Source organism: Paracoccus zeaxanthinifaciens ATCC 21588, from assembly GCF_000420145.1.
Classification (GTDB): Bacteria; Pseudomonadota; Alphaproteobacteria; order Rhodobacterales; family Rhodobacteraceae; genus Paracoccus; species Paracoccus zeaxanthinifaciens.
Genome location: NZ_ATUJ01000001.1, coordinates 221201 through 331443, shown reverse-complemented (window position 1 = coordinate 331443; position 110243 = coordinate 221201). Strand labels below are relative to the sequence as shown.

Genomic DNA, 110243 nt, shown 5'->3' with positions numbered 1-110243 from the left:
CGAACATCTGCGACGTGGTGCCGAAGCCCGACATGCCGTCGAGGATCTCGTATCCGGTGCTCGAGGCCGCGGGCAGCCCCTCGGATGCCAGGTCCATGCGCAGGCGGTCGCGTGCGCCTTCCTCGACCCAGATCGCGTCGCCGCGTACCTCGTAGGGCACGCCCGCGCGTTCGATCCCGGCGATCACCTCGCCCGCGCGGGCCGGGTCCAGCCCGCCATAGATCAGCGCCATCGAGGGGCGGTTGGCCAGCCAGGCAAAGCCCGCCACCAGCAGAAATGTCGCCGCAAAGGCCGCCCCAAGGACCAGCCGCTGCGCAGAGCTTCGCTCGTTCCAGTAGTCCTGCAGTTTTTGCAAAACCTTTCCTTTCGAATCAGCGCGTCGTCGTCATGAGGGTCTTGGTGACATGCCCGTCGTTAAGAATCGGTTAGTCGCGAGTTGCTATTCCGGTCCCGTCAGGACGGAGAATCACGATGACGACCGCACTCGCCGCGCCGACGGAACCGGCACCGAAATCGAAGAAGGGGCTTCTGATCCCGCTGGCCGCCGCGCTTGTCCTTGCGGGGCTCGGCTTCGCGTCGACCTTCCTCGGGGTCTGGTCGCCGGCCCGGCTGCTGGCGGCGGACAAGCCCGCCCCCGAGGCTATGGCCCATGTCGGGGTCGAGTTCGTCGATATCCCCACCATCGAGATCATCATCCCCGGCGGGCGCAGTCGCAGCCTGGTCCTGTCGGCCACGGTCGAGACCGACATCGCGCATCGCACCGATGTCGAACACCTGATGCCGCGCATCTCGGATGCCTTCACGACCTTCCTGTCCGGGGTGGATGCGCAGGCCTACGACAAGCGCGGCGTGCTCGAGGTGATCCGGACCGAGCTGCTGTCGCGGTCGCGCCTCGTCCTGGGGGATGACGCGATCAAGGACCTTCTGATCACGGAGTTTCGTTTCAAATGAGCATGGATCACCTGTTGCAGCTGGTGCTGCTGATCGGCGGCCTGGGGCTGGGGGCGTTCTGCTTCTCGCTCATGCGCAGGCTGCGCAAGCTGAACGACCTTGAAAGCGGCCTGGGCGGCGCCATCGCGGTCATGGCCGCCGAGGTGGACCGCCTCGAACGCGCCATCCGTGCCGCCCGCGACGAGGCGACGGCCGCCAGCGAATCCCTGGCCGACGAGATCGAGACCGCGCGGCGCGAACGGGCGATCTGGGATCTGCGCCAGCGGATCGGGCTGGCCGCCGCCGCCCCCGCACCCGCGGGCAGGCGCCTTCGCAAGCGCGTCGAGGCCGTGGAATGAACCGCCGCATCCTGCCGATCCTGGGCGTGGTGATCGCGCTGCCGACCCTTGCGCTGGTGGCGCAGGCCCGCGTTCCAGAGCTTCTCAGCGCCGTGGCCGAACCGCCCGAGCTGCTCGAAGGGTGCGGCGACGTCCCCGAGGCGGTCGCCCTGGCCGAGGAACTGCGCGACCGCGCGCTGCGGATCGAACGCTACATGGCCTCGATCGACAGCCGGAAGGCCGACCTGATGCAGGCCGAGACGACCCTGCGCGAACGGCTTGCCGAACTGCGCGCCCTGAAGGGGGCCGCAAGCGCGCGCCGCGATGGCGACACCGAGGCCGTGCGCGGCGATATCGACCAGCTGATCGCGGTCTACGACCAGATGAAGCCCGCCGAGGCCGCGGCGATCCTGACCAACCTGCCCGCCGATTTCGCCGCCGAGATCCTGGTGCGCGTCCGCCCCGAGACCGGCGCCCGCATCATCGCCGCCGTCGAACCCCGCCAGGCCGCGCTGCTGACCGCCCAGATGGGCGCGCGCAGCGTCCGCAACCCATAAGGAACCGCCCATGTTCGGCTTTGTCGGTATCTTCTTCACGCTGGCCATGGTGTTCGGCGGCTATCTTCTGGCGGGGGGCAAGATGGGCGTCATCCTGCACGCCTTGCCCTTCGAGATGATGATGATCATGGGCGCCGCGATCGGCGCCTACATCCTGTCGAATGACGGGCATACGCTGAAGGCGACGATCGGGGGGCTGATGCGTGCCTTCAAGGGGCCGAAATGGACGCAGCAGGACCATCACGACGTGCTGTGCCTGCTGTTCCGCCTGTTGCGCATCGCACGAGAGAACCCCGTCGCGCTGGAGGCGCATATCGAGACGCCCGCGGAATCGGCGATCTTCGCCGACTATCCGCGGCTTCTGGCCGATCACGAGGTCGTCTCGCTGATCACCGACACGCTGCGTTCGGCCAGCCTGAACTATGACGACCCCTACCAGGTCGAGGACATGCTGTCGCGCCGCATCGCGACCCTGCGCGAGGAGCAGATGCACGTGCCCCACGCGCTGCAGAACATGGCGGATGCCCTGCCGGCGCTGGGCATCGTTGCCGCCGTGCTGGGCGTGATCAAGACCATGAGTTCGATCGACCAGCCGCCGACCGTGCTGGGCAAGATGATCGGCGGCGCGCTTGTCGGAACGTTCCTGGGGGTGTTCCTGTCCTATGGCTTCGTCGCGCCGCTTGCGAACCGCCTGACGGGCGTCGTCAGGCAGGACATGGGCTTCTACGACGTGGTGAAATCCGTGCTGATCGCGGGTCTGCACCAGCATGCGACGACGCTGTGCGTCGAGGTGGGGCGCCAGGCGGTGCCCGAACATGTGCGCCCCAGCTTCGACCAGCTGGAAGGGGCGCTGCGCGAACTGAAGAAGGCCGCATGATGCGGGGCGTTCTGCTTGCGCTGATGCTGGCGGGTTCGGCCCATGCCGATCCGCTGGAGGCCTATCGCCAGCAGGCGTCGGGCTGGCTTCTGTCGGGTCAGCGCCTGCCCCGCGACTATCGCGTCCAGCTGATGCGGATGGAGAGCGCGGATCGCATCCGTGCCATCGCCTACTTGCGGCGCATCGGGCTGCTGACCGGAAGCAGCTGGTCGCTGGACGATCTGCTGCGCGACCCCATCCTGTCCGAGGAGAGATGACCGTGAAGAGCAAGCTGCTGGATGCGCCGCTGCTGGTGACGGGCGGGCTGGTCCTGGCCGTCATATCGCTGGTGATCCCGCTTCCGGCGTCGGTGCTGGATTTCGGGATCGCCATCTCGATCGCGACGGCGACGCTGGTGCTGGTCATGGCCTCGCTGGTCCAGAAGCCGACGGATTTCCAGGCATTTCCGGTGCTGCTGCTGGTCAGCCTGGTCATCCGCCTGTCGCTGAATGTCAGCTCGACCCGGCTGATCCTGACCGAGGGGCAGAACGGCAAGCAGGCGGCGGGGCAGGTCATCAACGGCTTTGCCGATTTCGTCGCGGGCGGCTCGATCCTGGTGGGGGTCACGGTCTTCGCCGTGATCTCGGTCGTGAACTTCATGGTCATCACCAAGGGGTCCGGGCGAATGGCCGAAGTCGCGGCCCGCTTCGCGCTGGATTCGCTGCCGGGCAAGCAGCTGGCCATCGACGGCGACCTGAACGCGGGCGCCATCGACCACCAGGAGGCCAAGCGCCGCCGCATCCAGGAACAGCGCGAGATCAGCTTCTTCGGCTCGCTCGACGGGGCATCGAAATTCGTCAAGGGCGACGCCGTGGCGGGCATCGTGATCACGATGATCAACCTGATCGTGGGGCTGGCGGTCGGGGTCAGCGTGCACGGCATGCCCGTGTCCGAGGCCGCCTCGACCTATTCCCACCTGACGATCGGGGACGGGCTGGTCAGCCAGATCCCCGCGCTCATCACCTCGATGGCGGCGGCGCTGCTGCTGTCGCGGGGCGGGGCGACCGACACCACGGCCGAGCTTCTGTCGTCGGAATTCACGCGCAGCTGGCAGCCCGCCGCGATGGTGGCGGGGGCGATGGTCGTGATCTCGTTCGTGCCGGGCATGCCGCGGATGCTGTTCCTGGGAATCGCGATGGCGATGCTGTTCATGGCCTGGCGCATCGCGAACCGCCCCGAACCGCAGCAGGATGCGCCCGCGCCCGAGGACACGGCCCCGCGTCCCGCCGCCAGCATCGGCGATGTCCTGGACACCGACGAGATCAGCGTCGAGATCGGGTCGGACCTGATCGTCGTCGCGCTGGACCAGGCGCGCGGGCTTGGCAGCCGCATCCAGAACCTGCGCATCCACATCGCGCGCAGCTTCGGCCTGATCCTGCCGGATGTGCGGATCACGGATACCGACGATCTGTCGCCCGGCGACTACCAGATCCGCATCCAGGGCGTCGTGCGTGGCCGCGGCACCCTGCGCCCCCACGAGATCCTTGCGCTCGGGCCGGATTCGATCCTGTCGGAACTGCGCGGCGCCAGCGTCCGCGAACCGGTCTATGCCAGCCCCGCCCGCTGGATCCAGCCCTCGGACCAAGACGAGGCGTCGGTGATGGGCGCGACGGTCGTCACCCCGATGGAGGTGCTGTCGACCCACCTGATGGAGGTGGTGAAGGCCCATCTGCCGGCGCTGCTGACCCTTGGCGCGATGCAGCGCCAGATCGAGGAGCTGAAGACCCTGTCTGACACGACCCGCGCCGAACGCTATCGCAAGTATTTCGACGGCATGATCCCGGACAAGGTCACCCCCGAGACGCTGCTGGCGATCCTGCGCGCGCTGCTCGAGGAACGCATCTCGATCCGCAACCTGCCGCTGATCGTCGATGCCATCTGCGAGTTCCGCGGGATCGAGCAGGTCGATACCGTCTATGAACTGGTGCGCAAGCGGCTGCGCGGGCAGATCACCCAGCATTACAGCGACGATGCCGGACGGATCGCCGTCCTGCAGCTGCACCCCGCGTGGGAGGCCGAGTTCGTCCGCGCCGATTCCGAGACGGGCCGCGCGGGCGGGGGCGCGATGACGCCCGCGCTGTCCCGAAAGCTGGTCGATGCGACGCGCAAGGCGCTGTCGCTGGCCGAGCCTGTCGCCCGGACCGTGGTGCTGGCCCCCGACCATCGCCGCCGGATGATCCGCGCGGTCCTTGCGGGCAACGGCATGGCGATCCCGGTCCTCGGCCTCGAAGAGGTCGATCCGGCGGTCGAGACGCGCATCCTCGGTACGGTCGAGGCCGCGTGATGCCCGAGGGCTTCGACTGGTCGCTGATCCTGGTCTATGCGCGCGTGCAGGCCGCGCTGCTGGTCCTTCCGGGCGTTGGCGAACGCGTCGTGCCCGCGCGGGTCAAGGTCGCGCTGGCGCTGGCGCTGACCCCGCTTCTGGCGGCGCAGGTCGGGGCGCGCGCGATGCCCGGAACGCCCTTGGCCCTTGTCGGGCAGATCGGGGCCGAGACCGTGCTGGGCCTTGCGACCGGCATGATGCTGCGGCTGCTGGCGCTTGCCATCGACATCGCCACGACCGCGATCGCGGCCACCGCGTCGCTGTCCCAGATCATGGGCGTCCAGAACGAGGCCGCGCCCCATCCCATCGGCAACATGCTGCACCTGGGCGGCATCGCGATCCTGATGGCCCTGGGGCTGCCGGTGATGCTGGTCCAACTGCTGGCCGACAGCCTTGCGCTGTGGCCGCCCGCATCGTTCCCGCGCATCGAGGGGCTGGCCATGGCGGTCATCGGCATCGTGTCCGACAGCTTCCGGCTGGCGCTGCTGCTGGCCGCGCCGTTCACGCTTGGCGGCTTCCTGTACCAGGCGCTGTCGGGCGTGGTCAGCCGGGTGATGCCCTCGTTGCCGGTCGTCTTCATCGGGGCGCCGGCCTCGATCATGCTGGCGCTGGTCGCGCTGGCCGTGCTTGCGCCGATGCTGGTGGCCCTGTGGGCCGATGCGGTCCTGGGCTTCATGCTGCCGGTGCGCGGATGAGCGAGGACAAGGACGACAAGCAGTTCGACCCGACCGAGCAGCGGCTTCGCCAGGCGCGCGAGAAGGGCGACATCCCGCGCTCGACCGAGCTGAACGTCACGCTGATGTATCTGGGCGCGGTGCTGGCCTTCACCCTGGGGGCGGGGTTCGCCGTGCGGGGCTGGATCGCGATGGCGACGCGCGCGCTCGGGGCCGAGGATTGGCGCGATGCGGGTGTGGCGGGCGCGCTGGCGGCCCATGCGGGCATCGCGACCGTGGCGCTGGCGGGGCTGATCGCGCTGGCGATCGTGCTGGGGCTGGTTGCCTCGCGCGGGCTGGTCTTCGCCCCCGACAAGATCGCCCCCGACATCAAGCGCATCGACCCGATCCGGAACGCCAAGCAGAAATTCGGCGGCAGCGGCCTGATGACCTTCGCGATCTCGGTCGGGAAGGCGGCGGTCGTCTGCATCGGCGGGTGGTTCCTGTTCGCGGCGCTTCTGGATCGCATCGCGGGCAGCGCCATGACGGGGGGGCAGTGGGTCGTCGGGCTGGGCACGATCCTGTGGCAGGTGCTGGCGCTCGGGCTGGTCGTGTCGGTCCTGTTCACGGTGCCCGACATGCTGCTGAAATGGTTCGAGCATCGCAAGCGCAACCGCATGTCCCGCAAGGAGATGGAGGACGAGTTCAAGGATTCCGAAGGCGATCCCCACCTGAAGGCCGCGCGCCGCCAGCGGGCGGTCGATCTGGCGACGGGGCAGATGATCGCGGATGTCGCGAAGGCCGACGTGATCATCGTGAACCCCACGCATTACGCGGTCGCGCTGCAATGGTCGCGCGGATCGGGGCGCGCGCCGGTCTGCCTGGCCAAGGGCGTGGACGAGGTCGCCGCCCGCATCCGCGAGAAGGCGGGCGAGCACGGCGTGCCGCTGTGGTCCGATCCGCCCTGCGCACGCGCGATCCACGCCACCGTCAAGGTCGGAGAGGAGATCCGGCGCGAGCATTTCGCCGCCGTCGCCGCCGCGATCCGCTTTGCCGAGAAGATGCGCGAGAAGGCGCGACGCGGATGGTGACGCGCCTCGATCAGCTGGACCAGCTGGAACGCATCGCAAGGATCCGCGCCGAGCGGCAGCTCAAGGCCTATGCCGCCTTTGCCGCGCATGTGCATGCCGCGCAGGACCGGATCGGCGCGGCACGGGAATCGCTTCGCCAAAGCTATGACAGCACCGCCCCGCTGAGCGTCCCGGAAGCGCGGACGGCGAATGCGCAGGCCGGACGCGCCGCGCGCGAGGTGGCCCATGCCGACCAGGAGCTGCGCCGCATCCTGCCCCGCTTCGAGGCCGTGCGCCAGCAGGCCGCCCGCGAATTCGGCCGCGCCGAGGTGCTGGCCCGTCTTGCCCGCGACGAGGCGGCGCGCCTGCGCAAGCCGGGCGACTGACGGCCCGTGGCATTGGACAATCCCGCGGAACTGGTGCTAGTCACGGGGTCGGACATGCGGAGGTCAGCCATGTTGGACAGCAAACCGAACCCCAATCAGCCGGACGCACGGCACATCTGGACCGCAGAGGAAGCGCGCCGCGTCTATGACCAGCCGCTGATGGACCTGCTGTTTCAGGCCCAGACCGTGCATCGGCAGCATTTCGACCCGAACCGCGTGCAGATGAGCCGCCTTCTGTCGATCAAGACGGGCGGCTGCCCCGAGGATTGCGGCTATTGCAGCCAGTCGGCGCGGCATTCGTCGGGGCTGTCGGCCTCGAAGCTGATCGAGGTCCAGCGCGTCATCGGCGAGGCCAAGCGCGCCCGCGATGCGGGGGCCACGCGGTACTGCATGGGCGCCGCATGGCGCAGCCCCAAGGAACGCGACATGCCGCAGATCGTCGCCATGATCGAGGGCGTCCGCGGCCTGGGCATGGAGACCTGCATGACGCTTGGCATGCTGGATGCCGACCAGGCGCGCCAGCTGGCCGATGCGGGGCTGGATTACTACAACCACAACATCGACACCTCCGAGGCGCATTACGACAAGGTCATCACGACCCGCACCTTCGCCGACCGCCTGGACACGCTGGACCGCGTCCGCGAGGCCGGGATCAAGGTCTGCTCGGGCGGGATTCTGGGCCTGGGCGAAGGCGACCAGGACCGCGTGGACATGCTGGTCACGCTGGCGAACCTGCCCTCGCCCCCCGAAAGCGTGCCGATCAACCAGCTGATCCCGGTGCCGGGCACGCCGCTGGCCGATGCCGATCCGGTCGATCCCATCGATTTCGTCCGCACCATCGCGACCGCGCGCATCATGATGCCGCGCAGCCATGTCCGCCTGTCGGCAGGCCGGACCGAGATGTCGGACGAGATGCAGGCCATGTGCTTCATGGCGGGCGCGAACTCGATCTTCGTGGGCGACACGCTGCTGACCAAGGAAAACCCCGAGGAGGAGGACGACATGCGCCTGTTCCGCAGGCTGGGGATCCAGCCGATGCAGGCGCATGAACACCACCCCGAGGATGACGCCCGCCGCGCCGAGCTGCTGGCGGCCGATCCGGCGATCCCGATCCTGCGCTGATCGCGATGGATCGTCTTGCCGTCTATCGGCGGGATCTGGACGCGCTTGCGCGATTGTCGCGCAGGCGCGTGCTGTCTCACCGCCAGGGGATCGACTTCTCGTCCAACGACTATATCGGGCTGGCGCAGTCCCCGCGCCTGGTCGCTGCGGCCCGCCGGGCGCTGGATGCGGGCGTCCCCGTGGGCGCGGCCGGATCGCGCCTGCTGCGCGGCCAGACCGAGGCGCAGGCCCGGTTCGAGGATGCCGCCGCCCGCTTCTTCGGGGCCGAGGCCGCCTTGGGCTTCGGTGGCGGCTATGTCGCGAATTTCGCCGTCCTGACCACGCTGCCGCAGCGGGGCGACCTGCTGCTGATGGACGAGCTGTCCCATGCCAGCACCCACGAGGGCGCGCGCGCGGGCAGGGCCCAGGTCGCGACCTTCCGCCACGGCGATGTGGGCCATGCGGCCGACGTGATCGCGGACTGGCGCGCGCAGGGCAATACCGGCGCGGTCTGGATCGCGGTCGAGAGTCTCTACAGCATGGATGGCGATCGCGCGCCGCTGGACGATCTGATGGCGCTGGCCGACGAACACGGCTTCCTGATGGTGGACGAGGCCCATGCGACCGGTGTCTTCGGGCCGCAGGGGCGCGGTCTGGCCCATCACCTGGAAGGTCGCGACAACGTTGTCACGCTGCACACCCTGGGCAAGGCGCTTGGCGGATCGGGCGCGCTGATCTGCGCCTCGCGGGTGCTGGTCGACTTCCTGGTGAACCGCTGCCGTCCGTTCATCTTCGCCACCGCGCCGTCGCCGCTGATGGCCGAGGTCGGCCTCGAATCGCTGGCGATCCTGCGCGACGAGCCCTGGCGCCAGACCGTGCTGCAGGGGCATATCGACACGTTCGGCGCGGAAATCGCCCGCCGCCTGCCGCATCTGCGCGTCAGCGGCAGCCAGATCGTGCCGCTGATCGTGGGGCAGAACGCGCCCACGATGGAACTGGCCGCCGCCGTCCAGGCGCGCGGCTTCGATCTGCGCGGCATCCGCCCACCGACCGTCCCCGAGGGCACGTCGCGCCTGCGCCTGTCGCTGACGCTGAATGCAAGCCGCGCCCAGGTGATCCGCCTGGCAGAACTGCTGGAGGAACTATGGCCCGATACGTGATCACCGCGACCGGAACCGATGTCGGCAAATCCGTCTTTGCCGCGGGTCTGTGCGGCCTGATCGGCGCGGATTACTGGAAGCCGGTGCAATCGGGGCTGGCGGGCAACGTGCCGAACGCGGCCCCCGTCGCGGGCGGCGCGGCCCAGATCGGCAGCGACCGCGCCGAGGTCGAGCGCCTGTCGGGCGCGACCACCCATCCCGAGGCCTTCCTGCTGCGCCAGCCCCTGTCGCCCCACCGCGCCGCCGAGCTGGACGGCGTGAGCATCGACCTGGACGCGCTGACGCCCCCCGATATCGACCCGCTGGTGATCGAGGGGGCGGGCGGCGCGATGGTGCCCGTCACCCGGCAGGTGATGTTCGCGGATCTCTTCGCGCGCTGGAACCTGCCGGTCGTCCTGGTCGCGGGCACCGGCCTCGGGACGATCAGCTACAGCCTGACCGCCATCGAGAGCCTGCGCGCCCGCGGCGTTCCCATCCACGGCGTGGCCTTCGTGGGCCATCCGAACGACGACAACATGGCGACCATCGGGCAGGTGGGGCAGGTGAAGGTCCTGGGCCGCCTGCCGATCCTGGACCGGCTGGACCGCGACACGCTGTCCGCCGCGATGGCCGCGAATTTCAGGCCCGGGGATTTCAGGACTGGGGATTTCTCATGAGCATCGACGGCGCCGTTTGGCATCCCTTCTTCCAGCACGGAACCGAACCCGAACCGCCCCGCGCGATCAGCACCGAGGGCGCGTTCATCGAAACCGATCGCGGCAGGCTGCTGGACGCGGTCAGCAGCTGGTGGGTCGTCACCCACGGCCACAACCACCCCCGCATCGCCCAGGCGATCCGCGACACGGCGGGCAACCTGGACCAGGTGATCTTCGCAGGCCTGACCCATGCCCCCGCCGAGGAACTGGCCGAGGCGCTGGTCGGCATGGCCCCCGAGGGGCTGAGCCACGTCTTCTACAGCGACAGCGGATCGACCGCGGTCGAGGTCGCGCTGAAGATGGCGCTTGGATACTGGCGGCACGAGGGCGACGGCCGCCACCGCATTGCGGTGATCGAGGACAGCTATCACGGCGACACGATCGGCACGATGAGCGTGGGCGAACGCGGGGTCTTCAACGCCGCCTACGACCCGCTGATGTTCGCGGTGGACCGGCTGCCCTTCCCCTCGGGCGACGGAGCACGGACGCTGCGCGCCTTCGAGGAGATGGCCGCATCGGGCCGGATGGCCGCGCTGATCGTCGAGCCGCTGATCCTGGGCGCGGGCGGCATGCGCATGTATGGCGCCGACGTGCTGCGCGGCATGCGCGAGATCTGCGACCGTCACGACGTGCTGATGATCGTGGACGAGGTGATGACCGGCTGGGGCCGCACCGGACGGCTGTGGGCCTGCGACAATGCGGGCATCGCGCCCGACATCATGTGCACCTCGAAGGGGCTGACGGGGGGCGTCATCCCGCTGGCGGCGACGCTGGCCAGCCGCCGCATCTTCGACGCGCACCGTTCGACCGACCGGCGGCGAACCTTCTACCACTCCAGCAGCTACACGGCGAACCCGATCGCCTGCGCGGCGGCGCTGGCGCAGGTGCGGCTGTGGCAGGAAAGCCCGATGCAGGAGGTGCTGGACCGCCTTGGCGATTGGCAGGCCGAGCGGCTGGCGAAGCTGGCCGCCGATCCGCGCTTCGAGAATCCGCGCAGATGGGGCACCGTGGCCGCCATCGACATGAAGGTCCCCGAGGGCGGATACCTGTCCGAGGCGGGGCCGCGCCTGCGCGCCCATGCGATGGATCGCGGCGTCCTGCTGCGCCCCCTGGGCAATACCTGCTACGTGATGCCGCCCTATTGCGTGACCGAGGCCGACCTGGACCTGGCCTGGGACGTCATCGCGTCATTCGACCTCTAGGTCGATCCAGACGGGCTTGCGGTGGGATGCCAGTCCCGCCGCATCGGCCAGCGGATCGTCCGGCGCGGGCCAGAAGACGCCCGCATCGACGACCTCGAGATCCTTGGCGGGCAGGATATAGTCCAGCCGCAGATTCCCCGGTTCGCGGTCGTATTCGGCCGTGTCCATCGCCGCATCGCCCGAATGATCCGCGTTGGGCCCGTCCTGCGGCGGCTGGAAGGCCCCGCGCGGCTGCGGGTCCTGCGTGACCTCCAGCATGCGCAGCAGGGCCGAGGGGTCGCCATCGCCATCCGACAGGTCCACGTTCAGGTTGCCGATCACCGCGAAGGGCGCATCGGGCAGCCGGTCCAGCCAGAAGGCCAGCTCGTCATGGTTGCGGGGGATGTTGCGATCCTCGAAGGCGGGCGGGGTCGCGGACATCGCCAGCAGGTGCAGCGGGCCGTCGGGCGTCTTGACGACCGCATCCCAATGCGCGGTCGTGGACAGCCGCTGGATGTCGCCGTTCGGCCCGTCCGGCATGCGGTTGCCGTCCATCCCCTGCCACAGAAGGCCGGTATAGTCCGCGACCGGACCGATGGGCCAGCGCGCCAGGATCGCCATCCCCGCCTGTCCGGTGAAATCGCCATAGCCCTGCGCGTCGCGGGCCTCGCCCAGGCGGCCATTGCCGTCCATGTCGCGATCCGTCGCGGCGCCCGTGTTGGGGCGGGCGGCGAAGCGGTGCGGCATGGGGTGGCCCATCTCGGCCAGAAGGTCGCCGAAGGCGATCAGGGCGCGCCCCTCCAAGTCCCAGTCGAAGCCGGTCAGCAGGATCGCGTCGGGTTGCAGATGCGCGATCACACGCGCGGCGGCCACGACCTGTTCCTGCCGGGCGGCGATGTCGCGCAGCAGAAGCCCCGGCCCCTGTCGCGTCAGGCCGGGGTTCCATGTCGCAATCCGCACCGGATCGGCCGCGACGGGCGCGGCCATCAGCGCGGCAAGGGCGATCGCCCTCAGATCCAAGGGCGCGCCTGGGCCATGCGGCCCTCGAAATCGTCGATGGCGGGGGCCTTTTCCATGGTCAGCCCGATATCGTCCAGGCCGTTCATCAGGCAGTGCTTGCGGAACGGGTCGATGTCGAAGCCGAAGACCTCTCCGTCCGACGTGGTGACGGTCTGGGATTCCAGATCGACCGTCATGCGCGCGTTGGCGCCCTTCTTCGCGTCCTCCATCAGGGCATCGACGGCGTCCTGCGGCAGGACGACGGGCAGGATGCCGTTCTTGAAGCAGTTGTTGAAGAAGATGTCCGCGAAGCTGGTCGAGATCACGCAGCGGATGCCGAAATCCAGCAGCGCCCAGGGCGCATGTTCGCGCGACGACCCGCAGCCGAAATTGTCGCCCGCGACCAGGATCTGGCTGTCGCGATAGGCGGGCTGGTTCAGCACGAAATCGGGCAGCTCGTTTCCGTCGCGGTCATAGCGCATCTCGTCGAACAGGTTGATGCCCAGGCCCGACCGCTTGATGGTCTTCAGGAACTGCTTGGGGATGATCATGTCCGTGTCGATATTGACCAGCGGCATGGGTGCGGCGATGCCGGTCAGGGTGGTGAACTTGTCCATGGGACCTCACATGTTGGTGCTGCGGCTTTCGGTCGGCATAGCGCGGGGATAGATATCCCGGGGGGCAAGCGACGGAAGGACCGGATGACGTTGAACGAACTGACGGCCTGCGTGGCCGAACGCTGGAGCCCCGCGATCGGCGATCCGCAGATCACGGGCTGGGTGACGGTCGCGGCCTATGTCGTGGCGGCGCTGATGTCCGCCGCCGTCTGGCTGCGCCTGAAGGGCAGGCGGGGCCGCGTCTTCTGGGCGATGGTCACGCTGCTGCTGGCGGCGCTGGCCGTCAACAAGCAGCTGGATCTGCAGAGCGCGCTGACCGCCGCCGGGCGTTGCCTTGCGCGGGCGCAGGGCTGGTACGGCGAAAGGCGGCTGGTGCAGCTGGGCTTCATCGCCGCGCTTGGGGGCGTGATGCTGGCCGGGCTGATCTCCATGGCCTTCAGCCTGCGGGGACGCCTGCGCCGGAACGGGCTGGCGCTGACCGGGCTGGTGATCGTCACGGGCTTCGTGATGATGCGCGCGGCCAGCTTCCACCACATGGACCACCTGATCGGGATGCGGGCCTTCGGCGTGCCGAACAACTTCCTGTTCGAGAATGCGGGCCTTGTCCTGATCGCCCTGAACGCGGCCGCCCTGCTGAGACGCAGGGACGTTCCGGCAGGCGGGGCCTGACCGGAACGCGCGCTGCGCTGCATGTGTGCGGGCGGGCATCGCCGTCAGGCCGGTTCGTGCGAGAATTCGCGCACGTCGACCAGCCGACCCGCCACGCCGGCGGCGGCGGCCATCGCCGGGCTCATCAGGTGGGTGCGGCCCTTGTAGCCCTGGCGCCCCTCGAAGTTGCGGTTGCTGGTGGCCGCGCAGCGTTCGCCCGGTGCCAGCTGGTCGGGGTTCATGCCGAGGCACATGGAACAGCCCGCAAGCCGCCATTCGAAGCCCGCATCCTTGAAGACGGTGTCCAGGCCCTCTTCCTCGGCCTGGGCGCGGACCAAGCCCGATCCGGGCACGACCATGCCGCGAACGCCCTGCGCCAGCTTGCGCCCGCGCAGCACGTCGGCCGCGGCGCGCAGATCCTCGATCCGGCCATTGGTGCAGGACCCGATGAACACCGCGTCGATGGCGATGCCGGTCAGGGGCATGCCGGCCTTGAGGTCCATGTATTCCAGCGAACGACGCGCCGCGTCGACCTTGCCGCCCGCGAAATCCTCGGGGGCGGGGACGGTCGCGGTGATGGGCAGCGCGTCCTCAGGGCTGGTGCCCCAGGTGACGGTGGGGGCGATATCCTCGGCGCGGATGGTGACGACCTTGTCGAAATGCGCGCCGTCATCGGAATGCAGCGTGCGCCACCAGGCCAGCGCGGCATCCCACTGGGCGCCCTTGGGGGCGTGGGCGCGGCCCTTCACATAGGCGAAGGTGGTCTCGTCCGGGGCGATCAGGCCCGCGCGGGCGCCACCCTCGATCGCCATGTTGCAGATGGTCATGCGACCTTCCATCGACAGGTTGCGGATCGCCTCGCCGCAATATTCGATGACATGGCCGGTGCCGCCCGCCGTGCCGGTCTCCGCGATGATGCGCAGGACGATGTCCTTGGCGGTCACGCCGGGGGCGAGGCGGCCGGTGATCTCGACCTTCATGTTCTTCGATTTCGACTGGATCAGCGTCTGCGTGGCCAGCACATGTTCCACCTCGGAGGTGCCGATCCCGTGGGCCAGCGCGCCGAAGGCGCCATGCGTCGCGGTGTGGCTGTCGCCGCAGACGACGGTCATGCCGGGCAGGGTCCAGCCCTGTTCGGGGCCGACGATATGCACGATCCCCTGGCGGATGTCGTTCACAGGATAGTAGTTCACCCCGAAATCGCGGGCGTTCTTGTCCAGCGCATCGACCTGGATGCGGCTTTCGGCGTTGTCGATGCCGTTCTCGCGGTCCAGCGTGGTCGGCACGTTGTGGTCGGGCACCGCGATGGTGCGTTCGGGCGCGCGGACCTTGCGGCCGGTCATTCGCAGACCCTCGAATGCCTGCGGGCTGGTCACCTCGTGGACCAGGTGGCGGTCGATATACAGCAGGCAAGTGCCGTCCTGCTGGCGGTCCACCACATGGGCGTCCCAGATCTTGTCATAGAGCGTGCGCGGGCCCACGGAATCGTTCGTCGTCATGGCTGATACTTTCGGCTGTGTCGTTCTGGCTTGGCTGGTCTGGCGGGCGCCCATGCGGGCAGGCCCCGGTGGCCGGATCAGCCCCGGGCGGTGACGCCTAGCGTCTCGCCATAGAACCGCGACGGAAGTCGGGCGCGGTCGTGGATGTCGAAATACCGAAACATGCGGCGAAAATAAGTCCGAGACTCGGGCAATGGCAAGCCTTTAGCGTGGGAAAAGGAAAATGATCGGTGCGGAACGCGAGGTTCCCCCGCAACATTGTTCCAAAGGGAAGGGAGGGATTTCCTTGGAGGGCATGGATCCGGACGTCTCGGCGCTGGCCATGGCGCTGCACGGGGCGGCGCTGCGCATCATGGGCTTCGTCGATTCGATGCTGCTGCCGATGCGGCTGTATCAGCTGGCGGCGATCGCGGGGCTTCTGGCGCTGTCCTGGCTGGCGGCGCGCGCCCTGTCTCCGCGCTGGACGGGCTGGCTGCGCAGCCGCGAGGGCTGGCCCCGCTGGCGCCTGCGGGTGGGGCTGTTGCTGGACCGGCGGCTGACGCTGATCCTGTTCGCCATCGCCGCCTGGATCGTCGTCGCCATCATGCGAGAGATCACCTGGCCCTCGCGCAGCCAGCTGATCGCGCTGGCGGCGGCCATCGCCACGGGCTGGGTCGCGATCTTCTTCGTGGCGCGGATCATCCGCAACGCCTTCCTGCGCAGACTGGTGACATGGGGCGCGTGGATCTGGATCACGCTGCTGCTGCTGGGCCTTCTGGACGAGACGACGGAAGCGCTGGACCGGCTGGCCATCTCGTTCGGGGATTTCCGGCTGTCGGCGCTGACGGTGCTGAAGGGGCTGATCATCACCGGGCTGATGATCGCGGGCGCGCGGATGGCGTCGCGGCTGCTGGCGGGGCGGCTGGCGCGCAGTTCCGACATCTCGCCCACAATGCGGGTGCTGACGGCCAAGCTGATCCAGGTGGTGCTGTTCAGCCTTGCGATCGTGATGGGGCTGAAGGCGGTCGGGTTCGACCTGACGGGGCTTGCGGTCTTTTCGGGCGCGGTCGGCGTGGGCCTGGGCTTCGGGCTGCAGAAGGTGGTGTCGAACCTGGTGTCGGGCGTCATCATCCTGCTGGACAAGTCGATCAAGCCCGGCGACGTCATCAGCATCGGCGACACCTTCGGCTGGATCGAGGAGCTGGGCGCGCGCTATGTCAGCGTCGTCACCCGCGACGGCAAGGAATACCTGATCCCGAACGAGGACCTGGTGACGGGGCAGGTGGTCAACTGGTCCCACAGCGACGATTTCGTGCGGATCGAGCTGACCTTCGGCACCTCGTATGAGGACGATCCGCACCGGGTCAGCGAACTGGCGATCGAGGCCGCGGCCTCGGTTTCGCGGGTCATGGCGGATCGCAGGCCGGTCTGCTGGATCAACGGTTTCGGGGACAGCAGCATCGACTATGTGCTGCGCTTCTGGATCGCGGATGCGCAGGGCGGGCTTGCGAATGTGCGCGGCAAGGTCTTCCTGGCGCTGTGGGATACGTTCAAGGCGAACGGCATCCAGATACCCTTTCCCCAACGTGAGGTCCGGATTCTTGGCCCGAACACGGCGAATCCCGGCCCGAAGGCCCAAGAAACGCCCGCTGGCGATTGAGATGGGGCGAAAAGATGCTACATTGGAACCATCCCTTGCGCCGGGGGCGATCGGCGCGCTGACCGGAGGATATGACCCTGTCCCAAGACGTCCCGTCGGCCCAAGGGCCGGCTACCGATAACGCGAAGGAAGCGCTGAGCAGCGACCAGGTTCTTTCGCTCGTCCTGACCTCGCTCGATGACGACAAGGCCGAAGAGGTCGTCAGCATCGATCTGCGCGGCCGCTCGGCCATGGCCGATCACATGGTGATCGCTTCGGGCCGCAGCTCGCGTCAGGTGGGCGCGATCGCGGAGAAGCTGGCCGAACGCGTGAAGCACGCCACCGGAACCACGCCCCGGATCGAGGGCAAGGATGCCGGTGACTGGGTGCTGATCGACACGGACGACGTGATCGTCCACGTGTTCCGCCCCGAAGTGCGCGAGTTCTACCAGCTGGAAAAGATGTGGATGCCCGCAGACGCGCTGAGCCGCGTTCGCGACGGCGCCCGGCCCCAGGCCTGAGTTCATGCGCATCGACATCGTCGCCGTGGGGCGGTTGAAGAAGGGCCCCGAGGCGGCGTTGGTCGCGGATTACCTGGAGCGGTTCGCCAAGACCGGTCGGGCACTGGGCCTGCCGCCCGTCGGCGTGACCGAGGTCGAGGACCGCAAGGGCCTTGGTCAGGCTGCCGAGGCCGAGCTTCTGGCCCGTGCCATCCCGCCGGGCGCCGCTGTCGTCATGCTGGACGAACGCGGCGACCAGCCCACCTCTCCCCAGTTCGCGGAACGTATCGCCGGATGGCGCGACGGCGCGCGCGACATTTGTTTCGTCATCGGCGGCGCGGACGGGCTGACGCCCGATCTGCGCGCCCGGGCGGACTGGCAGATCAGCTTCGGGCGCATGGTCTGGCCGCACATAATGGTGCGCGTGATGCTGAGCGAACAGATCTATCGTGCGGCGACGATCCTTGCGGGAAGCCCCTATCACAGGGTGTGATCGCCGGGTCGGTTGCCGCGCAGGTCCCGCCCGCGTATGCATGTGGAAAATCGCGAGGCAGACATGACCAAACCCGTTGTTCTTTGCATCCTCGATGGCTGGGGCCTGTCCGCAAGGCCCGACCAGAGCGCGCCCGACCAGGCGGCGACGCCGAATTTCGACCGGCTGATGCGGGACTGCCCCCATGCGACCCTGACGACCTTCGGCCCCGATGTCGGCCTGCCCAAGGGGCAGATGGGCAATTCCGAGGTCGGCCACACCAATATCGGCGCGGGCCGGGTCGTGGCGATGGACCTTGGCCAGATCGACCTTGCGATCGAGGATGGCAGCTTTGCCCGCAACGACGCGCTGCAGGGCTTCATCGCGAAGCTGAAGGAGACCGGCGGCACGGCGCATCTGATGGGCGTCGTCTCGGACGGGGGCGTGCACGGGCATGTCGAGCACGTTCGCGCCGCGATGAAGGCCGTGGCCGAGGCGGGCGTGCCGGTGGTCCTGCATGCCGTGACCGACGGGCGCGACGTGGCCCCGCAATCCGCGATGGATTTCGTGACCGCGCTGGAGGCCGACCTGCCGCAGGGCGCGCGCATCGGCACCGTGATCGGGCGCTATTTCATCATGGACCGCGACAACCGGTGGGACCGGGTCGAACGCGCCTTCCGCGCGATCACCACGGGCGAGGGCGAGGATGCGGGCAGCGCCCAGGAAGCCGTCGCCGCCGCCTATGACCGCGACGAGACCGACGAGTTCATCACCCCCTTCGTCATCGACGGCTTCAACGGCGCGCTGGACGGGGACGGGTTCTTCTGCCTGAACTTCCGCGCCGACCGCGCCCGAGAGATCCTGAGCACGCTGGCCGATCCCGATTTCGCGGAATTCGACGTCTCGGCCCGGCCCGAATGGGCGCAGGTGCTGGGCATGGTCGATTACAGTCAGGATCACGACCGCTTCATGAAGACGGTCTTTCCCAAGAAGCAGGTCGTCAACACGCTTGGCGCCTGGGTCGCGTCCAAGGGGCTGCGCCAGTTCCGCCTGGCCGAGACCGAGAAATACCCCCATGTCACCTTCTTCCTGAACGGCGGCAAGGAAACCCCCGAACCGGGCGAGGATCGCCACATGGCCCCCAGCCCGAAGGTCGCCACTTATGACCTGCAACCCGAGATGTCGGCCGCCGAGGTCTCCGAGAAGCTGGCCTGGGGCATCGACCAGGGCTACGACCTGATCGTCGTGAACTTCGCCAATCCCGACATGGTGGGCCATACCGGCAGCCTCTCCGCCGCCGCCCGCGCCTGCGAGGCGGTCGATCAGGGTCTGGGCATGATGCTGGAGGCGCTGGACCGCACGGGCGGTGCCGCCGTCATCTGCGCCGATCACGGCAATTGCGAAACCATGGTCGATCCCGACAGCGGCGGGCCCCATACCGCGCATACGCTGAACCCGGTGCCCGTCATCGTCTATGGCGCGGCGCCCGGGATCTCGGTCCGCGACGGGCGGCTGGCCGATCTGGCGCCGACCGTGCTGGACCTGATGGGGCTGGACCTGCCGCCCGAGATGACCGGGGAAAGCCTGATTTCCGAATGAAGCCCCTTCTTTCACTGACGCTGGCCGTAGCACTTGGCCTCGGGCCGGGGGCGATGGCGCAGACCGCATCCCAGGCGGTCGACGATGCCGAAGAGGCCGCGGCCCTGCTGCGGGCCGCCGTGGCCGAGCTGCCCAAGGCGGTCGAGGCCGACGACCAGGTCGTCGCCATGACCGACGTGATCCGCGCCTATGAACTGGGACTGTCCGCACTGCGCGGGGGGCTGCGGCAGGCCAGCCTGCGCGAGGCCGAGCTGCGCGACCGCTTCGAGGCGCAGCGCGGCCAGCTGAGCCGCGTCCTGGGGGCCATGACCTCGATGCAGGACAGCCCCGAAAGCGCGATGCTGCTGCATCCGGCGGGCGCGCTGGCCAATGCGCGGTCCGCCATGATCCTGTCGGACGTGACGCCGGGCCTGCGCGCCCAGGCCGAGGACCTGCAGACCGACCTGGACGAGATCGCAACCGTGCGCGAATTGCAGGCCAATGCGGCGGGGATGCTCGAGACGGGCCTCGCCTCGGTCCAGGAGGCACGCCGCCTGCTGGTCAGCGCCTCGGGGGATCGCAGTTCGATGCCCGCACGATATGGCGAGGACCCGGCCGAACTGAGCGCCCTGCAGGAGGCTGCGGCCACGCTGGACGAGTTCGCGTCGGGCATCGCGCGGATGGAGACCGATATCGGCGCGCCGATGGAGGATTTCGAGGGCGCGCAGGGCAGCCTGCGCCTGCCGGCCATCGGGACCATCCTGCGCACCTATGACGAACCCGACGCCGCGGGCGTCAGCCGTCCGGGCTGGGTCATCGCCACCGCGCCCGCCGCGCTGGTCCAGACGCCCTGGCCCGCCACGATCCGCTATCGTGGGCCCTTCCTCGATTACGGCAATGTGATGATCGTCGAGCCCGCGCGTGGCTATCTTCTGATATTCGCGGGCCTGTCGCAGGTCTTCGGAGAGGTGGGCGACGTGCTCAAGGCCGGGGACCCGGTCGGGCTGATGGGCGGATCGGAAGCGCCCGCACAGGAATTCGGGTCGCAATTCGTGGCCGATGCCAAGGAGGGCGGCGCCGCAGGCCGCAGCGAGACGCTGTACCTGGAACTGCGCCGCGGAAACGAAACGCTGGACCCGGCGGAGTGGTTCGTGCTGAATCCCATCGTCGAGCCGCAACAGGACTGAGGCAAGGAAAGGCCGCATGAGACATTATCTGATCGCAGGGGTTGGGGGCGTGCTGGCAGGGTTCCTTGCGACCACCCAGATCGCCGCACCCCTTCTGGCGCAGGAAACCGACAGCGGCAGCTCGATCTACGAGCAGCTGGAACTGTTCGGCAACGTCTTCGAGAGGATCCGCGCGGATTACGTCGAGGTCCCCGACGACAAGGCCCTGATCGAGGCTGCGATCAACGGCATGCTCACCTCGCTGGACCCGCATTCGGGCTTCCTTGCGGCCGACGATTACAGCGACATGCAGACCCAGACGCGCGGCAGCTTCGGCGGCCTGGGCATCGAGGTCAGCCAGGAAGACGGCATGGTCAAGGTCGTGTCGCCCATCGACGACACCCCCGCCGCCGAGGCGGGCGTGCAGTCGGGCGACCTGATCACCCATGTGGACGGCGAATCGCTGCTGGGCCTGACCCTGGACGAGGCCGTCGACATGATGCGCGGCCCTGTCGGGTCCGAGATCACGGTGACCATCCTGCGCGAGGGCCGGACCGAGCCGTTCGACCTGACCATGACGCGCGACACGATCAAGCTGACCGTCGTGCGGTCGCGGGTCGAGGGTCACGCCGTCGTGCTGCGCGTGTCCACCTTCAACGACGAGACCTATGACACGCTGGAGGCCGAGCTGACCAAGGCGGTCGAGGAAGCGGGCGGGATCGACAAGGTCACGGGCTTCGTGCTCGACCTGCGCAACAACCCGGGCGGATTGCTGAACCAGGCGATCAGCGTGTCGGATGCCTTCCTCGATGCCGGAGAGATCGTCAGCACCCGCGGCCGCCTGCCCGAAGAGAGCGAGCGCTGGAACGCCGAGGATGGCGATCTGGCCGAGGGCAAGCCGATGGTCGTGCTGATCAACGGCGGCTCTGCCAGCGCGTCGGAAATCGTGACCGGCGCATTGCAGGACCACCGCCGCGCCATCGTCGTGGGCGAGAAGTCCTTCGGCAAGGGCAGCGTCCAGACCGTCATGCCGGTGACCGCCGAAAGCGCGATCCGCCTGACGACCGCGCGCTACTACACGCCCTCGGGCCGCTCGATCCAGGCATTGGGCATCCAGCCCGACATCCTGGTCGCCCAGCCCAGCCCCCGCCCCGAGGAAGAGGACGAGAGCCTGACCGAGAGCAGCTTCGGCCGGTCCGAGGCCGATCTGCGCGGCGCGCTTGGCAACGACATCAGCGACGAGGAACGTCAGCAGATGGAGGAGGAGGCCGCCGAGGTCGAGGCCACCGCAGCCCTGCGCGACGAGGATTACCAGCTGGCCTATGCGGTCGACATCCTGAAGGGTCTGGCCGCCGTCAGCTTCAGCGCCGGACAGGTTCCGGACGATGCGACCCCCGCCGCCACGGGCGAGGGCAGCGCGGATGCCGATGGCTGACATGACCGAGGAACGGCTTGGCCCCGGCGGGCTGCCCTATCGCCCCTGCGCCGGGGTGGTGCTGATCGACGATCGCGGCATGATCTTTGCCGGGCAGCGGCTGGACCGCCCCGGCGCGTGGCAGATGCCGCAGGGCGGGATCGATCCGGGCGAAACCCCGCAAGAGGCCGCGCTGCGCGAGCTGGTCGAGGAGACGGGCGTGTCGACCGACCTGGTCGAGGTTCTGGACCAGACGCCGGACTGGGTGTTCTACGACCTGCCCGAGGACCTGCTGGGCCGCGCCTGGAAGGGCCGCTTCGGCGGCCAGCGCCAGATCTGGCTGCTGCTGCGTTTCCGCGGGACCGACGCCGATATCCGCATCGACACGGATCACCCGGAATTCGACAGCTGGCAATGGATGAGCAGGGCGGACCTTCTGGACAGCATCGTGCCCTTCAAGCGGCAGGTCTATGCCGAGGTGCTGGACGCGTTCCGCGACCGGCTGGCCTGAACGAAAGACGGGCCCCGCGATCTGCGGGGCCCGAGTTTGCGATCACGAGTTTTTCTGGCGGATGCCTTCGTTCTTGCAGAGGGTATCGGCGGCTTCGACGCTCAGGGCATCGGGACGAGAGATCGAGCGATCCCAGTCCGTCAGTCCCTTGGTATAAAGCTGGCAGGTCACGGGTCCCTGCGGGGTATCAATCGTTACAGGAGCGGTTTCGAATTGCTTGGGCGAACAGGCGGCCAATGCGCCCGCTGCCACGACCGAGAAAATTGCGATCTTGTTCACTGTCTAACCTCCGAACCCCTTAACATGGGGCAGTTAAATCACGTTCGGGTTGCATTCGCATCCGATCGAAAGGATATCCGGCAAGCAATCGGGATAGGTCGCAGCACCCAAAGGCTACGCCCTGTCGCCCGAATGTCTGCCCCAGCCATCTTCGAAGATCAGGCTGTCGAGGTCCAGCCGTTCCGCCCAGCCGCGCGCCTGAAGCTCGGGTTCCCGGTACAGTTCGCGGACATGGCCGATGCAAAGATAGGCAACCGGAACAACATGTTCGGGCAGGCCCAGCAGCCCGCGCAGGTCGTCCTGCCGGAAGATGCTGACCCAGCCGACGCCGATCCCCTCGGCGCGGGCGGCCAGCCACAGGTTCTGCACCGCGCAGACGGTGGAATAGAGATCCGTGTCCAGATCATGCGTCCGGCCCAGCACATCGGGGCCGCCCCGCGTCCGGTCGCAGGTGATGCACAGGTTCAGCGGCGCATCGAGGATGCCTTCCAGTTTCAACGAGGAGTAGAGCGGCTTGCGGTCGGGGAACCGGGCGGCGGCCTCGGAATTGGCGGTGCCGAAGGCGTCGTGGACGCGCCTGCGCAGGTCGGGGTCGCGGATCAGGATGAAGTTCCAGGGCTGCGACAGGCCGACCGAGGGCGCATCATGGGCCGCCTGCAGCAGGCGGCGCAGGGTGGCCTCGTCGATCGGGTCGGGCAGGAACTGGCCGCGCACGTCGCGGCGCTGGCGGATCGCGCGATATACCGCCGCGCGATCCGATTGCGGGAACGGCCCCGCCGGGGCAGGGCCGTCGCCTGTCATTTGCGCAGCTGGTCCAGCAGGATCGAGGTCGGATACCCGTCGGGCGTCGCGCCGATGGACCGCTGGAACGCGGCCACGGCCTCCATCGTGCCCGAACCGAACAGGCCGTCGATCTCGCCGTTGTAGAAGCCGCGCTGGCGCAGGCGGACCTGGATCTCCTCGCGCTCGGAGGTGGACAGCGGACGGTCGTTGCGCGGCCATGCGCCCTGGATGTTCGAGCGGCCCGCGATGCGTTCGCCCAGGAAGGCCACGCCAAGCGCATAATTGTCCGAGTTGTTGTAGCGCAGGATCGAGCGGAAGTTGTCGAGGATCAGGAAGGCCGGTCCCCGTGCGCCCGCCGGCATGATGATCGAACCGTTGCCCGAGGGCAGCGCGCCACCGCCGATGCGGCGAACGCCCTGCGCGGCCCAGTCGCCGCGGCGGGTGCCCTTGCCGATCAGGCCCATGTTGAAGCCCGGCGGCAGCTGCACCTCGGCGCCCCAGGGCTGACCCGGCTGCCAGCCGTTGCGGCGAAGATAGTTGGCGGTCGATGCCAGCGCGTCGCTCGGATCGTCGGACCAGATGTCGCGGCGACCGTCGCCCGTGAAGTCGACGGCATAGTCCAGATACGAGGTCGGCATGAACTGGGTATGGCCCATCGCGCCCGCCCAGGATCCCAGCATGTGCTCGGGGTCGGTATCGCCCGCCTGCAGGATCTTCAGCGCGGCGATCAGCTGGTTCTGGAACATCTCTCCGCGGCGGCCGTCATAGGCCAGCGTGGTCAGCGAGGGGATGATCTGCATCTTGCCGCGGTTCGCGCCGAAGTTCGATTCCATGCCCCAGACGGCCAGCACGATCTCTCGCGGGACGCCATAGCGGGATTCGATGGCCGACAGGGTGCGCGACAGCTGGACGTTCTTCTCTCGGCCCGTCTGGATGCGCGAATCCGACACGGCGCTGTCCAGGTACAGCCAGACCGGACGTGAGAATTCGGCCTGCTTGCGGTCCAGCCGGATCACGTCGGGATTGTAGCGCGCGATCCGCATGGCGCGGTCATAGGTCGAGGCCGAGATCCCCGAGGACAGCGCGCGGGGGCGGAAGCTCTGGACGAAGTTCTGCAGGCCGGCCTCGTCGCCGGGGCTGGCGGCGGGGATGGGGCTGGGCTGGACGCTGCTTGCCGGGCTGCCGACCGCCATGGGCGAGCGGCTGACCGGCCCCGCGCAGGAGGCCAGCGCCGCGATCATGGCGGTGGACAGGAAAAGACGTTGGATGCTCATCGGGTGTCGCCTGTTCGTTGACTGCTTCATTGGTTTTTGAAGAAGTCTAGCGAATCCGTGAGCCGTTGGATAGGGCGCAGCGCGTGATCAGACGTCGCGGGGATCGCCCTTCGCGCCGGGGAAATAAGGCTGCATCTGCGCGATCACGACGGAATCGTCGTCCAGCGCGCGCTGCATCAGCTCGCGTTCCTCGGGGCCGATCTCGTGGCCCTCTTCCTCGCGGTCCTCGGCGGTGCCGTGGCCCGACACGTCGAGGGGCGCAAGGCCCGCCTCCTTCAGGATGGCGACGGTCTCGCGGACGGCCTCGGCCTCGTCGCGGGCGGGGGTATAGCACAGCAGCGCCGCGCCCTCGCAGCCCTCGGGCAGGCCGTCATCCTGTTTGCGGCCGACCTCGACCAGAAGCGTATAGACCTGCATGGGACGCACCTTTCCTGACTTGCGTTCAGCGCGTGGGGAAACATGATGCGCGCCGAAGCGCAACCCCGCCCGGCGATCCCTGCTGAAACGGTTTCGCCACCGGGGCGTTGTTGCCGGGCACAGCGAAAGGACCCTTGCGATGACCCAACCGATGATGACCTTCAACGACGGCAACCGCATGCCCCAGCTGGGGGCCGGCGTGTTCCAGATCGCGAATGACGACACGGCGGGCGTGGTCGATGCCGCGCTGCGGACCGGATACCGCCTGATCGACGGCGCGGCCGCCTATAACAACGAACGCGGCATGGGCGAGGGGATCCGCAATTCCGGCGTCCCGCGCGACGAGATCTTCGTCACCTCGAAGCTGTGGAACGACGCGCATGGCCATGACGCCGCGCTGCGGGCCTTCGACCAGACGATGGAGCGTACGGGGCTGGATTACCTGGACCTGTACCTGATCCACTGGCCGCTGCCCAAGCTGGACAAGTATGTCGAGACCTGGAAGGTGCTGATCCGCCTGCGTGACGAGGGCCGCATCCGCTCGATCGGGGTGGCGAATTTCCACGAGCCGCATCTGAAGCGCATCATCGACGAGACGGGCGTGACCCCGGCGCTGAACCAGATCGAGATCCACCCCTCGTTGAACCAGCCCGAGATGCGCGCCGTGAACAAGCGCTTCGGCATCGTCACGCAAAGCTGGACCCCGCTTGGCCGTGGCGACAGCTTCGAGGCCGCCCCCGTCAAGGCCGCCGCCGAACGCACCGGTCGCAGCGTCGCGCAGGTGATCCTGCGCTGGCACATCCAGCATGGCCTGTCGGTGATCCCGAAATCCGAACACGAGAAGCGCCTGGCCGAGAATTTCGACGTGCTGGACTTCGAGCTGACCGCCGACGAGATGGCGGCCATCGACAAGCTGGAGAACGACCACCGCACCGGCCCGCACCCGGACGAGTTCGACTATCGCGAGCCGCTCTGATCCAGCAGGCGGTTCATCAGGGGGCTGTCCGGTCGGGTCAGCCCCTCGATCACGTCGAAATGGTGGCGACCGGGGTCGATGACGCATTCGGTCGCCGCACCAAGCCCCGCCCATGCATCCGCCAGCAGCCGCGCCTGGCGGATGAGCTCGGGCCGCTCGGCCCCGCCGACCCATGTGGTGACGGGCAGGGGCAGGGGCGTCAGCAGCGCGGGGCTTTCGGACAGAGCCTCGGGCGGGTCGATGTTCAGCGTCTCGTTCATGGCGGTTCGCATCAGCGGGCGCAGATCCGACAGAGGAGAGATCGGCACGCAGGCCGTCACCCGCGCGGCCACGTCGCGGGGCAGCACGCCCTCGCACACCATCCGCGCCGCAAGATGCCCGCCCGCCGAATGCCCGGTGATGGCGATGGGGCCGTCCACGCCCGCACCCGCGATGGCCTGCGCCACCTGCCGCGTCATCTGCGCGATCCGCGCCTTGGGGGCCAAGTCGTATCGTGGCATCAGACAGGCCCAACCGCGCGCCAGCGCCCCGGCGGCCAGATGCGACCAGTCGCGCGGCCCGAACCGCATCCAATAGCCGCCATGGATGAACACCATCAGCCCCTTGGGATCTAAGGGCAGGAACAGGTCGCCCGCGCCTTCGACGGGCGGGTGCAGGTCGCGAAACGCCTGCGCTGCCGCCGTCCAACGGGCCGGGTAATCCGCCGCCCCCGCGATATGCGCGCCATTGGCATAGGCGTCGTCCCAATCCGTCACCCGGTACAGCATCGCGTTCCCCCCTGTCGCGCAAACATTCCCGCTGCTAGCGTCCGCCGCAAGAGGGGGGAAAGACCATGACCGATTTCGATGCGACGCGCCGCGCGTTCCACCTGCCCGAAGGGGTGACCTATCTGGACGGGAACTCGCTGGGGCCGATGCCGCGCGTCGCCGCCGACCGGGTGGCCGCGATGATGTCCGACGAATGGTCGCAGATGCTGATCACGGGCTGGAACCGCGCGGGCTGGTATCGCCAGCCGCGCGACGTGGGCGACCGCATCGCAAGGCTGATCGGCGCGGGCGCGGGGCAGGTCGTCATGGGCGACACGCTGTCGATCAAGGTCTTCCAGGCGCTGAGCGCGGCGCTGGCGATGCGCCCCGACCGGCGGGTGATCCTGTCCGACAGCGGGAACTTCCCCTCGGATCTCTATGTCGCGGAAGGGGTGGCGCGGGCGATGGGCGCGACCCTGCGCGTCGTCGCCCCCGAGGATGTGGCCGCCGCCATCGGCGACGACATCGCGGTCCTGATGCTGACCGAGGTGGATTACCGCACCGGGCGACGCCACGACATGGCGGACCTGACCGCGCGGGCGCATCGGGCGGGGGCGCTGACGGTCTGGGATCTGGCGCATTCGGCGGGGGCGGTCGATCTGGACCTCATCGGCGCGGATGCCGATTTCGCGGTCGGCTGCACCTACAAGTACCTGAATGGCGGGCCGGGGGCGCCTGCCTTCATCTGGACGCGGCCCGATCTGACCGATGCCGCCCAGCCGATCCTGCAGGGCTGGATGGGGCATGAACGCCCCTTCGCCTTCGACGCCTCCTATGCCCCCGCCCCGGGGATCGAGCGGATGCGCGTCGGCACGCCCCCCGTCATCGCGCTGGCCGTGCTGGATGCGGCGCTGGACGTCTGGGACGGCGTGTCGATGGCCGATCTGCGCGCGCGCTCGATCCTGCTGACCGAAGCCTTCATCGCCGGGGTCGAGGCCGAATGCCCCGGACTGGTGCTGCATTCCCCGCGCGACCCCAGCCTGCGCGGATCGCAGGTGGGCTTCCGCCACCCGCAGGCATATGCGGTGATGCAGGCGCTGATCGCAGAAGGGGTGATCGGCGATTTCCGCGCCCCCGACGTGCTGCGCTTCGGCTTCGCACCGCTCTATAACGACATGGACGATGTTGCCCGCGCGGTGGCGGTGCTTGCCCGGATATTGCGCGATGGCAGCTGGGACAGGCCGGATTTCCACCACAGGGCCGCGGTGACCTGACGGCGGGGGGCTTCCCATCGCCCGGATTTGGTTCCAGACATGGGGTCTCTGCCGCCCTGAAGGTACGGACCCTTGCTGACAAGAACCATTCTGGCCGCGCTTCTTGCCGCGGCGACGGGACCTGCCGCGCATGCGCAGGACGATGACGCGATCCGCGTGCGCATCGTCACCGCCGAGACCCGGCCCCTGACCATCGACATGCAGCTGACCGGCACGATCGAGGCCGTAGACAGCATCGCCCTGGGCTTCCGGCAGGGCGGTCGCGTGACCGAGGTGTCGGTCTCCGAGGGCGACCGCGTGAAGGCGGGGCAGGCGCTGGCGCGCGTGAACTTGGTCCAGCAGGACCAGGCGCTGAACGTGGCCGAGGCCGGCCTGACCGCCGCCCGCGCGGGCGAGGAACAGGCCCGCCAGGCCAGCGAACGCGCCAGCGCCATGCTGTCGCGTGGGGTGGGCACGCGCGCGGCCCGCGACCAGGCCGAGCAGGCGTTCTCGCAGGCGCAGGGCGCGCGCGAACAGGCCGAGGCCCAGGTCGAGCAGGCCCGCCGCGCGCTGGAGGATACCGTGCTGACCGCCCCCGAGGATGCGGTCGTCACCTCGAAGGACATGGCGCCGGGGCAGGTGGTCGCCGCCGCGCAGCCGGTGCTGGGGCTTGCCACGCTGAACGGGCTCGAGGCCGTGTTCCACGTCGCCGACGATCCGCTGCTGGCCGACATGCAGGGTCAGTCCGTCCGGCTGGAGACGCTGGATGTCAGCCGCCCCGACATGACCGGCCGCGTGATCGAGGTCGCGCCCCTGGTCGATCCCGAGACAGGCACGGTGACGCTGCGGGTGCAGATCGACGACATGCCCGCCAGCACGGTGTCGCTGCTGGGGGCCTCGGTGCGGGGACATCTGGACGTGGTGCGCGACGATGGCGTCGTCGTCCCTTGGGCCGCGCTGATGCGGCAGGGCGAGGGGCCGGCCATCTGGACCGTGGACGACGAGGACCGCGTGGCCCTGACGCCGGTCCGGATCGCGCATTTCTCGGACGGGGCGATCTATGTCTCGGAGGGGTTGGCGGACGGGCAGCGTGTCGTGGGCGAAGGCTCTCAGCTGCTCTATCCGGGGCGCAGGGTGCGCGCCGCCGAGGAGGGCGTGGAATGAGACATGCGATGATCCTTCTGGCCGCGCTTGCGGTCGCGACCCCGGCGGCGGCGCTGCAGCTGCCCGAATGGCTGGTGGGCAAGCCCGAAGCCCAGGAGGCCGGGCCGCCGCGTCCCGTCGTCAGCGTCCTGGTCGAGGACGGCCATGCCGATGACGGCTGGATCCCGGGCCTGATCCAGTCGCGCAACCAGGTGCAGATGGGCTTCCAGACATTGGGCCGCATGACCGAACGCCGCGTCGATCTGGGTGACCGGGTCGCCGCGGGCGACGTGCTGGCGCTGCTGTCGACCGAGGATCTGGCCGCCACCACCCGCGCGGCGCGCGCCGCCGTTCAGGCCGCCGAGGTGCAGGAACGCACCGCCGCCGCCACGCTGGAACGGACGCAGGCGCTGGCCCGCCGCAACGTCGCCTCGAACGCGCAGCTGGAACAGGCCCAGCAGGCCGCGACCGCCGCGACCGCCGCGGTCGAGCAGGCCCGCTCGGAGCTGCTGCAGGCCGAGGATGCCGAAGGATTCGCCCGCATGACCGCGCCCTTCGACGGCGTGATCAGCGCCGTCTACGAGACGCCGGGCACGGTCGTCGGTGCGGGCTCTCCGGTGCTGCAACTGTCGGGGGGGCAGGAAATCGAGGCGGTGATCGACCTGCCCGAGCAGTCGCTGATCGGCGTCGCGCCGGGGGCGCAGTTCACCATCTGGCACCGGAACGACCCGGATCTGCGGGTCACCGCCGTCCTCGACCGGATCGACCCCGTGGCCGACAGCGCAACCCGGACCCGGCGCCTGTACCTGGCGCTGCCGCAGGACGAGCCCTTCCGGCTGGGCGCGCTGGTGCGCGTGCGCTTCGGCACCGCCGATGCGCCCATGCTGTCGCTGCCCATCGAGGCGCTGATCGACGACGATGCCGGGCGCTTCGTCTGGCGCGTGGACCGCGAGGGCCGCGATGCCCATGTGACCCGCGTCGAGGTCGAGGCCGCCGCCCCCTATCGCGGGCGCGTCTCGATCACCTCGGGGCTGGAGGCGGGCGACGAGATCGTCGTCCGTGGCGTGAATTCCCTGGCCGAAGGCCAGGCCGTGGCCCGGAGGCTGGAGCCGTGAACCGTTTCAACCTGTCGGACTGGGCGCTGCGCCATCGCAGCTTCGTGTGGTTCCTGCTGATCGTGTCGATGATCGCGGGGGCCATCAGCTATGGCAATCTGGGCCGCGAGGAGGACCCGAACTTCACCATCAAGACGATGATCATCGGCGCGGCCCTGCCGGGCGCCACCATCGACGAGACGCTGAAGCAGGTCACCACCCGCATCGAGACCAAGCTGGAGGAACTGGACGACCTGGACTTCACCCGCTCGGTCACCACGCCGGGGCAGGCGGTCGTCTATGTGGAACTGGATCCGACCACGCGCGGCGATGCCGTGCCCGATGCCTGGAAGCGCGTCCGCGAGATGATGTCCGACATCCGCGCCGATTTCCCGCAGGAATTCGCGGGCTTCCAGTTCAACGACAATTTCGGCGACGTCTATGGCAACATCTATGCCTTCACCGCCGACGGCTTCAGCCCGCGCGAGCTGCGCGACCGGGTCGAGGATATCCGCAAGCAGGTGACCGCGCTGGACGATGCCGGCAAGGTCGAGCTGCTCGGCGAACAGGACGAGCAGGTCTTCCTGGAATTCTCGGCCGCGCGGCTGGCATCCCTGGGCCTGAGCCAGCAGCAGGTCATCGCGACGCTGGCGCAGCAGAACGCCATCTCTCCGTCCGGGGTGATCGAGGTCGGCCCCGAGCGTGTCCTGGTGCGCGTGGGCGGCCAGTTCGAGGACGCCGAATCCATCGAGGCCGTGAACCTGCGCGTGGGCGAGCGGTTCTTCAACGTGGGCGACGTGGCCAATGTCCGTCGCGGATACAGCGATCCCCCGGATTCGCTGTTCCGCTATCGCGGGCAGGATGCCATCGGCCTTCAGATCGGCATGCGCGAGGGGGGCAACATCCTCGAATTCGGCAAGGATCTGGACGCGCTGATGGACGGCGTGGCCGCCGATCTGCCCGTCGGCATCGAGATGTCGAAATTCGCCGACCAGCCCCATGTCGTCGAGGATGCCGTCGGCCATTTCGTCAAGGCCCTGGCCGAGGCGGTCATCATCGTCCTGATCGTCAGCTTCGTCAGCCTCGGCTTCCGCGCAGGCTTCGTCGTGACGCTGACCATCCCGCTGGTGCTGGCGATCACCTTCGTGATCCTCGATCTCTACGGGATCACGCTGCAGCGGATCTCGCTCGGGGCGCTGATCATCGCCCTGGGGCTGTTGGTCGATGACGCGATGATCGCGATCGAGACGATGATCTCGCGGCTGGAGGTGGGCGAGAACCTGGGCGCGGCCGCAAGCTATGCCTGGAAATCCATCGCGTTCCCCATGCTGACGGGCACGCTGGTCACCGTCGCGGGCTTCATCCCGATCGGGCTGAACAGTTCGGCGGCGGGCGAGTTCACCTTCTCGCTGTTCGTGGTGATCGCGGTGTCGCTGCTGATCTCGTGGATCGTGGCCGTGCTGTTCGCGCCGCTTCTGGGTGTGACCTTCCTGTCCGAGAAGATGGGCCATCACGACCACCAGCCGGGCCGCCTGCGCCGGGGCTTCCACCGCCTGCTGCGCGGCGCGATGCGCGCCAAGTGGCTGACCGTCGCGGTGACCTTGGGCCTCTTCGTCGTCTCGGTCTGGGGCATGCGCTTCGTCGAACAGCAGTTCTTCCCGACCTCGGACCGGACCGAGGTGATCGTGGACGTGACCGAACGCCAGAACGCATCCATCGCACGCACCCGCGCCGACATGGACCGTATCGAGGCGACGCTGGCCGGGGACGAGGATGTCAGCTTCTGGACGTCCCATGTGGGCGAGGGGGCGCCGCGCTTCATCCTGTCGATGGACGTGCCGACGCCCGGGCCGCATATGGGCCAGATCGTCATCCAGACCCCCGATCTTGAGGCCCGCGACCGGGTCAAGGACCGCCTGAACCGGCTGGCGCGCGAGCAGTTCCCGGGCGTCGACATCTACGTCAAGAACCTCGAGATCGGGCCGCCGGTCGGCAAGCCGGTGCAGTATCGCGTCTCGGCGCCCGACGCGGACGATGCGCGCGACGCAGCGCGCGGCCTGGCGACGGTGCTGTCCGACGAGCCGCGCCTGCGCGACATCGCGCTGGACTGGAACGAACCCGCCCGCGTCGTGCGGCTGGAGGTGGACCAGGACCAGGCCCGCAGGCTGGGCGTGACCAGCGCCGACATCTCGGACGCGCTGTCGGGCCTGTTCAGCGGGGTGGGGATCACCGCCTTGCGCGACGACATCTATCTGATCGACGTGATCGCGCGGGGGCAGGCATCGGACCGCAGCAGCATCGATTCGGTGCGGAACCTGCAGCTGAACCTGGCCGATGGGCGGACCATCCCGCTGTCGGCGCTGGTGTCGCTGGAATACGGCTCCGAACAGCCGCTGATCATGCAGCGCGACGGGTTGCCCACGGTGACGGTGCTGGCGGCGATCTCGACCGCCGATCAGCCCGCCACGCTGGTGACGGCGCTGGCGGATCGGGTGGCCGAATACCAGGCCGGGCTTCCGCCCTCGGTCAGGGTCGAGGTGGGCGGCACGGTCGAAAGCTCGGCCGACAGCCAGGAACCCATCGCGGCCGTGGTACCGGTCATGCTGCTGGTCATGGCCTTCCTGGTCATGGTGCAGATGCAGAGCTTCCGCCTGTCGCTGATCGTCTTTGCCGCCGCCCCCCTGGGCCTGATCGGCGTGGTGGCGGTGCTGGTGCCCTTCGGCGTGCCGATGGGCTTCGTCGCGATCCTGGGGATCCTGGCGCTGGTCGGCATCCTGATCCGCAACTCGGTCATCCTGGTCCACGAGATCCAGGAACTTCTGCATCAGGGCCGCAGCCGGTGGGATGCCGTGTTCGAGGCGTCCGACAGCCGTGCGCGCCCGATCCTGCTGACCGCCGCCGCGGCCTCGCTGGCGCTGATCCCGATCTCTCGGCAGGTGTTCTGGGGGCCGATGGCCTTCGCGATGATGGGCGGGATCATCGCGGGCACGCTGATCACGCTGGTCTTCGTGCCGGCGCTGTACTGCGTGGTCTTCGGTGTGAAGCCGCCGCGCTAAGCGTTTCTGCCCAGTGGTTCGGCGCGGCAGGGCGCGCGCCGAACCCGATTACGCCACCAACATGCCCCGCTGCCCGTTCGCTACATCGTGCAATCCCGATTCCCTTCCGGGGAATCGGACCGCATTCTTGCGACATTAAATGGCGCGATAAGATATTTAATTAATGAACATCCATTTAATTATTCTGCGCATAGTGAAGTTGAATAAACCTTAGGTAGAAATTACTAATTTAGTTTACCTTGATATAGTATTAACGACATACATATAATTTAATAATATTCTTGATTAATTATTAATAAGGAGTAACTTTAATTCGAGGCGGCGAATAAGTCGCTTCCAGGGGGAGGGATCTCGGAAAGGTCCTTTTTGGCTTAATGCGGGCACGATGCCCGATGTAACGAGGAGTGGAGAAATGAAGAAACTGATGATCGCAGTTATCGCAGCGACCGCTTTCGGCGGCGCGGCTTCGGCTCAGACCGTTCTGGGCACGGGCACCTGGTCGGGATCCGAAAGCGGAACCATGTATTCCGGTTCCTCCAGCGCCGGCACCTTCGGCGGCGTCTCGAGCGGTTCGAACGCGACGTCGATGGGCCTCAGCTCGACCGGTTCGGCGGTGGCAACCACGAGCTTGGGGTTTGGTGGTGCAGTGTCGGGTACGACAACTGCCACCACTGCTACCGGCGCGGCTGGCAATACCTCGACGACCAGTTCGTTCGGCTTCGGCGGTGCCCTGGGTTCCGGGAGCTACAGCGGCGGGAATGGTAGCAGCGCGGGCGGCTTCGGCGGCTTCGGCACGTCGTTCTGAGCGACATGACACCACTCCGGGCCGCATTCGCGTGGCCCGGAGCAATATGCCTTCAACCCGTGCTGAATATGTAATTCAGCGCTTTAACCAATTTACGTTTCAAGAGGGGGGAGTAAGTCATGTGTCACGAAAAAAGAATAACCATGATCGCGGTTGCGGCTATGGCGGCTATGGTCACCATCGGGTGGCCTTATGCGGTTAATGCGCAATCTTCCGAAAGCGGCGCGAATTCCAGCTCGTCCAGCTCGACCGATGTCGAGAGCGCGGCATCCGCCAATGCGTCGGGCGGCAATTCGAATGCGCAGATATATCTGGATCAGCGCGGTCCGTCGTCGCTGAGCACGCAGCACAGTTACAGCGGCAAATACACGGTCAGATCCGCGCCATCGGTCCAGCCGCCCTCGATGGGGTCGGGACATCCGTGCGCCTTGGGGGGAAGCATAGGCATATCGCTGATCGGCGGCGGCGCGGCGGCAGGTCTGAACCGGGTCGATGACGCGTGCCTTCTGGCACAGATGGGTCAGGGACAAGCCGCGCTGATCATGATCGCGCGGCGCGACGAAGAGGCCTGCAAGGCCCTGCGCCAGGTCGGAACGATCCCGGCGACCAGCCAATGTTCCCGCTCGGAGCGCGTGCGGCGGACCAATTCGTTGGCGGCAGCCAGCCGGGCGGCGCCGACGCCCGCGCCTGCCGCAGCACAGACCGTGTCCATCGCGCGTTACGTCAGCTGCTCGCGGCGCGCGGACGATCGCATCGTCGCACGCAAGCGTTCGGGGGCGCCATTCAGCGACGAGCAGGTCGCCGCATTCTGCAGAACGCAGCTGGCACGCTGACGGGGAAATTGCTGCCATGACAACGGGAGGGGACATTGCCCCCTCCTCGTCTTCGTGTTCACTCGGCCGCTTCGCGCTTGGGCAGCACCCAGTCGGGGCGGGGGAAGTGGCAGGTATAGCCGTTCGGGAACCGCTCCAGGTAATCCTGGTGCTCGGGCTCTGCCTCCCAGAAATCGCCCACCGGCTCCACCTCGGTCACGACCTTGCCCGGCCAGAGGCCCGACGCCTCGACATCCGCGATCGTGTCCAGCGCCACCAGCCGCTGTTCCTCGGTGACGTAATAGATCGCCGAGCGGTAGCTCATCCCGATATCGTTGCCCTGCCGGTTCGGCGTGGTCGGATCGTGGATCTGGAAGAAGAACTCGAGCAGGTGGCGATAGGTGGTCATGTCGGGATCGAAGACGATCTCGATGGCCTCGGCATGGGTGCCGTGATTGCGATAGGTCGCGTTCGGAACGTCGCCGCCCGAATACCCCACGCGGGTCGACAGCACGCCCGGCAGCTTGCGGATCAGATCCTGCATGCCCCAGAAGCAGCCACCCGCCAGAACCGCGCGCTCAGCCATGGTTCACCTCGCCGACCTGATCCAGGTAATCGCCGTAACCCTCGGCCTCCATCCGGTCCTTGGGCACGAACCGCAACGATGCCGAATTGATGCAGTAGCGCAGGCCGCCCGCCTCGCGCGGGCCGTCGGGAAAGACGTGGCCCAGGTGGCTGTCGCCATGCTTCGAACGGACCTCGACCCTGACCATCCCGTGCGAGGCGTCGTGATGCTCGGTCACGTTCTGCTCGATCGGCCTGGTGAAGGCGGGCCAGCCGCAGCCGGAGTTGTACTTCGCCCCCGACGCGAACAGCGGTTCGCCCGACACGATGTCGACATAGATGCCGGGTTCGAAATGGTGGTCGTATTCGCCGGTGAAGGCACGCTCGGTGCCGTTCTCCTGCGTGACGCGATACTGCTCGGGCGTCAGCCTGTCGATCGCGTCCTGCGATTTCTCGTATGCCAATTGATCCTCCGGGAAATGGGGTGGCTTCCGTGGCCACATATGGGCATTGCCACCCCGCTTCGCAAAGGTTCAGGCCATGATGTCGCGGCGCGCCGTGTCGTATTCTTGGGCCAGCCGGTCGACCAGCGAGGCCACGGGACCGACCGACTTGACCGCGCCGATGCCCTGGCCCGCGCCCCAGATCTGGCTCCAGGCCTTGGGCTTGGACGATCCGCCGCCGAAGTTCATGGCGCTCACATCGGCCGATGCCAGATTGTCCGGGTCCAGCCCCGCGTTCCGGATCGACGGCGCAAGATAGTTCCCCGACACCCCGGTGAAGAGCGAACTGGTCACGATGTCCATCGCGCCCGAATCGACGATCATCTGCTTGTACTCGGCCTGGGCGTTCGCCTCGTCCGTGGCGATGAACGGGCTGCCGATATAGGCAAGATCCGCCCCCATCGCCCGCGCCGCCAGCACCGCGCCACCCGTCGCGATGGACCCCGACAGCAGCAGCGGCCCGTCGAACCATTCGCGGATCTCCTGGATCAGGGCGAAGGGCGATTGCGGACCCGCATGGCCGCCCGCACCGGCCGCCACCGCGATCAGGCCGTCCGCGCCCTTCTCGATCGCCTTCTTGGCGAAGACGTTGTTGATCACGTCGTGCAGCGCGATGCCGCCGCAATCATGGGCGGCCTCGTTCACCTCGGGGCGCGCGCCAAGCGAGGTGATCCAGATCGGCACCTTGTGGCGGTTGCAGATCTCGAGATCGCGTTCCAGCCGCGCATTGCTGCGATGGACGATCTGGTTCACCGCGAAGGGTGCCGCGGGGCTGTCGGGATTGGCCTGGTTGTGGCGGTCCAGTTCCTCGGTGATGCGGGTCAGCCACGCGTCCAGCAGCGGCGGCTCTCCGTCCTTCTCGCGCGCGTTCAGCGCCGGAAAGCTTCCGACGATGCCGGCCTTGCACTGCGCGATGACCAGTTCGGGCCCCGACACGATGAACATGGGCGAGGCGACGACGGGGATGCGCAGGTTGCGCAGGATCTGTGGCAGCATCAATTCCTCCCTAATGTGGGCGAACGATGCCAAGGGTTTACGCGGGCGGCAACCCTGACGCGGCGACATGAGAAAGGCCCCGGCGATCTGCCGGGGCCTTTTTCGTTCGTCGATCTCGGCTCAGTGGATGGGGGCGTCGGGGCGGGGGCCTTCGCCGACCGCGCCAAGGCGCGGTCCCGACCGGCCGACGCGGTCCCCCACCAGCAACCCCTCGGGGCCGGCCGTCACGTGCAGGGTCTGCCCGTCCAGAACCTCGCCCGACAGCAGCAGCTCGGCCAGCGGGTCCTGCAGCGCGCGCTGGATCACGCGTTTCAGCGGGCGCGCGCCGAAGACCGGGTCGTATCCCTGATCGGCCAGCCACTTGCGGGCGTCGTCGTCCAGTTCCAGCGCGATCTTGCGTCCCGCCAGCCGCGCGCCAAGACGCGCCAGCTGGATGGTGACGATCCCGTCCATGTTGTCCCGCGTCAGGCGGCGGAAGATGATCAGCTCGTCCAGGCGGTTCAGGAACTCGGGGCGGAAATGCGCGCGCACGGCCTCCATGACCTGCTGGCGGGCATCGGTCGCATCCGCATCCTCGGGCAGGGTGGACAGCGCCTGCGACCCCAGGTTCGAGGTCAGGATGATCAGCGTCTGCTTGAAATCCACCGTCCGGCCCTGGCCGTCGGTCAGCTGCCCGTCGTCCAGCACCTGCAGCAGCACGTTGAAGACGTCGGGATGCGCCTTCTCGACCTCGTCGAACAGGATCACCTGGTAGGGACGCCGACGCACGGCCTCGGTCAGGACGCCGCCCTCGTCGTAACCCACATAGCCCGGAGGTGCGCCGATCAGGCGGGCGACCGAGTGCTTCTCCATGAACTCGGACATGTCGATGCGGACCATCGCGCTGTCATCGTCGAACATGTATTCGGCCAGCGCCTTGGTCAGCTCGGTCTTGCCGACGCCGGTCGGCCCCAGGAACAGGAACGACCCGAGCGGGCGGTTCTCGTCGTTCAGGCCGGCGCGGGCGCGGCGCACGGCATTGCTGACGGCGGTGACGGCCTCGGACTGGCCGATCACGCGGCGGCCGATCTCTTCCTCCATGCGCAGCAGCTTGTCGCGTTCGCCCTCCAGCATCTTGGCGGTGGGGATGCCGGTCCAGCGTTCGACGACCTCGGCGATCTGCTCGGGGCGGACGGCCTCCTCGACCATCGGGCCTTCGGCGTCGTCGGCCTCGGCCAGCTGCTTTTCCAGGCCCGGAATGATGCCATAGGACAGCTCTCCGGCGCGGGCCAGATTGCCCTCGCGCTTGGCCTGGTCCAGCTCGGCCCGCGCGCGGTCCAGCTGTTCCTGCAGGTTGCGCGAACCCTCCATCTTGTCGCGTTCGGCCTGCCAGCGGGCGGTCATCTCGGCGCTGCGGTCCTGCAGGTTCGACAGGTCCTTCTCCAGCCGCTCCAGCCGATCGCGGCTGGCGGCGTCGTCCTCTTTCTTGAGGGCCTCGGCCTCGATCTGCATCTGCAGGATCTGACGGTCCAGCGCGTCCAGTTCCTCGGGCTTGCTGTCGACCTCCATCCGCAGGCGGGACGCGGCCTCGTCGACAAGGTCGATGGCCTTGTCGGGCAGGAAGCGGTCGGTGATGTAGCGGTTCGACAGCTGGGCTGCCGCCACCAGCGCGGCGTCGCTGATGCGCACGCCGTGGTGAAGTTCGTACTTCTCCTTGATGCCGCGCAGGATGCTGATGGTGTCGTCCACGGTCGGTTCCTCGACCATCACCGGCTGGAAGCGGCGGGCAAGGGCCGCGTCCTTCTCGATATACTTGCGGTATTCGTCCAGCGTGGTGGCACCGACGCAATGCAGCTCGCCGCGCGCAAGGGCGGGCTTGATCAGGTTCGCGGCATCCATCGCGCCATCGGTCTTGCCCGCGCCGACAAGGGTGTGCAGCTCGTCGATGAACAGCACGATCTCGCCCGCGGCGGTCTCGATCTCCTTGAGGATCGCCTTAAGGCGCTCCTCGAAGTCGCCGCGATATTTCGCGCCGGCGATCAGCGCGCCCATGTCCAGCGCCATCAGCCGCTTGTCGCGCAGGGATTCGGGGACATCGCCGTCCACGATGCGCAGGGCCAGCCCCTCGGCGATGGCGGTCTTGCCGACGCCGGGCTCGCCGATCAGCACGGGGTTGTTCTTGGTGCGGCGCGACAGGACCTGCATGGCGCGGCGGATCTCCTCGTCGCGGCCGATGATCGGGTCGATCTTGCCGTCGCGGGCGGCGGCGGTCAGGTCGCGGGCGTATTTCTCCAGCGCCTCGTAGCTGTCCTCGGCCGATGCCGTATCGGCGGTGCGGCCCTTGCGGATGTCGGAAATCGCGGCGTTGAGCGCTTGCGCGTTCACCTGGCCCGCCGACAGGGCGTCGCGGGCATTGGTGTTGACCATGGCCAGCGCCATCAGCAGCCGTTCGACCGGCACGAAGCTGTCGCCCGCCTTCTTGGCGACCTGCTCGGCCTCGTCCAGGACGCGCACCAGGCTGGGATCGACATAGACCTGCCCCCCGCCGCCCGTCACGCGGGTCAGCTTGGCCACGGCCTGGTCGACCGCGTTGCGCACCGCGCCCGCATCCCCGCCCGCGCGGGTGATCAGGTTCGCGGCCAGCCCCTGGTCGTCATCCATCAGCGCCTTCAGCAGATGCTCGGGCACGACGCGCTGCTGGTTCTCGCGGATCGCGATGGTCTGGGCGGCCTGGATGAAGCCGCGCGACCGCTCCGTGAACTTCTCCATGTTCATCGGTACTTCTCCTTGTGCAAAGCCCCCGGTTTGCGGGCGCCCTGTTGCGGCACGCCCCCGGTCCGGGTCATGGAAAAGAGATAGAGAGCCGCCCGAAGCTTTCAAGCTGCGGGTTATCGTGACATAACGCGCCGATTTCATGCGCAGGGGATGTTTCGGGATGGATGACAGGCTGATCGTGGCGATGGACGTGCCGAATGCGGTCGCGGGGCTGGATCTGGCGGGCAAGCTGGGCGATGCGGTGGGCTTCTACAAGATCGGCCTGGGGATGCTGACCGGCGGCGGGCTGGCACTTGCGAACGAGCTGAAGCAGGAGCATGGCAAGCGCATCTTCCTGGACATGAAGCTGTTCGACATCGGCGCCACGGTCGAGGCCGCAGTCCGCGGGCTGGCGCAGTTCGACCTGGATTTCCTGACCGTGCACGGCGATCCGCATGTGGTCCGCGCCGCCAAGGAGGGCGCCGCCGGGACCGGGCTCAAGATCCTGGGCGTGACCATCCTGACCTCGCTGGACCGTGCGGATCTGGATGCGGGGATGATCCAGCCGGGCGATCTGCACCAGATCACCGTCGAACGTGCCGCCCGCGCCTTCGAGGCCGGTGCCGATGGCATCATCTGTTCCCCGCGCGAGGCCGCCGACATCCGCGCCCTGCCGAATTCGCGCCTGATCGTGACGCCGGGCGTGCGCCCGACGGGCAGCGCGCTTGGCGATCAGAAGCGGGTCGAGACGCCCACCAGCGCAATTGCCGCCGGGGCCGATCACATCGTCGTCGGGCGTCCGGTCTGGAAGGCCGCCGATCCGCGCGCCGCGGCCGAGGCGATCCTGTCCGAGCTGCGCGTGCATTGACGCGAATCGCCCCTGCGGCCACCATTCCCCGCAAAGGCGGGGGCTGTCATGTCGCAGGGTGCATCCGAAAAGGCCCATAACGAACTGGTTCTGTCCTTCCTGTCCGTCAGGCGGGCGATCGGGGCACTGGGCTTCTTCCTGCCCGTGATCCTGCTTCTGTCGGCGCCCTTCATGCAGGGCGGGCTGCGGACCAGCATCTCGTCCTACTATTACAGCTCGATGCGCGAGGTCTTCGTGGGCACGCTGTTCGCGCAGGCCGTGTTCCTGTGGTCCTACGAGGGGTTCCGTCCGCGCGCAGGCGACCTGATCACCGACCGTCGCATGGCGCGACTGGCGGCGGTATCGGCGGCCGTCGTCGCGCTGGCCCCCACCTATGGGCCAATGGTCGACTGCACCGCGCTGCAATGCCTGCTGGGGCCGGGCAGGGCGGCCATGCTGCATTTCGCGGCGGCGGCGCTGTTTTTCGGCGCGCTTGCCGTCTTCTGCCTGGTGCTGTTCGTGAAGGGCGACGAGGACAGCCCCGAGAAGCGGGCCTCGAACCGGATCTATCGCATCTGCGGCTGGACGATCATCGGCTGCATCGCCGTGATCGGCGTGATGGCCGCGACCGGGCTGGACGACGCGCTGGCCATCCTGCGCCCCGTCTTCTGGCTGGAAAGCGTCGCCTGCTTCGCCTTCGCGACCAGCTGGGCGGTCAAGGGCGACAGCCTGCGCCCGCTGGTGCGCAACATGGCGCGGGGGGCAGAACGGCCCTGATCCAGTCGCGGAAATGCGGGATCGACAGCGGATGGGCCAGGTAATCCGCCACCGGCATCATCGCCCATGCCTGACCCTCATTGCCCAACCGCAGGGAGGCGATCTCGGATGCGGTGATCTGGCCCGTGAACAGCCACGAGATCATGCCCGGGCGCGACTGCGACGGGAAGGCATGGCCGGTCAGGCGATCCAGGGACAGCGACAGGCCGACTTCCTCGGACAGTTCGCGCAGGGCGCAGTGCAGGGGCGATTCGCCCCCCTCGCGTCCGCCGCCGGGCAGATCCCAGTGACCGGGAAAGGGCAGGCCGAGAAAATCGTCGCGCAGCAGCGTCAGCATCGACGATTCGCGGCGCAGCAGCAGCTTGGCGCCGTTGAAGGCGTCACTCTGCGGCGATCTGGCCATTGCCGCGATCCGCGCCCAGTGCCGAAAGCCGCGCGACCACACGCTCCATCCGCTTGGCGAAGCCGTCGAAATCGGCGCGCGGCGTGATCGTCGCCTCGTCCATATAGAGCGAGCGGTCGATCTCCAGCTGGACGACGTGGATGTTCTGGGCGGGCCGCCCATAGGCGCTGCAGATATAGGCCCCCGAGAAGGGCGAGTTGCGGCGGATGCGCCAGCCCTCGTCCTCGATCGCCTCGCAGACGGCCTCGGAAATGCGGGCCGCGGCGGAGAGGCCGTGGCGGTTGCCAAGCACCATGTCGGGGCGCGGCCCCTGCAGATGCGACAGCGCATCATGGGGCATCGAATGCATGTCGATCAGGATCGCCTGCCCGAATCGGGCGCGGGCCTCGCGGATCAGCGCGTCCAGCTGCTGGTGATAGGGACGCCAGCAGGCCTCGATCCGGCGCTCGGCCTCGGCGCGTTCCATCTGGCGGCGGTGGATGGCCCGCCCCTGCGAGACGACGCGGGGAATCACCCCCAGCCCCGCCATCGTGCGCTGGTTCAGCGGATGGCGCGGAACGCCGCGCACCAGCAGGGGGTCGATCTCGTCGGCGGCGCGGTTCAGATCGACGATGCTGCGCGGGATGGGCGATGACAGCGCGACGGCCCCGTAATGGGGCGCGGCCTCGATGAATCGGTCCACGAAGGCATCCTCGGACGAGCGCAATTCGTCGATCGACAGATTCGTGTCGGCCAGGAACCATTCGGGATATTCGCAGCCCGAATGCGGCGAGGCGAAGATGACCCCGCTGGACCAGGCCGCGGGACGCACGAGTCGGAAGGGTTGTTCGATCAGTGACACGTGGATTTCCCGTGCAGAAACGACATTCGCATATAAACCTGAAAAAACTGCTGCTGATAGGTCTTGAATCCCCCGAAGCGCCCTTATATAGGATCGCGAACCAAGACGAAGCGGAGACGCGAAGTCGAGGAACGGGCGGTTAGCTCAGCGGTAGAGCACTACGTTGACATCGTAGTGGCCACTGGTTCGATCCCAGTACCGCCCACCATATTTTTCGCCGCCCCCGGCCGCAAGTCGGGGGCATTTGTTTTCCAAGCGGCTGCGACGCGCCGCGATGATGGAGAAGACCTATGAAGGTTCGCAACTCGCTCCGCTCGCTCAAGAGCCGGCATCGCGATTGTCAGATCGTGCGCCGCAAGGGCCGTATCTACGTGATCAACAAGACCAACCGCCGCTTCAAGGCCCGCCAGGGCTGATCGACGGAAGGCTTGCGCCGGAACATCCCGGCAAGTCACGGAAAACGCGAATGAACCCGCCCTTCGAGGCGGGTTTTTTCATGCCTGCGCGCGGGCATTAACGAATTGGCAAGATTTCCGTTCTGCGCTGCGCGATCGCAGGCTATCCTTGCGGGACCGGCAGGGTGCCGGGCTTGCGGGATCGTATCATGTTCATCATCGGCGGCGTCATCAGCATTCTCGTGGCCGGCATGATGGTCGACGTGACCAGTCTGGCCACCCGGTCCGAGGTGGATGACGACGATCTGCCCCCGGATCCCCCCGAATCGGATGATGCGCTGCCGCCGATCATGCCCGATTCGCCCGAGCCGGATCCCGAACCCGACACCTCCTCCGAACCCGAGGAAGATGACGCCCTGACCGGCGACCTTGCGATTCGCGGTGGTGCGGGCGACGACGAGCTGGGCGGCGGCGACGGTGCCGACCTGATTGAGGCCGGTGCGGGCGACGACTGGGTGCAGGGCGACCTGCCCTATGGTCCGGGCAGCGGCGACACGATCCATGGCGGCGCGGGCAATGATTCGCTGGCGGGGCAGGGGGGCGACGACCTGGTCTTCGGGGACGAGGGGGACGACACCATCCTTGGCGGAGAAGGGAACGATTCGCTGTTCGGCGGCACGGGCAACGACTGGCTGTCTGGGAATGACGGCGACGATCTGCTGGTCTCGGGCGGGGGGGCTGACGATCTGGACGGCGGCGCGGGCGACGACATCCTGATCGGGGACGACGATCCCGACACCGTCTGGATGAACGGGGGCGAGGGCGACGACACGCTGATGCCCGGCGCGGGCGATTTCGCGTCCGGCAATGCGGGGGCCGACCTGTTCGAACTGCGCGGCCTGCATCAGGATGTTCCGATCATCGCGGATTTCAACGCGGCCGAGGACGAGATCCTGCTGCATGTCCCCCAGGACATGATCGAGGGTGCGCGCCTGTCGATTCGCGAGGACGAGGACGGCACCACCGTCATCGAGGTGAACGACCAGGCCGTGGGGCGCCTGCTGCAGCGTGGCGGGCTGGAACTGTCGCATATCCGCATGATCGCGGGCGGCTGATCCCCGAAAGGGGTTTCCAAACGGCCGCATTTCGTCTAGTTGCGCGCATCCGCTCGGGTCACGGCCCGGCGGGCGATTCATGGGCCCGTGCTGGACGACATCCCGGCCTGCGCCGTCACCCTAATCCGAAAGGAGATCCCGATGTCGATCACCGCAGAAGAAAAAGCCCGCGTCATCAAGGAATTCGGCAAGACCGAAGGCGACACCGGCAGCGCAGAAGTCCAGATCGCGATCCTGACCTCGCGCATCGTCACGCTGACCGAGCACTTCAAGACGCACAAGAAGGACAACCACAGCCGTCGTGGCCTGCTGAAGCTCGTCGCTCAGCGCCGCAAGCTGCTGGACTACCTGAAGGGCAAGGAAGAAGCTCGCTACAACGTGATCATCGCCAAGCTGGGCCTGCGTCGCTAAGACGACGGCCTGCCTTTCGATGGCAAAAGGCGCCCGTGACCGGCCGGTCACGGGCGTTTTCTCGTGCCTTGCCGCGTCTTTTCAAATCGCCGCTTTTCCTGTATGGCCGCGAAATCTGAGACGTGAGGCCCGGCCCCGGGGCGCATGCGATAAGGATCGGGGCGGCGGCAATGGGGCCGCCATATGACACGGGATCACCGGAGGGCCGGTCGGTCCCAAGAGGAAACCAGATGTTTGATGTCGTGACGAAATCGATCCAGTGGGGCCAGGAAACGCTCACGCTGGAAACGGGCAAGGTTGCCCGTCAGGCCGACGGCAGCGTCATCGCCACCCTCGGCGAGACCAGCGTGATGGCCAACGTGACCTTCGCGAAGGAACCGAAGCCCGGGCAGGACTTCTTCCCGCTGACGGTCCACTACCAGGAAAAATACTATGCCGCGGGCAAGGTGCCCGGCGGCTTCTTCAAGCGTGAGGCTCGTCCGTCCGAAAAAGAGACGCTGACCGCCCGCCTGATCGACCGACCCATCCGTCCGCTGTTCGCCCCCGGCTTCAAGCACGAAGTCCTGGTGATGTGCACCGTGCTGAGCCACGACCTGGTCAACGATCCCGACATCGTTGCCATGATCGCCGCCTCGGCCGCGCTGACCATCTCGGGCGTGCCCTTCATGGGCCCGATCGGCGCCGCGCGCGTCGGCTTCTCGGATGGCGAATACGTGCTGAACCCCGAAGTCTCGGACATGGATCAGCTGCGCAACAACCCCGAACAGCGTCTGGACCTGGTCGTCGCCGGCACCAAGGACGCCGTGATGATGGTCGAATCGGAAGCCTACGAGCTGACCGAGGAAGAGATGCTGGGCGCGGTCAAGTTCGGCCATGACGCCATGCAGCCGGTCCTGGACCTGATCATCGACCTGGCCGAGGCTGCCGCCAAGGAGCCGTTCGACTTCCAGTCGCCGGATTACAGCGCGCTCTATGCCCGCGTGAAATCCCTGGGCGAGGCCGAGATGCGCGCCGCCTACGCGATCCGCGACAAGTCGGACCGCCAGGACGCCATCGCCGCCGCCAAGGCGAAGGTCAAGGAACAGCTGACCGAGGAAGAGCTGGCCGATGCCAACCTGGGTTCGGCGCTGAAGAAGCTGGAATCGGGCATCCTGCGCGGTGACATCATCGACGGCGGCGCCCGCATCGACGGTCGCGACACCAAGACCGTCCGCAGCATCGAAAGCCAGGTCGGCGTCCTGCCGCGCACCCACGGTTCGTCGCTGTTCACCCGCGGCGAGACCCAGGCGCTGGTCGTGACCACGCTCGGCACCGGCGATGACGAACAGATCATCGACGCGCTGCACGGCAACTTCCGCTCGAACTTCCTGCTGCACTACAACTTCCCGCCCTATTCGGTCGGCGAGGTTGGCCGCGTCGGTTCGCCCGGTCGCCGCGAGATCGGCCACGGCAAGCTGGCATGGCGCGCGCTTCAGGCCGTGCTGCCCGCAGGCACCGATTTCCCCTACACCATCCGCGTCGTCTCCGAGATCACCGAATCGAACGGTTCGTCCTCGATGGCTTCGGTCTGCGGCGGTTCGCTGTCGATGATGGATGCGGGCGTGCCGCTGAAGGCGCCGGTCGCGGGCGTCGCGATGGGCCTGATCCTGGAAGATGACGGCCGCTTCGCCGTCCTGACCGACATCCTGGGCGACGAGGATCACCTCGGCGACATGGACTTCAAGGTCGCAGGCACCGAAGCGGGCATCACCAGCCTGCAGATGGACATCAAGGTCCAGGGCATCACGCCCGCGATCATGGAACAGGCGCTGGCACAGGCCAAGGACGGCCGGATGCACATCCTGTCCGAGATGTCGAAGGCCATCAGCGAGGCCGGCAGCTTCTCGGCCCATGCCCCGCGCATCGAGACGATGCAGATCCCGACCGACAAGATCCGCGAAGTGATCGGTTCGGGCGGCAAGGTCATCCGCGAGATCGTCGAGGTCTCGGGCGCCAAGGTCGACATCAACGACGACGGCACGATCAAGATCGCGTCCTCGAACGGCGATGCGATCCAGAAGGCCTATGACATGATCTACTCGATCGTGGCCGAACCCGAAGAGGGCAAGGTCTACACGGGCAAGGTCGTGAAGCTGGTCGATTTCGGCGCCTTCGTGAACTTCTTCGGCAAGCGCGACGGCCTGGTGCACGTGTCCCAGATCGCCAACAAGCGCCTGGGCCACCCGTCCGAGCTGCTGAAGGAAGGCCAGGAAGTGAAGGTCAAGCTGCTGGGCTTCGACGATCGCGGCAAGGTCCGCCTGGGCATGAAGATGGTCGACCAGGAAACCGGCGAGGAAATCGTCGAGAACGCCACCGAGGCCAACGTCTGATCTTTGATTGACAAACGATGAGAGGGGCACCGTCAGGTGCCCCTTTTGATATGAGGAGATCATTGTGTCCCGAGCAGCCTTTTATCTGATTGTCGATGGGCGCTATCTTCCGATTGCTCTTGGTTTGGCCTCAAGGTTGGTAAACCTGTGGAAGATCGACGTTCATGTTTTTCTGGAGGACAGGGCTGTCACGGACCCTCCTGCTAGGGTCGGATCGCGGATATTCCTGCATCTTAACGTGCTGGATGGGCTGCGTCCGCCGGATCTGCCCGAAACGCCCAACTGGCCGGCCATCGTCTATGATCGTGTCTTTGCGCCACGCTTTTTGGAAGACTACGATCGGCTGATTTATCTGGATGCCGATATCTACCCGTTGCGTGTTGATCCGTCGCTTCTGACGGTCGCTCTGCCCTCGGGGCTTGGCGCGGTTCAGGATACGGCTTCAATCGGGTTTTCACCGCACGTGACCAAGCTGGACCGCCCTGCTTGGTGCGCGTCAATTGGTCTGCAGAGCGAGCGGTATTTCAACTCGGGCGTGCTTGTGATTGATCGCGAGACTTGGAACCGCATCGATTTTTCAACAGAGTTAACGCGATACATGGCGCGACATGCAGATGCCGTCAGGATGCCGGATCAGGATTTCCTGAACTATCTGTTCCAAGGTCGCTGGACCGAGTTCAGTCCGGCGGTGAATTTTCAGAAGGCGATCTTCAACTATGGATATGAAAGGACCTTCCCTCCAGTATTCCTGCATTTTTCCAGCTTTCAGAAGCCATGGTTGAAGCCTGATGCATTGGAGAGTCCGCATGGGCAGTTCTTCCCGCTGTTCCAGCAGATGATTCGCGAGGCGGGCCATGATCCCGCTTTGGTTCAGTCGGGGCGCCGTGAATCGGTCATGCGCCGCCTGCGAAAGACATCAAGGGCATGGTTGTCTCAACGCGGGTTTTCGACCCGGAAGGAGGCCCGCCAGCGCAGGGAATGGCAAGAACGCGCCCGGCATCTATCGACGGGCTTCCAAGCGGATCTGAGATCCGGCAGATATGTCGATACGACTGTGCAGGATATCGACCCGATTAACCCTGCACTCAGCTTTGACGGCCAGTATCTTCGGCGTCCGCTGGTGATCACCTTGGAAGAAAGTGTGTGATGGAACCCCTTCTGATCCTGACGATGAAATGGGGCACGCTCTATGGTGCCGAGGACGTGAACCGGCTGGCGCGCCAGGTGCGGCGGCATCTGTCGCGGCCGCATCGCTTCATCTGCTTCACCGACGATGCGGGCGGGCTGGATGCCGGGATCGAGGCGATGGATCTGCCCGAACTGGGCCTGCCCGAGGGGCATGGCGACACGCGCTGGCGCAAGCTGGCCGTCTTCCGCCCCGACCTGGCGGGGCTGTCGGGCACGGCGCTGTTCCTGGATATCGACCTTGTGGTCGTGGACGACCTGGACCCGTTCTTCGACCTGCCCGGCGATTTCCGCATCATCCGCGACGACGACCTGTTCCGCCCCAAGCCCCTGCGCCGCCTGAACCCCGCGCGCGACCGCTTCCTGCACAGCGTCGGCAATTCCAGCGTGTTCCGGTTCCGCATCGGGGAACATGCCTACATCCTGGATGCCTATCTGGCCGATCCGGCCGCCGCGACCCGGGATTACGAGATCAGCCAGCAGTTCCAGTCCGCCCAGCTGGCCGCGCATGGCGATCTGCATTACTGGCCGAAGGGCTGGTGCGTCAGCTTCAAGAACGACTGCGTGGCGCCGTCGCTGCAAAGCTATCTCCGCGATCCCGCACTGCCCGAGGGTGCGCGGATCGTCCTTTTTGCCGGAGCGCCAAAGATGGAGGACGTCTTTGCCGGGCGCGGGCACAAGTGGTACCGCCGGATCGGCCGGATCGACTGGTTGCGCGACGCCTGGCAGGCGAAATGATCTCGGCCGCGTTCCGCCGCCTGAAGCATCGCCGCCGCACCGCGCGCGCACTGGCCGAGCTGTCGCGCCCCGCGCCGCAGCCGCGCGCGCACGGGCTGCCCGCACCGCTGGTCGTGTCGCTGACCAGCTATTGCGCGCGCTTCGCGACCCTGAAGCCGACGCTGCAATCCATCCTGCGCCAGGACGTGCGCCCCGACGCCGTCGTCCTGTGGCTGGCCGAGGACGACCTGCCCAAACTGCCCGACGACATTCCCGCGCTGCCGGGATTGCAGGTCCGTGCCTGTCCCGACCTGCGATCCTACAAGAAGATCGTGCCCAGCCTGCACCACTATCCCGACGCCTATATCGTGACGGCGGATGACGACGTCTTCTATCCGCAGAGCTGGCTGGCAGGGCTGGTCGATGCCGCGCGCGGCGGTGCGCGGGTGGCCTGCAACCGGGCGCACCGGATCGCGATGGCCGGGCCGGAAACGCCCGCGCCCTATGATCGCTGGTCGCATAACATCGACGCCCCCGAAACCGGGCCGCAGGTCTTCCTGACCGGCGTGTCGGGCGTCATCTATGCCCCCGGCGCGCTGCATCCCGACGCGCTGCGGGCCGATCTGTTCACCGATCTCGCACCCAGTTCCGACGACGTGTGGCTGTACTGGATGCACCGCATGAACGGGGTCGAGGCGCGCAAGATCGGCGGACGGCAGCGCATCCTGGAATGGGAAGGCAGCCAGGACAGCTGCCTGCGACAGGCCAACACGCAGTCTGGATCGGGTAACGACCGCGCGATCGCGGCGATGATCGCCCGCTATGGCTGGCCCGGCGGCGTCGAAGACTGACCCGCGCCCTTGCGGCTTGCGGGACGCGGTGTCAGGCTGCGCCCCGAAAGCCAAAGGAGGGCAAGATGTCCGATCTGCTGGACAAGCGTCAGTTCTATATCGACGGTGCGTGGGCCGATCCCGCCGCCGCCCGCGATCTCGAGGTGATCGACCCCTCGACCGAAGAGGCCGTGGCTGTGATATCCCTTGGGGATCAGGCCGATACCGACCGCGCGGTCGCGGCGGCCAAGCGCGCCTTCCCGGAATGGTCCGCGACCCCGCCCGCCAAGCGGCTGGCCGTGGTCGAGAAGGTGCTGAAGGTCTACGAATCCCGGATCGAGGACATGGCCCGCGCGATCAGCCTGGAAATGGGCGCGCCGCAGGACATGTCGCTGAATTCGCAGGCGGCGGCGGGCACGTCGCATATCCAGAACTTCATCGACGCCTTCCGCGAGTTCGAGTTCGTGCGCCCGCTCGGGCCGCATGCGCCCAACTCGGTCACCACGTGGGAGCCGGTCGGCGTCGTGGGGCTGATCACGCCCTGGAACTGGCCGATGAACCAGGTCACGCTGAAGGTGATCCCGGCGATCCTGGCGGGCAATACCTGCGTGCTGAAACCCTCCGAGATCGCGCCGCTGTCCTCGCATCTGTTCGCCGAGATCATGGACGAGGCGGGCGTGCCCGCGGGCGTGTTCAACCTGGTCAATGGCGACGGCATGGGCGTGGGCAGCCAGCTGTCCACCCATCCCGATGTCGAGATGATCAGCTTTACCGGGTCGACCCGTGCGGGCATCGCCATCACCAAGGCGGCGGCCGACAGCCTGAAGAAGGTCGTGCTGGAACTGGGCGGCAAGGGCGCGAACATCGTCTTCGCCGATGCCGATGCGAAGGCCGTCGCGCGCGGGGCCGCGCATTGCTTCAACAATACCGGCCAGTCCTGCAACGCGCCGACCCGGATGCTGGTCGAACGCTCGGTCTATGACGCGGCGGTCGAGACCGCGGCCCGCGTCGCGACCGAGACCGCCGTCGCCACCGCCCACCAGCCCGGTCGCCATATCGGCCCCGTGGTCAGCAAGGCGCAGTGGGACAAGATCCAGGACCTGATCCAGCAGGGCATCGACGAGGGCGCGCGCCTGGTCGCGGGCGGCACCGGCCTGCCCGAAGGCGTCAACCGCGGGTATTTCGTGCGTCCCACGGTCTTTGCCGACGTGTCGAACGACATGACGATCGCCCAGCAGGAGATCTTCGGCCCGGTCCTGTCGATCATTCCCTTCGACACCGAGGAAGAGGCCGTCCGCATCGCGAACGACACGCCCTATGGCCTGACCAACTATGTCCAGTCGCAGGACGGCGCGCGGCGCAACCGCGTGGCACGCCAGCTGCGCTCGGGCATGGTCGAGATGAACGGCGAATCCCGCGGTGCCGGTTCGGCCTTCGGCGGCGTCAAGATGTCGGGCCGCGCCCGCGAAGGCGGGGTCATGGGCCTGGAAGAGTTCATGGACAGCAAGGCCGTCAGCGCCTGGGACAACGACGCCTGATCGGCGTCAGTCCAGTTCCGCAAGAAAGATGTAGCCCGCGCCATAGATCGTCTTGATCAGGCGCGGGTTCTTCGGATCCTCGCCCAGCTTGGTGCGCAGCCGAGAGATCCGCACGTCCATCGCCCGGTCGAAGCTGTCGCCCGCCGCACCCCCAAGCGTCTCCAGCATCTGCGCCCGCGTGATCAGGCGGCGGGGGTTGTCGGTGAACAGCCGCAGCACCTCGGCCTCGGCATGGCTGAGGGGGGTCTCGACGCCGTCCGGCGACATCAGCACGTAGCGGTCGAAATCGGCGGTCCAGCCCGCGAAGCGCAGGGTCTGCGCGCGGGCGGTCGCGTCACGGGCGGGGCGGCGCAGGCGGGCACGGATGCGGGCCACCACCTCGGCGGGTTCGAAGGGCTTGATGATGTAATCGTCCGCGCCCAGTTCCAGCCCCGTGACGCGGTCCTGCACCTGCGCCCGCCCCGAGATGATGATGATCGCCGCCCCGGATTCGCTGGCCAGACGGTGCACCAGCGCCAGCCCGTCGCGATCGGGCAGGCCCAGGTCGATCAGGCAGGCATCGGGGGTGATGCGGCGCAGGGCGGCCTCGAACTCGGTCGCGCGGGAAAAGGACTGCGTGCGGAAGCCCGACTGCTCCAGCGCCTGCGACAGAAGGCGGCGGATCTCGGGTTCGTCGTCCAGGATGGCGATCAGCGGCGTGTCGGTCATGGGGCATCCGGTATGGCGTGAAGAAGGGTCGCGGCCAGCCGCGCGGTGGTGAAGGGCTTGGTCAGGACGGCGCAATCCGCGCCCTCGCGCAGCGGGTGGCCGGGCGGCAGCGATGTCATGGCGACCATCGGGCGCGCGCCCGCAAGGTCCAGCCCCAGCCCGTCGCCCAGTTGGATGTCGGTCAGCACCGCATCGAGGCCCGGCAGGTCGGACAGGGCGCGGGCCTCGGACAGGCTGGCGGCCTCGATCACGGAATGCCCGAGCGAGGTCAGCTGGTCGCGGACCTGTGCGCGGATCTGGTCGTCGTCCTCGACCAGCAGGATCATGCGGGGCGCCACGGGCCGCCAGGGCAGCCGCAGCACGACGCGTGCGCCGCCCGAGGGGTCGTTGCCGATGCGCAGCGTGCCGCCCGACAGCTTGGCCATGTCATAGACCATCGACAGCCCCAGCCCCGACCCCTGGCCCTTCTTGGTGGTGAAGAACGGCTCGGTCGCGCGGGACAGCGCCTCGGGGGCGAAGCCCGTGCCCTGGTCCGCGACCTCGATCGACAGCCAGTCGCCCGTGCGATGCGCGTCCAGCGTGATCCTGCCACCGCCGGGCATCGCGGCATCGGCGTTCAGGATCAGGTTCAGCACCGCGTCCTGCAGCGCGCCCGCGTCCAGCATCTGCTTGCCGGGGGGCAGGTCCAGGATCAGCCGCAGCTCGGCCCCCTCGGACAGGGCGGGGCGGGCCAGCTGCGCCACCTCGGTCAGCAGGGCGGCGGGGTCGGCGGGTTCCTGCACCGGGTCGCGCGGCCCCGAGATGCGCGCCAGCCGGTCCAGCAGCGCCGCCCCGCGGCGGGCGGCGGCCAGCGTGCCCTGCACGTCGTCCTGCGCGTCGGGGGGCAGGTCGCGCGCCGCCAGCCGCCCCTGCAGCCCCAGAATGATCGTCAGCAGGTTCCCGAAATCATGCGCCATGCCCGCCGTCATCTGCGCGGCCAGCGTGCGCTTGCCCGCATGGGCCAGCGCCTCGCGGGCCTGAACCTCGGCCGAGACGTCGGTGGACAGGATATAGACGCCATGCCCGTCATGGTCGGGCGTCAGCGCGATGCGGATGCGCCGCCCCGATCCGGGATGCGTGATCTCGAAGACCTGCGCGTCGCCTTCCAGCGCGCGGGCCATGTAGGGCAGCAGCGTCGCGCAGGTTTCCCGCCCCAGGGCCTGTTCCAGCGTCAGCCCCACGATGTCCTTCGCGGCACCCGGAAAGATCGCGGCCAGCCTGCGGTTCGAGAAGGTATAGCGGAAATTCGCGTCCATATGCGCAATATGGGCGGGGACCATCTGGGTCACCTGCCGGGTGCGGGCCTCGGTGCGGGTCAGGACGCGCTGCGCCTCGGACAGGGCCGCGTTGGTGGCGGCCAGTTCGCGGTTGGCCGCCGCCAGCCGCTCCGCGTTCAGAAGCACCTGGTTGGACAGCGCGTCGGAACGCGCGCGCAGCAGGCGTTCCTGTTCCTTGATATGCGTGATGTCGGTATAGACGGTGACCCAGCCGCCCTGCGACAGGGGCGCCCCCTCGACCGCGATCCAGCGCCCGTCGGCGCGGCGGCGCTCGAAGTAATGCGGCTGGAAGGTGCGGGCCTGCGCCACGCGGAACGCCACGGCATCGTCGGGATCGTCCTGCGGCCCGTATTCGCCGCGCAGCACCAGGAAGCGGATCGTGTCCTCGAAGCTGGCGCCGGGGCGGGTCAGCTTGGGCGGCAGGCCGAACATGCGCTGGTACTGCATGTTGCCCACGCGCAGCCGCAGGTCGTCGTCGAAGATCGACAGCGCCTGTCCGATCATGTTCAGCCCGGATGCGACCAGGTCGCTGTCGATGCTGGCCATCGTCAGCGGGTCGCGCAGGTCCCTTCGCGTCATGTCCGTCCCCCCCGATCCAAGGGTTAGCACCCCCCGACAGGCTGCGGAAGCGCCGTAACATTTCGTTGGAATTCCGAAAAACTGCGGCAATGATTGCTGCAGACAGTGGCGGAACGTCGTCATGGGCAGGGGAGGCCCGTGGCGACAGGCGCGTTCCGCGCACCGAGGGAGGAGACATGACGGAAAGCCAGGCGCCTGCGGGCGAATTGCGTTCCATACCCGCGCTTCTGGCGCGGAACGTGGCCCGCTTCGGCCACAGGCCGGCCTATCGCGAGAAGGAATACGGCATCTGGCAGAGCTGGACCTGGTCCGAGGCCGCCGACGAGATCCGCGCCCTGGCACTGGGGCTGCTGGGGCTGGGGCTGCGTCCGGGCGATCATGTCGCCATCATCGGTCGCAACCGGCCCGCGCATTACTGGGGCATGGTCGCGGCGCAGATGTGCGGCGCCGTGCCCGTTCCGCTGTATCAGGATGCCGTCGCCGAGGAGATGGCCTATGTGCTGGGCCATTGCCGCGCGCGCTTCGTCATCTGCGGCGACCAGGAACAGGTGGACAAGGTCCTCGAGGTCGCCCGCACCGTCGAGGGGATCGAGCAGATCCTCTATACCGACAAGCGGGGCATGCGGAAATACGACCATTCGCGGATGAACGCGCTGGCCGATGTCCAGGCCGAGGGCCGGGCCGCGAAGCAGCGCCTGCAGGGCGAACTGGACGCGCGCATCGCGGCGCTGGATTACGACGCGACCTGCGTCATGCTCTATACCAGCGGGACGACGGGCAAGCCCAAGGGCGTGGTCCTGTCCAACCGCAACATCATCGAGACCGCGAAGAACAGCGCCGATTTCGACCGGCTGGACCGGAGAGAGGAGATCGTCGCCTATCTGCCGATGGCATGGGTGGGCGATTTCATCTTCTCGATGGGGCAGGCCATGTGGTGCGGCTTCACCGTGAACTGCCCCGAAGGGGCGCACACGATGATGACCGACCTGCGCGAGATCGGCCCGACCTATTTCTTCGCGCCGCCCCGCGTCTTCGAGGGGCAGCTGACCAGCGTGATGATCCGCATGGAGGATGCGGGCCGCCTGAAGCGCGCCATGTTCGAACGCTTCATGAAGGTCGCCCGCCGCGTGGGGCCGCAGCTTCTGGACGGGCAGCGGGTGGGGATCGGCGACCGCATCGCCTACGGGCTGGGGAACCTGCTGGTCTTCGGACCGCTGAAGAACACCTTGGGCTACAGCCGCATCCGCGTGGGTTACACCGCGGGCGAGGCGATCGGCCCCGAGATCTTCGATTTCTACCGCAGCCTCGGGATCAACCTGAAGCAGCTCTATGGCCAGACCGAGGCATCGGTCTTCATCACCCAGCAGCCCGACGGGCAGGTGCGCTCCGATACGGTCGGCGTGCCCAGCCCCGGCGTCGAGGTCCGCATCGCGGACAGCGGAGAGGTCTTCTATCGCAGCCCCGGCACCTTCGTCGAATATTTCGACAACCCCGACAGCACCGCATCGACCAAGGATGCGCAGGGCTGGGTCGCGACGGGCGATGCGGGCTTCTTCGAGGAAGGCAGCGGCCATCTGCGGATCATCGACCGCGCCAAGGACGTGGGCAAGATGGCCGACGGGTCGATGTTCGCGCCCAAATATGTCGAGAACAAGCTGAAGTTCTATCCGGCGATCCTCGAGGCGGTGGTGATCGGCAACGGGCGCGACTTCTGCACGGCGATGCTGAACATCGACCTGACGGCGGTGGGCAACTGGGCGGAACGCAACAACATCGCCTATGCCAGCTACCAGGAACTGGCGGGCCATCCGCAGGTCTATGCGACGCTGCGCGAGCATGTCGAGGCGGTGAACCGCTCCGTGGCCGACGACCCGATGCTGTCGGGCTGCCAGATCCACCGCTTCCTGATCCTGCACAAGGAACTGGACCCCGACGACGGAGAGATGACGCGCACCCGCAAGGTCCGTCGCGCCGTCATCAACGAGAAGTTCCACGACCTGGTCGACGCGCTCTATGACGGCAGCACCGAGGTCCGCACCGAAACCGAGGTCACCTACGAGGACGGCCGCAAGGGCAGCATCAAGGCCGTGCTGCGGATCGAGGACGTTCCCGTCTTCGGTCAGGCCAGCGCACGGAAGGTGGCGGCGGAATGAACAGCATGACCGACGAATACGTGACCGAGGACGGCCGCCGCATCGGCGGGACCGTCATGGACCTGCGCAACATCACCCTGCGCTTCGGCGGCGTGGTGGCGATCAAGGACATCAGCTTCGACATCCGCCAGGGCGAGATCCGCGCGATCATCGGCCCGAACGGGGCGGGCAAGTCCTCGATGCTGAACGTCATCTCGGGGTTCTATGTCCCCCAGGAAGGCGAGGTCTGGTTCAAGGGCTATCGCCGGGGGCCGATGAAGCCCTACCAGGTGGCGCGGCTGGGCATTGCCCGCACCTTCCAGAACATCGCCCTGTTCGACGGGATGAGCGTTCTGGACAACATCATGACCGGGCGCCTGAACCGCATGAAGTCGGGCTTCCTGTCGCAGGCGATGTGGTGGGGCCGCGCCGAGCGCGAGGAGATCGAGCATCGCGAGGCGGTCGAGAAGATCATCGACTTCCTCGAGATCCAGAACATCCGCAAGACGCCGGTTGGGCGGCTGCCCTATGGCCTGAAGAAGCGGGTCGAGCTGGCCCGCGCGCTGGCCGCCGAACCGCAGCTTCTGCTGCTGGACGAGCCGATGGCCGGCATGAATGTCGAGGAGAAGGAGGACATGTCCCGCTTCATCCTGGACGTGAACGACGAGTTCGGCACCACGATCTGCCTGATCGAACACGACATGGGCGTGGTGATGGACCTGTCCGACCGCGTGGTCGTCATGGATTACGGCCGCAAGATCGGCGACGGCACCCCCGACGAGGTGCGCAACAACCAGGACGTCATCGACGCCTATCTGGGGGTGGCCCATGACTGACCGCTTCTTCCCGGCCCCGAAAGGACGCATCTGATGGACCAGCTTATCTTTGCCGGAGAAGTCTTCCTGAACGGGTTGATGACCGGCGTCATGTACGCGCTGGTGGCGCTGGGCTTCGTTCTGATCTTCAAGGCCTCGGGGGTGTTCAACTATGCCCAAGGGGTGCTGGCGCTGTTCGCGGCGCTGACGCTGGTGGGCATCCAGCAGGGGCAGATCCCCTTCGCCCACCTGATCAACGCGGCCTTCGGCACCAGCCTGCACCATTTCGGCTGGACCGTTCCCGCGGTCCTCGCCATCGCGCTGACCGCGGGCGTCATGGTGCTTCTGGCCTTCCTGATCGAGAAGCTGGTCCTGAAGCATCTGGTGGGCCAGGAACCCATCATCCTGTTCATGGCGACGATCGGGCTTGCCTATTTCCTGGAAGGCCTGGGCGACGTGATGTGGGGCGCGGACATCAAGACGCTGGACGTAGGGCTGCCGCAGGGCATTTCCGACGCCATCGAGTCCACGACCGCGAACTGGTTCGGCTATGGCTTCTTCATCGACCGGCTGGACATCTGGGCCACGGTCATCGCGGCGGCGCTGGTCGCGGCGCTGGTCGCCTTCTCGCAATACACCAAGCAGGGGCGCGCGATGCGGGCGGTGGCCGACGACCACCAGGCCGCGCTGTCGGTCGGCATCAGCCTGCGCTTCATCTGGGTGATGGTCTGGTCCATCGCGGGCTTCGTGGCACTGGTCGCGGGCATCATGTGGGGCACCAAGTCGGGGGTGCAGTTCAGCCTGTCGCTGATCGCGCTCAAGGCGCTGCCGGTGCTGATGCTGGGGGGCTTCACCTCGATCCCCGGCGCCATCGTCGGCGGGCTGATCATCGGCGTGGGCGAGAAGCTGTTCGAGTTCCTGATCGGCCCCATGGTCGGCGGCGCGACCGAGAACTGGTTCGCCTATGTGCTGGCACTGCTGTTCCTGGTCTTCCGTCCGCAGGGCCTGTTCGGCGAACGCATCATCGAGCGGGTGTGACAATGGCTGACATCAACGAAACCCGGATGATCGAAGGGGCATCGGCATGATCTATCGCGAGGCTGGCGACTTCAAGACGAGCTACCGCTCGGACGGGCAGACCTTCCCGATCCGGCTGGACCGCTGGGGATATTACGCGGTGCTGGCGGTGGCCTTCGGGGTGCTTCCCTTCGTCATCGACGACTACTGGGCGAACGCGGTCTTCGTGCCGTTCCTGATCTATGCGATCGCGGCACTGGGGCTGAACATCCTGACCGGGTATGCAGGCCAGGTCAGCCTGGGGACCGGCGGCTTCATGGCCGTCGGCGCCTATGCGGTCTACAAGCTGATGACGGCATTCCCCGACATCAGCGTCATGATCCACATCCTGCTGGCGGGTGGGATCACCGCGGGGGTCGGCGTGCTGTTCGGCCTGCCCAGCCTGCGCATCAAGGGCTTCTATCTTGCGGTGGCGACGCTGGCCGCGCAGTTCTTCCTGGTGTGGCTGTTCAACAAGGTGCCGTGGTTCTACAACAACTCGGCCTCTGGGCAAATCACGGCCCCGACGCGCACGGTCCTGGATATCGCGGTGACCGGTCCGACGGCGACGGCGCCCGCGAAATACCTGACCTGCCTCGTCTTCGTGGTGGCGCTGGCATGGGTCGCGCGGAACCTGACGCGCGGCACCATCGGGCGCAAGTGGATGGCCATCCGCGACATGGACATCGCCGCCGAGATCATCGGCGTGAACCCCCTGGCCGCGAAACTGTCGGCCTTCGCGGTCAGCAGCTTCTTCATCGGCATCGCGGGCGCGCTCTTGTTCGCCGTCTACCTGGGCGCGGCCGAGGTCGGAGAGGCCTTCGGCATCAACAAGAGCTTCCTCGTGCTGTTCATGATCATCATCGGGGGGCTGGGCAGCATCTTCGGCAGCTTCGCGGGCGCGGCATTCCTGGTGCTGCTGCCGGTGCTGCTGAAGAACACGCTGGTCGGCGGCTTCGGATGGCCCACCGACCTTGCCGCCCATATCGAGCTGATGGTGGTGGGGGCGCTGATCGTGACCTTCCTCATCGTCGAACCCCACGGCCTTGCGCGGCTGTGGCAGCTGGCCAAGGAGAAGCTGCGTCTCTGGCCGTTCCCGCACTGAACCGACCGCCTTCGAAGACCGGGCAACCGGCAGAACATCTCTGGGAGGAGAAAACCGATGAAGACGACTGTCCCCGCACTGGCCGCCGCGATGCTGATGGCCGCAAGCCCGGTCATGGCCGACCTGGTGGTGCCGAACATGTCCTATCGCACCGGGCCCTATGCGGCGAACGGCATCCCTTATGCCGACGGGTTCGCGGATTACTTCACGCTGCTGAACGAACGCGACGGCGGCATCGGCGGGCAGCTGATCCAGGTCCCCGAATGCGAGACGGCCTACAACACCGAGAAGGGGGTCGAGTGCTACGAGTCGCTGAAATCGCAGGACCCGCTCGTGCTGAACCCCCTGTCCACGGGCATCACCTACCAGCTAATCCCGAAGGTCTCGGTCGATGACATCGTGCTGTACACGCCGGGCTACGGGCGGACCTCGGCCAAGAACGGCGAGGTGTTCGAATGGGTCTTCAACGCGCCCGCGAACTACTGGGACGGGGCCTCGGTCGCGGTCAGCCACATCCTGGACCAGGAAGGCGGCGATCTGTCCGGCAAGAAAATCGCGCTGGTCTATCACAACAGCGCCTATGGCAAGGAACCGATCCGCACCCTGCAGGGCCTGTCCGAGAAGCACGGCTTCGACCTGCTGGAGATCCCGGTCGACGCGCCCGGCCAGGAACAGAAGTCGCAATGGTTGCAGATCCGCCGCGAGAAGCCGGATTACGTCATCATGTATGCCTGGGGCGTCATGAACCAGGTCGCCATCCAGGAGGCCGTGAACATCCGCTTTCCGATGGACAAGTTCATCGGCATCTGGTGGTCGGGGTCCGAGAACGACGTGACGCCTGCGGGCGCGGGGGCCGACGGCTACAAGTCGCTGACCTTCCACGGCGTGGGGCAGGACTATCCTCTCTATGACGATCTGCGGACGCATGTGATCGACGCGGGCAAGGCCGCGGGCGCGGGCGACCAGATGGGCAACGTGATCTATTCCCGCGGCGTCTATGCGGCACTCGTGATCGCCGAGGCCATCGCCAAGGCGCAGGAACTTGCCGGCACCCCCGAGATCGACGGCGCGCAGCTGCGCGACGGCTTCGAGGCGCTGGAGATCACCCCCGAGCGCATGGCCGAGCTGGGCCTGCCCGATTTCGGCCAGCCCATCGCGCTGAGCTGCGACAACCACGGCGGGGCGGGCCTTGCGCGCATCCAGCAATGGGATGCGGGCGCGGGCGAATGGAGCCTGATCACCGACTGGATCGAACCCGATGCCGAGATCCTGCAGCCGCTGATCGACGAGGACAGCACCGCCTATGCCCAGGAAGCCGGCATCGAGCCGCGCTGCAACTGATGCGACACCGGGCCGGCGGTCGATCCGCCGGCCCGCCACGCGGGAAAGGGACGCCCATGTTCGACGCCGAACCACAAGAGAGCCTGCTCGAGGTGAACAACGTCGAGGTCATCTACAACCACGTCATCCTGGTGCTGAAGGGCGTCAGCCTGTCGGTCCCCAAGGGCGGGATCACCGCGCTGCTGGGCGGCAACGGGGCGGGCAAGACGACCACGCTCAAGGCCATCTCGAACCTTCTGGCCAGCGAACGCGGCGAAGTGACGAAGGGGTCGATCAGCTATCGCGGGGATCGCGTGTCCGACCTGAACCCGGCGGCGCTGGTCAAGCGCGGCGTCATCCAGGTGATGGAGGGCCGCCACTGCTTCGAGCACCTGACCGTCGAGGAGAACCTGCTGACCGGCGCCTATACCCGCAGCGACGGGGCGGCGGCGGTCAAGCGGGATCTGGAGATGGTCTACGACTATTTCCCGCGCCTGCGCGAAAGGCGGCGCAGCCAGGCGGGATACACCTCGGGCGGGGAACAGCAGATGTGCGCGATGGGTCGCGCGCTGATGTCGCGCCCCGAGATGATCCTGCTGGACGAGCCCTCGATGGGGCTGGCCCCGCAGCTGGTCGAGCAGATCTTCGAGATCGTGAAGGCCGTGAACGAAGGCGAGGGGACGACCTTCCTTCTGGCCGAGCAGAATACCAACGTCGCGCTGCGATACGCCCATTACGGATACATCCTGGAAAACGGGCGCATCGTCATGGACGGCCCCGCCGCCCAGCTGCGCGAGAACCCCGACGTCAAGGAATTCTACCTGGGCATGTCGGACGAAGGGCGAAAGTCCTTCCGCGACGTGCGCAGCTATCGCCGGCGCAAGCGCTGGCTGGCCTGAAGGACGAAGCCATGAGCCATTACGACGACCAGGAGACCCGTGACCATGCGGCACGGGCCGAGGCCCTTGCGACCGTTTTGCCGGCCGCCATCGGGCGTGCCAGGACCGCTCCGGCGCTTGCACGGCTGCTGCGCGATGTCGATCCGGCCAAGGTGACGGATCGCGACGCGCTGGCCCGCCTGCCGGTCATCCGCAAGTCCGAGCTGTCGGCCGCGCAGAAGCGCCAGCCCCCCTTCGGCGGCTTCACCACGCGGCTGCCGTCGGAATTCGACCATGTCTTCCAGAGCCCCGGCCCCATCTATGAACCGGGCAGGCGCGACGGCGACTGGTGGCGGCTGGGCCGGTTCCTGCACGCATCGGGCGTGGGGCGCGGCGACATCGTGCAGAACTGCTTCGGATATCACCTGACGCCCGCCGGCATGATGTTCGAGAGCGGCGCGCGTGCCGTCGATGCCGCGGTCCTGCCCGCGGGCGTCGGCCAGACCGAGCTGCAGGTCCGCGCCGCCGTCGATATCGGAACGACCTGCTATGCGGGCACGCCCGATTTCCTGAAGGTGATCCTGGACCGTGCCGACCAGATGAACGAACGGCTGTCCTTCACCCGTGCCGTGGTCGGGGGCGGTGCGCTGTTCCCGTCGCTGCGCGAGCTTTACGCGGACCGGGGGATCGTCACGCGGCAATGCTATGCCACGGCGGATCTGGGCAATATCGCCTACGAATCCGAGGCGCTCGAGGGGATGATCGTGGACGAAGGCGTCATCGTCGAGATCGTGCGCCCCGGCACCGGCGATCCCGTCCCCGATGGCGAGGTGGGCGAGGTCGTGGTCACGACGCTGAACCCCGACTATCCGCTTATCCGCTTCGCGACGGGCGATCTGTCGGCGGTGATGCCGGGCGACAGCCCCTGCGGGCGGACCAACATGCGCATCAAGGGGTGGATGGGTCGCGCCGACCAGACGACCAAGATCAAGGGCATGTTCGTGCGCCCCGAGCAGGTCGCGGCGCTTGTCGCCCGCCATCCCGAGATCGCGCGCGCCCGCGTCATCGCCGACCGGCAAGGAGAGATGGACGTGATGACCGTGCAGCTCGAGACCGCCGCGCAGGGGGGCGATTACGACGCCACGATCATGGACACGCTGAAGCTGCGCGGCCAGGTCCAGCTGATGGCCCCCGGCAGCCTGCCCAATGACGGGCGCGTCATCGAGGATCGGCGCAACTACGACTGACCGAATGCGGGGCATTTGACCGACCGCCTTGCGTGATGCGGCCCTTCGGCCAATCTGGGGCATCGGATCAGATCGGGGTGTGTCATGGCTGCGGGACGGAAAGCGTCGCCCATCATCATCAAGCGCGTCGACGGCGCGCCCGAGGCGGGCCATCACGGCGGCGCATGGAAGGTGGCCTATGCCGATTTCGTGACGGCGATGATGGCCTTCTTCCTGCTGATGTGGCTGCTGAACGCCACGACCGAGGAACAGCGCAACGGGCTGGCGCAGTATTTCTCACCCTCGGTGACGAAGACGCCGGGCGCGGGCAGCGGCATCTCGGGCGAGGGGACCGAACACGGCGTGCGCCACGCGATCGAGGCCCCGCTGCCCGACAGCGAGAAGGCGGGCGATTTCGAGGAGACGGCGAAGGCGGTGCAGGATGCGCTGACCGGAACGGGCGCTGAATCCATGCAGATGACGAACCTGCTGAAGCATGTCGTGACCCGCATGACCGACGAGGGGCTGGTGATCGAGGTCGGCGACCTGACCGCCGCGCCACTGTTCATCGAGGATACGGCCCAGCCCACGCCCACGCTGATGGCGCTGGCGGGCGTTCTGTCGCGGGTGCTGGACCATACGCGCAACCAGCTGGGGGTGGCGGGGCATGTCCGCTCCTATCCCGAGATGCTTGTCGCGTCGCCCGTCTGGGCGCTGTCGGACGCGCGTGCGCACGCGATGCGCAACCTGATGGAGGGGCGCGGCTTCGATCCCGACCGGTTCGAGCGGGTCACCGGCTATGCCGACCGGCGGAACCGGTCGTCGAACCCGATGGACCCCGGCAACAACCGGATCGAGGTGATTTTACTGAGATGAACCTGCGGACGCCCCGGGATTAACCGAATCTTGAATCTTGGACGGCAAGCTGACGGCAACAGCGTTTCATAAGGATTGCCGTCCATGTCCATGTCCTCTGCCATGAATGCCAGCGTCGCGGGCCTGTCGGCGAACTCGTCCCGCCTGGGAACGATTTCCGACAATATCGCGAATGCCTCCACCTTCGGCTACAAGCGGGTCACGACCGAATTCGACTCGATGGTCGTGGGCAGCGGCGCGGGCCTGTACACGGCGGGCGGCGTCAGGGCCAGCACGCAGCGCATCGTCGACCAGGAGGGCGCGATCGTCACATCCTCCAGCGCGCTGGATCTTGCGATGTCGGGGCGGGGCATGCTGCCCGTGACCAGTATCACGGACGTGACCAATGGCGGCACGCTCGGCATGATGATGACGCGCACGGGATCCTTCGCGCCCGATGCGAACGGGGTCCTGCGGACCGCGAACGGGCTGGTGCTGATGGGATGGCCCACGACCGCGGATGGCGATACCGGGGCCGTGTCGCGCGACACGGCAGCGACGCTGCAGCCGATCCGCATCGACGCGAACACGCCCGTCGGCGACCCGACGACCGAGGTGTCCCTGGGCCTGAACCTGCCCGCGACCGAGACCCGCCCCGATGGCAGCACTGCCGCCCTTCCGCTGAGGGTCGAGTATTTCGGCAATCTCGGCACGACCGAGTCGCTGGACATCCGCTTCACCCCCGTCCAGTCCAATCCCGACGGCATGTCGAACACCTGGACCGTCGAGATCGACGACAGCCAGTCCGCCACCAACCCGATCGCGACCTTCACCGTCACCTTCGATTCCAGCCAGGCGAATGGCGGGGCGATCCAGTCGGTCGTCGCGACCTCGGGCGCGGCATACGACGCGGCTTCGGGGACGATCCCGCTGACGGTCGGCGGCGGCCAGATCGACCTGTTCGTCGGTACCCCGACCAGCAGCGGCGGGCTGAAGCAGTTGGCGGCAGGGTTCTCGCCCTCGAACATCGCGAAGAACGGATCGCCCGTGGGCAAGCTGGTGAATGTCGAACTGGACGAGCAGGGCTTCCTGATGGCGACCTATGACACCGGCGCGGTCAAGTCGCTCTACAAGGTGCCGGTCGTGGATGTGCCGAACCTCAATGGGCTGGTGGCGCAGGAAGGACAGGCGTTCGTCGCATCGCCCGAATCCGGCGGCTTCTACCTGTGGGACAGCGGCGACGGGCCGACCGGCACGATCACCGGCTATGCACGCGAAAGCTCGACCACGGATATCGCGCAGGAACTGACCTATCTGATCACCACGCAGCGGGCCTATTCCTCGAACGCGAAGATCATCCAGACCGTGGACGAGATGCTGCAGGAAACCACGAACATCAAACGCTGACCGCAACCCGCGCAGGAGATACGGGATGAGCATTGCACAGGCCATTTCCAGCGCGATGTCGGGTTTGACCGCCACCGCACGTGGAACCGAGACGGTGGCCGCCAACCTGGCCAACGCCATGACGCCCGGCTATGCCCGGCGCGAGACCGTCGTCAGCGCGCAGACGCAGGGCGGCGCGGGCGGGGTGCGCGTGGACGGCATCGCGCGGATCGTGAACGCGACCCTGCTGAACGAAAGCCGGATCGCGTCCTCGGCCAGCAACGAGGCGCGCGTCATCTCGGCCTTTCAGGGCGCGATGGAAACCCGCATCGGCCTGCCCGGAGAGCCTGCGGCCCTGAGCACCGCGCTGAGCGATTTCCAGACGGCGCTGGCCTCGGCCGCGACACGCCCGGATGACGAGATCCGGCTGACCCAGCTGGCCAGCGCGGCCTCAGCCCTGGCGGGGCGGCTGAACGGCGCATCGGATGCCGTGCAGGCCGCGCGCGGGGCCGCGCAGACCGCGATCGCCGCCGATATCGAGACGCTGAACGCGTCCCTTGCGCGGGTGGCCTATCTGAACACGCGCATCGCGGCGCTGGACGCCGACGGGACCGACGCCTCGACCCTGCGGGACGAACGGCAGGTGGCAATCGATCGCATCGCGGGGATCGTTCCCGTGCAGGAGGTCGCGCGCGAGGGCGGCAAGGTCGCATTGTTCACGGCAGGCGGTGCGGTGCTGCTGGACGGGAACCTGCCCGCCACCTTCGGCTTCCAGGGCGACGGTCAGGTCACGGCGGACCAGTCGTTGGGCGCAGGGCTGAACCTTCCGACCTTCAACGGCAAGCCGCTGGAAGAGGGCCAGATGAAGCTGTTCGCGGGCGGCTCGCTGTCGGCGCAGTTCGAGATCCGCGACCAGCTTGCCCCCCAGATGCAGACCGAACTGGATGCGCTGGCGATGGACCTGCGCGACCGGTTGCAGGCGGCGAATGGCGACGAGGTCTTCGTCGATCCGATCGGCGGCGATCCGGTCGGGATCGCGGGCCGGATCGCGCTGAACCCGCTGGCGGACACGCGTGCCAGCGGAAATCCGGCGTGGCTGCGCGACGGCTTCGGGGGCGGTCCGGCAAATGCGGCAGGCGATGGCAGCCGCATCGGCGGCATGATCGCCGCGCTGGAGGATGCCGCAGATCCCGCAGGCAGCGCTGGCCTGTCGGGGCGGGCGACGCTGGCCGATCGCTTCGGCACGGTCGAGGCCCGCGTCTCGACCCGCCGGATCGAGGCCGAGGGCGATCTCGCGATCCGGCAGAGCCGGGTCGAGACGATCTCGGGCAGCCTGCTGGCCGATGGGGTCGATACCGATGCCGAAATGCAGAAACTGCTTCAATACGAACAGAGCTATGCCGCCAATGCCCGCGTCCTCGTGGCCATCGACGAAATGCTCGACCAGATCCTGAGGATGTGACCATGACCGTGACGGGAACCGGCGATCAGGCCCGCGCCTATGCATTGCAGCTGTCGACGAACCGGCTGAAGGCGACGATGAACACCCTGACCCAGGAGGTGGCCTCGGGGCAGGTCGCGGATCTGGGGCAGCGCGTCCAGGGCAATACGCGCACGCTGAACGATATCGAGACCCGGCTGGCGGGGACGCGGCAGCTGCAGCAGAACGCCAGCGAGGCCGCGAACCAGCTGGAGGGGCTGCAGAACATCTTCGAGGCCGTGCGGCTTGGCACGGGCAACCTGGGGATCGAGCTGGTCTCGGATCCGCTGCTGGAGGGCGGCTTCTCGTTGCAGACGCGGATCGGGCAGGTGGCGACCACCTTCGAGACCGTCGTCCAGCAGCTGAACGGCATGAATGCGGGCCGTTACCAGATGTCGGGGACCGCCACGGACACGCGGCCGCTGCCCTCTGCGCAGGAAATGCTGGACCAGCTGATGATCGCGGTCGGCGGGGCGACGGATGCGGCCTCGGTGCAGGCGGCGGTCTCGGGCTGGTTCGACGCGCCCGCGGGCGGGTTCATCGACAGCGCCTATCGCGGGAATACGGATGCGCGGACGATCCCGGTATCCGAAGGGGTCGAGGTCGCGATCACGACGAATGCCGCCAGCCAGGGGGTGCGCGACCTGCTGAAGGGCCTTGCCACGATCGCGCTGATGGATCGCGGTGTGCTGGCGGGCGACAAGGCTGCACAGGGCGAACTGGTGCGCGCGGGCGGGCAGGCGATGATCGCCGCCGACACCGCCATCCTGACCGAGATGGGCAGCATCGGCCTGAAGCAGGAGGTCGTCGAACGTGCCCGCGTGACGAATACCGCGGCAATTTCCACATTCGAGATCGCGCGCACCGATATCCGTGGCGCCGACGCCTTCGAGACCGCTGCCGCCCTGACCGAGGTCGAGGGCCAGCTCGAGGCGCTCTATGCGGTGACGGCCCGGCTGTCGCGCCTCAGCCTTGTGGACTACCTGCGGTGAGGGGGCTGGTTTCGGCGATCCTGATCTGGCTGACGCTGGCCGGCTCCGTCGCGGCTGTGCCGGTCCGCATCAAGGATCTGGCGGATTTCGACGGGGTGCGCGGCAACGACCTGGTCGGCTACGGCCTTGTCGTGGGCCTCGACGGGACGGGCGACGGCTTCCGCAACGCACCCTTCACCGAAGAGATGCTGGCCGGCCTGCTGGAGCGGCTGGGCGTGAACGTGACCGATGACGCGTTGCGGTCCAAGAACGTCGCCGCGGTGATCGTCACGGCGACCCTTCCGCCCTTCGCGCGGTCGGGCAGCCGGATCGACGTGAACGTGTCGGCCATCGGGGATGCGGGCAGCCTGCTGGGTGGCACGCTGGTGATGACCCCGCTGAAGGCCGCGGATGGCAACATCTATGCCGTGGCGCAGGGGTCGATCATTGCCGGGGGCGCCGCGGCTGCGGGCGATGCCGCGCGCGTGGTCGAGGGGGTGCCGACGACCGGCAAGATCCCCGTCGGCGGCCGGGTCGAGCGCGAGGTCGAGTTCGACTTTGCCGGCATCGACAATATCCGCATCGCGCTGCGCAACGCGGATTTCACGACCGCCACGCGGGTCGAGGACGCGATCAACCGCGATTTTAATCGGCAGCTTGCGATCACCCAGGACAGCGGAACGATCGTCGTGAACTTCCGCAACCTGGGGGATGTGAACCCGGCGCGCGTCCTCGGGCGGATCGAGAACCTCACGATCGAGCCCGAGGATCGCGCCAAGGTCGTCATCGACCACAAGTCCGGCACCATCGTCGTGGGCGAACGCGTGCGGATTTCCAGGGTGGCGGTATCGCAGGGGAACCTGACGCTGCGCGTGGCCGAGGCACCCGTCGTGTCGCAGCCGAACCCGTTCGCGCAGGGCGAAACCGTGACGGTGCCCCGCACCGCCGTCGATCTGCAGCAGGAACCGGGCCTCGGTTTCGTCGAGGTCGCGGGCGAGACGAACCTGTCGGACCTGGTCGCGGGTCTGAACGCGTTGGGCGTCCGTCCGCGGGACATGATCGACATCCTCAAGTCGATCCATGCCGCCGGCGCGCTTCACGCCGACCTGATCGTCGAATGACCCCTAGCGGGGGCGCCAGGCCCCCGCCACCGCCGAGGCATAGAGCGCGGTCGTCCCCGCCCTCGTCTGTCGATAGAGGCCCGCCTGCCGCAGCAATGCCGCGCAGCGCGGGCCCTTGGCCGCCTGGGCATCGCAGAAGGTTTCGAACACGCGCCTGTTCGCAGGGGTCAGAAGATCCGCGACAGGGGCGATCGCCTCGCGGTTGGCCCGAAGCCAGTCGCCGTAATCCCCCGACATCAGCTTGCGCAATCGCAGTGCCATCGCCAGCGCCGTATCGTTCCGGCCGACCTCGGACCGGCCATGCTGGCGATAAAGCAGGCAGGGCTTCGGATCGTGGACCAGCCGAGCGCCTGCACCCGAGGTGACCTGATACGCCCACCAGTCATGCGAGGGAACCTGCGCGCGGATGGCCGAAGGCGCAGCGATCCGCAGCAGGCGCACGGCATCCGCCGAGAAGACCGAGGCGTTCCCCGCCATGATCGCCTGCACCAGCGCGTTCCGGAACCCGAGCGGCCTGCGGAAATACCGCGACCCCGTCAGCGGATGCAGGTCCTGGTTCGCGATGATCGTGCGCGCGGCGTAATGGACGGGCGCATCGGTCGCCACATGTGTCGCCGCGCGCGCCAGCTTGTCCGGAAACCAGTGATCGTCCTGATCGCAGAAGGCCATCGCGGCGCCTTCGGGAACCTCGTCGATCATCGACAGGAAGTTCATCGTCGCGCCTTGGCGGGGCCCGCGCCGGATGCGGACCTGGCCCGCCGGGCGCGACGCGGCAAAGTCGGCGGCGATACGCGGCGTCGCATCGGTCGATCCGTCATCCGAGATGACCAGCGACCAGTCGCGATGCGTCTGCGCCGCGATGCTGGCAAGCTGCCGTGGCAGATGCTCGGCCCCGCGATAGGTGGCAAGAAGGATGGTGATGTGCTGCGGCATGTGTCCCGACCGGATGCGCTGGTTGCATCGCTTGTGGCGCGGGCGGCTGGACATGACAAGGCCGCGCCCCCTGGCGGGGCGCGGCATCATGCCGGTCGGGATCAGCCCTGCTGGCGGGCGATGTCCTCGATCAGGACGGCGTCGATGGGCAGGTCGGTCACGCCCCGGGCGGCCTTCAGCAGGTCGTCGCGCAGCTGCGCGAGGTTGCGATCCACCGTGTAGTTGCCGTCGAACCCGCCGGTATTCGCATGGATCATCAGCTGCCGCAGAAGCGCGTCGCGCAGCGAATGCTCCTTCTTCTCGACGGCCTCGACGCTCTCGGCCCCGGTCCGCAGCGTCAGCGTCAGCACCATGATGTCGTTCATGGTCCCGCGACGCACCAGCGGCACGAAGAATTGCGAGGGGAAGGTGAAATAGGTCTCGGCCGTCGGGTCCTCGGACGGCTTGGCCTCGGCATGGGGCGGGTCGCCCTCGGGCGGGGCGGGGCGCAGCATGTCGCCCGCCATCGCCCCCCCCACAAGGGCGATCAGCGGCAGGGCGATCGGCAGAAGCTTCTTGATCATCGGGTCACCTCAATAGGGAAGCAGGATGTCGGCGATCTGCTGGCCGTAGCGCGGCTGCTGCACGTCGGTGATCTGCCCGCGCCCGCCATAGCTGATGCGCGCGCCCGCGATGCGGTCATAGGCGATCTCGTTCTGGCGGTCGATGTCGCCGGGGCGGACGAAACCGCTGACGGTCAGCTCGCGCAGCTCGAAGTTCACGCGCACCTCCTGGGTGCCCTCGATCTGCAGGGTGCCGTTGGGCAGCGTGTCGATGACGGTCGCGGCGACCCGCAGCGTCAGCCGGTCGCGCCGCGAGATGTTGCCGCTGCCGCGATAGGTCGAGGACGAGGACGCATCGGCCAGCTCGTCCATGCTGGCCCCCTCGGGCAGCTTGCGGTCCAGGCGCTGCGGGATGCCGGCCATCTGCGGGATCGACACGCTGTCCTTCGAGGTCCGGTTGCGACCGCTGCTGTTGGACAGCTCGGCGCTGTCGTCGATCTCGATCACGACGGTCAGGATGTCGCCGCGGATCGCCGCACGCCGGTCGCTGATCAGCGACGACCCGCCCCCCGCCCACAGAGAGGCCGCGGCCTCGGGTCGGCCGGAATCGACCGGCAGGTCCAGCGGCGGGTTCGTCATCGCCATGAATTCCTCGGTCTGGTGGATCGGGGTCAGTTCGGGCGCCTGGCCGACCTGGGCCGCGCGACCGCAGGCGGTCAGCGTCAGGGCCAGCGCAAGGAAATGGGCGGGTTTCACGGACATTCTGTCTTCCTTCGGATGGGGTCAGCGCGGGACGGACAGGCTGCCGTCGGGCATGACCTGCGCGGTGATCTGGGTTTTCGAGGCAAGGTTCATGGCGCGGATCAGCTCTCCCTCGGCGCCGTCGGACAGGGCGCGGGCCTCGGTGTCGATGCGCAGCGATCCGCGCTGGAAGCTGAGCCGGACGATCTGGTTGCGCCCGATCAGGCGGGGTGCCTGCAGCATGTTGGCATGCAGCGGGCGTCCCTCGTAGACGGTGATGCGCGTCTGCATCCCGATCGCGGCCGAGGGATCGGTCAGCCCCGGGCGGTCGGTATCGATCACGCGCAGATCGGCCGCGGTGACGACGGTGCCGGCGGGCAGGGTGCGCGCCGCGCCCAGGCCCCCCGCGCAGGCGATGCCGGGCATCAGCGCCAATGCGATGAACAGGCCCCGCATCAGCGCACCTGCACCGTGGCGCCCAGCATCTGGTCGGCGGCGGTGATGACCTTGGCGTTCAGCTCGTATCCGCGCTGCGCCTTGATCAGTTCGGTGATCTCGCGCACCGCATCGACCGAGCTTTCTTCCAGATAGCCCTGCCGCAGGGTGCCCAGGCCCTCCTCGCCCGGATTGACGACCTGCGCGCCGCCGGATGCCGCCGTCTCGATGAACAGGTTCGATCCGATCGCCTCGAGGCCCTTCTCGTTGGAAAACCCCGCAAGGGTGATCTGGCCCAGCAGTTCGGGTTCGACCCGGTCGGCGAAATAGGCGTGCACCTCGCCCCCGGCATTGATCGATATGGCACGTGCGTCGTCCGGTATCGTGATGTTCGGCACCAGCGGATAGCCGTCCGAGGTGACGATCAGCCCGTCCGCGGACCGCTTCAGCCCCCCGTCGCGGGTATAGCCCGAGATGCCGGACGGCAGCGTCACTTCCAGGTATCCGCCGCCCTCGATGGCAACGTCCAGATCGCCGCCGGTCTGGGCCAGCCCGCCCTGTTGCAGGTTCACGCTGACGGCGGTGGCGCGCACGCCCAGGCCCAGCTGGACGCCTGCGGGGATCACTGTCCCGTCGGCGGCGGTCACGCTGCCGGGGCGGGCGGCCTGCTGGTAATGCAGGTCCGCGAATTCGGCACGGCGGGCGTTGTAACCGGTGGTGGACATGTTCGCGAGGTTGTTCGAGATGACCTCGACGCGGGTCTGCTGCGCGCTCATGCCGGTGGCGGCGATCTGAAGGGCTCTCATGGGGGTTCCTTAACGGGTCATGGCGGTGATCGCGCCGCGGATGCGCTGATCCTCGCGGTCCAGAAGGCTCTGGCCCAGCTCGTAGGCGCGCTGGACCTCGATCATGCGGGTGATCTCGAAGACGGGATCGACGTTCGATTCCTCGAGGAAGCCCTGGCGGATGCGGGCATCCTCGGCGGGTTCGGGATTGCCCGTGAAGGCGAAGGACGTGCCGCCCTGACGGGTCAGGTCCTGCGGATCGGGCGCGGCGAAGACGCCCACGCGGCCGAAGGGCACCCCGTTTGACGACAGCGTCCCGTCAGCGCCCACCACGACATTCGCGGCCCCGGCGGGCAGGATGATCGGGGCCTGCCCCTCGTCCATCAGGCGGTGCCCGTCCGAGGTCATCAGCTCTCCCTCGGGCGAGGGGGTGAAGGCGCCCGCGCGCGTCAGGCGCAACCCCTCGGGGGTTTCGACCATGAAGAAGCCGTCGCCCTCGATCGCAAGGTCCATCTTGTTGCCGGTCTGCGTCAGGACGCCCTGCTGCAGGTCCAGAAGCCTGCCGCGCGCATGGGCCATCGACAGCGTGTCGCCGCGCCCGTCCACGGCGGACAGATGTTCGGCGAAGATCACGCCCTCGCGGCGGAAGCCCGCGGTGTTCGCATTGGCGATGTTGTTGGCCACCACCCGCATTTCGGCCAGAAGTCCCGATTGGCGCGTCAGCCCGGCATAGATCGCGTTGTCCATGGCTCAGCTTCCCGCGACCAGGGGGATGACCTCGCCCAGGTAGAAATCTGCAAGCGCGGTGGTCATGAAGCTCATCGAAACCCAGAAGACGACCAGCATCAGGCCCACCTTGGGCACGAAGGTCAGCGTCATCTCCTGGACCGAGGTCAGCGCCTGGAACAGGCCGATGACGACGCCCGCGACCAGCGCGACGCCCAGCAGCGGGGCCGAGATGCGCACCGCGATCAGCAGCGCCTGGCGCAGCATGTCGAACAGGATCGCGTCGCCCATCAGACCGGCATCCTCAGGATTTCCTGGTAGGCCTCGACCACCTTGTCGCGGATGGCGGTGACGGTCTGCATCGCCAGCTCGGCCTCGGCGATGGTCTGGACCAGCTGGTGCGTGCTGCCCTGGCCCGTCATCGCGGCGGTCGCGGCCTGGTCGACCTGCGCCATCTGGGCGGCGAATTCCTCGGCGGCCTGTCCGGCGCGGGCAAGGGGGGCCGCGGTCGCGTCGGGGGCGACGGCGGCGCGGGCGGCGCTGTAGGCGCTGGCGGCATTCATTGTGGTGATCATGGGGTTCTCCTCAGCGGCGGATCAGGTCCAGAAGCGCGCCGCTCATCTCGCGGCTCTGCTCGAACATGCGCAGGTTGGCTTCGTAGCTGCGCCCGGCTTCGCGGGCGTCGGCCAGCTCGATCACGAGGTCCACGTTCGAGCCGTCGTAATAGCCCTGGGCATCGGCCATCGGATGCGCGGGGTCGTGGATGCGGGGCAGGGCGCCGCGGTCCAGCTGGACCGGGCCAGCCGCGACCTCGCCCGTGGGGCGGCCCATGGCGACGGCCTGTTCGAACGCGACCAGCTTGCGGCGGTAGCCCGGCGTGTCGGCATTCGCGATGTTTTCGGCGCTGTGACGCAGACGTTCGGACTGCGCCCGCATCCCCGAGGCCGCAAGGCGCAGGGGCGAGATGGGTTCGCTCATTCTGATCTTCCCTTGGTTCAGTTCCGGCCGAGGCCGCTGCGCATCAGGTCCAGCCCCGACCGATAGACGGCCAGCGACAGGTCGTGCTGACGCTTCACGTCGGCCGCGCGGACCAGTTCCTCCTCGAGCGAGACGGAATTGCCGTTAGGCGACATGGGCGTCGCGGTTTCGGCAAGGCGCGCGGCGCCGGGCGTCCAGTCGGGCGCGGGCAGGTGGCGCGGATCGCTGACGCGCAGCGCGGTTCCCTGCGCGAAGCTTTCCTCGAACTCGCCCAGGTCCGTCGCGCGGTAACCGGGCGTGTCCGCATTGGCGATGTTGCGGGCGGTGGCGACATGCCGGTCCGCCGCATGGGCGGTCAGGGCGCGGGCCATCCGCATCATCTGGATATTCTCAAACATGAGGCTTCTCCTCTGTCTCGATAAACCCGGTCTTAACCCCGAGTCGTTTAGAAAACGTTTCGTGAACCGGGAAAATCTGCGGGGACGGAATGGACAGACTTCACTCGATCGCCGCGCGCATCGCGCAGATGCCGGTGCTGCGGCATCACGGGCGCGTCAGGCAGGTGCATGGCGGCCTCGTCTCGGTCGAGGGGCTGCGCGCCTCGGTCGGGGATCGCGTGGCGATGGCGCGCGACTCGCGCCCGCTGGAGGGCGAGGTGGTGGGCCTTGGGCCGCGCCACGCCCATGTGCTGCCCGAAGGCCCGACCGAGGGGCTGGCCGTGGGGGCCGATGCGGAACTGCTGCCCGCACCCCGGATCGCGCCCTGCGATGCCTGGATCGGGCGGATCATCGACCCGTTCGGACTGCCGCTGGACGGGCGCCCGCTGATGCAGGGCGGATCCACCCGCGAATTTCGTGCCGATCCGCCCCCGGCCGCGGGCCGCAAGCGCCTTGGCGGGCGGCTGGTGACGGGGCTTGCGGTCTTCGACACGCTGCTGCCGCTGGTCGCGGGCCAGCGGATCGGCCTGTTCGCGGGATCGGGTGTGGGCAAGTCCACGCTGCTGTCGCAGATGGCGCGGGGCGTGCAGGCCGATGTCGTGGTGATCGCGATGATCGGCGAACGCGGGCGCGAGCTGCGCGAATTCGTCGAACGCACACTCGGCCCCGAGGGGATGGCCCGTGCCGTGATCGTCGCTGCCACGTCGGACCGCTCGCCGCTGCTGCGCCGTCGCTGCGCATGGGCCGCGATGGCTGTGGCCGAACATTTCCGCGACCAGGGCCGGCACGTGCTGTTCCTGGCCGATTCCATCACCCGCTTCGCCGAGGCGCATCGCGAGATCGCGCTGGCCGCAGGCGAACCCGCCAGCTATCGCGGCTTTCCGCCCTCGGTCTCGAACCTGATCATGGCGCTGGCGGAACGCGCGGGGCCGGGGCCGGAAGGGGCGGGCGACATCACCGCCATCTTCAGCGTCCTCGTCGCCGGTTCGGACATGGAGGAACCGGTGGCCGACATCCTGCGCGGCACGCTGGACGGTCACGTCGTACTGGACCGGGCCATTGCCGAACGGGGGCGCTTTCCGGCCATCGACATCGTGCGATCGGTTTCTCGGTCGCTGCCCGATGCGGCGACGGCCGAACAGAACGCCCGGATCGCGCGGGCGCGCGCCGCGCTCGGGGCATTCGCCGAATCCGAGCTGATGATTCGCGCGGGCCTGCATGCGCCCGGCTCGGATCCGCGGCTGGACGAGGCGGTGAAGCTGCAACCGCAGCTGGACGAATTCGCCGCGATGCGCAGTGCGGGCATCGACGAAAGCTTTGTCGCGCTGGACCGGGCGCTGCGAATTTCCCCAGGACCACGGAACCGCGGCTGATTGATGAATGTTAGAAAGGCTGTCGAAGCATTGAACCTAACAACTTGATTTGCCAGTTTTCCGCCGTCGCGGAAAGGAGCGGCAGACATGGCGATAACAGAGTACTTCATCCGCTTTCTCCAGCGGCGCGACATCCTGAGCGAACGTGACCTGGAACGCCTGAGGGCGATCCAGACCACCCATGTCAGCTATGGCCCCGGAGAGGTGATCGTTCCGCGCGAACGGGACGCCCATCGCAGCTGCATGATGCTGCGCGGCATGTCCGCGCGGTCCCATCAGCTGGTCGGGCGTCCCGACGATCGCGTGATCACGGCACTGCACGTGCCGGGCGATTTCGTGGACCTGCACGGATTCGTCCTTGCGGGGCTGGAACATTCGGTCGTGGCCGTGGGCCATGCCGAGGTCGAGTTCATCGACCATGCCGAGCTGTCCGAAATCACCGAGAATTTTCCTCACCTGACCCGCCTTCTGTGGATGGCGACGCTGATCGACGCGGCCATCCACCGCCAATGGCTGGTCGCGGCGGCCAGCCTGCGGTCCAGCGCGCATCTGGCGCATCTTCTGTGCGAGATCTACACCCGCCTGAACGCCGTCGGAGCGGCATCGCAGAACCAGTTCTTCCTGCCGCTTCTGCAGCGCGAACTGGCCGAGATCCTGGGATATTCCCCGATCCACGTGAACCGGGCCGTGCGCGACCTGCGCGACCGGGGGCTGATCCGCTGGACCGGGACCGAGATCACGATCCTCGACTGGCCGGGGCTGGCGGCGCTGGCGCGGTTCGATCCGACCTACCTGGACCTCGAACGCCACGGACGCTGATCACTGGCACAGCCGCCAGTCGCCGTTGCGCCGCGCCAGATCCAGGTGCAGGTGATCGTCATGCGCCGCGTTCGCGCCCGGTCCCAGAACGGTCGTGAAATACAGGCAGGCCGAGGCCCGCGCGCTGCGCTGGAAGGCCATCGCCAGGTCCCCCTCTCGTGGTTCGATGTCGATCGCGGTGCCATCGTCGAAGACGAAGCGGGTGATGTCGATCGCGCTGCCGGTCGAGTGTTCCGAGGGTTTGGGGTCGTCCTTGCCGGTGCCGACGCGGTCGCGGCAGAGATGGCCGGGGCCGGTGTCCAGCTGCGTCAGGCGGGGTGCGCCGGGCAGGGCGGCGGCGGCGGGCTTCAGCGCGCGGTCTGCCCACAGCGCAAGCGCGCGGGCCGTGTCGCATTGCAGGACGGGCTCGGCCGGCAGCGCGATCTCGGGGGACAGGCGCATCAGGCGGACGGGGTCTGGAACGGCGCAGTCGCCATCGCCCTGCGGGTCCAGCCTTTCGTATCGCGCGCCGAAATGCTGCAGGGCCAGGTCGCAGGCATCGCCCGCGGTGGCGGCGCCGGCCAGCGCCGACCAGATGGCGACGATGACCGGCAGGGCCCTCATTCGGTGGCCTGATCCAGCGGCGGCACGACGAAGCCCTCGGGCAGCACGCTGTCCAGCGCATCGGTCAGCGGATCGGCCTGGGGATCCGGCTGGGGGGCCAGCTCCTCGCGCGTGTCCTCGGGGGTCTGCTGGGGCTGGACCGGATCGGCGGGCAGGGTCAGCGGCTGCGCGGGCACGGGTGCGGCCGGGGTCGGCTGCGTCTCGGCCGGCAGGCTCAGGGGCGTGTCCACGGGCATGTCGGTGGCGGGCACGCCCCGGTTCAGCGCATCGGCGATGGTCGTGCCCGTCGGCAGGAACTCGACCGAGGTGCCGCCGATGGAGACCAGCTTGGCCAGTTCCTCGGCATCCCAGTTCGTCAGCCGCACACACCCGTTCGAGGCGTTGTGGAACAGCTGCGACGGCGTCGGCGTGCCGTGGATCCCGTAGGTCGGCTTCGACAGCCCGATCCAGACCGAGCCGACCGGACCGTTCGGCCCCGGCGGCACGATCAGCGGCTTGTCGTTGTCGCCCTGCCGGAAGTTGACGTTCGGGTTGTAGGTATAGTTCGGGTTCACCGCCACCGTCCGCACGTCATGCGCCCCTTCGGGCGAGGGCGTCGCGGACGAGCCGATCGTGGCGGGATAGTCGACGACCATGTTGCCGTTCGCATCGTATCCCGCGACGCGGCGGGTCGCCTTGTCGATCAGGATGCGCGCCACGCGCCCGCGGATCGGCGGGTTCGGCGCCATGACGCGGATCACCTCTCCGGGGGTGAAGGTCGCGCCGGGGTTCAGGATCGCGATGAAGCGTTCGTCCATGTGGAAACGCTCGGCCAGGCGTTCGGCCACGCTGGTATGGGCCATGGCCGTCATCTGCGCCTTCTCGGCGTAATCGGTGGGGATGGCATCGACCAGCCCCTGCGCGTCGGCTTCGGTGATGGTATAGTCCTGCGTCGCCGGACGTTCGGCATAGGCCTGCAGCAGGTTCCAGACATGCGGGTCCAGCACGCCGTCCATGGGCAGGCTGGCGCGACGTTCGAACGCCATCAGCGCGCTGCGGCTCATCTCTCCCTTGTAGCCGTCGATGACGCCGGGCGAGGTGCCCGAGCGGTCCAGCAGGATCTGCACCTTGGCCGTCAGCGCAGAGCGCCCGCCGGGCAGGTCGCCGCCACCGAACTGTGCGGCCTCGATGGCCTCGGCGGTCAGGGGGGCGTCCTGCGCCTGGACCATGGTGGCGGTCAGGGCAAGCGCAAGAAGGGCGGGGGCCAGCTTGGTCGGCATGGGGTGGAAAACTCCGGTATCGGGCGGGGCGATTATGGCGGTTGGGCGGAAATCCGCCAGATACCCCGCCGGTCACGATCCGGTCAATGAAACATTAACGTCCTGCACGATCTGCAAATTTTCACCGTTGATTTCCACTATGCGGAATGCAATCCTGCCAGTTGAAACGGAGGAGGTTTCATTCATGTCCACGCAGTCTTACCGGACTGCGCTGGTTGCGGCGGGGCTTTGCGGCCTCGTGGCCGCGCCTGCGCTGTCGCAGACCACGCTGATCTACGGAGAACCCGGCCCCAATCGCGGCGCAAGATCCGAGGCGACCCAATGGTTCGCCCAGGAGGTCGAGCGCCTGACCGAGGGGGACCTGAAGCTCGACATCACATGGGGGGGTGCGCTGTTCTCGGAGAAGGCCGCCGTCCAGTCGCTGCGCGACGGGGTCGCGGATCTGGGCAGCGTCATCGGCGTCTATTTTCCGCAAGAGATGGTCGCCTATGGCATCGCCGATCTGCCGGTGAACAATCCCGACCCCTGGGTGGGCATGAAGGCCACCGACACGCTGATGCGCACGAACGAGCAGATCCAGGCGAATCTCGCGCAGCAGAACCTGGTCTATGTCGGCACCTACACGACCTCGGCGGTGCAGATGGGCTGCAAGGGCGATGCGGTCGCATCGGTGGACGACATCGCGGGCAAGAAGGTCCGGGGCGTCGGCGCCTATGGCCAGACCTTCCGCGACCTGGGCGCCACGCTGGTCGACATGACCGTCTACGAGGCCTACCAGGGCCTGGAAAGCGGGCTGATCGATTGCACGCAGACCTATTCCTACCTGGTCAAGTCGCTGAAGTTCGACGAGGTCTTCGACAGCTACACCTTCATCGACTGGGGGCAGATCGGCGCCCTGGGCATCATGATGAACAAATCGATGTTCGACGCGCTGGAGCCTGCGCAGCAGGACGCCATCATGACCGCGGGCGAGGGCCTTGCCGACGAGTTCGGCCGCATCATCGAGGCCGCGAACGAGGAATCCGTCGCCATGCTGGAAGAGCAGGGCAAGGAGATCGTCCGCATGTCCGACGAGGATCGCGCCAAGATGGCCGAGGCCGGGCAGAAATACCTGGACGAATGGGTCGAACGCGCGAATGCCTCGGGGCTGGATGGCGCGGCGCTGCTGGACGAATACCGCGGGCTGATCGAGCAGTACAGCCAGGAGGCCGAGACGCAGGGCTACCCCTGGGAACGCGGCTGATCCGATGCGGGTGATCGAGCGGACCCTGCTGGACCTTGCGGTCCTGGCGCTGATCGCGCTTGCCGGCGTGATCTTCGTCAATGTCGGAATGCGCTGGCTGGGCGGCTCGGGGCTGCCCGATGCCATCATCCTGGTGCGCGAGCTGATGGTCGCCGCCGTGATCCTGCCGATGGCGGCGGCGACGGCCGCGCGCGGCCATGTCGCCGTCACCTTCTTCAGCGACCGGATGCCCGTCGCCCTGCGGGGCAGGCTGGTCGTGCTGGGACACCTGGTCGGTGTCCTGGCGCTGATCCCGCTGATCTTCGCCGCCTGGCGCGTGACCTCGCAGGTCTGGACCTCGGGCGAGTTCTACTATGGCGATCTGAACCTGCCGCGCTGGCCGGGCGTCGCGCTGTTCCTGCTGGGACTGGCGCTGATGTGGCTGCGGCTGGTCGTGATGCTGCTGGGCGATATCGGCCAGCTGGCACGGGGCGGGGTGATCCGCGACGACAACGGAAGCGAGGTGAGCTGATGGACCCGATGACGATCGGCCTCGTGGCGCTGGTGGTGGTGCTGGTGCTGCTGGCCATGCGCGTGCCCATCGCCTTCACGCTGGCGGCGGTGGCAAGCGTCGGCACCTTCCTCGTCTATGCGACCCGGACCGGGGGCTGGATGCCGGAACGGGCGCTGAACCCGACCAGCTCGGTCGTGTTCGCGAATTTCTTCGACCTGGTGCACAGCTACGACCTGTCGATGGTCCCGCTGTTCGTCGCACTGGGCAACATCGCCTTCTATGCCGGGATCACCACGCGCATCTACGACGCGGCGGCGGTCTGGCTGCGTCCGCTGCCCGGCGGCGTCGCCATGGCCTCGGTCATGGGCTGCGGCGGCTTCAGCGCGATCTCGGGGTCGTCCATCGCCTGCGCATCGACCATGGGCCGCATCTGCGTCCCCGAGATGATGCGCATGGGCTACGACCCGCGCCTTGCGACCGCATCGGTCGCGGTGGGCGGCACGCTGGGGTCGCTGATCCCGCCCTCGGTCCTGTTCATCCTCTATGGCATCTTCACCGAGACCTCGATCGCGCAGCTGTTCCTTGCGGGCATCCTGCCGGGGCTGCTGTCGCTGGCGGGGATGCTGCTGGTCATCGCCTGGTGGGTGGGCCGCGATCCCGCGGCCGCGCCCAAGGCCGCCCGCGACGGCGCCAGCCGGACCGAGGCCGCGATCGCCGCATGGCCCGCCGTCCTGCTGTTCGTCGTCATCGTCGGCGGCATCTATGGCGGCATCTTCACCGCGACCGAGGCCGCAGCCGTCTGCGTCGTGCTGACCACGCTGATCGGCGTCGTCCAGCGCCGCCTGACCTTCGCCCATTTCATCATGGCCATCCGCGAGAGCCTGACCCAGACCGCCGCCATCTTCCTGATCGCGGGGGCCGCCAAGATCTTCGTCAGCTTCGTCGCGCTGACCGGCATCGCCGGTGCCGTCGTCGGCATGGTCGAGGATGCGCAGCTGTCCTTCCTGACGCTGATGCTGGTCCTGGTGCTGATCTACCTGGTGCTGGGGATGTTCCTCGATCCGATCGGGATCATGGTGCTGACGCTGCCCTTCATGGTGCCGCTGATCGAGGGTTACGGCCTGAACCTGATCTGGTTCGGCGTCATCGTGGTCAAGCTGCTGGAGATCGGGCTGATCACGCCGCCCGTGGGGCTGAACGTCTTCGTGGTCGGCAACGTCACGCGCGATGTCGGCATCGGGCAGATCTTCTCGGGGGTCAGCCGGTTCCTGTTCGTGGACCTGCTGGTGCTGGTGCTGCTGATCCTGTTCCCGATCATCTCGACCCTGATACCGGGATCGATGTGATGGACCTGAACGCACCCCGTCCGGATTACGAGGCCGACCGCAACTTCGCGACGACGCTTGCGCGGGGCCTGTCGGTGCTTCGCGCCTTCCGGACGGGCGATGACGGGCTGACCAACGCGCAGATCGCGGAACGGACGGGGCTGCCGAAATCCACCGTGTCGCGGCTGACCTTCACCCTGGGCTGCCTGGGATACCTGACCCAGCCGCAGCGCAACGACCGTTATCGCCCGGGGCCCACGCTGCTGGCGATGGGCCATGTGGCGGCGTCCTCGCTGGCCTTCCTCGACCCGGCCGAGGAGATGATGCAGCAGCTGGCCGACCTGACCGGAACGCTGGTGCTGTTCGCGGTGCGCGACCGCGACAAGGTGGCGCTGATGCGGACCTGGCGTCCGCAGCAGGCGGCCTCGATCTGGCTGGAGGTCGGGCACCGCCTGCCCATCGGCGCGTCGTCCTCGGGGATGGCGGTGCTGGGCGCCACCACGCGCGAGGAGTTCGGCTGGCTTCTGGGCGACCGCCCCGACAGCCCGCTGGACGGGTCCGACTACGAGACGCTGCGCCTCGAGGCGCGCGACCAGCTGATGGCCAATGGCTATACCGTCGTGCGCAAGGAACAGCGCTACTCGCGCAATATCTCGGCCGTGTCGGTGCCGTTCCGGTCGTCGCGGCTGGCGGGGCCGGTGGCCTTTTCCTGCGGTGCGCTGGACGACGTGTTGCCGCTGGACCGCATCCATTCCGAGGTCGGCCCGCGTCTGCAACAGACCGTGGCCCGCCTGCAGATCCTGATCGGGCAGCAAGGCAATCCCGCCTGGCCCGGCAGCCCGAACGATTGAAGGAGACATCATGACCGTCACCTATCGCCGCGAGGGCGAGATCGGCGTCATCACCATCGACAACCCGCCCGTGAACGCCCTGTCACATGCCGTGCGCGACGGGCTGGTCCGCGCCGCCGACGAATTCGCCGCCGATGACGGCGCGCGCGCCTGCGTCCTGCTGGCGGCGGGCCGCACCTGGGTCGCGGGGGCCGACATCTCGGAATTCGGCAAGCCGCCGCGCGAACCCTTCCTGCCCGACGTGATCGCCCGGATCGAGGCGCTGGAGAAGCCGGTCGTCGCCGCGATCCACGGCACCGCGCTTGGCGGCGGGCTGGAACTGGCGATGGGCGCCCATGCCCGCGTGGCCGCGCCCTCGGCCCGGATGGGCCTGCCCGAGGTGACGCTCGGCCTGCTGCCGGGCGCGGGCGGCACGCAACGCCTGCCGCGCCTGATCGGGCTGGAGCCCGCGCTGAAGATGATCACCTCGGCCCGACAGATGCCCGCCCCCGAGGCCGCGGATCTGGGCCTGATCGACCGCATCGCCGATGGCGACCTGACCGATGCCGCGATGGCGCTGGCCGCGGAGCTGGCGGGCCACGCCCCGCGCCGCACCGGCGATCTGCCCGCCCCCGAACAGGGCGTGGACCTGGCCGAGGCGATGAAGGCCGATCTTGCACGCCGCGTACCCGGCCAGATCGCGCAGGCCCGCGCGGTTGATACGGTGGTGCAGGGGATGGCGCTGCCCTTCGCGGACGGCATGGCACTGGAACGCCGCGCCTTCATGGACCTGATGGACAGCCCGCAGCGCGCGGCGCTGATCCACGCCTTCTTCGCCGAACGCGCGGTCGGGCACCTGCCCGAGATCGCGGGCGTCGATCCGCGCCCTCTGGACCGGCTGGGCGTGATCGGCGGCGGCACGATGGGCGCGGGCATCGCGGTCGCCTCGTTGATCGCGGGGCTGGACGTGACCCTGATCGAGCGTGACGACGCGGCCGCCGACAAGGCCCGCGCCACCGTCGCCAAGCTGCTGGAGGGCGCGGTCAAGCGCGGCAAGCTGAAGTCCGAACGCCGCGACGCGATCCTGTCGGACGCCTTCCGCACCGACACGGCCTATGACGCGCTGTCGCAGGCCGACATGGTGATCGAGGCCGTCTTCGAATCCATGGAGGTCAAGGAGCAGGTCTTCGCCGAACTGGACCGCGTGGCCAAACCCGGCTGCGTGCTGGCGACGAACACCTCCTATCTGGACGTGAACCGCATCGCGCAGGCGACCGGTCGTCCGGGCGACGTGATCGGGCTGCACTTCTTCTCGCCCGCGCATGTGATGCGCCTGCTGGAGGTGGTCGTGGCCGACCGCACCGCCCCCGAGGTCACCGCGACCGGCTTCGCGCTGGCGCGGCGGCTGAAGAAGATCGCCGTCAGGGCAGGGGTCTGCGACGGGTTCATCGGCAACCGCATCCTGTCGCATTACCGCGCGGCGGTGGATGCGATGGTGCTGGACGGGGCCTCGCCCTATCAGGTGGATCGCGCGCTGACCGGTTTCGGCTTCGCAATGGGGCCCTATGCGGTCAGCGACCTTGCGGGGCTGGATATCGGCTACATGACGCGGCAGCGCAAGGCTGCGGACCGTCACCCGCGCGACCGCGTCCCGGTCTTCGCCGACAGGCTGTACGAGCTGGGCCGCCTGGGCCGCAAGACGGGGCGCGGCTATTATATCTATGGCGATGACGGCCCGCAGGAGGATCCCGAGCTGGCCCCCCTGCTGGCGCAGGTCCGCGCCGATCTGGGCATCGTGCCGCGCGACTTCACCGATGACGAGATCGTCGCCCGCACCATGGCCGCGATGGTCAACGAGGCCGCCCGCACGGTCGAGGACGGCACCGCCCTGCGCCCGCTGGATGTCGATGTGGTGATGCTCAACGGTTACGGCTTCCCGCGCTGGCGGGGCGGGCCGATGCACTGGGCCGACACGGTCGGGGTGAAATCGGTCCTGGACGACATCCATCGCTTTTCCAAGGACGACGACCATTTCTGGCAACCCGCACCGCTCTTGTGCCGCATGGCGGCCATCGGATCGCCGCTTGCCGAACTGAATAAGGAGACCCGCGCATGAGACAGGCTGTCATCGTGGAGGCCGCACGCACCGGCATCGGCAAGGCGAAGCGCGGCGCGTTCAACATGACCCATGGCGCGGTCATGACCGCCGCCACCGCCCGCGCCGTCATCGACCGTTCCGGCATCGACCCCGCCCTGATCGAGGACAGCATCTGGGGCTGCGGCTATCCCGAATACGTCACGGGCGGGAACATCGCCCGCCAGACGGTGATCCGCGCGGGCCTGCCCGACAGCATCGCGGGCGCGACGGTGAACCGCTTCTGCGCATCGGGCCTGCAGGCGCTGGCGATGGGCGCGCAGATGGTGGCCCATGACGGCGCGCGCGCCGTGCTGGTCGGCGGGGTGGAAAGCATCTCGATGGTGCAGCCGCCCGTCCGCCATTCCCGCGAGGCCTGGATCGAGGCCAACCGCCCCGACCTGTACCTGCCCATGATCGAGACCGCCGACATCGTCGCCGCCCGCTATGGCGTGACCCGCGAGGCGCAGGACGAATATGCCGTCCAGTCCCAGGCCCGGACCGCCGCCGCGCAGGATGCGGGGCTGTTCTCGGACGAGATCATCCCGTTGACCGTCACCATGTCCGTGACCGACAAGGCCACCGGCGAGACATCCGAACGCGAGACGACCATCGCGGGCGACGAGGGCAACCGCCCCGGCACCACGCTGGAGGCGCTGTCCCGGCTGGAGCCCGTGCGCGGGCAGGGCCAGTTCGTCACCGCCGGCAACGCCTCGCAGCTGTCGGATGGCGCGGCCGCACTGCTGGTCATGGATGCCGAGGTCGCCGCATCCGAGGGTCTGAGCCCGCTCGGGGCGTTCCGCGGCTTTGCGGTCGCGGGCTGCGGCCCCGACGAGATGGGCATCGGCCCCGTCTTCGCCGTGCCGCGCCTTCTGGAACGCGCGGGCCTGACGGTGGACGATATCGACCTGTGGGAACTGAACGAGGCCTTCGCGAGCCAGTGTCTCTATTGCCGCGACACGCTCGGGATCGATCCGGCCAAGTACAACGTCAATGGCGGCGCCATTTCCATCGGCCATCCGTTCGGGATGACCGGGGCGCGCGCGGCGGGTCACCTGCTGCGCGAGGGCCGCAGGCGCGGCGCGAAATGGGGCGTCGTCACCATGTGCGTGGGCGGCGGCCAGGGCGCTGCCGGACTTCTGGAGATCTTCTGATGGATATGCGTTTCACCCCCGAGGAAAATGCCTTTCGCGACGACGTGCGGGGCTTCCTGCAATCCGAGCTGTCGCCCGAGCTGGCAGACAAGGTTCGCCTGCACCAACCCCTGACCAAGGCCGAGATGGAGGGCTGGCACGCCAAGCTGAACGCGCGCGGCTGGCTGGCCGGGAACTGGCCCGTCGAATTCGGCGGCGCGGGCTGGACCGCGATCCAGCGCCACATCTTCGAAGAGGAATCCGCCCGCGCTCATGCGCCCCGCGTCGTGCCCTTCGGCATCGCCATGCTGGGTCCGGTGCTGCAGCAGTTCGGGTCGAAGGCGCAGCAGGACCGCTGGCTGCCGCGCATCCTGAACGGCGACGACTGGTGGTGCCAGGGCTATTCCGAACCGGGCGCGGGCAGCGACCTTGCGGGCCTGCGCTGCCGCGCGGAACGGCAGGGCGACCATTACGTCGTGAACGGCCAGAAGACCTGGACCACGCTCGGGCAGCACGCGAACATGATCTTCTGCCTCGTGCGCACCTCGTCCGAGGGCAAGAAGCAGGAGGGGATCAGCTTCCTTCTGATCGACATGGAGACGCCCGGCGTCACCGTCCGCCCCATCGTCCTGCTGGATGGCACCGCCGAGGTGAACGAGGTCTTCTTCGACGAGGTGAAGGTCCCCGCCGAGAACCTGGTCGGAGAGGAGAACAAGGGCTGGACCTATGCGAAATACCTGCTGACGCATGAACGCACCAACATTGCGGGGGTGGGCTTCGCGACCGCCGCGCTGGACAACCTGCGCCGCGTCGCGGGGGCCCAGATCCACCGTGGCCGCCCGCTGTCGCAGGATCCCGTCTTTGCCGCCCAGATGGCCGAGGTCGAGATCGAGCTGATGGCCATGTCCACCACCAACCTGCGGATGCTGTCCGCCGCCGCCCAGGGCCAGGCTCCGGGCATCGAGAGCAGCATGCTCAAGATCAAGGGCACGCAGATCCGCCAGCGGCTGGATGCGCTGACGCGCCGCGCCTATGGCGGCTGGGCGATGGCGCTGCCGTCCGAAGGCGGCAACGAGGGCCAGCCCCTTGGCGCCGACGAGGCGCTGGCCGCTAGCGCGACCTGGCTGAACAACCGCAAGCTGTCGATCTATGGCGGCTCGAACGAGATCCAGCGCGGCATCATCGCCGGCGCATTGGCACGGGGGTAAGGGCATGGATTTCAGCCTTTCGGACGAACACCGCATGCTGCAGGACAGCCTGCGCGGCATCCTGAACCGCCACACGGGCGATGACGCGATGGCCCCCCTGCTGGAGGCCGGCGTCATCGAGGCCCTGCTGACCGAGGACGAGGGCGGCTTCGACGGATCGGGTGCCGCCGTGGCCCTCGTCTTCGAGGAGCTGGGCCGCGCGGGTGCCGCGTTGCCGCTGATCGGCACCATGATCGGGCGCGCCGCTCTGGCGCAGGCGGGCATGCCCGACGACGAGGCCCGCGCGGCCTTTGCCGATGCCGAACCCGGCACGCGCGCCGATCGCGGCGTGGCCATCCGCGCCGACGGCGACCGCCTGACGGGCCGCAAGACGATGGTGGCGGGGGCCGAGGATGCGACCCACCTGATCGTCACCACCGCCGACGCGCTGTGGCTGGTCGCCGCCCGCGCCGAGGGTCTGGCCCTGACCGCGTTCCCGATGATGGACGGCCAGCGCGGTGCCGATCTGGAATTCGCGGAAACCCCCGCGCAGCGGCTGGGCAGCCTGTCCGATTTCGGCGCGGTCCTGTCCCGCGCCGCGCTGGCCCATGCCGCCCGCACCCTGGGCGAGATCGAGGCCGCGGTGGATCTGACGCTGGACTATCTGCGCACCCGCAAGCAGTTCGGGCGCGCGCTGTTCGACTTCCAGGCGCTGGCCCATCGCGCGGCCGAACTGACGGTCGAACGCGAACAGGCGCGATCCGCCGTCGTGAACCTTGCCGCGCATCTGGACGCCGAGCCGCATCTGCGCGACCGCCACGTCCAGGCCTGCAAGGTCACCGTGGGCCGCGTCGCCCGTCTGGTCGCCGAGGAATCCGTCCAGCTGCATGGCGGCATCGGCATGACCGAGGAATACGCGCTGGCGGGCATGATCCGCCGCCTGATCGCGGGCGATACCGCGATGGGGGATGCGGATTACCATCTTGAACGCTTTGCCAATGGCGAGGCCGCATGGACCTGATCCTGGACGAGACCGGGACGCAGCGGCTGATCGGCTATGTCGTCGATATCGGCGCGGGCGACGGCACCGCCGCCTGCCGCCTGGACCTGGACGACCGGCACCTGAACCGGCAGGGGATGCTGCATGGCGGGCTGGCCGCCACGCTGCTGGACAGCGCGATGGGCACGACCGGCAGCCTGACGGTCGATCCGACGGGGCGCCATCCCTTCACCACGCTCTCGCTGACGGTGAACTATGTCGCGCCCGGTCGCCCCGGCATCGTCGAGGCGCGGGGCCGCATCACCGGCGGCGGTCGCAGCACCCTGTTCATCGAGGGCGCGTTGCGGCATCAGGACGGAACGCTGATCGCCACGGCGACCGGCGTCTTCCGCAAGTCCCGACAGGAGCCCTGATGTCCACGCCCCTCACCAACCCCCATTGCGAGATCAGCGATCTTGGCGATCGCCTCGTGGTCGAGAACCGCAACGCCGGTCGCCGCAACGCCCTGACGCCCGAATTCTACGAGGGGCTGCACCACGCGCTGACGTTGGCCGCGGACAACCCCCGCATCGGCTCGGTCATCCTGATGGGCGAAGGGGATTTCTTCTGCGCGGGGGGCGATCTCAACTCGCTCATCACCGCGCAGCACCTGTCCGACGAGGACCGCCGCGCCCGCATCGACGCGCTGAACGCGCTGATCCGCGCGGTCGTGAACTGCCCCCGCCCGGTCATCGCCGTGGTGGAAGGTGGCGCAGCAGGGGCGGGCATGTCCCTTGCGCTGGCCTGCGACATGGTGATCGCCGCGCGGAACGCGCAGTTCACGGCGGCCTATGTGAATGCGGGCCTGGTGCCCGACGGGGGGCTGACCGCCGCGATGGGCGCCGCCCTGCCGCCGCAGGTCGCGGCGCAGATGGCGCTGACGGGCCTGCCCCTGGGGGCCGAGCGGCTGCACGCGCTTGGCGTCGTCAACGAGTTGACCGAACCGGGCGAGGCGATCATGGCCGCGATGGCGCTGGCCGACCGGCTGGCCGCCGGTCCCGCCGAGGCTCAGGCCGCGATCAAGCGCCTGCTGACCGGCTGGCGAGAGATCGCCTTCGAGGCGCAGCTGGTCGCCGAACGCGACGCGATGGCCCATGCGCTTGCCGCACCCGAAGCCGCCGAGGGGATCGGCGCCTTCCTGGAGAAACGCAAACCCGACTTCCGAAGATTGCGCGAGGAATCATGACCGAAGACGTCCGCATCCATCAGCTGTTCGATCGCGCGGCCCATGCGCATCCGCACCGGCCCGCCATCACCGACTGGACGGGTCGGACGTTCGATTACCATGAACTGCAGCAGCTGGTGCTGCGGACGGTCGATGACCTTCGGGGGCTGGGCCTGCGCGCGGGCGACCGCCTGCTGGTCCTGTCCGAGAACGCGGCGACGGTGCCCGTCCTGCTGCTGGCCGCCAGCCGCATGGACGCGGTGGCCGTTCCCGTGAACGCGCGCATGACCGGCCCCGAGCTGCGCAAGATCGCGGACCATACCCGCCCCCGCCTGACGCTGTACCTGTCCGATGTCAGCGAGCCTGCCCGCGACCATGCCGCCGCCGCGAACGCACGCCCGGTCGACCTGGCCGATGCGTCGCTTCACGTCGAGGGCCCGTTCGATGTCGACCCCGAGACGGTAGAGGACGATGCCGGCATGACGGCGGTCATCCTCTATACCACCGGGACGACGGGCACGCCCAAGGGCGTGATGCTGACCCATGGCAACCTGATCTTCGGGGGCGGTTCCTCGGCCAGGCTGCGCGGCATCGTGCCCGAGGACCGTATCTATGGCGCGCTGCCGATGACGCATGTGTTCGGGCTGACCTCGATGGCCTGCGCGGGGCTGTCCTCGGGGGCGCATCTGATGCTGGTGCCGCGCTTCAGCGCGGGCGCGGTGCTGGATGCGCTGGTGGGGGGCGTGACCGTCCTGCCCGCCGTTCCGCAGATGCACGCCGCAATCATGGCCGAGGCCCGCTCGCGCGGCATGACGCGGCTGGAGGGGCCGCTGCGCTATGTCAGCAGCGGGGCCGCGCCGCTGGACCCCGACTGGAAGCGCCGCGCCGAGGATTTCTACGGCCTTGCCCTGCAGAACGGATATGGCATGACCGAGACGACGGCGGGCGTGACCATCACGGTGAACGAGAAGGGCGATCCCGACCCCTCGGCGGGCATCCCGCTGCCGGGGGCAGAGATCGCGCTGGACGAATCCGTCGGACGCGAACCCGGCACCGGCGAGGTGCTGACCCGCGGCCCGCATGTCATGCGCGGATATTTCCGCAACGAACAGGCCACCGCGCAGGTGCTGTCCGCCGATGGCTGGCTGCGCACGGGCGATCTGGGGCGGCTGGACCCGCAGGGGCGGCTGCATATCGTCGGCCGCAGCAAGGAGCTGATCATCCGCGGCGGCTTCAACGTCTATCCCCCCGAGGTCGAGGCCGCGCTGAACGACCATCCCGCCGTGCTGCAGGCGGCCGTCATCGGGCGCAAGCTGGAGGGCGGCGACGAGGAGATCCTGGCCTTCTGCCAGCTGTCCGGCCATGCCGAGGTCACCTGCGACGAGCTGGCCCGTCACGCGGCCGAGCGCCTGTCGCCCTACAAGCGCCCCGGTCGCATCGTGATCTGCGGCCCGCTGCCGGCGGCGGCGACGGGCAAGATCCTCAAGCACCGCCTGATCGAGCATTTCGCGGACCTGCTGAACAGCCCCGCCTGACGGCCTAGTCGTCGAAGACCAGCCTGTGGTCCGGGGGATAGAACTGGCGCGCGAACGAGACCGGCACGCCATCGACCAGGCTGGTCCGTTCGATCGCCAGGACCGGCGTGCCGTCGGGCAGCCCAAGGTTGACCGCGCAGGATCCGCTGGCGCCTTCCGACAGGATCGCGAAGCGCGTCTGGGTGACGGCATGGCTGCGGTTGAGCCAGTCATGCGGGGCCTCGTCGCCGAAATGCTGCGGATCGGGCAGGTCCAGATGGCCCGGATGCAGCCAGACGGCCTCGCAGCAATGCGGCTTGTCATCCGCCAGGTGACGGGTGCGGACCATCACCAGTTCCTCGGGCATGCCGTGGCACAGGGCGGCTGCGGCGCGGGGCGTGGCGACGCGATGCTCGCAGCCGGTCATCTCGTAGCGATAGGCGGCGCGCATGGCCTCGACCTCGTCGCGGATGAGGGGCATGCGCAGGGTCATCCGGCGGACCGGCGTGGCGGCGACGCGCGTGCCGACCTTGCGGCGGCGTTGCACGATGCCGCTTTCGGCCAGTTCGCGCAGCGCGCGGTTCACCGTCGCCCTTGCGCAGCCCATCTGCTGCGCAAGCTCCTGCTCGGTCGGGATGAGATCGCCGGGGGCCCATTCGCCGGATCGGATCCGGTCGAGCACATGCTCCCGGATCGACTGCCAGCTGTGGACCCGAGGTCGCGTCACCATTCCGCCTTCATTCCCGATCTTCACCCGTCCGCACCTCCGATGCTTTGGTTCAGGTTAGGTAAGTTTAACCCGAAGGCGCACCTGTCGGAATGGACAAAAATGGCTGAATCACGACGTTTTCCTTTACTTTCCAATGTCATAAGTGCACGATGTGCAAGATTTAGAGGCGAGGGACTGGCGTGTCGATCAACCTGGCGATGAACCCCGCAGGCGCGGCGACGCGCGGAATGGCCACCTCGTGGGGGGTGCTGACGGCCATCAGCCTGTGCCACATGGTCAACGACGTGATGCAGTCGCTGCTGTCGGCGATCTATCCGCTGCTGCGCGCGGAATTCGCGCTGAGCTATGCCCAGATCGGGGTGATGACCTTCGCGTTCCAGGTCACGGCATCGCTGCTGCAACCGCTGATCGGGATGGCGACGGACCGTCACCCGCAGCCCCGGTCGCTGCCCTTCGGGATGATCTCGACCCTGGGCGGGGTGCTGATGCTGGCCACCGCGCAGCATTACGCGATGCTGCTGGCGGGGGCGATGATGATCGGCGTCGGCTCGGCGGTGTTCCATCCCGAAAGCTCGCGCGTGGCGCGGCTGGCATCGGGCGGGCGGTTTGGGACGGCGCAGTCGCTGTTCCAGCTGGGCGGGAATTTCGGCCAGTCGATGGGCCCGCTGCTTGCGGCCTTCATCGTCGTCCCGCTCGGGCGGCCCGCGGTCGCGTGGTTCGCGGTGGCGGCGGCGCTTGGGGTGGCGATCCTGTGGCGCGTCGGCGCCTGGGCCGAGACGCGCCGCCGCGCGGGCGCGGCCATGCCCGACCGCAGCCTGCCGTTCCCGCGCGCCACCATCATCCGCGCCATCGCGGTGCTGGCCGTGCTGACCTTCACCAAGAACATCTATACCGCCTCGATGGCGAGCTACTTCACCTTCTTCACCATCGAGAAGTTCGGCCTGGGGGCGCAGGGCGCGCAGATCATGCTGTTCCTGTTCATGCTGGGCATGGCGGGGGGTGTGATGTTGGGCGGCGTCATCGGCGACCGGATCGGCCCGCTGCGGGTAATCTGGTTCTCGATCCTGGGGGTGCTGCCGCTGACGCTGGCGCTGCCGCATGTGGGGCTGGTGCCGACGGGCGCGCTGGCCTTCGCCATCGGGCTGATCCTGGCATCGGCGTTTCCGGCCATCGTGGTCTTCGCGCAGGAACTGGTGCCGGGGCGGACGGGCATGATCGCGGGGCTGTTCTTCGGCTTCGCCTTCGGCATGGGCGGGATCGCCGCGGCGGCCCTGGGCGTGCTGGCCGACAGCCAGGGGATCGAGTGGGTCTTCGGGCTGTGTTCGGTGCTGCCCGTGCTTGGGGTGCTGGCGATCTTCCTGCCGCGCAGGCCGGTCGCGGGCTGATCCATGACGCAGCCCGTCGTGATCCATGTCGGCCCCGAGGGTCCGCTCGAATATGCCGTTGTGCGGATGTTCCGCGAAAGCGGTCATCAGGCGCTGCTGCACCAGAAGGGCGCCCTGGCCGAGGATGTGTTCCATGCCATGGCACGAAATCGCCCGCCGCTGCGCCGCTGGCCGGAGGCGCGTTTCTTCGCGGGCCTCTATCGGCATGCGCCGATCTGGCGCCCCCCGCTGGAGGCGTGGCGCTGTCTGCGGTTCCTGCGCGACAGCCTGCCCCATGCGCATTTCCTGATGATCGAGCCGGACCCCCGCTGGTCGCTGTGGCGGGCAGGGCGGGGCGATGCGCTGGCCTGCTGGCGACGGCGGACGGGGCTGCCCGATGCCACGCTGCCGGGGCTGTGGGACGAACAGCTCGAGGAACACCGCGCGCGGCTGGAGGACTTGTTCGGTGACGATCCCCGTCTGATCCGGCTGGACCACGCAACCGAAGGGCCTGCCGATTTCGCGCAAAGGCTGGGGGCGATCCTGCCGATGGGGCCGCCGCCCTTCGCGGAATGGCCCGCCCCGTCGCGGCCCGCGATCGGTGCCGCCCGCCTGATGGCACGACCCGAACCGCCCGTGGCCCCGCCCGGCTGGGCCGAGGACGTGGCCCGTTTCTGCCTGGGCGATCTGCGCCGGGGGCAGGGCGGTAATGCGGGCCTGTCGCGGCATGCCTGCGACTGGGACGGCCAAGGCTTTGCGACGCCCGAGGGGCGCGGGCGCAGGCTGGCGGTGGCGCAGGGGCCGGACGGCGCGGTCGCCGTTCCGGAACCCGACCGCCATTTCAAGCTGCTGCGTGCCGAGGGCGTTGTGAACGACATCCTTGCACTGGACCGCCGCGATCCCGTCCGCATCGACATGGAGGATTCGCGCTGGTTCGGCAGCCCGCAGGGCGATGCGCTGGACCGGCCCGTCATCTGCCACAACCGCCGCGCGGGGGCCGTGAACGCGGTCCTATGGCCCTTACCCGACCAGCATGCGATCGGCCTGCCGGGCTTCGATCCCGAAACGCCGCCCGACGACATCCCCTGGGACGCCAAGGAGGACCGCCTCGTCTGGCGGGGCATGATCTCGGGGTCCGAGATGACCGAAGGGGTGAAGCCCGGTGCCGCCGCGCATGTGCTGCTGTCGCAGCTGGCCGATCCGGCGCTGCGCGACGAGGCATGGGACCGGCTGCGCAACACCAACCGGCTGAGCTTCGTCACGCGCTTCATCGACGATCCGGATTTCGATATCGGCGTCGTCTTGGCCTGGGGCTTCCGGCAATTCGCCTCGGACCCGCTGATCGCGCCTTTCCTGCGCCCCCGGATGGACCTGCACGATTTCCGCCGCTTCCGGTACCAGCTGTGCATGACCGGCTATGACCACGGGTCGAACTTTGTGCAGGCGCTGGACGGCAACGGCGTCCTTCTGGCCGAGGATGACGGCTGGGAGGTGTTCTATTCCGGCAGGTTCCGGCCCTGGCGACACTTCATCCCCGTCGCGCGGAACATGACCGACATCCGGCAGAAGCTGGACTGGGCGCGGGCCAATCCCGACCGCTGCCGCGAGATGTCACGCGCCGCCCGGACCGAATTGCGCAGCCTGCGCGACCCCGAGGCGCGGCAGCAGGTCATGCGCCTGATCCTCGACGGGATCGCGGCGGCGCGATAAGGCAGGGGCATGGACACCATTCGCATCGCGCCCCTGACGCCCGAAGCCTTCGCCCCCTTCGGCGAAGTGCTGACCCCGAAACCCGCCCCCGACCGCATGATCAATCGCGGTCGCTGCGAACGCCATCACGCGCTGGCCACGGTCGAGCGCGGCGGGGGTGAGGCGATCATCTCGATCTTCCGGTCCGAACCGGTCGTGCTGCCGTATGAGTGCGATCTTCTGGAACGCCATCCCTTGGGCAGCCAGGCCTTCATGCCGCTTGGCCCCGATATGTGGCTGTCGGTCGTGGCGCATGACGTGGACGGAGTGCCGGGGCGGCCGCTGGCGTTCCTCGTGCTGCCGGGGGTGGGGCTGAACCTGCGCGCAGGCGTGTGGCACGGGGTGCTGACGCCCTTGGATCGCGCGGCCGATTTCCTTGTGATCGACCGCGAGGGGCAGGGAACGAACCTGCAGGAAGTCACCATCCCGACCGTCAGGATCGCACGATGAGCGGGCCTGACCTGTCCTTCGAACTGGCGGCGCAGGCGCGCGGTGCGATGCTGGTCGCGGGCGTGGACGAGGTCGGGCGCGGCCCGCTGGCCGGTCCCGTCACCGCCGCCGCCGTGATCCTGCCGCAGGGCGACCTGCCGCCGGGCCTGAACGACAGCAAGAAGCTGACGGCCAGGCGGCGCGAGGCGTTGGACGAATGGATCCGCGCGAATTGCGACTGGGCTGTCATCCATGTGGGCGTGGAAGAGATCGACCGCCTGAACATCCTGCGCGCCAGCCAGCTTGCGATGGTCCGCGCGGTCGCCGCATTGCGCCAGCGACCCTGCCACGCGCTGATCGACGGAAACCTGATCCCGCAGGGCCTGGACTGCACCGCCGAGGCCGTGGTCAAGGGTGACGCGCGCAGCGTCTCGATCGCGGCGGCGTCCATCCTGGCCAAGGTCGAACGAGACCGCGTGATGGTGGATTTGGCGCAACAGCACCCGGGCTATGGCTGGGACGGCAATGCCGGATACCCGACCCCCGCCCACAAGGAGGCGTTGCAGCGCCTTGGGGTGACACCACATCATCGGAAAAGCTTCGCCCCCGTCCACAAGATGTTGTGTAAATAGCACTTGACAAGGGATTGTTCCAAAAAACGAATTGACGACGAATCGGGTCTGAATCATTTTTAGGGGATACCAGACCGGCCGAAGCCGGCTCTCCCCAGAGGCAGATAATGACGAAGACCAAGGAACCACGCGCGGATTCCGCGCGCCCATTGCCGTTGAACCAGATCCTTGCGGGCGACTGCATCGATCTGATGAACGGCCTGCCGGAAGGCAGCGTGGATCTGGTCTTCGCGGATCCGCCCTACAACCTGCAACTGCGCGGCGACCTGCACCGTCCCGACAACAGCCGCGTCGATGCGGTGGACGATCACTGGGACCAGTTCGCGGGCTTTGCGGCCTATGACGAATTCACGCGCGCATGGCTGGGGGCCGCGCGCCGGATTCTGAAGCCGAACGGCGCGATCTGGGTCATCGGCAGCTACCACAACATCTTCCGCGTGGGCAGCGAACTGCAGAACCAGGGCTTCTGGATCATGAACGACGTGATCTGGCGCAAGTCGAACCCGATGCCGAACTTTCGCGGCAAGCGGCTGACCAACGCCCACGAGACGCTGATCTGGGCCGCGAAATCCGAAGCCAGCAAGACGACCTTCAACTACGAGGCGCTGAAGTCGCTGAACGAGGGCACGCAGATGCGCAGCGACTGGGTGCTGCCGATCTGCACCGGAGGCGAACGCCTGAAGGACGCGGCCGGCGAGAAGGCCCACCCCACGCAGAAGCCGGAATCCCTGCTGCATCGCGTGATCGTGGGCACGACCAATCCCGGCGACGTGATCCTGGACCCGTTCTTCGGGACCGGCACGACGGGCGCGGTCGCCAAGATGTTGGGCCGCGACTATATCGGGATCGAGCGCGAGGAAGCCTATCGCGAGGTGGCGACGCGCAGGCTGGCGCGGGTGCGCAGGCTGGACGCCGATGCCATCGCCACGACGCGCCCCAAGCGGGCCGAACCGCGCATCCCCTTCGGTCAGGTCATCGAACGCGGCATGCTGCGCCCCGGAGAGGAGCTGTATTCCATCGGCAACCGCCACAAGGCCAAGGTCCGCGCCGATGGCAGCCTGATCGGCCGCGACGTCAAGGGCAGCATCCACCAGGTCGGCGCCGCGCTTGAAGGTGCGCCCTCGTGCAACGGATGGACCTATTGGCATTTCCGGCGCGAGGGCAAGATGATCCCGCTGGACATCCTGCGCCAGCAGATCCGCGCCGAGATGGAGGGCGAGAACGCCCGTCCGAACTGAATTCCGCCCTGCTTCACCCGAACCGGCAGGCCGCATGGCCGCCGAAGGGCACCTTGCCCCGCCATCCTCGCATGGCGGGGCTTTTTCATGGCGTCACAGCGCGTTGCGGGGCATGGGCAGCTGGCCCTCGTTATAGGGCGCCCAGTCCGTGATCTCGGGGTAGAACTGCTTGCGCCAGGCGCGGACGCGCGGGTTCATCCGGCGGCGCCACAAGGGCGGCACCATCGCAAGGAAGGTCATCGCCGGGTATCCCATCGGCAGCTGCGGAGCCTCGTCGGCGCCATAGGTCTGCAGCAGGGGAAAGCGGCGGTCGGGTTTGGTGTGGTGGTCCGAATGGCGCTGCAGGTTGATCAGCAGCCAGTTCGTGGCCTTGTGGCTGGCGTTCCAGCTGTGACGCGGGCGCACGGGTTCGTACCGCCCCTCGCCCAGATGTTTGCGCGACAGGCCGTAATGTTCGACATAGTTCACCAGTTCCAGCTGCCACACGGCGACGAAGGCCTGGAACAGGAACAGGCCGATCCCGGCCCAGCCGCCCAGCAGCGCCGCCAGCGCCAGCATCCCGCCCTGAAGCGCCGCATAGCGCCAGAACGGGTTGCGCCGGTCGAACGGCCCGCGGCGCGCGCGTTTCAGGAACCCGGTCTCGGCCCGCCACGCGCTGCGCGGGCCATCGGTCAGGACGCGCCAGAAGAAGCGGTGGAACCCCTCGTTATATCGCGCGGAAACCGCGTCGCGGGGGGTCGAGACCCAGGAATGATGGACCAGCAGATGCTCGGTCCGGAAATGCGAATACATGACGCTGGCCAGCAGAAGGTCGCCCAGCCAGCGTTCCAGCGGCGATTTCTGGTGCAGCAGCTCGTGGGCATAGACGATGCCGATGGTCCCCGACACGATGCCGATGGCGAAGAACAGCCCCACCCGTTCCCAGCCCGACAGCTGCCCCGCGCCGGTCCACCAGATCGCGCCGAAGATCATCGCGAATTGCAGCGGGAACCAGACGATGGTGACGGCGCGGTGCCAGAACAGGTGCTCGGTCGCGGTTTCGGGGTCGGGATTGTCCTCGTTCAGGCCCAGGATGCCGTCCAGCGCGGTGGACAGGTACCAGGCGTAGAACGGCACGATCGCCCACCACCAGCCGCCCAGCCACGCGGCCAGCGCGACCAGCGGGATCAGCGCGACCGACAGCCAGAAGGGCGCTGCGGCGGGGATGCGGGCATGGGACGACTCGCTCATGCCCCGAAGCTTACGCCGTCAGGATCGGTCGCGCCACATCCCAGACCTTGCGCATCAGCCCCGGCAGGGCGTCCCGGTCGATCTGCCGCAGGGGGATCAGTTCGCCGCGTTCGGGGTTGCCGGTCAGATCTCCGGTCATGACCGTCATCTCCAGCGTGAAATGCGTGAAGACATGGCGCACGGTGCCGACATCGCGCCATTCAGCGGGCCCCGGCGGGGGCAGGTCGCGCCCGTCCCACCCGGCCGAGGGGAAGGCCAGCGTGCCCCCCAGCAGCCCCTTGGCGGGGCGATGTTCCAGCAGCACCGCATCGCCGGATCGCGCGACCCAGGCGGTGCCGCGGCGTTCGGGCTTAGGGGCCTTGGGCGTCTTGCGAGGCAGGTCGGTCGCGATGCCCGCCTTGCGCGCGGCGCAGTGGTCGATCAGCGGGCAGATCGCGCAGGCGGGCTTGCGCGGGGTGCATATCGTCGCGCCCAGGTCCATCATCGCCTGCGCGTAATCGCCGGGGCGTTCCTGCGGGGTGATCGTGCCGGCAAGGGCCGTCAGCTCGGGCTTGGCGCGGGGCAGGGGCGTTTCGACCGCGAACAGCCGCGAGACGACACGTTCCACGTTGCCGTCCACCACCGTCTCGGGGCGCTGGAACGCGATGGATGCGATCGCAGCCGAGGTATAGGGCCCGATCCCCGGCAGCGCCGCCAGCCCCTCGCGCGTGTCGGGGAATCCGCCCATTTCCGCCACGGCGCGGGCGCAGGCCAGCAGGTTGCGTGCGCGGGCGTAATATCCAAGCCCCGCCCATTCGGCCATCACGCGGGCGTCCTCGGCCGCGGCAAGATCCCCGACCGTGGGCCACAATTCGGTAAAGCGCAGGAAATAGGCCCGCACCGCCGCCACGGTGGTCTGCTGCAGCATCACCTCGGACAGCCAGACGCGATAGGGATCGGCGGTCGCGCCGCCCGGCGGCATGCGCCAGGGCAGGTCGCGGGCATGGCGGTCGTACCATTGCAGCAGGTCGAGGGCGATCACCCCATTGTCACGCAATTATGTGGCCTTCTACTGACTGGCCCGCTTTCATCCGGGGCGGTGGCTGGCTAAGGATTGGGACGTGTTACCAGCAAAGGCCCAGATGTCCCAGCCGTCCGACAGCACCAAGGCACGTCCCCGTCGTCGCAGCCGCGGCTTTCAGGCGGCGTCGCTGCTGCTGACGCAGCGGGTGCAGAAGGCCGCCGAAGGGCGCGGATTCGCGGTGTCGCGCCTGCTGACCAACTGGCCCGAGATCGCGGGCCCCCAGTTGGCCGCCGTGACGCGGCCCGTGCGCATCAGCCATTCGCGCGGGGCCTTCGGGGCGACGCTGACGCTGCTGACGACCGGTCCCATGGCCCCGATGGTGGAAATGCAGCTGCCGCAACTGCGCGACAGGGTGAACGCCTGCTATGGCTACAACGCCGTGCAGCGGATCAGCCTGACCCAGACCGCCGCGACCGGCTTCGCCGAGGGGCAGGCCAGCTTCGCGGGCGCGCCCAAGGCCGCACCCGTGCCCCCCTCGCCCGAGGCTGAACGCGCGGCGACGCGCGCGGCCCAGGGGTTCGAGGACCCGACATTGGCCGCCGCGATCCAGCGGCTTGCCCTCAACATTGCCACACGCAAGACCTGAAAGGATCCGTCCCATGTTTCTTCGTTCCGCCGCGACCGCCTTCGCGCTGAGCCTTGCCGTCCCCGCCGTCGCGCAAGAGGCCGAGACCCTTCCCGATGTCGTGCTGGGCGACGCCGACGCGCCCGTTACCGTGATCGAATATGCCAGCTTCACCTGCGGGCATTGCGCCAATTTCCACGAGAACGTCTTTCCCGACCTGAAGGCCGAGTACATCGACACTGGCAAGGTCAAGTTCGTCCAGCGCGACATCTATTTTGACCAGCCGGGCCTGTGGGCCGGAGTGCTGGCGCGCTGCACCGGCGACGAGAAATTCTATCCCGTGGCGGACATGCTGTTCGACGAACAGTCGGAATGGCTGTCGGGCGGTTCGGGCGACGAGATCGCGGCCCAGCTGCGCCGCATCGGCCTGAAGGCCGGCATGACCGAGGAACAGATGACCGCCTGCTGGAACGACACCGCCAAGGTCGAACAGCTGATCGCCACCTTCCAGGCGAACGCGACCGCCGACGGTATCGACGCGACGCCCACCTTCGTCATCGAGGGCGAGAAGGTGGCCAACCAGCCGTGGGAGGACCTGAAGGAGGTCATCGACGCCAAGCTGGAAGCGGCCGAGTAAGCGGCACTTCGCGACCGTCGCCGTCCGGGGAACACGAAATGTTGAACTTCGTGCCCGGACGGCGCAACCTGTCCCCCAAGCGGCGTGCCGCGTTCAGCAAGGGACAGGTTCAATGATTCAGGAATTCAAGACATTCATCCAGCGCGGCAACGTGATCGATCTTGCCGTCGGCATTATCATCGGCGCGGCCTTCACCGCGATCGTCAACTCGCTCGTGGCCGACCTGATCAACCCGATCATCGGCCTGGCCACCGGCGGCGTCGATTTCACGGACAAGTATTTCGTCCTGTCGGGCGACGTGCCCGAAGGTGTCAGCCTGGAGGTTGCGCGCGAATCCGGGGCGGCGATCTTCGCCTATGGGTCGTTCGTGATGGCGGTGATCAACTTCCTCATCATCGCGTGGGTCGTCTTCATGCTGGTCAAGGCCGTCAACCACATGAAGCCCAAGGAAGAAGCCAAGGAAGAGGCCCCCGCCGGCCCCAGCCAGGAAGAGCTTCTGGCCCAGATCCGCGATCTGCTGGCCGATCGCAGCCCGACCGTCTGACGATACGGCCCCGGCATCGCGCCGGGGCCCTTGCCGTCACAGGCCCAGCAGGCCCTCGGGGGTGACGGCGTCCAGGCTCAGCGCCTCGCCCACCGGGGGCGAGGTCAGCTGCCCTTCATGCACCGACAGCCCCGCGCGCAGATGCGCATCCTCGGTCACGGCCCTGCGCCAGCCCTTGTCCGCCAGTGCCAGCAGATGCGGCATGGTCGCGTTCGACAGCGCCTGGGTCGAACTGCGCGCGACCGCGCCCGGCATGTTCGCCACGCAGTAATGCACGATGCCGTCCACCTCGTAGATCGGGTCCTGATGCGTCGTGGCCTTCGAGGTCTCGAAGCAGCCGCCCTGGTCGATGGCGACATCCACGAGGACCGACCCCTGCGGCATGGTGGATAGCTGTTCGCGGCTGACCAGCTTGGGGGCCGCCGCGCCCGGGATCAGCACCGCGCCGATCACCATGTCCGCGCTGCGGATCAGCTCTGCCGTCGCGGCGGCACTGGCGAATTGCGTCGTCAGGCGCCCCATGAACACGTCGTCCAGATAGGACAGCCGCGGGATGGAGCGGTCCAGCACGGTCACGTTCGCGCCCATGCCGACCGCGACCCGCGCGGCCGCCGTTCCCACGACCCCGCCGCCGATCACCACGACATTCGCCGGACGCACGCCCGGCACGCCGCCCATCAGCACGCCGCGCCCGCCATTGGCCTTCTGCAGCGCCCATGATCCGACCTGCGGCGCAAGGCGGCCCGCCACCTCGGACATGGGGGCCAGAAGGGGCAGGCCGCCCCGCGCATCCGTCACGGTCTCGTAGGCGATGGCGGTGACGCCCGACGCCAGCAGGTCGCGCGTCTGGTCGGGATCGGGCGCAAGGTGCAGATAGGTGAACAGCACCTGCCCCTTGCGCAGCATCTTGCGTTCGGCGGCCTGCGGTTCCTTGACCTTGATCACCAGTTCCGCCCAGTCGAACAGGCTGGCGGCATCCGGGGCGATCCGTGCGCCTGCGGCGGCATAGTCGTCGTCCTCATATCCCGCGCCCAGGCCCGCGCCGGTCTCGACCATGACCTCGTGGCCGCGTCCGATGGCCTCGATCGCGGCGGCGGGCGTCAGGCCCACGCGGAATTCCTGCGGCTTGATCTCTTTTGGGCATCCGATCTTCATCGCGCTCCTCCCAGAATGCTTGATGGTTCGATGATGCCAGCCGAACGCGCGAAAGTGCTGCGAAGATGCAGGCCGGGCTTGGGCGGGCGGTGCAGAAAGCGCTGGCGCGGGCGCGTGTTTTCGAAGAATCTGCGGCCATGCAGGACCTTGACGCAATAGACCGCCGTATCCTCGGGCTTCTTCAGAAAGAGGGCCGAATCAGCAATGCCGAGCTGGCGCTGCGGGTGCACCTGTCGCCCTCGGCCTGTCACCGCCGCGTGCAGCGGCTGGAGGAAGCGGGCGTCATCTCGGGCTATGTCGCGCTGCTCGACGCGCGGGCGCTGCGCCGCCAGACCACCGTCTTCGTCGAGATCACGCTGTCGGGCCAGGCCGACGAGGTTCTGGACGCGTTCGAGCGTGGCGTGGCCCAGATCCCCGACGTGCTGGAATGTCACCTGATGGCGGGGACGGCGGATTACCTGCTGAAGATCGTGGTCGAGGATACCGACGATTTCGCGCGCATCCATCGCCAGCACCTGTCGCGCCTGCCGGGCGTGGCGCAGATGCATTCCAGCTTCGCATTGCGCACCGTGTTCCGCACCACCGCAATCCCCGTCTGATGCCACTGCTGGTCGCCGCGTGATGGCAATGTGATCGGCATCGACGGAACCACTGTGGCACTACCGGACGTTGTCGCCGCAATCTGATTGCGGAGAGAAGACATGCTGAACAATCCTCTCAAGACACTGATGACGGGCGTTGCGACCGCGACGCTGCTGGCCACCGGCGCGATCGCGCAGACGGCCGAGATCGACACCCCCGAGGGCCGCACGGTCATTGTCCCCGAGGCCGCGCTGGAGACCTCGCCCTCGGAAGGGTTCGTCGTCGAGAGTGACTATCCCATGCTGGAAAGCGTCGAGAACAACGAACTGATCGCCGAGACGCTGATCGCCCAGGGCTACAGCGACGTGGTGATCAGCCGCGAAGGCCCGATGCTGACGGTCACGGCACAGCGCGCGGGCGTTCCGATCGAGCTGGTCTACAGCACCGCGAACGGTCGCCTCGTCTCGGTCGACGGGGTCGAGACGCGGGCGGATGCGGATCCCAGCTCGGCCAATAACGACACGATGCAGCCGGGCCTGACCGAAGGCACGCCGGATGACGAAAGCGCCGACGATGCGATGACGGATGGTGCGACCGACGATTCGATGACGGGTGACGCGGACGCGACCCCCGACGCGGGCGACGTGGGCGACACGACCGAGGGCACCGACGCCACGGATGGCGGCGATGCGGGCGATACCGGCAGCGACACGGGCAGCCAGGACGGATCGGACGCCGATGCCGGTGGTGATGCCGGCGGCGAATCGGATGGCGGCTCGGACAGCGGTTCGGACGGTGGGTCCGATGGCGGTTCGGACGGCGGTTCGGATGGGGGCGACAGCAACAGCTGATCCGATCCCAGCAAAAGGAAAGGCCCCGCGACATGGCGTCGCGGGGCCTTTTTCAACGCGGGCTCGCGTCGTCTTACAGTGCGCCTTCGCGCTGTGCCTTTTTACGGGCCAGCTTGCGGGCACGACGGACGGCCTCGGCCTTTTCACGGGCTTTCTTGACCGACGGCTTCTCGAAATGCTGCCGAAGCTTCATTTCGCGGAAGACACCTTCGCGCTGAAGTTTCTTCTTCAGAGCACGGAGCGCCTGTTCGACGTTGTTGTCGCGAACATTGACCTGCATGTGGTTGTCACCACCTTCCTAGGTTAGAGTTGATAGAATTGCAGGAAGCGCCCCGATACCAGACGGGCGGCTTCTTGTCCAGACTGGCGGCAGACGAGGCGAATGATGACCCAGACCGACCGCGATGCGCTGCTGGATGCCGCGCTCATCCACGTCCCCTTCGAGGGGATGAACGACGCCGCCCTGCGTGCGGGTGCGCGCGACATTGGCATGGCTGCCGACCTGGTCGCGGTGCATTTCCCGCGTGGGGGCGCGGATCTTGCAGCGGCCTATCACCGGCGGGCGGATGCGGCGCTGCGCGACAGGCTGGCGACGGACCCGCCGCAGGGGCGTTTCCGCGACCGCGTGTCCGATTCGGTCTGGGCGCGGCTGGATCTGGTCGATCCCGAACTGGTCAGGGCAGGGGCCGCGACGCTGGCCATGCCGCAGAACGCGGGGCTGGCCGCGCGGCTGGTCTGGGAAACCGCCGATGCGATCTGGACGGGGCTCGGCGACAACTCGGACGACGTGAACTGGTATTCCAAGCGGGCAACGCTGTCGGCGGTGATCTCGGCCACGGTGCTGTTCTGGCTGGGCGACGAATCCGAGGGGCGGGCCGACACGCGCGAATTCCTGAACCGCCGGATCGAAGGCGTGATGCGCTTCGAGGGGGTGAAGGCGAAACTGTCGCGGCTGCCGGGCGTTTCCGCCGTGACGCGCGGTGCCTTCGGCTGGGTCCGTGCGCCGCGCAGCCATCCGCTGCCCGGCAAGACCCGCTGAGCGCCGCCAGAAGCCAAGGAGAGAAGATGTTCCCTGACAGCATGACCGCGGTCGAGATCGCGTCCCCCGGCGCGGCCGACCAGCTTCGCGTGACCACGCGTCCGGTGCCTGTTCCGACCCACGACCAGATCCTGATCCGCATCGACCATGCGGGCGTGAACCGTCCCGACGTGCTGCAGCGGGCCGGCGCCTACGACCCGCCCGCGGGCGCATCCGACCTGCCGGGGCTGGAATGTTCCGGCGAGATCGTGGCCGTGGGGGCGGGCGTCACCCGCTGGCGCAAGGGCGAGAAGGTCTGCGCGCTGCTGCCCGGCGGCGGCTATGCCGAATATGCCGTCTGCCACGCCGATCACGCGCTGCGCATTCCCGAAGGACTGTCCATGGCCGAGGCCGCGGCCATCCCCGAAACCGCCTTCACCGTCTGGTCGAACGTCGTCCAGCGCGGCGGCCTGACCGGGGGCGAGCGGTTCCTGGTGCATGGCGGCACCTCGGGGATCGGCATGATGGCGATCCAGACGGCGCGCGCGCTTGGGGCGCGGGTCTTCGCCACGGCGGGCAGCGACGACAAGTGCCGCGCGATCGAGGCCCTGGGCGCGACGGCGATCAATTACCGCGAACAGGATTTCGTCAAGATCCTGCGCGAGGCGGGCGGCGCGGACCTGATCCTGGACATGGTCGGCGGCAGCTATATCCCGCGCAACATCAAGGCGTTGGCGCAGGACGGGCGGCTGGTGATGATCGCCTTCCTCGAAGGTCCGAAGGTCGATCTGAACTTTGCGCAGATCATGGTGAACCGCCTTACCGTCACCGGCTCGACGCTGCGCCCGCAATCCGATGTCGCCAAGGCCGAGATCGCGGACCAGCTGCGCAAGCAGCTGTGGCCCATGATCGCGGCGGGTTCGGTCGGCGTGACCATCGACAGCGAATTCGCCCTGGCCGACGCCGCCGAGGCCCATCGCCGGATGGAGACGAGCGAGCATATCGGCAAGATCGTCCTGAAGGTCGGGGCTTAACGCACGGCCTCCATCAGGATGCTGGCGCGGCTGCAGTCGCGCCGGACATCCGGGGCGCAGTCGCGGAACTGCAGATCCTTGGTCATGCAGATCTTCAGCTCGGTCAGGGCGCCGTCGCGGCAGGCCACGGTCAGCCCGTCGGGGCCGATCTCCGGATTGACCTCCAGGAACGCCTCTTCGACGACGGCGGGGGGCAGGGTGATGTCGCGGCCCAGATCGTCGAACACCTCGGGGATGGTCAGCGATTCGTAGGCCTGCCGTGTCGCGTCATAGTAATCGCGCGATGACAGCCCCGTGCAGCGCCCGTGCTTCTGCCACTGATACCAGGCAAGGCCGCCGGACCCCATCACGTCCGCCATCGCCTGGCTTTCGCGCCGGGACGGGTCGCGTTCGCGGGTGTTGCAATATTCCGGCCAGCCATCCTCGTATTGCGGCCATAGCCCGTGGACGCTGAAGTCGCGGCCCGTTCCGCCCCTGCATTCGGGGGCGTCGCGGTCGTCGCCGGTGGTCGAACACCATGTCGGCTGCCAGGACACCGCCAGCACGTAGTAATCGAAATCGCCGGCCACGTCTGCCGTGGCGGGAAGGGGCGCGGCAAGGGCCGCAAGCAGGGTCATCATCTTGCGCATGGGAACAGATTAGCCGCACCCGCGCGCCTGTCCATGCCCCATGCCGCGCGAATCCTCTTTTCCCCGGCCCCCGAAAACGCTATATCCCACCGCAATTCCCCCCCGAAAACGAGGAATGGCGCGAGCCGAAAGCCGTTTTTCCGGCCAAGCCCCCCATGTTCGGGACCAAGTTGCGAAGGAGACTGACATGAGCAAGCCGCTGATGGCCAAGGCCACCGCCGTCTGGCTGGTGGACAACACCACGCTCAGCTTCAAGCAGATCGGCGATTTCTGCGGTCTGCACGAGCTGGAGGTTCAGGGCATCGCCGATGGCGACGTGGCCGCGGGCGTGAAGGGTTACGACCCCGTCGCCTCGAACCAGCTGGACGCCGAGGAGATCAAGCGCGCCGAGGGCAGCCCCACCTACAAGCTGCGCCTGAAGCACAACCCCGCCGCCGATGGCGAGGAAAAGCGCCGTGGCCCGCGTTACACCCCGCTGTCCAAGCGCCAGGACCGTCCGAACGCGATCCTGTGGCTGGTCAAGTTCCACCCGGAACTGGCCGATGCGCAGATCGCCAAGCTGGTCGGCACCACCAAGCCCACGATCAACTCGATCCGCGAGCGCACGCACTGGAACATCCAGAACATGCAGCCGATCGACCCGGTCGCGCTTGGCCTGTGCCGCCAGACCGAACTGGACGCGGCCGTGCAGAAGGCCGCCAAGAAGGGCGGCGCGGAAGGCGGCGTGATGTCGGATGACGAACGTCGCAAGCTGGTCAGCACCGAGACCTCGCTGTCGATGACGGACGAGCCGCGCCTGCCCAGCTCGATCGCTGGCCTCGAGAACTTCTCGCTCAGCCGCGACGAGGACGAGAAGCCCGAACCCGAAATCGACGCGGACAGCTTCTTCAATCTGCCCGACAGCTCGGATGATGACGAGGACGAGGATCGCTGATCCCGTCCCCGATTGCGAAGAAACGAAAAGGCCGGCGGTGACGCCGGCCTTTCCCGTTTGTGTGGTGGCAGATGCCGATCAAGTGCGTCCGCGAACGGCCCGCGCGATGAAGATCAGGATGCACGCGCCCACGAAGCCCGCCAGCAGGTAGCCCAGGCTGAAGCTGGCCCCCGCGGCATAGAGGCCCAGAACCGAGCCGAAGATGAAGTTGAACAGGACCGCGCCGATGATGCCCAGAAGGATGTTCATCAACAGGCCCATGTCGGACTTCATGAATTTCTCGGCAAGCCATCCTGCGATGCCGCCCACGATGATTGCTGCAAGCCAGCCCATATCAGCCTCCTAGTGTGATGTCGCGGGCTGGAAGCGCCCGCGACCGCTGCAGGGTGAACGTGGGTCGCGGGCAGGGGTTCCGCAGCTGTCGATCAGACCGACAGGCAGATGTATTTCATCTCCAGATAGTCATCCAGGCCGTGATGGCTGCCCTCGCGGCCCAGGCCCGACTGCTTGACGCCGCCGAAGGGTGCGACCTCGGTCGAGATGATCCCCGTGTTCACGCCGACGATGCCGTATTCCAGCGCCTCCTGAACGCGGGTGATGCGGCCGACATCGCGGGCATAGAAATAGGATGCCAGCCCGAAGATCGTGGCGTTCGCGGCCTCGACGGCCTCGTCCTCGGTCTCGAAGCGGAACAGGGGGGCCAGCGGGCCGAAGGTCTCTTCGGTGGCGACCTTCATGTCCGAGGTGACGCCCGTGACGACCGTCGGTTCGAAGAACAGCCCGTCCTTGGCCTTGCCGCCGGTCAGGACCTGCCCGCCATTCTCGGTCACGTCGCGGATATGTTCCTGCACCTTGCCGACCGCGTCCTCGTTGATCAGCGGGCCGGTGGTGGTTCCGTCCTCCAGCCCGTCGCCGACCTTCAGCTTGGACACGGCTGCCGCCAGCTTCTCGGCGAAGGCGTCATAGACCCCCGATTGCACATAGATGCGGTTCGCGCAGACGCAGGTCTGGCCGTTGTTGCGGAACTTCGAGGCCATCGCGCCCTCGACCGCGGCATCCAGGTCGGCGTCGTCGAAGACGATGAAGGGCGCGTTGCCGCCCAGCTCCATGCTGCATTTCATCACTTGGTCGGCGGCCTGGCGCAGCAGGATGCGCCCCACCTCGGTCGAGCCGGTGAAGGTCAGCTTGCGGACCTTGTGGTTCTCGCAGAATTCCTTGCCGATATCGCTGCTGCGGGTCGAGGGGATGACCGACAGGATGCCCTTGGGCAGGCCCGCGCGTTCGCCCAGGACCGCCATCGCCAGCGCCGACAGGGGCGTTTCGGCAGCCGGGCGCGCGACGAAGCCGCAGCCCACGGCCAGCGCGGGACCGGCCTTGCGTGCGATCATCGCGTTCGGGAAGTTCCACGGCGTGATCGAGCCCACGACCCCGATCGGCTGGCGGATCACGCTGATGCGCTTGTCGGGCTGGTGGCCGGGGATCGTCTCGCCATAAACACGCTTGGCCTCCTCGCCGAACCACTCGATGAAGCTGGCGCCATAGGCGATCTCGCCCTTGGCCTCGGCCAGCGGCTTGCCCTGCTCGGCGGTCAGGATGGTGCCCAGGTCGTCCTGGGCCTCGATCATCAGGTCGTACCACTTGCGCATGACCTGCGCGCGTTCCTTGGCGGTGCGGGCGGCCCAGCCCTTCATCGCGGCCTCGGCGGCGTCGATGGCGCGGGCGCATTCGGCGCGCGACACGTCCGCCACATGCGCGATCACGTCGCCCCGCGCGGGGTTCGTGACCTCGAAGGTCGCGCCGTCATCGGCATCGACCCATTCGCCCGCCACGAAGGCGCGTGTCTCCAGCAGCGAGGGGTCGCGCAGCAGGGATTTCAGATCGGTGGATTGCTTGGTCATGGTCGCTCCTTCGGGGACGTGGCGTCACCTGAGCACGGCGCCGGTCGCTTGTCAAAACGGGGATCGGGTTCCGTGCCCAAGGGAAAATCTTAAGTGATGGACCCGTGTGGAACGCGGAGGTCGGGCGGAATGTTTCCTGCCCATTCCGGCCCCGCGATGGGCCGCTTGGACAAGGATGAACGCGATGATGACGAAGATCATGACGACCAGTGCCGCAGCCCTGCTGGGCCTGTCGGGTGCCGCATTCGCGCAGGCGACCACCGCGACCGCCGCCACCGATCTGAACGTGCGCCAGGGCCCCGGCGTGCAGCACGAGGTGATCGGCTCGATCCCCGCGGGCGACGAGGTGAACGTCGTCGGCTGCATCGACAGCGCCAACTGGTGCGAGGTCAATTCCGACACGATCGACGGCTGGGCCTATGGCGACTACCTGAACGTCACTGCGGGCGACGAGATCGTCAGCCTCTATCCGAACCGGCAGGATATCGGCGTGACGGTGATCGAGGCCCCGGCCCAGCCTGACAACAGCGGCCAGAACACCGCCGTCGGCGGCGTCGGCGGCGCAGCGATGGGCGCGCTGATCGGCGGTCCGGTCGGTGCGGTGGCAGGTGCCGCGATCGGTGGCGGCGCGGGTGCCGCGGCCAGCGTGGAGCCCGAGGCCGAGGTCACGACCTATGTCACCTCGAACAGCGTCGATCCGGTCTATCTGGAAGGCGAGGTCGTCCTTGGTGCGGGCGTCCCCGAGACGGTGAACATCTACGACATCCCCGAGGCACCGGAATATCGCTATGCCCAGATTAACGGGCAGACGGTTCTTGTGGATCCAAACGACCGCCAGATCGTTTACATCTATCGCTAAGCTGTCCCTCTTGGCGATCTCTGATGGGGCGGTGCGTCATGTGCGCACCGCCTTTTCCTTATGCGAAGCGGGTTTGCCATGCAGGTTGCAGGTCGCCTGGCAGGGCGGTCGCGGCATGGACCCCCCGTGCGATGGCGCGCGCAAGCACGCAGGCCGCGGCATGGGACAGCGCATAGGCATCGGCCAGCGGATCGCCCATAGGCACGCGCCCGGTCGAGGCCGCGAAGACCAGGTCCCCGTCCAGCGGCGTATGGCTGGGAACCAGCGCGCGGGCCATGCCGTCATGCGCGGCCGTGGCCATCCGGGTCAGGCCCGCCTTGTCCAGCGCCATGTCGGTCGCGACGATGGCGATTGTCGTGGCCTCGCCCATGCGCTTCGCCGGGGGCGGTTCATGTGCTGCGGGAAAGTCGCGGGGCAGGCCCATGCCGCCGAATTCGCCGTCCAGTTCCCACGGCCCGGCCCAGAACTGCCGCCCGTCGCCAACCGTCGCGGACCCGAGCGCGTTGACCGCCACCAGCGCGCCCACAGTCGCGCCGTTTTCCAGGACCGCGCTGGCTGATCCCATGCCCCCGCGCAGGTTGCCCGTCATCGCGCCATATCCCGCACCCGCCGTCCCCAGGTCGAAGCGCGTATCCGCCGCGCGCCATGCCGCCGCCCCAAGCGCGGGATAGGGGTTGGCGTCCCAGTCCTTGTCGCCCCCGTTGATCAGGTCGAACAGGATCGCCCCCGGCACGATGGGGACGCGGGCAGGGCCGATGGCAAAGCCGCGCCCCGCCGCGCGCGCGGCCTCCATCACGCCGTCGCAGGCCGCCAGCCCGAAGGCCGAGCCACCCGACAGGACCAGCGCATCGACGGCGGGGACCAGCTTGTCGGGGGCCAGAAGCTCGGTCTCTCTCGATCCGGGGGCACCACCCATGACGTGGACGGCGGCCGCGAAGGGCGCATCGGCGGTCAGCACGCTGACGCCCGATTTCAGCGCGGGATCATGCGCCTGCCCGACCTTCAGGCCCGCGACGTCGGTGATCAGGTTCAGGGGGCCAGGTCTCATCTGCGTTCCTTCGTGAATGCGATCTGCCTGACCCGCACATGGCGCAGCGATTCGACCATCAGCGCGGTCATCAGCCCGAAGCTGAGCAGCCCGTTCGCCGCCGCCAGCCCGCCCAGGATGCGCCATTCGCGCGGCATCAGCACGTCACCGTAGCCAAGGGTCGTGAAGCTCACCAGCGTGAAGTACATCGCCTCCTCGAAGCCCGCGAAGATGCCCAG

Annotated in this window: 116 protein-coding genes and 1 tRNA gene (2 of these 117 running past the window's edge); 78 read left to right on the top strand and 39 right to left on the bottom strand. The window is 67.9% G+C overall.

Annotated features, from left to right (window positions below; genetic code table 11):
* Nucleotides 1-355, bottom strand: partial view of a flagellar basal-body MS-ring/collar protein FliF gene (fliF, locus tag F804_RS15315; protein ID WP_022706015.1) — the beginning only. The gene continues 1208 nt to the left of window position 1, outside the view; 355 of the gene's 1563 nt are visible here — the first part of the coding sequence; the start codon lies at nucleotides 353-355; its stop codon lies off the left edge, out of view.
* A gap of 116 nt (nucleotides 356-471) precedes the next feature.
* Between fliF and F804_RS0101710 the strand changes: the two genes are divergently transcribed.
* The 13 genes from F804_RS0101710 (at nucleotide 472) to F804_RS0101650 (ending at nucleotide 11331) form a co-directional block, all read left to right on the top strand.
* A complete protein-coding gene (locus F804_RS0101710) occupies nucleotides 472-951 on the top strand; it encodes a flagellar basal body-associated FliL family protein (RefSeq protein ID WP_022706014.1) in 480 nt (159 codons plus the stop codon).
* Nucleotides 948-1289 carry a hypothetical protein gene (locus F804_RS0101705; RefSeq protein ID WP_051142258.1) on the top strand — a complete coding sequence of 114 codons (342 nt, stop codon included), beginning with the start codon at nucleotides 948-950 and terminating at the stop codon, nucleotides 1287-1289. The genes F804_RS0101710 and F804_RS0101705 overlap by 4 nt, the downstream gene beginning before the upstream one ends.
* Entirely contained in the window at nucleotides 1286-1825 is a 540-nt protein-coding gene (locus tag F804_RS0101700) for a MotE family protein (RefSeq protein ID WP_028725496.1), read from the top strand. Before F804_RS0101705 ends, F804_RS0101700 begins: the two co-directional genes overlap by 4 nt.
* Before the next feature lie 10 nt (nucleotides 1826-1835).
* A complete protein-coding gene (gene motA / locus F804_RS0101695) occupies nucleotides 1836-2702 on the top strand; it encodes a flagellar motor stator protein MotA (protein WP_022706013.1) in 867 nt (288 codons plus the stop codon).
* Entirely contained in the window at nucleotides 2702-2959 is a 258-nt protein-coding gene (locus F804_RS0101690; RefSeq protein ID WP_156845179.1) for a hypothetical protein, read from the top strand. Before motA ends, F804_RS0101690 begins: the two co-directional genes overlap by 1 nt.
* Nucleotides 2956-5025: a flagellar biosynthesis protein FlhA gene (locus F804_RS0101685; protein WP_022706011.1), complete on the top strand. Its 2070-nt coding sequence runs from the start codon at nucleotides 2956-2958 to the stop codon at nucleotides 5023-5025. Before F804_RS0101690 ends, F804_RS0101685 begins: the two co-directional genes overlap by 4 nt.
* Complete coding sequence (locus tag F804_RS0101680) at nucleotides 5025-5759, top strand: flagellar biosynthetic protein FliR (RefSeq protein WP_022706010.1); 735 nt, start codon at nucleotides 5025-5027, stop codon at nucleotides 5757-5759. The genes F804_RS0101685 and F804_RS0101680 overlap by 1 nt, the downstream gene beginning before the upstream one ends.
* Entirely contained in the window at nucleotides 5756-6808 is a 1053-nt protein-coding gene (gene flhB / locus F804_RS0101675) for a flagellar type III secretion system protein FlhB (protein WP_022706009.1), read from the top strand. The genes F804_RS0101680 and flhB overlap by 4 nt, the downstream gene beginning before the upstream one ends.
* Nucleotides 6802-7173, top strand: a complete 372-nt coding sequence (locus F804_RS15310; RefSeq protein ID WP_022706008.1) for a hypothetical protein — start codon at nucleotides 6802-6804, stop codon at nucleotides 7171-7173. The genes flhB and F804_RS15310 overlap by 7 nt, the downstream gene beginning before the upstream one ends.
* A gap of 69 nt (nucleotides 7174-7242) precedes the next feature.
* Nucleotides 7243-8295: a biotin synthase BioB gene (bioB, locus tag F804_RS15305; protein ID WP_022706007.1), complete on the top strand. Its 1053-nt coding sequence runs from the start codon at nucleotides 7243-7245 to the stop codon at nucleotides 8293-8295.
* Between the two features lie 5 nt (nucleotides 8296-8300).
* Nucleotides 8301-9434: an 8-amino-7-oxononanoate synthase gene (locus tag F804_RS0101660; RefSeq protein ID WP_022706006.1), complete on the top strand. Its 1134-nt coding sequence runs from the start codon at nucleotides 8301-8303 to the stop codon at nucleotides 9432-9434.
* Nucleotides 9419-10090 carry a dethiobiotin synthase gene (bioD, locus tag F804_RS0101655; protein ID WP_022706005.1) on the top strand — a complete coding sequence of 224 codons (672 nt, stop codon included), beginning with the start codon at nucleotides 9419-9421 and terminating at the stop codon, nucleotides 10088-10090. The genes F804_RS0101660 and bioD overlap by 16 nt, the downstream gene beginning before the upstream one ends.
* Entirely contained in the window at nucleotides 10087-11331 is a 1245-nt protein-coding gene (locus F804_RS0101650) for an adenosylmethionine--8-amino-7-oxononanoate transaminase (protein ID WP_022706004.1), read from the top strand. The genes bioD and F804_RS0101650 overlap by 4 nt, the downstream gene beginning before the upstream one ends.
* Here the strand turns inward: F804_RS0101650 and F804_RS0101645 are convergent.
* A complete protein-coding gene (locus F804_RS0101645) occupies nucleotides 11317-12330 on the bottom strand; it encodes an endonuclease/exonuclease/phosphatase family protein (protein WP_022706003.1) in 1014 nt (337 codons plus the stop codon). The genes F804_RS0101650 and F804_RS0101645 overlap by 15 nt on opposite strands.
* On the bottom strand, nucleotides 12321-12926 hold the full coding sequence (leuD, locus tag F804_RS0101640) for a 3-isopropylmalate dehydratase small subunit (RefSeq protein ID WP_022706002.1): 606 nt from the start codon (nucleotides 12924-12926) through the stop codon (nucleotides 12321-12323). The genes F804_RS0101645 and leuD overlap by 10 nt, the downstream gene beginning before the upstream one ends.
* Nucleotides 12927-13010: 84 nt before the next feature.
* On the opposite strand from leuD, the gene F804_RS0101635 reads away from it, so the two are divergent.
* Nucleotides 13011-13595 (top strand): hypothetical protein, encoded by a 585-nt coding sequence (locus tag F804_RS0101635; protein WP_022706001.1) that lies wholly within the window; start codon nucleotides 13011-13013, stop codon nucleotides 13593-13595.
* Between the two features lie 44 nt (nucleotides 13596-13639).
* Here the strand turns inward: F804_RS0101635 and leuC are convergent, their stop codons facing one another.
* On the bottom strand, nucleotides 13640-15073 hold the full coding sequence (gene leuC, locus F804_RS0101630; protein ID WP_022706000.1) for a 3-isopropylmalate dehydratase large subunit: 1434 nt from the start codon (nucleotides 15071-15073) through the stop codon (nucleotides 13640-13642).
* 295 nt (nucleotides 15074-15368) lie between these two features.
* On the opposite strand from leuC, the gene F804_RS15300 reads away from it, so the two are divergent.
* The 7 genes from F804_RS15300 (at nucleotide 15369) to F804_RS0101595 (ending at nucleotide 22332) form a co-directional block, all read left to right on the top strand.
* Nucleotides 15369-16712: a mechanosensitive ion channel family protein gene (locus F804_RS15300; RefSeq protein ID WP_051142257.1), complete on the top strand. Its 1344-nt coding sequence runs from the start codon at nucleotides 15369-15371 to the stop codon at nucleotides 16710-16712.
* Nucleotides 16713-16783: 71 nt separating this feature from the next.
* Entirely contained in the window at nucleotides 16784-17212 is a 429-nt protein-coding gene (rsfS, locus tag F804_RS0101620) for a ribosome silencing factor (protein WP_022705998.1), read from the top strand.
* Between the two features lie 4 nt (nucleotides 17213-17216).
* Complete coding sequence (rlmH, locus tag F804_RS0101615; RefSeq protein ID WP_022705997.1) at nucleotides 17217-17684, top strand: 23S rRNA (pseudouridine(1915)-N(3))-methyltransferase RlmH; 468 nt, start codon at nucleotides 17217-17219, stop codon at nucleotides 17682-17684.
* 63 nt (nucleotides 17685-17747) lie between these two features.
* Entirely contained in the window at nucleotides 17748-19262 is a 1515-nt protein-coding gene (gene gpmI, locus F804_RS0101610) for a 2,3-bisphosphoglycerate-independent phosphoglycerate mutase (RefSeq protein WP_028725490.1), read from the top strand.
* The gene (locus F804_RS15295) at nucleotides 19259-20428 is read left to right on the top strand and encodes a murein hydrolase activator EnvC family protein (protein WP_040595459.1); all 1170 of its coding nucleotides are present in this window, start codon (nucleotides 19259-19261) and stop codon (nucleotides 20426-20428) included. The genes gpmI and F804_RS15295 overlap by 4 nt, the downstream gene beginning before the upstream one ends.
* 16 nt (nucleotides 20429-20444) lie before the next feature.
* Complete coding sequence (locus F804_RS0101600) at nucleotides 20445-21842, top strand: S41 family peptidase (protein WP_022705994.1); 1398 nt, start codon at nucleotides 20445-20447, stop codon at nucleotides 21840-21842.
* Nucleotide 21843: 1 nt separating this feature from the next.
* Nucleotides 21844-22332, top strand: a complete 489-nt coding sequence (locus tag F804_RS0101595; protein ID WP_028725489.1) for an RNA pyrophosphohydrolase — start codon at nucleotides 21844-21846, stop codon at nucleotides 22330-22332.
* 42 nt (nucleotides 22333-22374) lie between these two features.
* On the opposite strand, the gene F804_RS0101590 is transcribed toward F804_RS0101595, so the two are convergent.
* The 4 genes from F804_RS0101590 to F804_RS0101575 form a co-directional block, all read right to left on the bottom strand.
* A complete protein-coding gene (locus tag F804_RS0101590; protein ID WP_022705992.1) occupies nucleotides 22375-22611 on the bottom strand; it encodes a hypothetical protein in 237 nt (78 codons plus the stop codon).
* Between the two features lie 114 nt (nucleotides 22612-22725).
* The gene (gene bluB, locus F804_RS0101585) at nucleotides 22726-23412 is read right to left on the bottom strand and encodes a 5,6-dimethylbenzimidazole synthase (RefSeq protein ID WP_022705991.1); all 687 of its coding nucleotides are present in this window, start codon (nucleotides 23410-23412) and stop codon (nucleotides 22726-22728) included.
* Nucleotides 23409-24668, bottom strand: coding sequence for a lytic murein transglycosylase (locus F804_RS0101580; protein WP_022705990.1), 1260 nt, complete (start codon nucleotides 24666-24668; stop codon nucleotides 23409-23411). The genes bluB and F804_RS0101580 overlap by 4 nt, the downstream gene beginning before the upstream one ends.
* A gap of 87 nt (nucleotides 24669-24755) precedes the next feature.
* On the bottom strand, nucleotides 24756-25085 hold the full coding sequence (locus tag F804_RS0101575; protein WP_040595457.1) for a hypothetical protein: 330 nt from the start codon (nucleotides 25083-25085) through the stop codon (nucleotides 24756-24758).
* 139 nt (nucleotides 25086-25224) lie between these two features.
* Here F804_RS0101575 and F804_RS0101570 point away from each other — a divergent pair, with 139 nt between their 5' ends.
* Nucleotides 25225-26061, top strand: coding sequence for an aldo/keto reductase (locus F804_RS0101570; RefSeq protein WP_022705988.1), 837 nt, complete (start codon nucleotides 25225-25227; stop codon nucleotides 26059-26061).
* Here the strand turns inward: F804_RS0101570 and F804_RS0101565 are convergent.
* The gene (locus F804_RS0101565; protein ID WP_022705987.1) at nucleotides 26043-26828 is read right to left on the bottom strand and encodes an alpha/beta hydrolase; all 786 of its coding nucleotides are present in this window, start codon (nucleotides 26826-26828) and stop codon (nucleotides 26043-26045) included. The genes F804_RS0101570 and F804_RS0101565 overlap by 19 nt on opposite strands.
* A 65-nt stretch (nucleotides 26829-26893) precedes the next feature.
* Between F804_RS0101565 and kynU the strand changes: the two genes are divergently transcribed.
* The 6 genes from kynU to F804_RS0101535 all read left to right on the top strand — a co-directional run bounded on the left by kynU (nucleotide 26894) and on the right by F804_RS0101535 (nucleotide 34991).
* The gene (gene kynU, locus F804_RS0101560; protein ID WP_022705986.1) at nucleotides 26894-28081 is read left to right on the top strand and encodes a kynureninase; all 1188 of its coding nucleotides are present in this window, start codon (nucleotides 26894-26896) and stop codon (nucleotides 28079-28081) included.
* Nucleotides 28082-28153: 72 nt separating this feature from the next.
* Nucleotides 28154-29224: an efflux RND transporter periplasmic adaptor subunit gene (locus F804_RS15290; protein ID WP_022705985.1), complete on the top strand. Its 1071-nt coding sequence runs from the start codon at nucleotides 28154-28156 to the stop codon at nucleotides 29222-29224.
* Nucleotides 29221-30318, top strand: coding sequence for an efflux RND transporter periplasmic adaptor subunit (locus F804_RS0101550; protein WP_028725486.1), 1098 nt, complete (start codon nucleotides 29221-29223; stop codon nucleotides 30316-30318). The genes F804_RS15290 and F804_RS0101550 overlap by 4 nt, the downstream gene beginning before the upstream one ends.
* Nucleotides 30315-33353, top strand: coding sequence for an efflux RND transporter permease subunit (locus F804_RS0101545; protein ID WP_022705983.1), 3039 nt, complete (start codon nucleotides 30315-30317; stop codon nucleotides 33351-33353). Before F804_RS0101550 ends, F804_RS0101545 begins: the two co-directional genes overlap by 4 nt.
* 412 nt (nucleotides 33354-33765) lie before the next feature.
* On the top strand, nucleotides 33766-34158 hold the full coding sequence (locus F804_RS17080; protein ID WP_084686364.1) for a hypothetical protein: 393 nt from the start codon (nucleotides 33766-33768) through the stop codon (nucleotides 34156-34158).
* Nucleotides 34159-34328: 170 nt separating this feature from the next.
* Nucleotides 34329-34991 carry a hypothetical protein gene (locus F804_RS0101535; protein ID WP_022705981.1) on the top strand — a complete coding sequence of 221 codons (663 nt, stop codon included), beginning with the start codon at nucleotides 34329-34331 and terminating at the stop codon, nucleotides 34989-34991.
* 58 nt (nucleotides 34992-35049) lie between these two features.
* On the opposite strand, the gene msrA is transcribed toward F804_RS0101535, so the two are convergent.
* From msrA to clpB, 4 genes are all read right to left on the bottom strand, one after another.
* On the bottom strand, nucleotides 35050-35556 hold the full coding sequence (gene msrA, locus F804_RS0101530; RefSeq protein ID WP_022705980.1) for a peptide-methionine (S)-S-oxide reductase MsrA: 507 nt from the start codon (nucleotides 35554-35556) through the stop codon (nucleotides 35050-35052).
* Entirely contained in the window at nucleotides 35549-35998 is a 450-nt protein-coding gene (gene msrB, locus F804_RS0101525) for a peptide-methionine (R)-S-oxide reductase MsrB (RefSeq protein ID WP_022705979.1), read from the bottom strand. Before msrB ends, msrA begins: the two co-directional genes overlap by 8 nt.
* Before the next feature lie 69 nt (nucleotides 35999-36067).
* Nucleotides 36068-37033: an NAD(P)H-dependent flavin oxidoreductase gene (locus tag F804_RS0101520; protein ID WP_022705978.1), complete on the bottom strand. Its 966-nt coding sequence runs from the start codon at nucleotides 37031-37033 to the stop codon at nucleotides 36068-36070.
* A gap of 120 nt (nucleotides 37034-37153) precedes the next feature.
* A complete protein-coding gene (clpB, locus tag F804_RS15285) occupies nucleotides 37154-39787 on the bottom strand; it encodes an ATP-dependent chaperone ClpB (RefSeq protein ID WP_022705977.1) in 2634 nt (877 codons plus the stop codon).
* A gap of 160 nt (nucleotides 39788-39947) precedes the next feature.
* Here clpB and pyrF point away from each other — a divergent pair, with 160 nt between their 5' ends.
* Both pyrF and F804_RS15280 read left to right on the top strand, forming a co-directional pair.
* Nucleotides 39948-40634 (top strand): orotidine-5'-phosphate decarboxylase, encoded by a 687-nt coding sequence (gene pyrF, locus F804_RS0101510; protein WP_022705976.1) that lies wholly within the window; start codon nucleotides 39948-39950, stop codon nucleotides 40632-40634.
* A gap of 48 nt (nucleotides 40635-40682) precedes the next feature.
* A complete protein-coding gene (locus tag F804_RS15280) occupies nucleotides 40683-41390 on the top strand; it encodes a hypothetical protein (RefSeq protein WP_051142256.1) in 708 nt (235 codons plus the stop codon).
* On the opposite strand, the gene F804_RS15275 is transcribed toward F804_RS15280, so the two are convergent.
* Nucleotides 41329-41793: an NUDIX hydrolase gene (locus F804_RS15275; RefSeq protein WP_022705975.1), complete on the bottom strand. Its 465-nt coding sequence runs from the start codon at nucleotides 41791-41793 to the stop codon at nucleotides 41329-41331. The genes F804_RS15280 and F804_RS15275 overlap by 62 nt on opposite strands.
* Nucleotides 41771-42634, bottom strand: a complete 864-nt coding sequence (locus F804_RS0101495) for an N-formylglutamate amidohydrolase (protein ID WP_084686360.1) — start codon at nucleotides 42632-42634, stop codon at nucleotides 41771-41773. Before F804_RS0101495 ends, F804_RS15275 begins: the two co-directional genes overlap by 23 nt.
* 133 nt (nucleotides 42635-42767) lie before the next feature.
* Here F804_RS0101495 and F804_RS0101490 point away from each other — a divergent pair.
* From F804_RS0101490 to F804_RS0101450, 9 genes are all read left to right on the top strand, one after another.
* A tRNA-Val gene (locus F804_RS0101490) sits at nucleotides 42768-42842 on the top strand.
* A gap of 82 nt (nucleotides 42843-42924) precedes the next feature.
* Nucleotides 42925-43050, top strand: a complete 126-nt coding sequence (gene ykgO / locus F804_RS0101485; protein ID WP_028725484.1) for a type B 50S ribosomal protein L36 — start codon at nucleotides 42925-42927, stop codon at nucleotides 43048-43050.
* A gap of 188 nt (nucleotides 43051-43238) precedes the next feature.
* Nucleotides 43239-44144, top strand: a complete 906-nt coding sequence (locus F804_RS0101480; RefSeq protein ID WP_022705973.1) for a calcium-binding protein — start codon at nucleotides 43239-43241, stop codon at nucleotides 44142-44144.
* Nucleotides 44145-44285: 141 nt separating this feature from the next.
* Complete coding sequence (gene rpsO, locus F804_RS0101475) at nucleotides 44286-44555, top strand: 30S ribosomal protein S15 (protein WP_022705972.1); 270 nt, start codon at nucleotides 44286-44288, stop codon at nucleotides 44553-44555.
* Nucleotides 44556-44785: 230 nt separating this feature from the next.
* A complete protein-coding gene (gene pnp / locus F804_RS0101470) occupies nucleotides 44786-46924 on the top strand; it encodes a polyribonucleotide nucleotidyltransferase (protein ID WP_022705971.1) in 2139 nt (712 codons plus the stop codon).
* 64 nt (nucleotides 46925-46988) lie between these two features.
* A complete protein-coding gene (locus F804_RS0101465; protein WP_022705970.1) occupies nucleotides 46989-48071 on the top strand; it encodes a glycosyltransferase family 8 protein in 1083 nt (360 codons plus the stop codon).
* Entirely contained in the window at nucleotides 48071-48847 is a 777-nt protein-coding gene (locus F804_RS0101460) for a hypothetical protein (RefSeq protein WP_022705969.1), read from the top strand. Before F804_RS0101465 ends, F804_RS0101460 begins: the two co-directional genes overlap by 1 nt.
* Complete coding sequence (locus F804_RS0101455) at nucleotides 48844-49677, top strand: hypothetical protein (protein WP_022705968.1); 834 nt, start codon at nucleotides 48844-48846, stop codon at nucleotides 49675-49677. Before F804_RS0101460 ends, F804_RS0101455 begins: the two co-directional genes overlap by 4 nt.
* Before the next feature lie 74 nt (nucleotides 49678-49751).
* Nucleotides 49752-51194, top strand: coding sequence for an aldehyde dehydrogenase family protein (locus F804_RS0101450; protein WP_028725480.1), 1443 nt, complete (start codon nucleotides 49752-49754; stop codon nucleotides 51192-51194).
* A 6-nt stretch (nucleotides 51195-51200) separates the two neighbouring features.
* Here F804_RS0101450 and F804_RS0101445 read toward each other — a convergent pair whose 3' ends face one another.
* Both F804_RS0101445 and F804_RS0101440 read right to left on the bottom strand, forming a co-directional pair.
* Nucleotides 51201-51902, bottom strand: coding sequence for a response regulator transcription factor (locus F804_RS0101445; RefSeq protein ID WP_022705966.1), 702 nt, complete (start codon nucleotides 51900-51902; stop codon nucleotides 51201-51203).
* A complete protein-coding gene (locus F804_RS0101440; protein WP_022705965.1) occupies nucleotides 51899-53797 on the bottom strand; it encodes a PAS-domain containing protein in 1899 nt (632 codons plus the stop codon). Before F804_RS0101440 ends, F804_RS0101445 begins: the two co-directional genes overlap by 4 nt.
* 176 nt (nucleotides 53798-53973) lie before the next feature.
* On the opposite strand from F804_RS0101440, the gene F804_RS0101435 reads away from it, so the two are divergent.
* The 12 genes from F804_RS0101435 (at nucleotide 53974) to F804_RS0101380 (ending at nucleotide 68142) form a co-directional block, all read left to right on the top strand.
* Entirely contained in the window at nucleotides 53974-55950 is a 1977-nt protein-coding gene (locus F804_RS0101435) for an AMP-binding protein (protein WP_022705964.1), read from the top strand.
* Complete coding sequence (locus tag F804_RS0101430) at nucleotides 55947-56765, top strand: ABC transporter ATP-binding protein (protein WP_022705963.1); 819 nt, start codon at nucleotides 55947-55949, stop codon at nucleotides 56763-56765. The genes F804_RS0101435 and F804_RS0101430 overlap by 4 nt, the downstream gene beginning before the upstream one ends.
* Before the next feature lie 30 nt (nucleotides 56766-56795).
* Entirely contained in the window at nucleotides 56796-57782 is a 987-nt protein-coding gene (locus F804_RS0101425) for a branched-chain amino acid ABC transporter permease (protein WP_028725479.1), read from the top strand.
* Nucleotides 57783-57828: 46 nt separating this feature from the next.
* A complete protein-coding gene (locus F804_RS0101420) occupies nucleotides 57829-58905 on the top strand; it encodes a branched-chain amino acid ABC transporter permease (RefSeq protein WP_022705961.1) in 1077 nt (358 codons plus the stop codon).
* A gap of 57 nt (nucleotides 58906-58962) precedes the next feature.
* The gene (locus tag F804_RS0101415; RefSeq protein WP_022705960.1) at nucleotides 58963-60246 is read left to right on the top strand and encodes an ABC transporter substrate-binding protein; all 1284 of its coding nucleotides are present in this window, start codon (nucleotides 58963-58965) and stop codon (nucleotides 60244-60246) included.
* A 56-nt stretch (nucleotides 60247-60302) separates the two neighbouring features.
* Nucleotides 60303-61124 carry an ABC transporter ATP-binding protein gene (locus tag F804_RS0101410; RefSeq protein ID WP_022705959.1) on the top strand — a complete coding sequence of 274 codons (822 nt, stop codon included), beginning with the start codon at nucleotides 60303-60305 and terminating at the stop codon, nucleotides 61122-61124.
* 11 nt (nucleotides 61125-61135) lie between these two features.
* The gene (locus tag F804_RS0101405) at nucleotides 61136-62350 is read left to right on the top strand and encodes a phenylacetate--CoA ligase family protein (RefSeq protein ID WP_022705958.1); all 1215 of its coding nucleotides are present in this window, start codon (nucleotides 61136-61138) and stop codon (nucleotides 62348-62350) included.
* 84 nt (nucleotides 62351-62434) lie between these two features.
* The gene (locus F804_RS0101400; protein WP_022705957.1) at nucleotides 62435-63205 is read left to right on the top strand and encodes an OmpA/MotB family protein; all 771 of its coding nucleotides are present in this window, start codon (nucleotides 62435-62437) and stop codon (nucleotides 63203-63205) included.
* Between the two features lie 84 nt (nucleotides 63206-63289).
* Complete coding sequence (locus F804_RS0101395) at nucleotides 63290-64591, top strand: flagellar hook protein FlgE (protein WP_022705956.1); 1302 nt, start codon at nucleotides 63290-63292, stop codon at nucleotides 64589-64591.
* A 25-nt stretch (nucleotides 64592-64616) separates the two neighbouring features.
* Nucleotides 64617-66032 carry a flagellar hook-associated protein FlgK gene (gene flgK / locus F804_RS0101390; protein WP_022705955.1) on the top strand — a complete coding sequence of 472 codons (1416 nt, stop codon included), beginning with the start codon at nucleotides 64617-64619 and terminating at the stop codon, nucleotides 66030-66032.
* Nucleotides 66033-66034: 2 nt separating this feature from the next.
* A complete protein-coding gene (locus tag F804_RS0101385) occupies nucleotides 66035-67042 on the top strand; it encodes a hypothetical protein (RefSeq protein ID WP_022705954.1) in 1008 nt (335 codons plus the stop codon).
* A gap of 5 nt (nucleotides 67043-67047) precedes the next feature.
* Nucleotides 67048-68142, top strand: a complete 1095-nt coding sequence (locus F804_RS0101380; RefSeq protein ID WP_156845188.1) for a flagellar basal body P-ring protein FlgI — start codon at nucleotides 67048-67050, stop codon at nucleotides 68140-68142.
* Nucleotides 68143-68145: 3 nt separating this feature from the next.
* On the opposite strand, the gene F804_RS0101375 is transcribed toward F804_RS0101380, so the two are convergent.
* Genes F804_RS0101375 through F804_RS0101330 form a run of 10 tightly spaced genes read right to left on the bottom strand, consistent with a single transcriptional unit; the run spans nucleotide 68146 to nucleotide 73680 of the window.
* A complete protein-coding gene (locus tag F804_RS0101375) occupies nucleotides 68146-69165 on the bottom strand; it encodes a glycosyltransferase (protein ID WP_022705952.1) in 1020 nt (339 codons plus the stop codon).
* Between the two features lie 11 nt (nucleotides 69166-69176).
* A complete protein-coding gene (locus tag F804_RS0101370; RefSeq protein WP_022705951.1) occupies nucleotides 69177-69638 on the bottom strand; it encodes a flagellar basal body-associated FliL family protein in 462 nt (153 codons plus the stop codon).
* A 9-nt stretch (nucleotides 69639-69647) separates the two neighbouring features.
* Nucleotides 69648-70379 carry a flagellar basal body L-ring protein FlgH gene (flgH, locus tag F804_RS0101365; protein WP_022705950.1) on the bottom strand — a complete coding sequence of 244 codons (732 nt, stop codon included), beginning with the start codon at nucleotides 70377-70379 and terminating at the stop codon, nucleotides 69648-69650.
* A 21-nt stretch (nucleotides 70380-70400) separates the two neighbouring features.
* Nucleotides 70401-70814: a flagellar basal body P-ring formation chaperone FlgA gene (flgA, locus tag F804_RS0101360; RefSeq protein WP_022705949.1), complete on the bottom strand. Its 414-nt coding sequence runs from the start codon at nucleotides 70812-70814 to the stop codon at nucleotides 70401-70403.
* A complete protein-coding gene (gene flgG / locus F804_RS0101355; protein WP_022705948.1) occupies nucleotides 70814-71599 on the bottom strand; it encodes a flagellar basal-body rod protein FlgG in 786 nt (261 codons plus the stop codon). Before flgG ends, flgA begins: the two co-directional genes overlap by 1 nt.
* 9 nt (nucleotides 71600-71608) lie before the next feature.
* The gene (locus F804_RS0101350; protein WP_022705947.1) at nucleotides 71609-72325 is read right to left on the bottom strand and encodes a flagellar hook-basal body complex protein; all 717 of its coding nucleotides are present in this window, start codon (nucleotides 72323-72325) and stop codon (nucleotides 71609-71611) included.
* A 3-nt stretch (nucleotides 72326-72328) separates the two neighbouring features.
* A complete protein-coding gene (locus F804_RS0101345) occupies nucleotides 72329-72595 on the bottom strand; it encodes a flagellar biosynthetic protein FliQ (protein ID WP_022705946.1) in 267 nt (88 codons plus the stop codon).
* Nucleotides 72595-72879, bottom strand: a complete 285-nt coding sequence (gene fliE / locus F804_RS0101340; protein WP_022705945.1) for a flagellar hook-basal body complex protein FliE — start codon at nucleotides 72877-72879, stop codon at nucleotides 72595-72597. Before fliE ends, F804_RS0101345 begins: the two co-directional genes overlap by 1 nt.
* A 10-nt stretch (nucleotides 72880-72889) precedes the next feature.
* Nucleotides 72890-73282 carry a flagellar basal body rod protein FlgC gene (flgC, locus tag F804_RS0101335; RefSeq protein ID WP_022705944.1) on the bottom strand — a complete coding sequence of 131 codons (393 nt, stop codon included), beginning with the start codon at nucleotides 73280-73282 and terminating at the stop codon, nucleotides 72890-72892.
* Nucleotides 73283-73299: 17 nt separating this feature from the next.
* Nucleotides 73300-73680, bottom strand: a complete 381-nt coding sequence (locus F804_RS0101330; RefSeq protein WP_022705943.1) for a FlgB family protein — start codon at nucleotides 73678-73680, stop codon at nucleotides 73300-73302.
* A gap of 89 nt (nucleotides 73681-73769) precedes the next feature.
* Here F804_RS0101330 and F804_RS0101325 point away from each other — a divergent pair, with 89 nt between their 5' ends.
* Both F804_RS0101325 and F804_RS0101320 read left to right on the top strand, forming a co-directional pair.
* On the top strand, nucleotides 73770-75092 hold the full coding sequence (locus F804_RS0101325) for a FliI/YscN family ATPase (RefSeq protein ID WP_022705942.1): 1323 nt from the start codon (nucleotides 73770-73772) through the stop codon (nucleotides 75090-75092).
* A gap of 87 nt (nucleotides 75093-75179) precedes the next feature.
* Nucleotides 75180-75911, top strand: coding sequence for a Crp/Fnr family transcriptional regulator (locus F804_RS0101320; RefSeq protein WP_022705941.1), 732 nt, complete (start codon nucleotides 75180-75182; stop codon nucleotides 75909-75911).
* On the opposite strand, the gene F804_RS15270 is transcribed toward F804_RS0101320, so the two are convergent.
* Both F804_RS15270 and F804_RS15265 read right to left on the bottom strand, forming a co-directional pair.
* Entirely contained in the window at nucleotides 75912-76514 is a 603-nt protein-coding gene (locus tag F804_RS15270) for an extensin-like domain-containing protein (protein WP_022705940.1), read from the bottom strand.
* Entirely contained in the window at nucleotides 76511-77773 is a 1263-nt protein-coding gene (locus F804_RS15265) for a L,D-transpeptidase family protein (protein ID WP_022705939.1), read from the bottom strand. Before F804_RS15265 ends, F804_RS15270 begins: the two co-directional genes overlap by 4 nt.
* Nucleotides 77774-77957: 184 nt before the next feature.
* Between F804_RS15265 and F804_RS0101305 the strand changes: the two genes are divergently transcribed.
* Genes F804_RS0101305 through F804_RS15260 form a run of 11 tightly spaced genes read left to right on the top strand, consistent with a single transcriptional unit; the run spans nucleotide 77958 to nucleotide 89857 of the window.
* Nucleotides 77958-79016: a C4-dicarboxylate TRAP transporter substrate-binding protein gene (locus F804_RS0101305; protein ID WP_022705938.1), complete on the top strand. Its 1059-nt coding sequence runs from the start codon at nucleotides 77958-77960 to the stop codon at nucleotides 79014-79016.
* A 4-nt stretch (nucleotides 79017-79020) separates the two neighbouring features.
* Nucleotides 79021-79527, top strand: coding sequence for a TRAP transporter small permease (locus F804_RS0101300; protein ID WP_022705937.1), 507 nt, complete (start codon nucleotides 79021-79023; stop codon nucleotides 79525-79527).
* Entirely contained in the window at nucleotides 79527-80855 is a 1329-nt protein-coding gene (locus F804_RS0101295) for a TRAP transporter large permease (protein ID WP_022705936.1), read from the top strand. The genes F804_RS0101300 and F804_RS0101295 overlap by 1 nt, the downstream gene beginning before the upstream one ends.
* On the top strand, nucleotides 80855-81685 hold the full coding sequence (locus F804_RS0101290; protein ID WP_022705935.1) for an IclR family transcriptional regulator: 831 nt from the start codon (nucleotides 80855-80857) through the stop codon (nucleotides 81683-81685). The genes F804_RS0101295 and F804_RS0101290 overlap by 1 nt, the downstream gene beginning before the upstream one ends.
* A gap of 10 nt (nucleotides 81686-81695) precedes the next feature.
* Nucleotides 81696-83780 carry a 3-hydroxyacyl-CoA dehydrogenase NAD-binding domain-containing protein gene (locus F804_RS0101285; protein WP_022705934.1) on the top strand — a complete coding sequence of 695 codons (2085 nt, stop codon included), beginning with the start codon at nucleotides 81696-81698 and terminating at the stop codon, nucleotides 83778-83780.
* The gene (locus tag F804_RS0101280) at nucleotides 83777-84952 is read left to right on the top strand and encodes an acetyl-CoA C-acyltransferase (protein WP_022705933.1); all 1176 of its coding nucleotides are present in this window, start codon (nucleotides 83777-83779) and stop codon (nucleotides 84950-84952) included. Before F804_RS0101285 ends, F804_RS0101280 begins: the two co-directional genes overlap by 4 nt.
* The gene (locus F804_RS0101275) at nucleotides 84952-86139 is read left to right on the top strand and encodes an acyl-CoA dehydrogenase family protein (protein WP_022705932.1); all 1188 of its coding nucleotides are present in this window, start codon (nucleotides 84952-84954) and stop codon (nucleotides 86137-86139) included. Before F804_RS0101280 ends, F804_RS0101275 begins: the two co-directional genes overlap by 1 nt.
* Before the next feature lie 4 nt (nucleotides 86140-86143).
* The gene (locus tag F804_RS0101270) at nucleotides 86144-87139 is read left to right on the top strand and encodes an acyl-CoA dehydrogenase family protein (RefSeq protein WP_022705931.1); all 996 of its coding nucleotides are present in this window, start codon (nucleotides 86144-86146) and stop codon (nucleotides 87137-87139) included.
* Entirely contained in the window at nucleotides 87130-87531 is a 402-nt protein-coding gene (locus F804_RS0101265; RefSeq protein WP_022705930.1) for a PaaI family thioesterase, read from the top strand. The genes F804_RS0101270 and F804_RS0101265 overlap by 10 nt, the downstream gene beginning before the upstream one ends.
* Nucleotides 87531-88343: an oxepin-CoA hydrolase, alternative type gene (locus tag F804_RS0101260; protein ID WP_022705929.1), complete on the top strand. Its 813-nt coding sequence runs from the start codon at nucleotides 87531-87533 to the stop codon at nucleotides 88341-88343. Before F804_RS0101265 ends, F804_RS0101260 begins: the two co-directional genes overlap by 1 nt.
* On the top strand, nucleotides 88340-89857 hold the full coding sequence (locus F804_RS15260; protein ID WP_022705928.1) for a class I adenylate-forming enzyme family protein: 1518 nt from the start codon (nucleotides 88340-88342) through the stop codon (nucleotides 89855-89857). Before F804_RS0101260 ends, F804_RS15260 begins: the two co-directional genes overlap by 4 nt.
* 4 nt (nucleotides 89858-89861) lie before the next feature.
* Here F804_RS15260 and F804_RS0101250 read toward each other — a convergent pair whose 3' ends face one another.
* A complete protein-coding gene (locus F804_RS0101250) occupies nucleotides 89862-90563 on the bottom strand; it encodes a GntR family transcriptional regulator (RefSeq protein ID WP_169447669.1) in 702 nt (233 codons plus the stop codon).
* Nucleotides 90564-90745: 182 nt separating this feature from the next.
* Between F804_RS0101250 and F804_RS0101245 the strand changes: the two genes are divergently transcribed.
* The 5 genes from F804_RS0101245 (at nucleotide 90746) to F804_RS0101225 (ending at nucleotide 95978) form a co-directional block, all read left to right on the top strand.
* Nucleotides 90746-91951, top strand: coding sequence for an MFS transporter (locus F804_RS0101245; RefSeq protein ID WP_022705926.1), 1206 nt, complete (start codon nucleotides 90746-90748; stop codon nucleotides 91949-91951).
* A 3-nt stretch (nucleotides 91952-91954) separates the two neighbouring features.
* Nucleotides 91955-93640, top strand: coding sequence for a glycosyl transferase family 90 (locus F804_RS0101240; RefSeq protein WP_022705925.1), 1686 nt, complete (start codon nucleotides 91955-91957; stop codon nucleotides 93638-93640).
* A gap of 9 nt (nucleotides 93641-93649) precedes the next feature.
* The gene (locus F804_RS0101235; RefSeq protein WP_022705924.1) at nucleotides 93650-94129 is read left to right on the top strand and encodes an ureidoglycolate lyase; all 480 of its coding nucleotides are present in this window, start codon (nucleotides 93650-93652) and stop codon (nucleotides 94127-94129) included.
* On the top strand, nucleotides 94126-94740 hold the full coding sequence (locus tag F804_RS0101230; RefSeq protein WP_022705923.1) for a ribonuclease HII: 615 nt from the start codon (nucleotides 94126-94128) through the stop codon (nucleotides 94738-94740). The genes F804_RS0101235 and F804_RS0101230 overlap by 4 nt, the downstream gene beginning before the upstream one ends.
* A gap of 104 nt (nucleotides 94741-94844) precedes the next feature.
* The gene (locus F804_RS0101225; RefSeq protein ID WP_028725470.1) at nucleotides 94845-95978 is read left to right on the top strand and encodes a site-specific DNA-methyltransferase; all 1134 of its coding nucleotides are present in this window, start codon (nucleotides 94845-94847) and stop codon (nucleotides 95976-95978) included.
* Nucleotides 95979-96071: 93 nt separating this feature from the next.
* Here the strand turns inward: F804_RS0101225 and F804_RS0101220 are convergent, their stop codons facing one another.
* Both F804_RS0101220 and mutY read right to left on the bottom strand, forming a co-directional pair.
* On the bottom strand, nucleotides 96072-97208 hold the full coding sequence (locus F804_RS0101220; RefSeq protein WP_022705921.1) for an alkane 1-monooxygenase: 1137 nt from the start codon (nucleotides 97206-97208) through the stop codon (nucleotides 96072-96074).
* 10 nt (nucleotides 97209-97218) lie between these two features.
* On the bottom strand, nucleotides 97219-98244 hold the full coding sequence (mutY, locus tag F804_RS0101215; RefSeq protein ID WP_028725469.1) for an A/G-specific adenine glycosylase: 1026 nt from the start codon (nucleotides 98242-98244) through the stop codon (nucleotides 97219-97221).
* Nucleotides 98245-98329: 85 nt separating this feature from the next.
* On the opposite strand from mutY, the gene F804_RS0101210 reads away from it, so the two are divergent.
* From F804_RS0101210 to mscL, 3 genes are all read left to right on the top strand, one after another.
* Nucleotides 98330-98857, top strand: a complete 528-nt coding sequence (locus tag F804_RS0101210) for a DUF721 domain-containing protein (RefSeq protein WP_022705919.1) — start codon at nucleotides 98330-98332, stop codon at nucleotides 98855-98857.
* Nucleotides 98858-98870: 13 nt separating this feature from the next.
* Nucleotides 98871-99473, top strand: a complete 603-nt coding sequence (locus F804_RS0101205; RefSeq protein WP_040595451.1) for a DsbA family protein — start codon at nucleotides 98871-98873, stop codon at nucleotides 99471-99473.
* 112 nt (nucleotides 99474-99585) lie between these two features.
* The gene (gene mscL, locus F804_RS0101200; RefSeq protein WP_022705918.1) at nucleotides 99586-100017 is read left to right on the top strand and encodes a large conductance mechanosensitive channel protein MscL; all 432 of its coding nucleotides are present in this window, start codon (nucleotides 99586-99588) and stop codon (nucleotides 100015-100017) included.
* A 36-nt stretch (nucleotides 100018-100053) separates the two neighbouring features.
* On the opposite strand, the gene ald is transcribed toward mscL, so the two are convergent.
* Nucleotides 100054-101172 carry an alanine dehydrogenase gene (ald, locus tag F804_RS0101195; RefSeq protein WP_022705917.1) on the bottom strand — a complete coding sequence of 373 codons (1119 nt, stop codon included), beginning with the start codon at nucleotides 101170-101172 and terminating at the stop codon, nucleotides 100054-100056.
* Between the two features lie 137 nt (nucleotides 101173-101309).
* On the opposite strand from ald, the gene F804_RS0101190 reads away from it, so the two are divergent.
* Together F804_RS0101190 and F804_RS16810 are read left to right on the top strand one after the other, a co-directional pair.
* Entirely contained in the window at nucleotides 101310-101771 is a 462-nt protein-coding gene (locus F804_RS0101190) for an Lrp/AsnC family transcriptional regulator (RefSeq protein ID WP_028725467.1), read from the top strand.
* A gap of 102 nt (nucleotides 101772-101873) precedes the next feature.
* A complete protein-coding gene (locus F804_RS16810; protein ID WP_022705915.1) occupies nucleotides 101874-102605 on the top strand; it encodes a hypothetical protein in 732 nt (243 codons plus the stop codon).
* A 73-nt stretch (nucleotides 102606-102678) separates the two neighbouring features.
* Here F804_RS16810 and rpsU read toward each other — a convergent pair whose 3' ends face one another.
* Entirely contained in the window at nucleotides 102679-102885 is a 207-nt protein-coding gene (gene rpsU / locus F804_RS0101180; RefSeq protein ID WP_022705914.1) for a 30S ribosomal protein S21, read from the bottom strand.
* A 105-nt stretch (nucleotides 102886-102990) separates the two neighbouring features.
* On the opposite strand from rpsU, the gene F804_RS0101175 reads away from it, so the two are divergent.
* Nucleotides 102991-103644, top strand: coding sequence for a COQ9 family protein (locus F804_RS0101175; protein ID WP_028725466.1), 654 nt, complete (start codon nucleotides 102991-102993; stop codon nucleotides 103642-103644).
* 26 nt (nucleotides 103645-103670) lie between these two features.
* Entirely contained in the window at nucleotides 103671-104657 is a 987-nt protein-coding gene (locus tag F804_RS0101170) for an NAD(P)H-quinone oxidoreductase (protein ID WP_022705912.1), read from the top strand.
* Here the strand turns inward: F804_RS0101170 and F804_RS0101165 are convergent.
* Nucleotides 104654-105274 (bottom strand): ribonuclease T2 family protein, encoded by a 621-nt coding sequence (locus F804_RS0101165; RefSeq protein ID WP_245540287.1) that lies wholly within the window; start codon nucleotides 105272-105274, stop codon nucleotides 104654-104656. The genes F804_RS0101170 and F804_RS0101165 overlap by 4 nt on opposite strands.
* 199 nt (nucleotides 105275-105473) lie before the next feature.
* On the opposite strand from F804_RS0101165, the gene F804_RS0101160 reads away from it, so the two are divergent.
* Nucleotides 105474-106220 carry a DUF1013 domain-containing protein gene (locus tag F804_RS0101160; protein WP_022705910.1) on the top strand — a complete coding sequence of 249 codons (747 nt, stop codon included), beginning with the start codon at nucleotides 105474-105476 and terminating at the stop codon, nucleotides 106218-106220.
* A 78-nt stretch (nucleotides 106221-106298) separates the two neighbouring features.
* On the opposite strand, the gene F804_RS0101155 is transcribed toward F804_RS0101160, so the two are convergent.
* Nucleotides 106299-106553, bottom strand: coding sequence for a GlsB/YeaQ/YmgE family stress response membrane protein (locus F804_RS0101155; RefSeq protein ID WP_022705909.1), 255 nt, complete (start codon nucleotides 106551-106553; stop codon nucleotides 106299-106301).
* A 92-nt stretch (nucleotides 106554-106645) separates the two neighbouring features.
* Complete coding sequence (locus tag F804_RS0101150) at nucleotides 106646-108118, bottom strand: NAD-dependent succinate-semialdehyde dehydrogenase (protein ID WP_022705908.1); 1473 nt, start codon at nucleotides 108116-108118, stop codon at nucleotides 106646-106648.
* Nucleotides 108119-108302: 184 nt separating this feature from the next.
* Here F804_RS0101150 and F804_RS0101145 point away from each other — a divergent pair, with 184 nt between their 5' ends.
* The gene (locus tag F804_RS0101145; RefSeq protein ID WP_022705907.1) at nucleotides 108303-108977 is read left to right on the top strand and encodes a DUF1236 domain-containing protein; all 675 of its coding nucleotides are present in this window, start codon (nucleotides 108303-108305) and stop codon (nucleotides 108975-108977) included.
* 58 nt (nucleotides 108978-109035) lie between these two features.
* On the opposite strand, the gene F804_RS0101140 is transcribed toward F804_RS0101145, so the two are convergent.
* The gene (locus F804_RS0101140) at nucleotides 109036-110025 is read right to left on the bottom strand and encodes a P1 family peptidase (protein ID WP_022705906.1); all 990 of its coding nucleotides are present in this window, start codon (nucleotides 110023-110025) and stop codon (nucleotides 109036-109038) included.
* A protein-coding gene (locus F804_RS0101135; protein ID WP_040595449.1) for an ion channel crosses the window boundary here: on the bottom strand, nucleotides 110022-110243 show its 3' portion. 222 nt of this gene lie beyond the right edge of the window; the window shows 222 of its 444 coding nt (coding positions 223-444); the start codon falls outside the window, past its right edge; it ends in the stop codon at nucleotides 110022-110024. Before F804_RS0101135 ends, F804_RS0101140 begins: the two co-directional genes overlap by 4 nt.

Excerpts from the sequence above, each read along its gene's own strand:
- rsfS (WP_022705998.1), top strand. The coding sequence starts at position 16,784 with ATGACCCTGTCCCAAGACGTCCCGTCGGCCCAAGGGCCGGCTACCGAT.
- pnp (WP_022705971.1), top strand. The coding sequence starts at position 44,786 with ATGTTTGATGTCGTGACGAAATCGATCCAGTGGGGCCAGGAAACGCTC.
- F804_RS0101440 (WP_022705965.1), bottom strand. The coding sequence starts at position 53,797 with ATGACGCGAAGGGACCTGCGCGACCCGCTGACGATGGCCAGCATCGAC.
- F804_RS0101385 (WP_022705954.1), top strand. The coding sequence starts at position 66,035 with ATGACCGTGACGGGAACCGGCGATCAGGCCCGCGCCTATGCATTGCAG.
- F804_RS0101400 (WP_022705957.1), top strand. The coding sequence starts at position 62,435 with ATGGCTGCGGGACGGAAAGCGTCGCCCATCATCATCAAGCGCGTCGAC.
- ald (WP_022705917.1), bottom strand. The coding sequence starts at position 101,172 with ATGAAGATCGGATGCCCAAAAGAGATCAAGCCGCAGGAATTCCGCGTG.
- flgC (WP_022705944.1), bottom strand. The coding sequence starts at position 73,282 with ATGAGCGAACCCATCTCGCCCCTGCGCCTTGCGGCCTCGGGGATGCGG.
- flgA (WP_022705949.1), bottom strand. The coding sequence starts at position 70,814 with ATGCGGGGCCTGTTCATCGCATTGGCGCTGATGCCCGGCATCGCCTGC.
- F804_RS15275 (WP_022705975.1), bottom strand. The coding sequence starts at position 41,793 with ATGGCCAGATCGCCGCAGAGTGACGCCTTCAACGGCGCCAAGCTGCTG.
- flgG (WP_022705948.1), bottom strand. The coding sequence starts at position 71,599 with ATGAGAGCCCTTCAGATCGCCGCCACCGGCATGAGCGCGCAGCAGACC.
- F804_RS0101145 (WP_022705907.1), top strand. The coding sequence starts at position 108,303 with ATGATGACGAAGATCATGACGACCAGTGCCGCAGCCCTGCTGGGCCTG.
- F804_RS0101430 (WP_022705963.1), top strand. The coding sequence starts at position 55,947 with ATGAACAGCATGACCGACGAATACGTGACCGAGGACGGCCGCCGCATC.
- F804_RS0101370 (WP_022705951.1), bottom strand. The coding sequence starts at position 69,638 with ATGATCAAGAAGCTTCTGCCGATCGCCCTGCCGCTGATCGCCCTTGTG.
- F804_RS17080 (WP_084686364.1), top strand. The coding sequence starts at position 33,766 with ATGAAGAAACTGATGATCGCAGTTATCGCAGCGACCGCTTTCGGCGGC.
- F804_RS0101570 (WP_022705988.1), top strand. The coding sequence starts at position 25,225 with ATGACCCAACCGATGATGACCTTCAACGACGGCAACCGCATGCCCCAG.
- F804_RS0101435 (WP_022705964.1), top strand. The coding sequence starts at position 53,974 with ATGACGGAAAGCCAGGCGCCTGCGGGCGAATTGCGTTCCATACCCGCG.
- F804_RS0101265 (WP_022705930.1), top strand. The coding sequence starts at position 87,130 with ATGGACCTGATCCTGGACGAGACCGGGACGCAGCGGCTGATCGGCTAT.
- F804_RS0101305 (WP_022705938.1), top strand. The coding sequence starts at position 77,958 with ATGTCCACGCAGTCTTACCGGACTGCGCTGGTTGCGGCGGGGCTTTGC.
- F804_RS15270 (WP_022705940.1), bottom strand. The coding sequence starts at position 76,514 with ATGAGGGCCCTGCCGGTCATCGTCGCCATCTGGTCGGCGCTGGCCGGC.
- F804_RS0101575 (WP_040595457.1), bottom strand. The coding sequence starts at position 25,085 with ATGCAGGTCTATACGCTTCTGGTCGAGGTCGGCCGCAAACAGGATGAC.
- F804_RS0101160 (WP_022705910.1), top strand. The coding sequence starts at position 105,474 with ATGAGCAAGCCGCTGATGGCCAAGGCCACCGCCGTCTGGCTGGTGGAC.
- F804_RS0101705 (WP_051142258.1), top strand. The coding sequence starts at position 948 with ATGAGCATGGATCACCTGTTGCAGCTGGTGCTGCTGATCGGCGGCCTG.
- F804_RS0101520 (WP_022705978.1), bottom strand. The coding sequence starts at position 37,033 with ATGCTGCCACAGATCCTGCGCAACCTGCGCATCCCCGTCGTCGCCTCG.
- F804_RS15280 (WP_051142256.1), top strand. The coding sequence starts at position 40,683 with ATGTCGCAGGGTGCATCCGAAAAGGCCCATAACGAACTGGTTCTGTCC.
- F804_RS0101150 (WP_022705908.1), bottom strand. The coding sequence starts at position 108,118 with ATGACCAAGCAATCCACCGATCTGAAATCCCTGCTGCGCGACCCCTCG.
- F804_RS0101300 (WP_022705937.1), top strand. The coding sequence starts at position 79,021 with ATGCGGGTGATCGAGCGGACCCTGCTGGACCTTGCGGTCCTGGCGCTG.
- F804_RS16810 (WP_022705915.1), top strand. The coding sequence starts at position 101,874 with ATGCTGAACAATCCTCTCAAGACACTGATGACGGGCGTTGCGACCGCG.
- F804_RS0101235 (WP_022705924.1), top strand. The coding sequence starts at position 93,650 with ATGGACACCATTCGCATCGCGCCCCTGACGCCCGAAGCCTTCGCCCCC.
- rpsU (WP_022705914.1), bottom strand. The coding sequence starts at position 102,885 with ATGCAGGTCAATGTTCGCGACAACAACGTCGAACAGGCGCTCCGTGCT.
- F804_RS0101295 (WP_022705936.1), top strand. The coding sequence starts at position 79,527 with ATGGACCCGATGACGATCGGCCTCGTGGCGCTGGTGGTGGTGCTGGTG.
- bluB (WP_022705991.1), bottom strand. The coding sequence starts at position 23,412 with ATGACAGGCGACGGCCCTGCCCCGGCGGGGCCGTTCCCGCAATCGGAT.
- F804_RS0101175 (WP_028725466.1), top strand. The coding sequence starts at position 102,991 with ATGACCCAGACCGACCGCGATGCGCTGCTGGATGCCGCGCTCATCCAC.
- F804_RS15300 (WP_051142257.1), top strand. The coding sequence starts at position 15,369 with ATGGATCCGGACGTCTCGGCGCTGGCCATGGCGCTGCACGGGGCGGCG.
- F804_RS0101565 (WP_022705987.1), bottom strand. The coding sequence starts at position 26,828 with ATGCTGTACCGGGTGACGGATTGGGACGACGCCTATGCCAATGGCGCG.
- F804_RS0101155 (WP_022705909.1), bottom strand. The coding sequence starts at position 106,553 with ATGGGCTGGCTTGCAGCAATCATCGTGGGCGGCATCGCAGGATGGCTT.
- F804_RS0101395 (WP_022705956.1), top strand. The coding sequence starts at position 63,290 with ATGTCCATGTCCTCTGCCATGAATGCCAGCGTCGCGGGCCTGTCGGCG.
- F804_RS0101600 (WP_022705994.1), top strand. The coding sequence starts at position 20,445 with ATGAGACATTATCTGATCGCAGGGGTTGGGGGCGTGCTGGCAGGGTTC.
- F804_RS0101240 (WP_022705925.1), top strand. The coding sequence starts at position 91,955 with ATGACGCAGCCCGTCGTGATCCATGTCGGCCCCGAGGGTCCGCTCGAA.
- F804_RS0101690 (WP_156845179.1), top strand. The coding sequence starts at position 2,702 with ATGCGGGGCGTTCTGCTTGCGCTGATGCTGGCGGGTTCGGCCCATGCC.
- F804_RS0101290 (WP_022705935.1), top strand. The coding sequence starts at position 80,855 with ATGGACCTGAACGCACCCCGTCCGGATTACGAGGCCGACCGCAACTTC.
- F804_RS0101445 (WP_022705966.1), bottom strand. The coding sequence starts at position 51,902 with ATGACCGACACGCCGCTGATCGCCATCCTGGACGACGAACCCGAGATC.
- F804_RS0101660 (WP_022706006.1), top strand. The coding sequence starts at position 8,301 with ATGGATCGTCTTGCCGTCTATCGGCGGGATCTGGACGCGCTTGCGCGA.
- F804_RS15295 (WP_040595459.1), top strand. The coding sequence starts at position 19,259 with ATGAAGCCCCTTCTTTCACTGACGCTGGCCGTAGCACTTGGCCTCGGG.
- F804_RS0101170 (WP_022705912.1), top strand. The coding sequence starts at position 103,671 with ATGTTCCCTGACAGCATGACCGCGGTCGAGATCGCGTCCCCCGGCGCG.
- F804_RS0101275 (WP_022705932.1), top strand. The coding sequence starts at position 84,952 with ATGGATATGCGTTTCACCCCCGAGGAAAATGCCTTTCGCGACGACGTG.
- kynU (WP_022705986.1), top strand. The coding sequence starts at position 26,894 with ATGACCGATTTCGATGCGACGCGCCGCGCGTTCCACCTGCCCGAAGGG.
- F804_RS0101375 (WP_022705952.1), bottom strand. The coding sequence starts at position 69,165 with ATGATGCCGCGCCCCGCCAGGGGGCGCGGCCTTGTCATGTCCAGCCGC.
- F804_RS0101535 (WP_022705981.1), top strand. The coding sequence starts at position 34,329 with ATGGTCACCATCGGGTGGCCTTATGCGGTTAATGCGCAATCTTCCGAA.
- F804_RS15260 (WP_022705928.1), top strand. The coding sequence starts at position 88,340 with ATGACCGAAGACGTCCGCATCCATCAGCTGTTCGATCGCGCGGCCCAT.
- flgH (WP_022705950.1), bottom strand. The coding sequence starts at position 70,379 with ATGTCCGTGAAACCCGCCCATTTCCTTGCGCTGGCCCTGACGCTGACC.
- F804_RS0101230 (WP_022705923.1), top strand. The coding sequence starts at position 94,126 with ATGAGCGGGCCTGACCTGTCCTTCGAACTGGCGGCGCAGGCGCGCGGT.
- mscL (WP_022705918.1), top strand. The coding sequence starts at position 99,586 with ATGATTCAGGAATTCAAGACATTCATCCAGCGCGGCAACGTGATCGAT.
- F804_RS0101635 (WP_022706001.1), top strand. The coding sequence starts at position 13,011 with ATGACGTTGAACGAACTGACGGCCTGCGTGGCCGAACGCTGGAGCCCC.
- F804_RS0101700 (WP_028725496.1), top strand. The coding sequence starts at position 1,286 with ATGAACCGCCGCATCCTGCCGATCCTGGGCGTGGTGATCGCGCTGCCG.
- flgK (WP_022705955.1), top strand. The coding sequence starts at position 64,617 with ATGAGCATTGCACAGGCCATTTCCAGCGCGATGTCGGGTTTGACCGCC.
- F804_RS15310 (WP_022706008.1), top strand. The coding sequence starts at position 6,802 with ATGGTGACGCGCCTCGATCAGCTGGACCAGCTGGAACGCATCGCAAGG.
- F804_RS0101595 (WP_028725489.1), top strand. The coding sequence starts at position 21,844 with ATGACCGAGGAACGGCTTGGCCCCGGCGGGCTGCCCTATCGCCCCTGC.
- leuD (WP_022706002.1), bottom strand. The coding sequence starts at position 12,926 with ATGGACAAGTTCACCACCCTGACCGGCATCGCCGCACCCATGCCGCTG.
- F804_RS0101205 (WP_040595451.1), top strand. The coding sequence starts at position 98,871 with ATGTTTCTTCGTTCCGCCGCGACCGCCTTCGCGCTGAGCCTTGCCGTC.
- F804_RS0101580 (WP_022705990.1), bottom strand. The coding sequence starts at position 24,668 with ATGAGCATCCAACGTCTTTTCCTGTCCACCGCCATGATCGCGGCGCTG.
- F804_RS0101410 (WP_022705959.1), top strand. The coding sequence starts at position 60,303 with ATGTTCGACGCCGAACCACAAGAGAGCCTGCTCGAGGTGAACAACGTC.
- F804_RS0101320 (WP_022705941.1), top strand. The coding sequence starts at position 75,180 with ATGGCGATAACAGAGTACTTCATCCGCTTTCTCCAGCGGCGCGACATC.
- F804_RS0101420 (WP_022705961.1), top strand. The coding sequence starts at position 57,829 with ATGATCTATCGCGAGGCTGGCGACTTCAAGACGAGCTACCGCTCGGAC.
- F804_RS0101330 (WP_022705943.1), bottom strand. The coding sequence starts at position 73,680 with ATGTTTGAGAATATCCAGATGATGCGGATGGCCCGCGCCCTGACCGCC.
- F804_RS0101345 (WP_022705946.1), bottom strand. The coding sequence starts at position 72,595 with ATGGGCGACGCGATCCTGTTCGACATGCTGCGCCAGGCGCTGCTGATC.
- F804_RS0101285 (WP_022705934.1), top strand. The coding sequence starts at position 81,696 with ATGACCGTCACCTATCGCCGCGAGGGCGAGATCGGCGTCATCACCATC.
- rlmH (WP_022705997.1), top strand. The coding sequence starts at position 17,217 with ATGCGCATCGACATCGTCGCCGTGGGGCGGTTGAAGAAGGGCCCCGAG.
- F804_RS0101220 (WP_022705921.1), bottom strand. The coding sequence starts at position 97,208 with ATGAGCGAGTCGTCCCATGCCCGCATCCCCGCCGCAGCGCCCTTCTGG.
- leuC (WP_022706000.1), bottom strand. The coding sequence starts at position 15,073 with ATGACGACGAACGATTCCGTGGGCCCGCGCACGCTCTATGACAAGATC.
- msrA (WP_022705980.1), bottom strand. The coding sequence starts at position 35,556 with ATGGCTGAGCGCGCGGTTCTGGCGGGTGGCTGCTTCTGGGGCATGCAG.
- F804_RS0101415 (WP_022705960.1), top strand. The coding sequence starts at position 58,963 with ATGAAGACGACTGTCCCCGCACTGGCCGCCGCGATGCTGATGGCCGCA.
- ykgO (WP_028725484.1), top strand. The coding sequence starts at position 42,925 with ATGAAGGTTCGCAACTCGCTCCGCTCGCTCAAGAGCCGGCATCGCGAT.
- F804_RS0101190 (WP_028725467.1), top strand. The coding sequence starts at position 101,310 with ATGCAGGACCTTGACGCAATAGACCGCCGTATCCTCGGGCTTCTTCAG.
- F804_RS0101210 (WP_022705919.1), top strand. The coding sequence starts at position 98,330 with ATGTCCCAGCCGTCCGACAGCACCAAGGCACGTCCCCGTCGTCGCAGC.
- F804_RS0101270 (WP_022705931.1), top strand. The coding sequence starts at position 86,144 with ATGGATTTCAGCCTTTCGGACGAACACCGCATGCTGCAGGACAGCCTG.
- F804_RS15265 (WP_022705939.1), bottom strand. The coding sequence starts at position 77,773 with ATGCCGACCAAGCTGGCCCCCGCCCTTCTTGCGCTTGCCCTGACCGCC.
- F804_RS0101550 (WP_028725486.1), top strand. The coding sequence starts at position 29,221 with ATGAGACATGCGATGATCCTTCTGGCCGCGCTTGCGGTCGCGACCCCG.
- motA (WP_022706013.1), top strand. The coding sequence starts at position 1,836 with ATGTTCGGCTTTGTCGGTATCTTCTTCACGCTGGCCATGGTGTTCGGC.
- F804_RS0101460 (WP_022705969.1), top strand. The coding sequence starts at position 48,071 with ATGGAACCCCTTCTGATCCTGACGATGAAATGGGGCACGCTCTATGGT.
- F804_RS0101260 (WP_022705929.1), top strand. The coding sequence starts at position 87,531 with ATGTCCACGCCCCTCACCAACCCCCATTGCGAGATCAGCGATCTTGGC.
- F804_RS0101280 (WP_022705933.1), top strand. The coding sequence starts at position 83,777 with ATGAGACAGGCTGTCATCGTGGAGGCCGCACGCACCGGCATCGGCAAG.
- flhB (WP_022706009.1), top strand. The coding sequence starts at position 5,756 with ATGAGCGAGGACAAGGACGACAAGCAGTTCGACCCGACCGAGCAGCGG.
- clpB (WP_022705977.1), bottom strand. The coding sequence starts at position 39,787 with ATGAACATGGAGAAGTTCACGGAGCGGTCGCGCGGCTTCATCCAGGCC.
- pyrF (WP_022705976.1), top strand. The coding sequence starts at position 39,948 with ATGGATGACAGGCTGATCGTGGCGATGGACGTGCCGAATGCGGTCGCG.
- F804_RS0101650 (WP_022706004.1), top strand. The coding sequence starts at position 10,087 with ATGAGCATCGACGGCGCCGTTTGGCATCCCTTCTTCCAGCACGGAACC.
- F804_RS0101455 (WP_022705968.1), top strand. The coding sequence starts at position 48,844 with ATGATCTCGGCCGCGTTCCGCCGCCTGAAGCATCGCCGCCGCACCGCG.
- F804_RS0101685 (WP_022706011.1), top strand. The coding sequence starts at position 2,956 with ATGACCGTGAAGAGCAAGCTGCTGGATGCGCCGCTGCTGGTGACGGGC.
- bioD (WP_022706005.1), top strand. The coding sequence starts at position 9,419 with ATGGCCCGATACGTGATCACCGCGACCGGAACCGATGTCGGCAAATCC.
- F804_RS0101480 (WP_022705973.1), top strand. The coding sequence starts at position 43,239 with ATGTTCATCATCGGCGGCGTCATCAGCATTCTCGTGGCCGGCATGATG.
- F804_RS0101405 (WP_022705958.1), top strand. The coding sequence starts at position 61,136 with ATGAGCCATTACGACGACCAGGAGACCCGTGACCATGCGGCACGGGCC.
- F804_RS0101680 (WP_022706010.1), top strand. The coding sequence starts at position 5,025 with ATGCCCGAGGGCTTCGACTGGTCGCTGATCCTGGTCTATGCGCGCGTG.
- F804_RS0101140 (WP_022705906.1), bottom strand. The coding sequence starts at position 110,025 with ATGAGACCTGGCCCCCTGAACCTGATCACCGACGTCGCGGGCCTGAAG.
- gpmI (WP_028725490.1), top strand. The coding sequence starts at position 17,748 with ATGACCAAACCCGTTGTTCTTTGCATCCTCGATGGCTGGGGCCTGTCC.
- rpsO (WP_022705972.1), top strand. The coding sequence starts at position 44,286 with ATGTCGATCACCGCAGAAGAAAAAGCCCGCGTCATCAAGGAATTCGGC.
- F804_RS0101325 (WP_022705942.1), top strand. The coding sequence starts at position 73,770 with ATGGACAGACTTCACTCGATCGCCGCGCGCATCGCGCAGATGCCGGTG.
- fliE (WP_022705945.1), bottom strand. The coding sequence starts at position 72,879 with ATGATCACCACAATGAATGCCGCCAGCGCCTACAGCGCCGCCCGCGCC.
- F804_RS0101710 (WP_022706014.1), top strand. The coding sequence starts at position 472 with ATGACGACCGCACTCGCCGCGCCGACGGAACCGGCACCGAAATCGAAG.
- F804_RS0101350 (WP_022705947.1), bottom strand. The coding sequence starts at position 72,325 with ATGGACAACGCGATCTATGCCGGGCTGACGCGCCAATCGGGACTTCTG.
- bioB (WP_022706007.1), top strand. The coding sequence starts at position 7,243 with ATGTTGGACAGCAAACCGAACCCCAATCAGCCGGACGCACGGCACATC.
- F804_RS0101165 (WP_245540287.1), bottom strand. The coding sequence starts at position 105,274 with ATGACCCTGCTTGCGGCCCTTGCCGCGCCCCTTCCCGCCACGGCAGAC.